The sequence below is a fragment of the Nonomuraea bangladeshensis genome (assembly GCF_039529455.1).
Taxonomy (GTDB): domain Bacteria; phylum Actinomycetota; class Actinomycetes; order Streptosporangiales; family Streptosporangiaceae; genus Nonomuraea; species Nonomuraea bangladeshensis.
In genome coordinates, this window is sequence record NZ_BAAAMV010000004.1 from 279,607 (window position 1) to 392,815 (window position 113,209).

Below are 113,209 nucleotides of genomic sequence, written 5' to 3' on the forward strand. Positions count from 1 at the left end.
GCCCACGCAGCCCAGCGGGTGCCACAGCTGGTTGCCGGACAGGTGCGGTGCGATCCGCTCGCCCAGGGCTCGCAGGCGGCGGTACTCCGCGTAGTCGCTATAGCGGATTCCGTCCAGGCAATGGGTCATGTTCATCCCGACGAACGAGGGCGGCTTCAGGCTGCCCAGCGTTCCCGCCTTGACGTAGTCGGAGAATCCGGTGGCGTCCCCCTTCTCCGCCCGCCTGATCGCCTGGGCGAGTTCCTTCCACCGGGCGTTGTCCGTGCCGGGCGTGACGAGGTCGGGCATGGCGGCCACGGTGATGTCGAAGCCGCTGTAGGCGGCTTCCTTCTCGGCCGGTACGGGGGAGCGGTCGGCCGCGGAGCGGAGTTCGTTCCACACCGTGCCGACGTCGCGTCCGTGCAGGGCGCAGGCGGAGTCGTGCGCGCACCACTGGCTGAAGCGGGTGAACTGCGCTTCCATGAGGGCGTATCGCGCTCGGTCCTGCTCGCTCTTGTCGCGGAGCGTGTTGAAGGTCCCGTCCAGGTACATCGCCCGTACCCGGCTCGGGAAGAGCCTGGCGTAGGCGAGTCCGGGAACGCCGCCGTACGAGGTCGCCATGAAGGTGAACTGCCGCTCGCCCATCGCCGAACGGATCGCCTCGATGTCGCGCGCGAAGGAGACGGAGTCGAGATGACCGAACAGCTCGGGGTCGGCGGCGCGACAGCGCTCGGCGGCGGCCCGGTTCGAGCGGGCCAGCGCGGCCCACTCGCGCTCGTCGCCCGGCGGGGTGATCCACGGGCCGGTGGTGAGGCAGTCCTGGTCGAGGACGCCCAGCTCGATGCCGTTGCGCGGCAGGAGGCTGACGACGTCGAACCGGTCCCGGATCTGGGCGAAACTGCCCGCGTGCCGCTCCAGGTCCTCCACTCCGGACCCGCCCGGCCCGCCGGGGATGGAGAACAGCACGCCGATGCGGTGGCGCCGGCCGGTGTGGGGCAGCATCGCGAGGGGGAGCGTGATCGTACGGCCCCGGGGTTCGGCCCAGTCGACGGGGACGCGGATCTCGCCGCAGAGCAGCTTGTCGCAGGGCTTCCACGTCAAGGTTGACTCGGGAGCGGCGGCGGCGGCCACGGGCGCGGCGCCCACCAGCAGGATCGTGGCGACCGAACCGGCGAGCAGCGGCCGGAGCCGGTGCCCGCGCAGCGCGATGGCGACCGCCGCGGCGGCCAAGGCGGCCACGGTGTACGCGGCCAGCAACGCGCCCGCGGCGAGCGGGGTGAGCAGGCCGTCGGCCGCGATCTGGCCGGGCAGCGCCCCGACGAGGTGCGCCCCGATCTGGTCGCCGAGCGGATGCGGCAGGGTCTGCGCGGCGACCGGCAGGATCAGCAGCAGGACCATCAGCGTGACCAGCGTGCCGGCCGTGGAACGGATGGCCGTGCCGAGTCCCAGCCCCATGAGGGCGACGAGCGGCATCGAGGCGCCGTTGATCAGCAGCCCGGCCAGGACGCCCGGCTCGGACAGGGAGGCGCCGAGCGTCTCCCCGTCGAGCAGCACGGTGCCGGCTCTGGCGCCGAGGACCGCCATGGTGGCGGCGTACATGCCGAAGACCAGCACCTGCCCCGCGACCAGGCTCACGGCCACCAGGACCGCGATCTTCGCGAGGAGGAAGGTACGGCGGGCCGGGACGGCGGTCAGGCTCGTGCTGATGTGGCCCGTGCCGTACTCGGTGGTGATGGAGAGCGCGCCGAGCGCGCCCATCACGAGGTGGGCGAAGGGCAGGCCGGTGCCGAGCCCGTCGCCCAGGCTGCCGAAGCGGCGCTGCTCCGCGCCCTGCTGGGCGTCGAAACCGCGCGTGACCAGGAAGGCCACGCCGGCGCTGAGGCCCACCGCGATCAGCGCGGACAGCAGCAGGCAGAGGTTGGAGCGGAGGGTTCTGAACTTCAGCCACTCCGCCGCGATCGCGTCCTTCATCGCGCCACGTACTCCCTGCTGTCGCCGGTCAGCTCCATGAACGCCTCCTCCAGGGACGCCTCGCGCGGCGTGAGCTCGTACAGCGCGATGCCGTGGGCGAAGGCCAGCTCGCCGATGCGCCTGGCGTCGAGCCCGGTCACCGCCAGCCCGTCCTCCGCCCGGACGACGCCCCCGTTCGCCCGCAGCACCGTCGCCAGCGCCGCCGGGTCGGCGGCGCGGACGAGCACGTCGCGCCGGTGCCGCTCGGTGAGGGCCGCCATGGCCGTGTCGGCGATCAGGCGGCCGCGCCCCACCACCACGACGTGGTCGGCGGTCACGGCCATCTCGGCCATCAGATGGCTGGAGACGAGCACCGCCCGGCCCTCCGCGGCCAGCGCGCGCATCAGCTCGCGGATCCACCGCACGCCCTCCGGGTCCAGCCCGTTGACCGGCTCGTCGAACATCAGCGCCTCCGGATCGCCCAGCAGCGCCACCGCGATCCCGAGCCGCTGCTTCATGCCCAGGGAGAACCGCGCGATCCGCCGGTCCGCCGCGGCCGTCAGCCCCACCCGGTCGATCACCTCGTCCACCCGGGCCGGGCCGATGCCGTTGCTGCGCGCCACGCACGCCACGTGCGCCCGCGCGGTGCGGCCGCCGTGGACGGCTCCGGCGTCCAGCAGCGCCCCGAGCGTCAGCAGCGGGCGTGCGAGCGAGGCGTAGGGCCGCCCGGCGACCAGGGCGGTGCCGGACTGCGGGGCTTCCAGGCCGAGGACGGCCCGCATCGTGGTGGACTTCCCGGCGCCGTTGGGTCCGAGGAAACCGGTCACCTGGCCCGGTTCGGCGGCGAAGGTGAGCGCGTCCACCGCGGTGGCGTCGCCGTACTTGACGGTGAGGTCGTTGACTTCGATCACGGGCTCCAGCCTCGCCGCGCGTGCACGCGCCCTCCATCCGCCTGCGCCCAGCACGGGAGGTGGGATTTTTCCGCCCCCGGAGGTAGGGCTGGACCTACCGTGGGACCGGTGATCGGCGGGCAGACTGGCGGGGTGAGCAGAGTCAGGAGGGGGTTGATCGCGGCGGCCGGGGTGCCGCTGAACGCGATCACGGGTGTGGCCGTGGTCCTCGCCTGGGTGCCGGCCGTCCGCACGGCCCTCGTCTCGCTGGAGCGGGCGTGGGCGGGAGCGGCGCTGGGCCGGGCCGTTCCGGCGCGTGAGCCCGGCGGCCTGCGCGTACTGGCCTGGCTGGCGGTCAACGCCGTCGTGGGACCGGCGCTCCTGACGGCGGTGGCCGCCATGCTGAACACCGTGGGCGTCATCTCCTCCCTGAACCCGGCCGTCAACGGCCCGAGCGTGACCTTCACGCTCAGCCTGGCGCTGCTCACCCTCCCGGCGCTCGCGGTGGTCGTCGCCGCGCTCCTGGGACTGGCCGAGGCCCGGCTCGCCGAGCTGCTCCTCGGCGGTGGCGGCTCGCTGGCCCAGCGGGTACGCGAGCTGACCGCCTCCAGGGCCGCCGCCGTGGACGCGCGGGCGGCCGAACTGCGCCGGATCGAGCGCGACCTGCACGACGGCGCCCAGGCCAGGCTCATCGCCGTACGGATGAGCCTCGGCCTGGCCAGGAGCGCCGGCGACCCGGCGCAGGCCCGCGAGCTGATCGAGGAGGCCTGGGAGTCGGCCGGGCAGGCCCTCACCGACCTGCGCGACCTGGTGCGCGGCATCCATCCGCCCGTGCTCGCCGACCGCGGCCTGACGGGCGCGATCGAGGCGGCCGCCCTCCTCTGCCCCGTCCCGGTGGCCACGGACCTCGTCCTGACCGGCCGCCCCGAGCCGCCGGTCGAGTCCGCGCTCTACTTCGCCGCGGCCGAGGCCATGTCCAACGTCACCAAGCACAGCCGGGCCACCCGCGCATGGGTACGCCTGCGCCGCACCGGCGACGGCCTCCGCCTGGTCGTCGGCGACGACGGGCACGGCGGCGCGGATCCGGCAGCGGGCACCGGCCTGCGCGGGATCGCGGAGCGCCTGTCCGCCTTCGACGGGACGCTGACCGTGCAGAGCCCGCCGGGCGGGCCGACCGTCCTCACGATGGAGCTGCCGTGCGCGTGGTGATCGCCGAGGATCTCGCCCTGCTTCGCGACGGACTGATCCGGCTGCTGTCGGCGCACGGCTTCGAGGTCGTCGAGGCGGTGGACAACGGCCCGATGCTCCTGACGGCTCTCGTGGAGCGGACCCCCGACGTGGCCGTCATCGACGTACGGCTCCCGCCCACCTTCACCGACGAGGGCCTGCGCACCGCCCTGGAGGCCCGCCGCCGCCGGCCGGGGCTTCCGGTGCTGATCCTGTCGCAGTACGTCGAGCAGCTCTACGCCCGCGAGCTCCTCTCGGACCGGTCGGGCGGCGTCGGGTACCTCTTGAAGGACCGCATCGGCGACGTGGCGGAGTTCGTCGAGTCGGTACGCAGGGTCGCCGGCGGCGGCACCGCCATGGACGCGGAGGTGATCTCCCAGCTCCTGACCCGCCGGTCGAGGGACGAGCCCCTGGCCGGGCTGACCGTCAGGGAGCGCGAGGTCCTCGCCCTGATGGCGGAGGGCCTGTCCAACCTGGCGATAGCGGCCCGCTTCGGGGTCACGGACAAGGCGATCGGCAAGCACACCAACAACATCTTCACCAAGCTCGGCCTCCCGCCCTCCGACGACCACAACCGCCGCGTCATGGCCGTCCTCGCCTACCTCCAGGCGGGCCCCGTCTCGGGGGTCGATCAGCGGGCGACGTAGCCGCCGTCCACGGGCAGGGCGACGCCGATCACGAAGCCGGCTCCCGGGCTGCACAGCCACAGGACGGCCTGCGCGACCTCCTCGGCGGTGCCGAGCCGGTTGACGGGCTGGTTCGCCTCGGCCTCGGCGAGGTCGAGCTCACCCTTGGCGATCATGTCGCTGACCATCGGGGTGTCGATGGTGCCGGGGCAGACGGCGTTGATGCGGATGCCGCGCGGCGCGTATTCAAGGGCGGCGCTCGTGGTGAGACCGATGACGCCGTGCTTGCTCGCGTGGTACGAGGCCCGCCCGGGAAGGCCGACGAGCCCGCCGAGCGAGGAGCAGTTGACGATGGCGCCACTGCCCTGGGCGCGCATGTGCCGCAGCTCGTGCTTCATGCTCGCCCAGACGCCGCGCAGGTTGACGGCGTTGACCCGGTCGAAGGCCTCGACGGGCTCGTCGGCCGCGTCACAGGGCGGGATCTGGATGCCGGCGTTGTTGTAGGCCATGTCGAGACGGCCGAACGTCTCGGCCGTCTGGTCCACGGCGGCGGCGACCTGGTCCTCGTCGGCGACGTCGCAGGTGAGGGCCAGGACCCGGTGACCGGCGTCGGTGAGGTCCTTCGCCGCAGCGTCGAGGGCCCGCGTGTCGACGTCGGTGAGGGCGACGGCGGCCCCGGACTCGGCGAAGGCGCGGGCGGTGGCCAGCCCCATCCCGGAGGCGGCTCCGGTGACGAGGGCGACCTGCCCGGTGAAGTCGTAGACGGGATTCATGCGGTGGTTTCTCCTCGGCGGGCGGTTCAGGGGCGGAGCAGGGTCTTGACGGCGCGGCGCTCGTCCATGGCCCGGTAGCCCTCGGCCGCCTGCTCCAGCGGCAACGTCAGGTCGAAGACCTTGCCTGGGTCGATGGCGCCGTCGAAGATCAGCTCGATCAGGTGGGGCAGGTACTCGCGTACCGGGGCGGGACCGCCGTGCAGGTGCACCAGGGACATGAACAGCTCGTCGCCCGGCAGCGCGACGTCGTGGGAGACGCCGACGAAGCCGACGTGGCCGCCGGGGCGGGTGGAGCGGATGGCCTGGAGCATCGACTCCTGGGTGCCGACCGCCTCGATGACGCTGTGCGCGCCCAGCCCGTTCGTCAGCTCCTTGATCTTCTCCACGCCCGCGTCGCCGCGTTCGGTGACGATGTCGGTGGCGCCGAAGGAGCGGGCCAGCTCCTGCCGCGCGGCGTGGCGGCTCATCGCGATGACGCGTTCAGCGCCGAGTTGCCTGGCCGCCAGCACGCCGCACAGGCCGACGGCGCCGTCACCGACGACGGCGACGGTCCTGCCGGGCCCGGCCTCGGCGGCGACGGCCGCGAACCAGCCGGTGCCGAGCACGTCGGAGGCGGCCAGCAGGCTGGGCACCAGGCCGGCGTCCGGCATGCCGGGCGTCGCGACCAGCGTGCCGTCGGCCAGCGGGATCCGCGCCAGCTCTGACTGGGTGCCGATGGTGCCCATCAGGACCCGCTGGACGCACGCGCACTGGTAGCCGGATCGGCAGATCTCGCACGTGTTGTCGGAGGCCCAGAACGAGCCGACCACGAACTGGCCGGGCTTCAGCGTCCGGACCTCGCCGCCGACCTCCTCCACGACGCCGACGTACTCGTGGCCCATCGGCGTCGGCCCGTCGATCTTCTCCACGCCGCGGTAGGGCCACAGGTCCGAGCCGCAGACGCAGGTCGCGCTCAGGCGGATGATCGCGTCGGTCGGTTCGATGATCCGCGGGTCCGGGCGGTCCTCGACGCGGACGTCGCCCGGTGCGTACAGAACTGCTCCACGCATGGGTGGTGTCTCCTTCGCTATCGGTCTCAGCGGCGGGTGCTGAAGCGCGCGGCTCCGTACTCGGCGTCGCTGACGTGTTCGAGCCAGCTGGTCTCGTCGCCGCGGTGGCTCACGGCCCCATGGCCGTCTTCAGGTGGAAGGGCAGCTCGTTGCCCCGGTACAGGGCGACCAGCGCCGCCACCGTGACCAGGCTCCGATCCCGCCGCGACAGCCCCTCGTCCGGCCACACCTGCCCGAACAGCACGTCGTCGGTCAGGTGCACCAGCTGCGGCGCGAAGCCGCCGAACATGGCCTGGGCTCCGGTCGGTTCATGGGTCGGCATCCGTGTCTCCCTCCTCGAATCACCCTCGGCTTCCCGGGAGCGGCCCGGCCGGTCCCCGCATCAGCGGAGAATGGCCGCCGCCCGGGCATTGCTTTGCCCGCGATGGCGCGGTCCGTCACGCCGTGGGACAAGGCCCAGGAAACCGGCTCCATCTCGCGCCCGGGAGGTCGGGTCTATCGGGGGGACACCTCGTCCAGTTGCAGGGCGCGGGCCAGGGCGTCGAGCACGCCGTCGGAGGCGCCGGACAGGTTCCCGCGCTCCATCCGGACGTAGTAGTCGATGGAGACACCGGCGAGCATCGCGACCTCTTCACGCCGCAGGCCCTTCACGCGGCGGTTACCGCCGTAGGAGGGCAGCCCTGCCCGCTCCGGGGTGATGCGGGCCCGGCGCGAGCTGAGGAACTCGCGGACCTCGGCACGATGGTCGATCTGGCTCATGACCCCAGGGTAGGCAGTGTGGGCGGAAAGGGGTTGAGCTACGAACGCGACCACCTGTTCGCTCTTGCCAGGACGGCCGGGTCGGGCCGGCGCCGCCGTGCGACGCCGACCAAGGTGCGGCCGGTGATCCAGCAGGTGCTGGACGCCATCACCGAGGCCCCGGCCTGGGTACGCAACGGCCGCCACGACATCGTCGCGATGAACCGGCTGGCCCGCGCCCTGTACGTGCCCGTCCTGGCCGACCCGCGCCGCCCGGCGAACACCACCCGGTTCGTCTACCTCGACGAAGCCGCGCGCGAGTTCTTCGTCGACTGGGACCGGATCGCCAACGACGCCGCCGCCATGCTCCGCCTGGAGGCCGGCCGCAACCCGCATGACCGGGCGCTGATCGAGCTGGTCGGCGAGCTGTCAACGCGCAGCGAGCTGTTCCGGCGGCGCTGGGCCTCCCACGACGTGCAGTACCACCGCAGCGGCATGAAGCGGCTGCGCCACCCGGTGGTCGGCCGGCTCGATCTGGACTTCGAGTCGATGGAGCTGCCGTCCGAGCCCGGCCTGACCCTCAACATCTACACCGCAGCCCCCGGCACCCACACGGCCGACGGCCTGAAGCTGCTCGCCAGCTGGGCGGCCACCCAGGACCTCGCCGAGGTCCAGCCGGCGGCTCCGGACCAGAGCTGACCCACGCCCGGCGGCACGAGCCCGCCGGCCGCACGACGGGCCTGTGCACCTCGTTGGGAGGCCCTGTCATTACCTGTAACAGCAGACCCTGCCGCATGCCGGAACGAGCCGGTTGAATGGTGCTCGACCAGCCGGTTCGAATCCTGGCGACCGCGGAGGCACCGCTCACCGGCTGCCCGCCGGTTTGCCGACAACGGACCTCGCCCCGGCATGCCGCTCACCGGGCCTCGACCCGCCAGGGGTAGGTCCCACGACGACCACCGGCGATGGAGAACCTCATGCGAGCGACGGAAAGGTCATCATGAAGCACATCACGCTCGGCAATCTGGACGTCTCCCGCATCGGGCTGGGCTGCATGGGCATGTCCCACGGTTACACCGGCGCCGGCAGCGACGACGCCGAGTCCATCCGCACGGTCCACCGCGCCCTCGACCTGGGCGTCACGTTCCTGGACACCGCCGAGATCTACGGCCCGTACGTCAACGAGGAGCTCCTCGGCAAGGCGCTCAAGGGCCGGCGCGACCAGGCGGTGATCGCCACCAAGTTCGGCCTGGTCTCCCACGCGGGCGCCGGGCCCTGGAACCTCGACAGCAGCCCGGCCAACATCCGTACCGCCGTCGAGGGCTCGCTGCGCCGCCTGGGCACCGACCACATCGACCTGTACTACCAGCACCGGGTCGACCCGAAGGTGGCGATCGAGGACACCATCGGCGCGGTGGCCGAGCTGATTGCGGAGGGCAAGGTCCGCCACATCGGCCTGTCCGAGGCGTGGCTGGACACCATCCGCCGCGCCCACGCCGTGCACCCGATCACCGCGCTGCAGTCGGAGTACTCGCTGTGGACCCGCGACCAGGAGCAGGTGCTGCCGCTGCTGCGTGAGCTGGGCATCGGCCTGGTCGCCTACTCGCCGCTCGGCCACGGCTTCCTGACCGGGAAGATCCGCAGCGAGAGCGACTTCGGCCCCGACGACTTCCGCTCCACCAACCCGCGCTTCACCGGCGAGAACTTCCAGCGCAACCTCGCCCTCGCCGACGCGGTGCAGGCCGTCGCCGCCGAGGCCGGCGCCACGCCCGCGCAGGTCGCGATCGCCTGGCTGCTCAGCAAGGGCGACGACATCGCCCCCATCCCGGGCACCAAGCGGGTCTCGCGCCTGGAGGAGAACGCCGCCGCCGACGACCTCGTCCTGACAACCGGGCAGCTGGCGAAGCTCGATGCCCTGCCCCCGGCCGCCGGCGGCCATCACAACGAGGCGCAGATGCAGATGATCGAACGATGAAAGGCGGGCTACCGGCTGCTCGACACCGCCGCCGTCTACCGCAACGAGGAGGCCGTCGGCCGCGCGATCAACAGCAGCGGCATCCCGCGCGAGGAGCTGTTCGTCACCACCAAGCTGTGGATCTCCGACGCGGGCGAGGACGCCGCCCGGCGGGCCTTCGACACCTCGTGGCCGAGAACTTCGACGTCTTCGACTTCGAGCTCTCCGACGACCAGATGGGCCGCATCGCCGGTCTGGACACCGGGGCCTCGCTGTTCTTCGACCACCGCGACCCGGCCGTGGCCGCGCAGCTCGGCAACCTCCGCCTCACCGACTGAGAGGTGAATATGCACACCAGGACACTCGGACAGGACCTGCAGGTGTCGGCCGTCGGGCTGGGCTGCATGGGCATGTCGCAGAGCTACGGCCCCAACCCGGGCACCCGCGACGACATGATCGGCGTGATCCGCTCCGCCCTGGACGCCGGGGTGACCTTCCTCGACACCGCGGAGGTCTACGGCCCGTACCACAACGAGGAACTCGTGGGCGAGGCCGTCGCCCCGATCCGGGACCAGGTGCAGATCGCCACGAAGTTCGGCTGGGACATCCGCGACGGCAGATCCGTCGGCCTGAACTCCCGGCCCGAGCAGATCCGCAAGGTCGCCGACGCCTCGCTGCGGCGCCTCGGGACCGACCGCATCGACCTGTTCTACCAGCACCGCGTGGACCCGGCCGTGCCGATCGAGGACGTCGCCGGCACGGTGGGCGAGCTGGTGCGGGCAGGCAAGGTCCGGCATTTCGGCCTGTCCGAGGCCTCGGCCGCCACCGTCCGCAGGGCCCACGCCGTGCACCCGGTCACCGCGGTGCAGTCGGAGTACTCGCTGTGGACCCGCGACCCCGAGCCCGAGGTGCTGCCCGCCTGCGCGGAGCTGGGGATCGGCTTCGTGCCGTTCAGCCCGCTCGGCAAGGGTTTCCTGACCGGCACGATCGATGCGAACGCCTCCTTCACCGAGGGGGACGTCCGGGCGACGATCCCGCGTTTCGACGCCGAGCACCTGCCCGCCAACCAGGCCCTGGTGGATCACGTGCGCGCGCTGGCCGAGGCCAAGGGCGTCACGCCGGGGCAGCTCGCGCTGGCCTGGCTGCTGGCCCAGCGCCCCTGGATCGTGCCCATCCCCGGCACCCGCCGCCTGTCCCGCCTGCGGGAGAACGCGGACGCGACCGCGGTGGCGCTGTCCGCCGACGAGCGGGCCGACCTGGACGTTCTGGCCGCCCGCGTCGGCGTTTCGGGGAACCGGTACGGCGAGGCGCACATGAAGCTGGTCGGCCGCTGAAGCCCTCGCCCAGGAGCGGTCCCAGTCGCGCTCACCGTTGTCCACCGCGCGCCGGCTTGCCACAGCCGGCTTGCCACAATGGCGATGGCCCGCGGGGAGGCAGCCTGGGCGGTGTCGCCTCACATCGCGCCGACCTCGCCGCCGGCCTCGACTGGTCCCGGCGAGCCATCGCCTGTTCGCGCCATCGCCTGGCGGGCTGCGCTGCTGCCAGGATTTCCCGCCCCTCTGGACCGTTCGGAGCCTGAGCTCCCGAAATGCCCCCGATGGCAGTGCTCTGCCGTGGCCGCTTACAGGACGGTCAGGTGGCCGTACCTGGACAGGGCGGCGGCCAGGTCGCCGGGTTCGCTGCGGAGTGCGGCGTCGAGGAAGGCGACGGTGGCCGCCGCGGTGATGCGTGGCCCGGCGGTCCGGCCGAGGGAGCCGACGAGCGTGGGCAGCGGCGGCAGGAAGAGCGGGGCGTCGGTGAAGGTGAGGTGTGCCGAACCGGGGACGGTGAGCCGGTAGCTCGTCGCCGTGCTGAGCTGGAGCACCCGCGTGAGGCGCGAAAGGTAGTCCGGCTCCTCGCCCGGCTTCACGTCGTGGGTGAGCGCGAGCACGGGCTGGCCGAACGGTCGCGGCGCGGGGTCTCGCGGGAAGCCGTCGATGTCGATGACGGCCGCGAACCGGGGGTCCTGGCGGGCGGCCTGCAGGGCGGCGGCGCCCCCGAGGGAGTGGCCGGTCGCCGCGGCCCGGCGGATGTCGAGCCGCCCGGTCAGCAGGCCCGGGATCTCGCCGCGGTCCAGGCGGCCGAGCTGGGTGAGGACGAAGCTGAGGTCGGCGGCCCTGACCGCGGTCCACCCGGCCGCGCGCCTGTCGTCCTCCGCCTGGTCGCCGGTGGAGGCGACCCGGGTGCGGATCGTCCGGCCGTCGGTGAGGGTGACGACGGCCGAGTCGTACGGGTGGTCGAGGGCCGCCACGACGTAGCCGCGCCCGGCCAGTTCCTGCGCCCAGGCGGTGCTCTGGGTGCGCACGCCGCCGAGCCCGGGCGAGAACAGCACCACGGGGAAGCGGCCGCCTCCGGCGGCCACGGGGGCATCAGGCACGGAGCGCGTGTGGGCGCGTGCCGCCTCGTCGAGAACGAAGCGCGGAAGGCCGAGGTAGTCGGCCTCGCCGTGGGCGACGAGCCGCGCCTCCTCCGCCGTACGGCCCAGGTACCACGCCGGCCGGGCGGCAGGATCGCGCCGCGCGGGATACCAGAGCTGGACGACGACCGTCCGCCTGTCATCGGTCCGCGACGTGGCGGTCTCCGCTCGATCGGGGTCGGTCCACTGCGCGACGGTGGTGCCGACGGCGTAGGCGCCCGACGGCTCGGGGAACACGGGCCGGGGCAGCGCCCACGCCGCCGCGGCGCCCGCCAGAACCAGCGCCAGGCATGCCGCCGACCCCGGCAGGGCCAGCCACAACCGGGCGCGCCGTCTCCGCAGGGAGAGGGCGCCGGACGTCAGTGCGATGGCCCCGCCCGCGAGGACGGGTATGAGCTGCCAGCGGATCCCGAGCACGGCCAGCACGATCGCCGACACCGCGAGGGCCGCCGCGCCGGCCCACGTCGAGGGCCGGCGCGCGCCGGGCGGCAGCCAGCGGGCCAGCACCAGCACGACGGCGGCCGCCAAGGCCACGAGCTCTACCGGGGACAGGCCGAACAACACGGTCACAGTCATGGTGATCACGGTGGCGGAGCGGCCTCGGCCGGACATCGGCCCCGATGGGGAAAGTCGTGCGCGACCTCGGTATGACCCCGCACGACCGGTCTGCGACCGGGGTCGCAGGGCCCGCCGATCAGCGCGGCTCCCACCATGTCAGGTTGGCTTCCGCCTGGGACGCCGGCTCGATGATCTCCCATGCCTCGGCGATCAGACCGTCGTCCAGCCGCCAGACGTCGACGACCGTGATCTCCGGCCCGGCATCGGGCAGTCGGCGCCGCGAGTGCATCACGACGTGATCGCCGTCGGCCAGCACGTGCTCGATCTCGACCTGCATGCCGGCCAGCGGGACGAGCGCGGCGCTCACGGCGGCCAGCCATTCCGGCTTCGTCCTGGCGGTCGCGTCGGGACGGTGGTGCAGGAAGTCGTCGCTCAGCAGGGGCGCGAGCGCGCCGACGTCGCCGGTCGCGACCAGCGCGGTCAGCGCCTGCTGGACGATGCTCTTGTTGTCGTGGGTCATGTTCTGTGTGGTCACGGGCGGCAATGTTTCCGGCGTCCGTGATGCTTGTCGATGAAATCGCATTTCATGGCGTTCCGTAGGTAGGTGAGTAGCATCGGGGCCCATGCACACGGTGGGGGAGTTGCTGCGGGAGTGGCGGCATCGACGGCGGCTCAGCCAGCTCGATCTCGCGATCGCCGCCGACGTGTCGGCCCGTCACGTCAGCCTGGTGGAGACCGGCAAGTCCCGCCCGAGCGCCGAGATGATCGTGCGCTTGGCCGGGCAGCTCGACGTGCCGTTGCGGGAGCGCAACCGGCTGCTGCTGGCCGCCGGGTTCGCGCCCCGCTACGCCGAGCGGCCTCTCGACCGTGAGGCGCTGGCGGCGGCCTGGGACGCGATCGAACGGGTGCTGCGCGCGCACGAGCCGTACCCGGCGTTGGCCATCGATCGCCGGTGGAACATCGTGATGAGCAATCGCGCCCTCGGCCCGTTCCTCGCCGGCGTCGCCCCCGACCTGCTGGTCCCGCCGGTCAACATGGTGCGGATCGGGCTGGACCCGCGCGGGCTCGCCCCGCACATCGTCAACCTGGCTCAGGTGCGCGCGCTGCTGCGTACCCGGATCGCGCGGCAGCTCGCCACGGCTCCTGACCCCGAGCTCACCGCGCTCTACGAGGAACTCCTGGCCCCTCATGCGGGGGACCCGGGTCAACCGGCCGGCTCCGAGATCGCCATCCCGATGATCTTCCGCTTCGGCGGGCGGGAGCTGCGGCTGTTCTCGACGACGACCACGTTCGGCACGCCGATGGACATCACCCTGGACGAGGTCTCGATCGAGTCGTACTACCCGACGGACGCCGACAGCGCCGCCTACTTCACCGCCGCACCCGCCTAGCGGTGACCTCCGCGCCGCCCTACTATGCAACTGAACAGTTTGCTATGCACGTGGATAGGAGCGCGGGGCAGTGACGACATCAGGACCCGACACCGAGGACCTGACCGCTCGCGCGCGGATCAGAGACGCGGCCCTGCGGCATTTCGGGGAGCACGGCTTCGACAGGGCGACGACCCGGGCGATCGCCGAGACTGCCGGCGTCTCCCCGGGGCTGCTGCGCCATCACTTCGGCTCCAAGCAGGCGCTGCGCGAGGCGTGCGACGCCCACCTGGTCAAGCTGATCAGCAGGATCAACGAGCAGGCCGCCGCCGACATGGCCGCGGGCGGCGTGAACGGCGTGAACCACGTCGCGGCCTCCATGGCGGCCCTCGGGCCCTACCAGCGCTACCTGGCGCGCGCCCTGACCGAGGGGCGGGCCGAGCCGGTCTTCGACGCGATGGTCCGGATGAGCGAGCAGTGGCTCGCGGGGCTCGACGAGCGCCGCTCCGACGTCCCTTTTGCCGGCCGCAAGGCCAGGGCGACGGTGGGCACGGCGATGGCCCTGGCCGTCGGGATCCTCCACGAGCACGTGTCCCGAGGGCTGGGCGCCGACGTGTCCGGCGAGGAGGGCGCCCACCTGCTCGCCCTGACCCTGCTCGACCTCTACTCCCACCCCTGGCTCAGCCCGGACGAGGCCGCCGCCTACCGCGACGCCCTGGACAGGACCCGGACGGACGCCGGAACCGCACTCCCGACCGAGGAGGGCCCGCGATGAGTGACGCGTTATCCGTCACAGGCTTGGTCAAGACGTTCGGTTCCACCCGCGCGCTGGACGGCCTCGATCTCGTCGTGGACGCCGGCGAGGTGCACGGCTTCCTGGGGCCGAACGGCGCGGGCAAGAGCACCACGATCCGGATCCTGCTCGGCCTGCTGCGCGCCGACGCGGGCACCGCCCGGCTGCTCGGCGGCGATCCGTGGGCCGCCGCGACGGAGCTGCACCGCAGGCTGGCGTACGTACCCGGGGATGTCGTGCTGTGGCCGCAGTTGTCCGGCGGCGAGGTGATCGATCTGCTCGGGCGGCTGCGCGGCGGGCTCGACGAGCGGCGCCGCGCCGCGCTGCTGGAGCGCTTCGACCTGGACCCCCGCAAGAAGTGCCGCGCCTACTCCAAGGGGAACCGGCAGAAGGTCGCCCTGATCGCCGCGCTGGCCTCCGACGCCGAGCTGCTCGTCCTCGACGAGCCCACCTCGGGCCTGGACCCCCTGATGGAGGAGGTCTTCCGCGAGACCGTCCGGGAGGAGCGGCGCCGCGGTGACCGTACCGTGCTGCTGTCCAGCCACATCCTGGCCGAGGTCGAAGCGCTGTGCGACCGGGTGACCATCGTCAAGGACGGCCGCACGGTCGAAAGCGGGTCCCTGGACGGTCTGCGCCATCTCACCCGCACCTCCATCCAGGCCGACCTGGCGGCGCCGGCGGGGGAGCTGGCCGGCCTGCCCGGGGTGCACGGCCTGCGCACCGAGGGCGGCCGGGTGTGGTTCGACGTGGACACGGCCGGCCTGGACGTCGTGCTGCGGCGCCTCACCGACCTCGGCGTACGCGCCCTCGTCAGCCGGCCTCCCACCCTGGAGGAGCTGTTCCTCCGGCACTACGACCGCACCGGCAGGAGCGCATGAGTCCCTTCGCCGGCACCGGCCACCTGGTCCGCCTGGCGCTGCGCCGCGAACGGGCCGTCGCCCCCTGGTGGATCCTGCTGATCGTGAGCATGAGCCTGGTGATGGTGGCCTACGTCAACCGCTACATGGCCACCCAGGAGCTGAAGCTCACCTACCTCGGCATCATCACCAGGACGCCCTTCCTCCACGCGATCGGCGGCGGCCGGGTGGAGCCCCGGCTGGAGGTGCTGGCCACCTGGCGCAGCGGCGGCTTCCTGTACGTGGCCGGCGCGTTCGCCGCCGTGATGTCGGTCGTCCGGCACACCCGCGGGGAGGAGGACGCGGGCAGGACCGAGCTGGTCCGCGCCGCCGTCGTGAGCCGTCGTGCCCCGCTGGCCGCCGCCGTGCTGGTGGCGGCGGGCATCAGCCTGGCCGCCGGGGCGCTGACCGCGGCCGCGCTGATCACGGTCGGGCTCCCGCCGATCGGATCGATCGCGTACGGAGCCGCCATCGCGCTCGCGGGCTGGCTGTTCGGCGGCATCGCCGCGGTCGCCGCCCAGCTCGCCGCCGGCGCCCGCTCGGCCACCACGATCGCCCTGTCCGTGCTCGGCCTCGCCTACGTGATGCGCTTCTCCGGGGACGCCATGGGACAACCCTGGCTGAAGTACCTGTCGCCCATCGGCTGGAGTCACCTGGTGCAGCCGTACCAGGGCGAGCGGTGGTGGCCGGCCGGTGTCATGTTCGTGGTCGGCGCCGCGCTGCACGCGCTCGCGTTCGGGCTGCTCGACCGCCGCGACCTCGGCGCCGGCGTGCTGGCCGAGCGGCCGGGCCCGGCCACGGCCCCGGAGCTGCGCGGCCCGGTCAGCCTGGCCTGGCGGCTGCACCGCGGCCTGCTGTTGAAGTGGGCGGTGGGGGTCGGGGTCTTCGCGGGGGCGGCGGGCGCGCTGTCCCCGTTGACGAACGATCTGCTCACGCGGCCGAGCGTCATGCTGGACACCATCACCGCCATGATCGGCATGCGCTCGCCGTCGCTCGCCGCGTACGTCTGGTACCTGATCATGATCATCGCGTACGCCGTCGCGCTCTACCCGGTGCTCATGGTCATCAGGCTCCGTGCGGAGGAGGTCTCGGGCCGCGGTGAGGCGGTGCTGGCCACCCCGCTGACCCGGCTGCGCTGGGCGGGCGGGCACCTGCTCGTGACCGGGCTCGGCACGGCCGCGCTGATGGCCGTCGCCGGTCTGGTCTTCGGCACGGTGTTCTCGCTGCTCGTCGGCGACCTCGCCACCGACCTGCCCCGCTTCGTCGCGGGGGCGCTGACCACCGTGCCCGCGGCGTGGAGCGTGGGGGCGGTGTGCCTGCTCGCGTACGGGCTCACGCCGCGGGCCGGCGTGGCGGTCTCCTGGCTGGCCTGGATCCTGACCTGCGCACTGGGGCAGATCATCTCCCCCTTCTACGGCTTCTTCGGCGGTTTCCCGGTGGAACCGTTCCACTACGTCGCGAACGCGATGACCGGGGCGCCGTACGACGCCCGCCCGGCCCTCGCGCTCACCGCGGTCACCGCCCTCCTCCTCGCCGGCGGCCTGCTGGCCCTGCGCCGCCGCGACTTCGGCTGAGCCCGGCGTCAGCGGTCGGGCAGGATGCGCATCGAGCGCAGCGGCGAGGCGAGCGCGATGCCGGTGCCCGCCAGCATCAGGCAGGACGTGACGACCAGGGTCGCCCGCAGGCCGAGCGCCTCACCGGCCACGCCGCCGAGCACCGCGCCGAGCGACTGGCCTCCGTAGGCCAGGAACCGCCAGATGGCGTTGGCGCGGGAGAGCAGCTCCGGAGGGATCAGGGCCTGGCGGAAGGTCTGCTGGTTGACGCCGTACAGGGAGGGGCCGCTGCCCCGCAGGACCTGCGAGAGGACCAGGACCGTCAGCGTCACGGCGAAGGGCCCGGCCGCGGCGGCCAGCACCAGGCCCGCGACCGAGACCAGGAGCATGCCCAGGATGAACGTCGGACCGGGGCCCATGCGGTGGGTGACGCGGGTGGCCACCAGGGCGCCCGCGACGCCGGCCGCGCCGGTGAGCGCGACGAGGACGCCGATCAGGCCGGCCGGCAGGCCGAGGTCGCGTACGAGGTAGAGCACGAGCACGACGGCCTGGGCCTGACCGGCGAACGCGCCGACGGTGGCGGCCAGGATGACCGTGCGCATGACGGGGTGGGCGAAGACCGCGCGCAGGCCCTCGGCCAGGTCGGCGCGCAGCCGCACGGGACCGCGTCCGCCGCTGACGCGCGGCCGGCCGGCTGCCCGGATGCGGGTCTTGACCAGGGCGGAGATCAGGAACGAGGCCGCGTCGACGGCGATGGCGATCGGCGCGGTGAGCGCCGACACCAGCAGGCCGCCCACGGCCGAGCCGGTGGTGTTCACGGTGGCGTTGCTCAGCATGAGCGTGCTGTTGGCGGCGAGCAGCCGCTCGCGCGGGACCAGGTGCGGGGTGAACGACTGGGCCGCGACCGACTCGAAGAGCGCGGCGATCCCGGCCAGCGTCACCACCGCGTACAGGTGCCAGATCCGCAACTGCCCCAGGACGGCCAGGACGGGCAGCGCGCCGAGCAGCAGCGCCCGGACCGCGTCGGCGATGACGATCGTGCGGCGGTAGGGGACGCGGTCCACCCACACGCCGGCCGGCAGGCCCAGCACCAGGTGCGGTAACAGGCCGAGCGCGCCGAGCAGCCCCATCTCGGTGGCCGAGGCGCCCAGGTCGAGCACCGCGGTCAGGGGCAGCGCCACGGTGGTGACGCTCGACCCGAGCAGCGAGACGGAGTTGCCGGTGAACAGCCTGCGGAAGTCAGGGTGGTGAGCCAGCACCGCCCAGAAGGGTTCCGGCGGCGGCTCTTCGGCGTCGCGTGCCTCGTCCTTGCCACGGATCACGGGGCACGCTAACCCGGACCGGCGACCCGGGCAAGGCATACCGGTCGGAACTCTTCTCCTGGTACGTACCGGGCCCATTCCGTGGGTGTGAAGGACCGGCCCGCGAGGTCGCACAGGGCAGCGGCCAGGTTCGGGGGAACGGCCACGTTCCACAGGCGCACGGTGTGATCCAGGCCCGCGGTGGCCAGCGTGGTCCCGTCCGGGCTGAACGCCACGGCGGCCGTGACCTCTTGGTGGGCGGTGAGCGAGGCGCCGATGGGATGGCCGGTGGCGACGTCCCACAGGCGTACGGTGTGGTCCTCACCCGCGGTGGCGAGCCTGGCGCCGTCCGGGCTGAACGCCACCGAATAGACCGAGCCCTCGTGGCCGGTGAGCGGGTCGCCGAGCTGCCGGCGGCCGGCGACGTCCCACAGGCGCACCGTGTGGTCCTCACCTCCGGTGGCCAGCCTGGTCCCGTCCGGGCTGAACGCCACCGAATAGACGATCTGTTCGGGGCCGGTGAGCGGGTCGCCGACCTGCCGGCGACCGGCGACGTCCCACAGCCGCACTCTTCCGTCCTTGCAGCCCACGGCCAGGCTGCGCCCGTCCGGACTGAACGCCACCGAACAGACATCCTGACCGGTGAGCGGGTCGCCGATCTGCCGGCGGCCGGCGACGTCCCACAGCCGTACGGTGGTGTCGAACGAGCTTGTGGCCAGCATGGTCCCGTCCGGGCTCAGGGACATCGCCAGGATGGATTCGGCGTGGCCGTGGAGGGGCTTGCCGATGGGATGTCGGGTGGCCGCGTTCCACAGCCGTACGGTGTGGTCGTTGCCGGCACTGGCGAGAGTCCGTCCGTCTGGGCTGAACGCCACCTCGACCACCTCGTCCTCGTGGCCGGTGAGCGGGTCGCCGATCTGCCGGCGGCCGGCGACGTCCCACAGGCGCACCGTGTGGTCCTCACCTCCGGTGGCCAGCCTGGTCCCGTCCGGGCTGAAGGCCACCGAGCGCACGGATTTGTCGTAGCCGGTGAGGGGCTTGCCGACGGGATGCCGGGTGGTCACGTCCCAGACCCGTACCGTGTGGTCGCCGGTGCCGCTGCTCCACAATGTCGTCCCGTCGGGAGAGAAGGCCAGGGACAGCACGCTGCGCCCGATGAGGGGAGCGCCGATCTGGCGGTGGGTGGTCATGTCCCACAGCTTGATCTTCCCGGCGGAGGCGGTGGCGAGGACGCTTCCGTCCGCGGTGATCGCCGCGGCACCACCCCACACGTCGTCCGCCTCCAGGGGAGGGCCGACCTGACGGCCCGTCCTCACGTCCCACGCCCGCCCCGTCGTGCCCTCCGAGGTGATCAGGGTACGGCCGTCCGGGCTGAAGGCCAGTGCGGACAATCCCTGCGCCTCGGGCGAGTCCTCGACGGAGACGGGGTCGATCTCGCGCAGGGAGAGGGTGTCCCACAGGCGCACCGTCCTGTTGCCGTGATGGGTACGGGCCATAATCCGCCCGTCAGGGCTGAAGATCGCCGAGATGGAGCCGGCGTAGTCGGGGGTGTGCTCGGCGGCGATCGGCGTACGACGGTTCAGGTCCCACACCCGCAACGTCCCGCCGGTGTCCATGCCGGCCAGGGTGTGCCCGTCCGGGCGGAACGCCACCGCCAGAACGGGGTCGGCCACGGTGAGCGGGGCGCCGAGCTGGCGGCGGGCGGCCACGTCCCACAGCCGGATGGTGCCGTCCGACGAGCCGGTGGCGAGCGTACGCCCGTCGCGGCTGAACGCCACCGACGACACCGGTTCCTCGTGGCCGGTGAGCGGGGCGCCCAGCGGGCGGCGGGTGACCGTGTCCCACAGCCGTACGGTGGCGTCGCTGTTGTGCGCGCCGGCCATGATCCGCCCGTCGGGGCCGGCCGCCAGCGCGTTCATGAGTCCGGGCAGAACGGCTCGTTCGGGCCGGCTGAGCACGTTGACCATGGCGAGGCGCGCTTCGGGGGTCGGGGCGAGCGCCCAGGCGGTGGTGGCCAGCCGGGCGGCCGTGGCGGGGTCGCCGGTCAGCAATTCACTCTGCACGGCGAGCTGCCGGGAGAGGGCCTGGGCGCGCTGGTACAGAGCCAGATCGCGTTGGCGGACGGCGTATCCTCCGGCTGCCACGACCACGATCAGCAGCGTGGTGAGCAGGGCGATGAGTTGACGCCTGCGGCGGATCCGGCGGGCGGCCAGGCGGTGCTCGGCGGCCTCGGCCGCCAGGCAGGCGTCCAGGAAGTCCCGTTCGAGGGTGGTCAGGGCGGCCGGCTGGGAGCCGGCCCATTCCCGGGCGGCGCTCAGCCGGGTGCCGCGATACAGCAGCGAGGTGTCGCGGTGCTCGCGTTCCCATGCCTCGGCGGCTTCGGCGAGGCGGCGGTGGGTGCGCAGCCCGGCACGGTCGGCCACGATCCACTCGCGCAGCCGGGGCCAGGCCCGCAGCAGCGCCTCGTGGGCGAGCTGGGCGGATCCGGCGTCCAGGGTGAGCAGGCGGGCGGTGGCGAAGGCGTCGATCACCTCCGAGGTGGGCTCCGGCGGGAAGTGCGCGGGTGGCAGCCGGCGGATGTCGACGGGACGGCGCGTCTCGGGGCCGGACTCCTCGACGCACACCATGTGCAGCAGCAGGCGGCGGGCGATGTCCTGGCCGGTGGGGTCGAGAGCGGTGTAGACGTTCTCGGCGGTGGCGGCGACCGCGCCCGCGATCCCGCCGGTCAGCCGGTAGCCCGCCACGGTCAGCGTGTCGCCGGCGCGGTGCTGCCAGGTCGCCAGCAGCGCGTGGGACAGCAGGGGCAGCGCGCCCGGCTCGTGCGCCGGCCCGCTTTCCCGCCCGTCCGCTCCGGGCGGCACGCCCAGGTCCCGCAGCAGCAGCTCCACCAGCGCCGGCTCCACGCCGAGGCCCGCCTCGCGGGCGGGGCCGGTGATGACCTCGCGCAGCTCGGCGACGCTCATCGGGCCGAGCGGCAGCTGTCCCTCGCGCAGGGCCTCCAGCAGGACGGGGTGGTTGAGGCAGTGGCCGTAGAAGTCGGCGCGCACGCCGAGCACCACGGGTTGACCGGCGACGGCCAGCGCGTCCACGGCCGCGAGGAAGGTACGGCGTTCGGCGTCCTCGTCGCAGAGTGTGAAGATCTCCTCAAGCTGGTCGACCACCAGCACCAGGCGGCGCCGGGGACCGCCGTCGGGTGTCCCGCCGTTCACCGCCTGCGCGACCTGTCCGGCGAAGGCGGCGGGATCGTCCGCGAGGACGCCGGCCAGAGGGACGGGGTCGAGCCCGGTGGCCGTGCTGATCCTGGCCGGCAGCTCGGCGACCGGATGCGCGCCGGGGGTGAACACGACGGCCGGCCACGAGCGGGATCCGGGCGCCGGCAGCACCCCTCGGCGCAGGGCGGGCAGCAGCCCCGCCCGCAGCAGGGACGTCTTGCCCGCCCCCGAGGGGGCCACCACGATCAGCGGCCCGCGCCCCGGCATGCGCTCGGCCAACCGCCCCACCAGCACGCCCACCGTACGGTCCCGGCCGAAGAACCAGCGGGAATCCTCGGGCCCGTAGGGCTGAAGCCCCCGATAGGGGCAGCCCCCGCGCGCCTGTGTGATCGACTCGGCCAGCTCGGTCAGCTCGCCGCCGGTCTCCAGAACCGCGTCGCACCGGCGCGCCACCCCCACCGACAGCGCCTTCTCGCCGGTCTCGACCTTGCTCAGGTAGCCCTTGCTGTAGTGGGTCAGCCGGGACAGCTCCTTCAGCGACAGCCCGCGTGCCGCCCGCAGCCGCCGCAGCGCGGCGCCGGGGGTTGTCTCCGGACCGCCCTCGCCCTCGTGCACCCCCGAGACCCTACAAGCCGTGAGGGGCTGGTCGCAGTACGTGGTGCGGCTTGTGGTGGTACCTCCGGGTTTCCCTGGCCACCAGGTCGGGAGGGCGACGGGAAACCCCTACTGCGCCTGCCACGGGCGGCAACACGATCGGTGCACCGGTTCATCCGGACCGGAAGCCATCCAGAGGAAGGAAGCAACATGCGTGCTCACATCCGTCTCACCCTCGGTCTCGCTCTCGGCCTCGCCGCCCTCGCCGCGCCGGCCACGCCGGCGGTCACGGCGTCGGCGACCCAGGCGGCGCAGGCCCAGTCCGCGAGGTCCGGCGTCGACTTCCGCGTGCCCGGGGTCCGGATCTTCTCCCGGCCGGACGGGGGAGCGACCCGGGTCGGCCTCGGCTATCCGGGCCAGGGCTGGGACATCCAGGGCACCGGGTACGGCACGGCGTACACCTGCGACAACGGCGTGACCACCACCAGCTGGGAGCACGGCCGCAACATCCGCACCGGCGTGGTCGGCTGGGTCCCGAGCTGCAACACGGTGATCGTCTAGCGTCCGCCCCTGGAGGCCCTCGGGGACGCGCCGCGGCGCGCTCCGGGGGCCTTCCCGGTTCCTGTCCCGGGCCTCCGCTGTCACCAGGGGAGGGGGCCTTCGGCGTCGAAGTAGCCTCCGGTGGGGCCGTCGGGGCCGACCTGGGCCATCCGGACGATGATCTCGGCGCCCTCCTCGACGGTCTGGATGCCGGTGTGGCCGTTCAGGTCGGTCGCGGTGTAGCCGGGCTCGACCGCGTTGATCCGCATGTCCGGAAACGCCTTGGCGTACTGCACGGTGATCATGTTGACCGCGGCCTTTGACGCCGGGTAGGCGACGCCGGGGTAGGCGTGAGCGGGTGTGCCCGGGGCGGTCATGCGGGTCAGCGAGGCCAGTCCGCTGCTGACATTGACCACGACCGGGGCCGCGGAGCGCCGCAGCAGCGGCAGGAACGCGTGCGTGACGCGCACCAGGCCGAAGACGTTGGTCTCGAACAGCTGCCGCATCAGGTCGGCGGTCGTCTCCGCGGCGCCCGCGACCAGGTTTCCTTCGCGGCGGCCTTCGATGCCGGCGTTGTTGACCAGCACGTCCAGGCCGCCGTCGGCCTCGATGGTCTTCGCCGCGGCCGCGACGGAGGCGTCATCGGTGACGTCGAGAACAACCATCCGCGCGCCCAGCCTCGCGGCGGCCCGGCGCCCGCGCTCGGCGTCCCGGCTGCCGACGTAGACGGTGTGGCCTGCTGCGACGAGCCTGCGAGCGGTCTCGAAGCCCAGCCCCTTGTTCGCCCCGGTGATCAGTGTTGTCGTCATGTCCCCAGGGTCCGGCCGGATGGGTCGGGCAGCCAGCCGTCTCGTCTTCCTGGGACTGGCGGTACCAGGAAGACCCGCCGGCCGGCGGTGCACAATGGTGGGCATGGCGGAGTTCGGGCGGGCGGTGCGGCGCTGGCGCGATCGCGTCTCGCCCGAGGTCGTCGGGCTGCCGGTCGGTGGGCACCGGCGCGCGGCCGGACTGCGCCGTGAGGAGCTGGCCCTGCTGGCCGGGATCTCCGTCGACTACCTCACCCGGCTGGAACAGGGCCGCGCCGCCAACCCGTCCGCGCAGGTCGTCGATGCCCTGGCCAGGGCGTTGCGGCTGTCGCCTGCCGAACGCGCCCACCTGTTCGGCCTGGCCGGGCTGGCGCCGCCCGGCCCGCGGACGGTCCCGGCGTACATCACGCCGAGCGTTCAGCGGCTGCTGGACCGGATGAGCGGGACACCCGTCGCCGTCTACGACGCGTCCTGGACCTTGCTGATGGCGAACCCCCCGTACGCGGCGTTGATGGGCGACCCGTCCGGATGGCGCGGCGACCAGCGCAACGCCGTGTGGCGGCACTTTCTCGGCCCGTCCACCCGGGTCCGGCACACGCCGGAGTCCCGGCGCGCCCTGGAGAGCGCCCTGGTCGCCGACCTGCGCGCGGCCGCCGCCCGCTACCCGGCCGACCAGCGGCTCCGGCACCTGGTCGCGGAGCTGCGGGCAGGCAGCGACCGGTTCGCCGAACTGTGGGATTCCGGCGCCGTCGGCCACCACGAGGCCGCGCGCAAGACCATCGATCACCCGCACGCAGGGGCCCTGACGCTGGACTGCGACGTGCTCACCGTGTCCGGCAGCGACCTGCGCATCATGATCTACACGGCGGAGCCCGGCACCGTGGACGCCGAACGCCTCGCCCTGCTCACCGTGCTCGGCACCCAGACGCTCACCGGGTAGCCGGGCCGGGCCGCCGCCGGCACGTCATCCCTCAGACGCTCTCGGCGCGGAGGGCGTCGATCAGGGCGTCGACGGCGGCGAGCGCGGCAGAGGTGTCGAGCCCGGCGCGGGCGACCAGGGAAAGGCCCTGGACGGTGAACAGCAGGAGCTGCGCCTGGGCCTCGGGGGTGGCGGCCCGGGTGACCTCGCCGTCGGCCTGCGCGCGCCGCAGGGCGTCGGCGACGATCGTGGTGAAGCGGGCGTGCGAGCGGGCCACGATCTCGCGGGCCTCGGCGTCGTGCGGGACCAGTTCGGCGGTGGTGTTGCCGATCATGCAGCCTTGCGGAACGCCGGCGTCGGAGGCGTACTCCCGCGCCCGGGCCGGGTTGGCGAGCACCTCGCGCAGCGCCGGCAGCACCGGCCCGTCCTCCAGCGCCGCGACCAACTGACGCTCGTAGGTGTCCCAGTACAGCCGGACCGCCGCCAGGTAGAACTGCCGCTTGTCGCCGAAGGCTCCGTACAGGCTGCCCCGCTCCAGCTCCAGCGCGTCGACCAGGTCCTGGACGGAGGTCTCTCCGTAGCCCCGGGACCAGAACAGCAGGAGCGCGCGCTCCAGGGCCTGGTCCTTGTCGAACGCGCGGGGTCGTCCTGTCCGTGCCATGTCCCCAGGGTACGGCTTTTTGACCGCTCGCACGAAATGCCCTACGGTGACGTCGAGCGACTTTTTGAACGCTTGCATGAAAGTCGGCGTACGAGAGGCAGGACCACATGGACTTCACCGGAAAGACGGCACTGATCACCGGGTCGGGCGCCATCGGCGGGCTCGGGCACGCGACCGCGAGGATCCTCGCCGCCGCCGGAGCCGACGTGATCATCACCGGCACGGACCCGGAGCGCGCCGCCCTGGTCGTGGACGACGTGCGGGGGAGCGCGGGCGGCTCCGTGCGCTTCGTTCCCGCCGACCTGGCCGACCCGCAGGCCGTGCGGAGACTGGCCGAGGACGCCGGGGCGGTGGACGTGCTCGTCAACAACGCGGGCGTCGTCCCGTTCAGCGCGACCCCCGAGCAGGACCTGGCCGCCTACGACGCCGCCTTCGCGGTCAACGTGCGCGCGCCGTTCATCCTGGTCGCCGAGCTCGCACCGAAGATGGCCGCCGGCGGGGGCGGCAGCATCGTGAACGTCAGCTCCACGGCGGCCGGCCTGGGCATGCCGCTGATGGCGGTCTACGGCGCCACCAAGGCGGCGCTCGAGTCCCTGACCCGCACCTGGGCGGCCGAGTTCGCCGCCTCGAACGTACGCGTCAACGCCGTGTCGCCCGGCCCGATGACCACCTCCAAGGTGGTGGCGGCCATGGGACCGGATCTCGGCGGCATGGGACTGACCACCGCGCTGAAGCGCACCGCCGACCCGGCCGAGGTCGCCCGCGTCATCGCCTTCGTCGCCAGTGACCAGGCCAGCTACGTCACCGGCGCCGTCGTGGCCGCCGACGGCGGCCGTACCGCCATCTGAGCCCGGACGCGCCGGCCGCCGGCACGACGCCGTCGGCCGGAGCCCCGTCCGTTGGAACCACGCGCCTCGGCGCGAGTGAGGAGAACAAGGTCAATGGGTCGTCTTGCGGGAAAGCACGCACTGATCACCGGCGGGACCAGCGGCATCGGCTTTGAGACCGCCCGCCAGTTCCTCGCCGAGGGAGCGGCCGTCGCGATCACCGGCCGCTCGCGGGAGCGGCTGGCTGAGGCCGCCCGGCAGTTGGGCGGCCCGGTGCTGACCGTCCTCAGCGACGCCGGCGACGTGCCCGGCCAGGCGGCGCTGGCGGCGCAGCTGCGGGAGGAGTGGCCGCAGGTCGACATCGTGATGAGCAACGCCGCCGACGTCACCCACCTCCCGATCGAGGAATGGACCGAGGAGGCGTTCGACAGGCTCGTCGCCACCGACCTCAAGGGGCCGTTCTTCCTGATCAAGGCGTTGCTGCCGCTCCTGTCCCGGCGGGCCTCGGTCATTCTCGTCGGCTCGGTCTCGGCCTTCGTCGGGCACGAGAACGCGGCGGTCTACGGTGCCGCCAAGGCGGGCCTGCTGTCCTTGTCCCGCGGGCTGACCTATGAGCTGAAGGACCGGGGCATCCGGGTCAACGGGCTGAGCCCGGGGCCGACCGTCACGGACACCTTCAAGTCGCTCGGCCCCGAGCGGCAGGCCGCCGTCTACGACGAACTCCGGCGGACCGTGCCCCTCCATCGCCTGGGAACCGCCACCGAACTGGCGAAGGCGGCCGTCTACCTCGCCTCGGACGAGTCCGCCTACACCGCGGGGACCGTGCTACGCGTCGATGGCGGGATCGGGGAGCTCGCGTACTGAACGCCCCGCGCTACTCCCCGGCCGGGAGGGCCGCCCGCGGTGGCTCCGTGAGCAGTGCGGCCGCCCAGAGGAACACCTTGGGATCGCCGAGGCCCGAGTCGGTGAGCCATTGAGCGGCCCTGCGAGCGTCCTGCTCGTCCTGGATCAGCCCATCGGGGCCCGGCCGGACGCCGGTGGCCTGGTGGACCTCGGTGACGAGGCCCCCGATGCAGATCCAGGTGTGCCAGTTCGCGACGTCGAAACCGACCAGTTCGAAACCCAGCCGCCGCTCGCCGGCCCCGGGGAACTCCTCACGCCGGACCAGCCGGTCCGGGAGACTGCCGTCCCAGCCGTCGCGGGCCATGTCGTCCTGCAACCCCGGAACGTCATCCGCGGCGAACCCGACCCCGAGCACGTGCAACTCCGGGTCGCCGGCCTGGCTACGGGCGATCTCGGCCTCCTGGGAGCTGGCGAACCAGTGGTCCCAGCCGGCGGGATCCACTGGCACGAGGTCCACCATGCAGTCGCTCAGCGACAGCAACTGCGGGCCGGTCAGTCCGGCCTCCTGCCAATCTGGCATATAGCCGCGGGTGGCGACCCGATAGCCGGCGAGAACGTAAGGCAGTTCCATGGCACTACTGTTCCGTATCCCGTCGATCTCACCGGTTGTAGAGCCTGCGCGCCCACAGATATCCGCCCAGCGCGATGGCCGCGCTCCACAGTGCCGCCGCCGCGAAGCTGGATCCCGCGGGCTGCCCGGCCAGGAGCGCGCGCAGGGCTTCGATGACCGGTGTGAACGGCTGGTGTTCGGCGAACCAGCGCAGCGGGCCCGGCATCGACTCCGGCGGGACCACGCCGCTGCCCAGGAACGGCAGCAGCATCAGCGGCATCGGCAGGTTGCTGGCCGTGGCCACGTTCTTGGTGACCATGCCCAGCGCGGCTGACAGCCAGGTGATGGCGAAGGTGAACATCGCCAGCAAGGCGATGACCCCGAGCCAGTCCAGCGTGGAGGCGGCGGGGCGGAAGCCGATCAGCAGGGCCGCCAGCGTCACCGCCGTGATCGCGATGAAGTTCTGGACCAGCGCGCCGAGCACGTGCCCGGTGAGGACGGAGACGCGGGCGATGGCCATGGTCTTGAACCTGGCGACGATGCCCTCGGTCATGTCCAGGGCCACCGAGATCGCCGTCCCCTGCGCGGCGCTCGCGATCGTCATGATCATGATGCCGGGGGTGATGTACGCGGCGTAGGCGGCGCGGTCGCCGCCGATCCCGGCGCCCATGATGCCGCCGAGGACGTAGACGAACAGCAGCAGGAGCACGACCGGGACCCCCGCGTAGGTGAGGATCAGCGTGGGGTAACGCCACATGTGCCTGATCTGACGGCGCAGCATCGTGGCCGAGTCGGTGACCGCTCTCATCGGGAGGACTCCTCGGTCAGGGCGAGGAAGACGTCGTCCAGGTCGGGCGTGTGCACCGACAACTCGGCGACGTCGATGGCCTGCGCGTCCAGCCACTCCAGGAGTTTCCGCAGCGCCCGGACGCCGGTGTCCGGGATCTGCACCGTGAGGGTCTCGTCGTCGCGCGAGGTGGCTCCCACGTGGGAGGCCGCCCTGAGGTAACCGTCGGCATCGGCGCAGCGCACGACCAGATGCCCTCCGGGGACCAGCCGCTTGAGCTCGCCCGGCGTGCCCTCGGCCACCAGGCGGCCCTGGCTGAGCAGCGCGACGCGGTCGGCGAGTTCGTCGGCCTCCTCCAGGTATTGGGTGGTCAGGAAGATGGTCACGCCGTCCTGCTGGACGAGCTCCCTGACGATCTGCCACATGGTGCGGCGGCTGCGCGGGTCCAGGCCCGTGGTCGGTTCGTCGAGGAAGATGAGTCTGGGCCGGCCGACCATGGTCATGGCGAGGTCGAGGCGGCGGCGCATGCCGCCCGAGTAGGCGGCCGCGGGCCTGCGCGCGGCGCCGGTGAGGTCGAAGCGCTCCAGCAGGTCGCCGACGCGCCTGCGGCCCTCGGCGCGGCCGAGGTGGAGCAGGTCGGCCATGAGCCGCAGGTTCTCCTCGCCGGTGAGGAAGCCGTCGACCGCGGAGAACTGGCCGGTGACGCCGATCGCGGCGCGCACCTTGTCGGGTTCCTCGGCCAGGTCGTGCCCGGCCACCCGGATCTCGCCCGCGTCGGCCTTGATGAGGGTGGACAGGATCTGCACGGTGGTGGTCTTGCCCGCGCCGTTGGGGCCGAGCAGCGAGAAGACGGTGCCCTGGGGGATGGTGAGGTCGATGCCGTCCAGGACGCGGTGGTCGCCGTAGGACTTACGCAGCCCCGTCACCGAGACGCCGGGGGACGGAGGGACCGGCTGGTCGCGACAGTACATGTTCGTCACAAATTGAAAGCTACGTTGCTTTCAGAAATTCCGTCAATCCATCACTCCACATAAACGCAGGTCAGACAGGGGAAAATGCTGCGTTGACGCTGGAGCTGAATGCAATGAAACATTGCATTGTGTGGCGCCGAACGCAATAGTGACGTCATGCCAGAAGGAAGGTTGACCCTGCAGGACCGCCGACGGATCGCGGCCGGTCTCGCCGACGGCCGCTCCTACGCCGAGATCGCCAGGCGACTGGACCGGCCGACCTCGACGATCAGCCGGGAGATCGGCCGCAACGGCGGCCCCGCCGGCTACCGCCCCGAGCGGGCGCACCAGGCGGCGGCGCGGCGGGCGCGGCGCGCCGCCCCCGCACGTTCGCCCGAGGCCGGACCCCGGGACCGCAAGGTCGTCGAGGTGGAAGAGGGAGCCGTCGAGCTGGCGGTCGGGATGGGCCTGCCGAAGATGGTGGCGCGCGTGCTCATCGGCCTGTGGCTGAGCGAGGACGGCAGGCTCACCGCGGCCGAGCTGTCACGCGGGCTGAAGGTCAGTCCCGCCTCGATCTCCATGGCGGTGGGCTACCTGACCCAGCAGGGGCTGATCAGGCGCGAACGTGATCCGCAGCGGCGCCGCGACGTCTACGTGGTCGACAACGACGCCTGGTACCACTCGACGGTGATCGGCGCGCGGCAGACGCTCGCGGCGGCGGAGCTCACGAAGGCGGCGGGGCAGACGCTCGGGCTCGACACCCCCGTGGGACGCCGCCTGGCCAGGGGCGGTGCGTTCCTGGAGCGGATCAGCCTGGACGCTCTGGCATCGGCCGAACGCTGGCGCGACCTCTTGCCGTGATGTCCCCGGCCGGCGCCGTCGGTTCTCGCGGTCAGGACAGCGAGGCGGGCAGGGCGAAGGACGGGAAGTGGTCGCGACCGAGGAACGAGACGATGCGGCAGATGCGCGCGTCGCGGAACGCGAGCACGGTGATCGACCAGGCGGCGTGCGGTCCGGCGACGTCGTCGCCGCCGATGTAGAACGCCACGGCGGGCTGGCCGTTGGCGCTGGTCGGGAGGGTACGCCAGCCCGGGCAGCCGGCCATGGGGACCCGCATGGCGAAGTCGGTGACGGCCGCCAGCCCCTCGTACCAGGTCGGCAGAGGCGGCATGGACCAGGTGACGTCCTCGGTCAGCAGGGGGACGAGGGCGTCGATGTCGCCGCGTTCCAGCGCCGCCGCGAACGCGGCCACGAGGGTCCGGACCTTGGCGTCGCCGATCTTCCGCAGTGCCTGCTGCTGGCTCGGGGAGGGGATCTTCTCCGCCACGAGCCTGCGGGCTCGCGCCAGGGCCGAGTTCACCGATGTGGTCGAGGTGTCCATCATGGTGGCGATCTCGGCGGCGGAGAACCCGAGAACCTCGAACAGCAGCAGCGCTGCCCGCTGGTTGCCCGGCAGGTGCTGCAGAGCGGCGACGAAGGCGAGTTCGACGGACTCCCGCTGCTCGTACCGCGCCTCAGGGACGGCCCGGCCGTCGACGAGTCCCTGGTCGGGGTAGGGGCCCAGCCAGGCGACGTCGGTCAGCGGGGCGGCGTCCGGCACGGCTCGTTCGCTGGAGGAGCCGAGGTCGGCGGGCAGCGCCCGCCTGGCGCGGCCGTCAGCCAGGTCCAGGCAGGTGCGGGTGGCCACGGTGTAGAGCCACGAACGCAACGAGCTGCGGCCCTCGAACCGCGCGAGCCCGCGCCACGCACGCAGCAGGGCGTCCTGCAGGGCGTCGTCGGCGTCGTGACTTGAGCCCAGCATGCGGTAGCAGTGGGCGTGCAACTCCTGGCGCAGCGGTCCCACGAGCCGGGCGAAGGCGGCGTCGTCCCCCGCGCGAGCCCGGTCCAGGTCAGCCTGGAGCCCAGAAGAAATTTCCCCCATGAACGACGATTGTGCCCTAAAGCAGCAGTCCTACCAGGTGATGGGCCACACGGGCCCTCGTTGAGGAGGACTGCCATGACGTCGATCGGATGGTTCGACATCTCCACCCCTGACGCTCCGCGAGCGCGGCGTTTCTACCGGGAGCTGTTCGGCTGGACGGTGAACGCCATCGACGAGACCTACGCGCTCGTCGGCGGTGACGGCGACCGCCCGGCGGGCGGCATCGGCCAGGCCGGGCCGGGCAGCCCGTACACCGGGGTCGTGGTCTACTTCGCGGTCGACGACGTCGAGGCCGCGCTGGAGCGTGCGGAGAGCCTCGGCGGCAGCCGCGTCATGGAACCGGCGCCGACGCCCATGGGGCGGATCGCGGTGTTCGCCGACCCCGACGGCAACCGGGTCGGTCTGGTGAGCCACTGATCATTTCGGCCGGGGCCACGCCAATGGGCCCCGGCCCCCTTGCACAATGGTCAAGAATCCTTGACCATTGTCCGCGTGCCTACCGATGATCTCCCCGAGACGTTTCACGTCACCACCGACGAGCAGCTGCGCGCCGTCTCCAACCTCACGCGCCACCGGATCATGGCCATGCTCCGCTTCGAACCGGCGACGATCACGCAGATCGCCCAGCGGATGGGCCTGGCGAAGGGGAGTTCGAGCTATCACGTACGGCTGCTCGAACGGGCCGGCCTGGTGAAGGTGGTGCGGACCCGGAAGGTGAGAGGCGTCACCGAGCGGTACTACGCGATGGCCGCGCGCTCGATCGAGCTGCCGGATCCGGGGCCGGGGCAGCCGGACGTGCTGCTGCGGAACGCGGTGGCGGACCTCGAGGCGTCGCCGGCGGACGGCGAGCGGCACGTGAAGATGACCCATCTGCGACTCACCGAGGAGCAGTTCGCGGAGCTGGGGGCGCGCCTGGAGGCGCTGGCGGACGAGTACCGGACGCTGTCCGATCCGTCGCTTCCGGACGTGTCGCTGGTCTTCGCGCTGTTCCGGCCGGCCTCGCGCCGGCAGGCCGGGGAGGACGCCGAATGACGACGAAGCTGCCGACCGGCTTCGGGCGGCTGTGGACCGCGCAGACGGTGTCCTCGCTCGGTGACGGCGTGACGCATGCCGCGCTGCCGCTGCTGGCGGTGACGCTGACCCGGGATCCGATGGCGCTGGCCGTCGTCACGGCCGCGGGGACGCTGCCCTGGCTGCTGTTCGGAGTGCTCGGCGGTGCGCTGGTGGACCGCTGGGACCGCCGCCGCACGATGTGGGTCACGGACGCCGCGCGTGCGGTGCTGCTCGCCGTGCCCGCCGCGGCGGCGGCCCTCGACGTGCTGAGCATCCCGCTGCTGGCGGCCTCCGCGTTCCTGCTGGCCCTTGGCGGGCTGTTCTTCGACACGGCCGCCACGGCGTACCTGCCGGATCTGCTCCGCCGCGACCCCGCGCTCCTGCAGCGCGCCAACGCCCGCCTGCGCGGCGCCCAGACCGCGGCGTCCGGCTTCGCCGGGCCGCCCGCGGGCAGCGCGCTGCTCGCGCTCGGACGTTCGGTGCCGCTGCTCGCCGACGCGGTGTCGTTCGCGCTGTCCGCGCTGCTCGTCCGGTCGCTGCCCGCCGTGCCGCGCCCGGCCGCGGGCGCCCGCGACTCGCTGCTGCGGCAGGCGCGGGCCGGAGCCGCCTACGTCTTCAAGGACCGGCTGCTGCTCGGGCTCGCGCTCCGCCCGGCGGTCGGGAACGTCGCCTTCCTCGCCGTGGAGACCATCCTGGCCCTGTTCGCGCACGAACGTCTCGGCGTCGGCGCCCTCGGCTTCGGTCTGCTCCTCACCGCCGAGGCCGCCGGGGGCCTGCTCGGCGCGGGCATCGCCGCCTTCCTCGGCCGGCGTCTCGGCACCGGCACCGCGCTGACCTGCACCGCCACGATCGAGGGCCTCGGCGGCTGGCTGGCCACCACCTACGACCTGCGCACCCCGCTCTACGCCGCCGCCGGCCTCCTGCTGGCCATGACCGCCGTCACCGCGACCATGACCAGCAACGGCCGCGTCGAGGCCGCCCTGCGCGCCGCGCGCCCGCCGGCCGGTCAGGACCCCGCCGGAGAGCTCGCTGTGCAGACCGCGTCCGGGTGACGGTCATCGGTCGCCTGCTCCCGGGTCCACGCCTGGTCGGCCCAGGCCGGGTCGAGCGGAGTGGAGGCGATGTGGTTGGTGTAGTTGGACAGGGTCTTCATGCCCACCCCGAGCACGATGTCCAGCACGTGGCGGCGCGTGTGCCCCGCGGCCAGGAACGCCTCGATCTCGGCCTCGGCCACCCATCCGCGCTGCGTCACCACCGCCTGGGTGAGGCGGCGTACCGCCTCCAGCGCCTCGTCGGCCAGCGGCCGGCCGGCGCGCAGGGGCTCGACCACCTCGGCCGGCACCCGGGCGCGCAGCGCGAGCGTGGAGTGCGCGGCCACGCAGTACTCGCAGCCGTTGGCCACGCTGGCCGTGATGAGCACCACCTGCTTGGCCGCCGCCGGCAGCGACGACCTGCCGAACTGCTCGGCCAGCGCGTTGTAGCCGGCCAGCAGCTCCGGCGACTCCGCCATCACCCCGTTCAGCGTGGTCACGAAGCCCATCCGCTTCTTGGCCGCCGCCAGCACGGGGCGCGCCGCCTCGGGGGCGTCGCTCTCGTCGTACGTACGGAACTCGCTCATCGCTTCTCCTCGGGAGTGGTGAAACCATCGAGTACGGCGCGCACGCCCGCCAGCAGCACGGCCGCTTCGGCGCCGGCCCGTGAGCGCAGGTTGACCGCGTAGGCCTGCAGGGTGAGCGCTTCGGCGGCCCCCTCCAGGTCCAGGCCGGGCCGGAGCTGGCCGGCGGCGCGGGCCGCCTCCAGCGCGGCGCGCATCGCCGCCCGCAGCGTGTCGTGGTGGCGGTCCAGGATGTTCCGGATCTCCGGCAGGCCGCCGCTCGCCGTCGCGTGCGTGTTGGTGACCAGGCAGCCCCAGCGGGCGTGCTCGCCCGAACAGCGCGCCGCCACCAGCCGCTCGAAGAACGCGGCGATGGCCGGAACGCCGCGCTCGTCGGCGGCCAGGGCGTCGAACACCGGCCGCGACTGCCGCTCCAGGTAGCGGCCCAGCGCGGCGGCCTGCAGCTGTGCTTTGCCGCCGAAGGTCGCGTACAGGCTGGAGCGGCTGAGCCCCGTCGCCTGGACGATGTCGGCGATGCCGGTGGTGTCGGCCCCGCGCTGCCAGAACAGGGCTACCACCTGGTCCAATGTCAGCTCGGGATCGAAGTGTTTGACGTCGGGCATCCGCCGCCTCCTATCTTGGAATAGCCGTTCCAAGATAGGAGGTGAGGGCGCTCCTGCGCAACCTCGCCGATTGCGATGAAATGTCCCCCATGAACACGGAGGACAGCCCGGCGCCTCCTGGCGGCACCACCTCGCCGCGCTGCGCCAACTGCTGGACGGCTTCGCGGCGCTCGGCCGGCCGGACGACGTCGCCGCCGGACACGCCTACCTCGACCTCGTCGAACAGACCCTCGGCTGACGTCGCCCCCGCTCAACGAGGACGGAGCGACGGGATGAGCGCGGCGATGGCGTCGAGGACGCGGTCGAGTCCGTGCCGGAAGCGTTCCTCGGGGGCGAGGTGGGCGGTGCGGGAGTCGAGGACCGTTCGGTTGAACCGGGGGAAGGCGCCGGACTCGACGACCTGGCGGACGTACGGTCCCATGTAGTCCCGTTTCCAGCGCTCGGGGTCCAGGCCGGTGCGGCGGGCCTCCTCCAGCCAGCCGATCTCGCGGCGGATCGCGCTGTGGACGTAGTCGTTCAGCATGCCGACGAAACCGGTGACGTCGTCGATGTCGAGCCCGGTCCCGTCGAAGGCGCCGAGTGCGAACTCGTGCACGCGCAGCAGGTGGGGCCCCAGCGTGGGCCGGCCGGTGAGCAGCGCGATCAGCCAGGGATGGCGCAGGCCGGCGGCGCGGACCTGCCGGGCCAGCAGTGTCAGGTCGCCGCGCCAGTCACCGGACGGGCCGTCGGGGAGCTCGATCTCGCCCATCGCCAGGTCGATCATGAGGTCGAAGAGGTCGTCGCGCCGGGGAACGTAGCGGTAGAGCGACATGGCGCCGGTGCCCAGCTCGCCCGCGATCCGCCGCATGGTCGCGGCCTCGACGCCCTCGGCGTCGGCGATCCGGACGGCCGCGCGGGTGATCTGCTCGCGGCTGTAGCCGGGGCGTCGCCCCGGGCCGGAGCGCTCGCGCTCCTCCGGCTGCATCCAGATGCTGGTCGCCGCCTCGTCGGTCATGCACGTCCCTTCGCCGCTATTTGCGTACATGGTACCTGAATGGCTATGGTCCCTTTCTCGTACGAGGTACGCGAATTGGAGGCGTGATCATGACATTGACCGGTAAGACGGCGCTGGTGACCGGCGCGAGCCGGGGCATCGGCCGTGCGATCGCCGTCCGGCTGGCCCGCGAGGGCGCCCAGGTCGCGGTCCACTACGGCGGCAACCACGCCGCCGCCAAGGACACCGTCGCCGCCATCGAAGCCTCCGGCGGGCGGGCCTTCGCCGTCCAGGCCGAGCTGGGCGCGCCCGGCGACGCCGAAGCCCTGTGGGCCGCCTTCGACGCGCACGCCGACGGGCTGGACGTCCTGGTCAACAACGCGGGCGTCCTCGGCGGCCAGAGCGAGATCGACGGCGTCACCCGGGAGGGCTTCGAGCGCCTGTTCGCGGTCAACACCACCGCGCCGTTCTTCGTCACCCAGCAGGTCCTGCCACGGCTGCGCGACGGCGGGCGGATCATCACCGTGGGCACCATGCTGACCCGCGGGGCGGCCATGCCCCGCGCGATCGACTACGCCATGTCCAAGGCCGCGCTCGACGTCATGACCGTCGCCCTGGCCAAGCAGCTCGGGCCGCGCGGCATCACCGTCAACCTCGTGGCCCCCGGCGTCATCGACACCGACATGCACGAAGGACGCCTGGTCGGCGAGGCCCTGGCCTGGCTGTCGTCACAGACGCCCCTCGGCCGGCTGGGCACGCCGCAGGACGTGGCCGACGCCGTCGCCTTCCTGGCCTCCGGCGACAGCCGCTATGTCACCGGGCACCGGCTCGACGTCTCAGGCGGGACGACGATGTAGACCCACGGCCACGAGAACCTCAGCGGAGCGACGCGTCCAGCTGACGGAGCAGCTCTCCGACCCGCCCGCCGCCGGGCGGGGCGGGCGGGTAGCGCCTCAGGACGTCCACGACGACGGGACCGGCGAGGGCTCGCGCCTGCGCGAGGTGATCGGCTCCGACGGAGGGATTGTCGCCGGCGGACAGCTCGAACGCTCGCGCGGCATGGGCGGCCGGTCCGAGGATGTGCTTGACCTGGGTGGCCTTGGCCAGGGGATGCAGGTATCCCGCGCTGGCCGCGGCCAGGGCCGCCCGCGCGGCGTCGCACGCCGCGGCGAGTCCCGCGTCGCGCGCCTCCTGGGCCGCGCGCATCGCCGCCCACGCGCTGTCACGGAGCGCCTTGGTCCGCTTGGCTCCGTCCGCGAACGTCCGCGCGGCCTCGATCGCGGCCCGGGGGCGCGGATCGTCGGGGCGTTCCCGTTCGAAGATCGTCAAGGCGGGCCGCGCGCACGCCACGGCGTAGGCGGCGACCTCGCGGAGTTCGGACAGGCTGAGTTCGATCGTGGTGGAGACATCTGCCATGACGTCAACCGTAACGTTGAACCCCCGGTTGAGACTTCGGCGCGGCCTCCGTGCGATCGATGCGGCGGTGCCCTCACGTGCGGTTGCGGGAGTTCCGCGAGAGCCGGTCCGGCGCTGCTCGCGGAACTCCCGCGGAGCCCGGTGTCAGATCCGGGTCATGGTCGAGGCGTATCCGCCTCCGCCGGGGTAGACCCATGCGCCGGTGACCGTGGCGCCGTCGGCGCTGAACGTGCCCTCGTAGTACGCCGGGCTACCCTTCGCGCCGCCCCAGATGGTCAGCTTGTCGCCGGTCAGCTCGTACACGTAGTCGAGCGTGTCGCCGGCCGAGTCGTAGAAGCGCGACACCACGTCCGCGCCGACCGGCTCGCCGAACGGGCGCAGGTTGCCGATCACCTCCAGACCGGTGATCCGATGGCCGTCGTGGGTGAGCTCGACGTGCTGGAACAGGAAGAAGCCGCCGGGCATCCACTCGTAGCGCACCGTTCCCTCGGCGCCGCCGGTGACCGCCCAGGTGCCGACCAGGCGGTCCAGGGCCTTCAGCTCGGCGCTCGGCCGGCTGGTGACGGGCATCGTGTCCATCTCGTCCTCCTTGGTGAGTGCTTGCCGGTACCTCGGAGGCGAACCCCGGCCCTCGACATCGATTGAATGTGACTCAGCTCACACGAGTCACCATGTCGAAGTCCCGGTCCCGGTGACGAGGTAGCGGCAGGAACTCTCAAGGAGGACGTCATGGCCACCGCCATCCCCGCTGTCCGCATCACTCCCACCGCGTCCGGCCGTCTGCTGCTCGCCGGGGCCCTCGCCGGGCCGGCCTTCTTCGCCTCGGCCGTCGCTCAGATGCTCACCCGCGAAGGCTTCGACCTCAGCCGGCACCCGATCAGCCAGCTCGCCACCGGCGACCTCGGCTGGATCCAGATCGCCACGTTCGTGCTCGCCGGCCTCGGCGGGCTGGCGCTGGCCGCGGGCGTCAGGCGCACCCTCACCGAGGGAATCGGACGGCGGGCGCTGCCGATCCTCGTCGGGATCTTCGGCGCCGGGATGGTCTGCGCGGGGCTGTTCACCATGGATCCGGAGAACGGCTTCCCCGCCGGCACCCCCGACGGACCGGCCGCCCAGATGTCCTGGCACGGCGTGGCGCACTCGGTCGCGGCCGCCGTCTCCTTCACCGCGCTGGCCGTCGCCGCCCTCGTGCTGACCGTCCGGTACGCCCGCCGCCGCGCCGTGCTGCCTGCCGCGCTGAGCGGCGCCGCCGGGCTCGTCCTGCTGCTGCCCATGTCGCCCGATCACATGAGCATCCAGATCGCCGTCAACGGCCTGGTCGCCTTCACCTGGACGACCGTCGTCGCACTGTCCCTGCGCCGCTCCGCCTGACCCGGCATACCCTTTCCCTCAGCACTCTCCAGTAGAGGATCATCGTGAAGTACCTGTTGCTCAGCTACACCCCGGCCGCCGCCTGGGACGCCGCGACCGCCGACACCCCGTCCGAGGAGGCGCTGGCCGCGTTCGCCGCGTACCAGAAGTTCGAGCAGGAGCTGATCGCCACCGGCGAGTTCGTCGGCAGCGAGGGCCTCGGCCACCCGGTGGTCAGCACCACCGTGCGCAAGGGCCCGGACGGCGTGGTGGCGACCGACGGGCCGTTCGCCGAGCTGAAGGAGGTCCTGGCCAGCTTCGCCGTGATCGACGTGGCCAGCAGGGAACGCGCCGTCGAGATCGTCTCGCGGGTCGTCGAGGTGCTGGGCGAGCCGATCGAGATCCGCCCGATCATGGGCGGCGACTTCGCGGCATGACCGGCCGTTCCGGCGAGGTGGAGCACCTGCTGCGTACGGAGGCGCCGCAGGTGCTCGGCGCGCTCGTGCGTCGCTTCGGTCACTTCGACGTCGCCGAGGACGCGGTCCAGGAGGCGCTGCTGGCCGCGAGCCGCACCTGGGCGGCCGACGGCGTGCCGGACAACCCGCGCAGCTGGCTGATCCGGATCGGCTACCGGCGGATGGTCGATCTGCTCCGGTCCGAGCAGGCCCGGCGCCGCCGCGAGCACGAGGCCGGCGCCGCCGAGCTGGCCACGCGGGAGCCGGCCCGGCAGGCGCACCCGCCGCAGGAGACCGACGACAGCCTCGCCCTGCTGCTGCTCTGCTGCCACCCCGCGCTGAGCGCCACCTCCCAGGTGGCGCTCACGCTGCGGGCCGTCGGCGGCCTTACCACCGCCGAGATCGCGCACGCCTTCGGCACGACCGAGCCCACCATGGGCACGCGGATCAGCCGCGCCAAGCAGCAGCTGGCCCGCGCCGGTGCCCGTTTCACCCCGCCGACCGGCGCCGACCGGGACAGCCGGCTGGCCGCCGTGACGCAGGTGCTCTACCTGATCTTCAACGAGGGCTACACGGCCTCCGCCGGTGACGAGCTCGCCCGCGTCGACCTCACCCGCGAGGCGATCCGGCTGACCCGCATGCTCCGCGACTCCCTGCCGGGCGACCCCGAGGTGACCGGTCTGCTCGCGCTGATGCTGCTGACGGAGTCACGGCGCCGCGCCCGTACGGGCGGCGATGACGAGCTGGTGCCGCTGGAGGAACAGGACCGGACGCAATGGGATCCCGGCCTGATCCGGGAAGGGACCGAGCTGATCGACAGCGTCTGGAGCCGGCGCGAGGTGGGCCCGTACCAGTTGCAGGCCGCCATCGCGGCCGTGCACGCCGCGGCCCCGACGCCGGACCGGACGGACTGGCCGCAGATCGCCGCGCTGTACGTGTGGCTGGAACGGCTCACCCCGACCGCGCCGGTGCGGCTGAGCCGGGTGGTGGCGGTGGCCCAGGCGTACGGGCCGGGCCGGGGGCTGGCGCTGCTCGACGACCTCAACCGCCGCCACCGGCTGGACCAGGAACCGCTGACCCGGCAACGCGAACGCGCGGTCCGCGCCCACCTGCTCCAGCTGACCGGCGACGCGGCCGGCGCGGCGCGACTGTACCGCGAGGCGGCCGAGCTGACCGGCAACCAGGTCGAACGGCGATACCTGCTCGACCGGGCCCACCGCCTCGGCAGTCCTTAGCCGCCGAGCGCCCCGGCCGCGGCTCACCGCCACCCGGCGCGAAACCCCGACCCTGATCATCAGGTCGGGGTTCGCTAACGTCTGTTCAGCTCAAGCAGGGATTTTCGGGGCGGATTTCTGGCTCCCTTGGAGCGATCCGTCCTCGCGGCGCAGGGAAGCGGGCAGGCATGACCGGGTCATGGGGATGGGATCTGCTGATCGGGGTCGCGGGCGCGTTGCTGGTCGCCTGGGTGGCGCTGATCGGCGTGCTGGCGGTCGTGCGGCCGCGCGGCGGGTTGCTGCGGGAGGCGCTGCGGCTGTTGCCCGATGTGCTGCGGCTGGTGCGCCGGCTGGCGGCCGATCCCGAGCTGCCGCGCGGGGTGCGGGTGCGGCTCGCGTTGTTGCTGGCCTACCTGGCCTTTCCGATCGATCTGGTGCCCGACTTAATCCCGGTGCTCGGGTACGCCGACGATGCCGTCATCGTCATCGCGGTGCTGCGGTCCGTGGTGCGCCGCGCCGGGGTGCAGGCGGTGCGGCGGCACTGGCCGGGCAGCGATGACGGCTTCGCGGCCCTGGCCAGGCTGACCGGTCTCGACAAGCCCACCACCACGACCTGAGGCCCCAGGTCAGTCGAGGCCCAGCCGGCGCAGCGCCGTCGTCGCCGACTGGGTCGCGTGGCGTCGTTCCGGGCCGTGCAGCGGGCGGGGGGAGCGGTCCTCCCAGTCCGATGCGAAGCACCGCTCGGTGACCAGGTCGATCATCAGCTTGCGCTCGCCGTCGATCAGGCCGTAGCAGGAGGTGCTGCGCCTCATGGGGTGGCCGACCCAGAGGGCCAGGCGCTGCGGGCGGTCGAGGTGGAAGAGGGACTCGCCGTGGGACGGCGCGGCGGCGACGCCGGTGAGGTCGAGGATGGTCGGCAGTACGTCGAGGTGGGACGACCAGGAGATCTGCGCGGCCGGCAGGGCGGGGTGGGCGATGGCCAGGGGGACGAGGGTCTGTTCCGCGGTCACGGCGGTGGCGTGGAAGTGGTAGCCGAGCTGGCCGAAGGATTCGCCGTGGTCGGCGGTGACGACGATCAGCGGGTCGCGCAGCACGCCTCGTTCCAGCAGGGTCTCGTGCAGGCGGCGGAGGGTGTCGTCGGCCTCCTCCAGCGCGTCGAGGAACCGGTCGCGCCGGCCGTCGCCCCTGCGGCGGAAGCGGGGGTCGCGGACCCGGTAGGGGACGTGGGTGTCGGTGGTGTGCACGTGCAGGAAGAGCGGTGCCCGGCCGGCGGGCAGGTCGGCGAGGAGGGCGTCGGCGCCTGCCTCGGGGAGTTCTCTGTCGGTGATGTGGCCGCCCAGCCGGGAGCGGTCGACGAGGGTCTGGTAGCCGGCGCCGGCGAGGATGTCGCCCAGTCCGTAGTAGCTGGTGCGGGCCGAGGTGAGGTACGCGGTGCGGTAGCCGGCCGCGTTCAGCCGGTGGACCTGTGACTCCCCGTCGGCGCGGTAGCGGCCGTGGGCGAGGAGCACGTGCGCGTTCGTGGTCAGCGGCGAGGGCGCGACGTGGCGGGGCGAGACCACGGCGTGGGCGTACAGGGCGTCCAGGAAGGGGGTACGGGCGCCGTCCGGCGTGAATCGGGCCAGGTGGTCGCGGCCGACGGACTCCAGGGTGATCAGCAGCACGTCGTGGCCTCGCAGGGCTCCGGCGTACGGCGATCGGCGGGGCGGTCGTGCCTGCCAGGCGGTGACGGCAGGAGAGCGGGTGCGGGGCGGGGCGGGCCAGGGGCGCGGGAGCAGGCAGTCGCCGGCGATCGAGCCGCGTAGCAGCCCGCGCCGGCGCAGCAGGCGGCCGGCCGGCAGGAGGGCGAGCACGGTGGCCAGGTGCCACCATTGCGGCGGGGGAGTGGGGGCGGCGGGGGCGAGCGCGGCGGCCAGCGCGCAGCCGAGCCAGCAGCTCGCGCGGGTACGGGCGGGCGTCATGGCCAGCCAGGCCACCAGTACGGCCACGACGGCGATCCGGGCCGCGCCCTGCACGTGGAGCGGCAGGTACGGCACCGCGAGCCAGCCGATCGCGAGCAGCGGCAGCAGGGCGAAGCCGGGGTGGTCGCGGTAGAAGGCGATCGTCCAGTTGCGTACCCAGTCCACTTCGGCGGGCTCGCGGAAAACCCGCGACTGGGCCATGCCGTCGAAGGCGAGCCGGCCGACCTCGACGGTGAACACCCGCCAGATCGCGGCCCCGATCCATACGGTGACCACCACGGCCAGCACGAGGGCGGAGGCCACGGCGCGGCCGGCAGGGCCGCCCGCCAGCTCCGCGAGCGCCGCCCCTGCCGCCAGCGCCGCGGCCCATAACGCGTCCCCGAGTGCGGGCCGCGCCGTGGCCTGTCCGGCGAATTTCACCGCGCGTGACGCCGCGAGGATGACGAAGGCGACGGCCGCGTCGTGGACAATCGCGAGCGTGCCCATGCGCCTCCGTAAAGGGAATTGGCGTCGACGCGGATAAAGATAGTCAGGCCGGGTCGGGGGCGATGACTTCCGCGATGGTCACACCTGCGTGGCCGTCCGACCTGCTATATGGGGATATTTCGGGAATGTGGCGCGGCGAGTAGGGCGACCTGCCCGCAGGAGCACCGGGAAACTCTTGTCTCACTGGCACGACATGTTCAGCCGAGCCGGTGACCGTCATAGTGCGAGTCATGGCGGACGTCTTCGACAAATGTCGCAGCTGGGAAACCCACCGCATTTTCAAATCCGCCGGGCTCTACCCGTTCGCACCGCCTGTCGAGACGATGCTCTCACCCGGTGAGGCGCGCATTCACGGACGGCCGGTCATCATGGCGGCGTCCAACGACTACCTGGGGCTCTCCGCCGATCCACGCGTACGGGAGGCGGCCCGCAAGGCGATCGCCGAACACGGCACCTCCTGCTCGGGATCCCGCCTCGCCAACGGCACCTACGCGCTGCACCTCGAACTGGAGGAACGCCTGGCGGCCTTCCTGCACCGCGAGGCCGCAGTCGCCCTGTCCACCGGGTTCCAGACCAACCTCGCGGTGTCGGCACTCCTCGGCGAGGACGACGTCGTCCTGACCGACCAGGACAACCACGCCTCCCTGCGCGACGCCGTACGCCTGGGCGGAGCCGTCGAGCGCGTGTTCCGGCACAACGACACCAAGCATCTGGAGTGGCTCCTGGCCGACACCCCCGCCGGCAGCGGCGTGCTCATCGTCACCGAAGGGGTCTTCTCCATGGCCGGCGACATGTGCGACCTGCCCAGGATCGCCGAGCTGGCCGGGCGGCACGGCGCCCGCCTGATGCTCGACTGCGCGCACGACCTGGGCGTGCTCGGCGCGGACGGCCGCGGCGTACCCGAGCTGCTGGGGCTGGAGAGCGGCGTCGACCTGGTCATGACCACCTTCTCCAAGAGCCTGGCCTCGCTCGGCGGGGCGCTGGCCGGCGAGGCGGACGTCATCGACTACATCCGCCACTGGGCCTCCCCGGCGGTGTTCTCCGCGTCCATGACGCCGGCCTCGGTCGCGGCGGCGCTCAAAGCGCTCGAACTCGTCGAGGCCGAGCCGGAACGCCGCCGGCGCGTGATGGACAACGCGGCCCGGCTGCGCGATGGTCTCCGGCGTCTCGGCTACGAGGTCGGGTCAGCGCCCACGCCCGTGGTGCCGGTGCACGTCGGCGACTTCATGACGTGCCTGCGGCTGTGGCGGGCGCTGTTCGACGCGGGGGTCTTCACCGGCGCGGTGATCCACCCCGCAGTGCAGCACGGCCGGGAGCTGATCCGCATCAGCGCGACCGCGGCGCACACCGACGCGCAGCTCGACCGGATCATCGGGGCCTTCGCCGAGGCCGGCACGGCCGTGGGGGTCATCGGGCCGCAGGGCGCCGGACGGTGACGGCGACGGCGGTGACCGTCGAGCCGGTGAGGCGACGTTCCGACCTGACCGCCTTCATCCGGTTCCCGCACCTGATCCACCGGCCGGAGGACCCGTGGATCCCGCCTCTGGACCGGGAGCGCCGCGCGTTCCTCGATCCCCGGCGCAACCCGTTCTTCGACTACGCCGAGGCCGCGCTCTTCCTGGCCAGGCGCGGCGGGCGGGTGGCCGGCCGCATCGCGGCCGTCCGCAATCCCCGGCACAACGAGCTGCACGGCGCGGACGAGGGGTTCTTCGGCATGTTCGAGTGCGTGGACGACCCCGGGGTCGCGCACGCGCTGTTCGAGGCCGCGGCCGGCTGGCTGGCCGAGCGCGGCCTGCGCACCATGCTCGGCCCGGTGAGCCTGTCGACGAACCACGAGTGCGGCCTGCTCGTGGACTCCTTCGACCGGGCTCCGGCGGTGCTCATGCCGTACAACCCCGCCTATTACCCCCGGCTTCTTGAGGCGTGCGGCTGCGTCAAGGCCAAGGACCTGTGGGCGTGGGAGCTCACCTGGGACCAGGTGCCCGACGAGTTCCTGCCCCTGGCCGACGCCCTGGCCGAAGGCTCCCCGTACACGGTCCGGCCGCTCCGGCTGGCCGACCTCGACAGCGCGGCCTCGCAGATCTGGGCGGTCTTCAACCAGGTGTGGGCGGGCAACTGGGGCTTCGTGCCCGCCACGGAGAAGGAGTTCCGTCACCTGGTCCGTACGTTGAAGCCGATCCTGCGGCCCGAGCTGACGCTCATCGCGGAGCGCGACGGCGAGACGGTGGGCGCGCTGATCGGCGTCCCCGACGCCGGCCCGGCGTTCAGGGCCGCGCGAGGCCGGCTCACGCCCCTCGGCCTGCTGCGCTTCGCGCGCGCCCTGCGCCACCTGGACGCGGCCAGGCTGGTCCTGCTCGGCGTACGGGCGGAGAACCGGGACGACCGGGTGGTGCTCGAACTCGGGGCGCGCGCCATGCGGGCCGCCCGCGAGCTCGGCATCCGCCGCGTCGAGTTCTCCTGGATCCTGGAGGACAACGACGCCGCCAACGGCGTGGCCCGCTACATCGGCGCCCGCCGCTCCAAGACCTACCGGATCTACCGGCGTGGCTGCGAGCCGCCACGGTGAGACGTTTCCTGGTCACGGGGGCGACCGGCTTCATCGGCAGGAGTCTGGTGCGGCGGCTGCGGGCCGACGGTCACGCGGTCACGGCCCTCGTACGCGTCTCGTCCGCGCCACGGTGGCGGCACGAGCTCGACCGGCTGGGCGCCGACTGCGTCGAGGGCGACCTGGAGACCGGTGCGGGGCTGCCCGAGGCGGTCGCCGCCGCCGACCGGGTGATCCATCTGGCCGCCCTGGTCAAGGCGCGCGCCCCGGCGGACTACTTCCGCGTCAACGCGGAGGGGACCGGGCGGCTGCTGTCGGCGCTGACCGCGCGCCCGGACCCGCCCCGCCTGGTGCTGTGCTCCTCACTGGCCGTGAGCCCGCCTGTCTCGTACTACGGCTTGAGCAAGCTGGCGGCCGAGACGGCCGCCCGTCGCGTGGCCGGGCGGCTGCCGGTGGTGATCGTCCGTCCGCCCGTCGTGTACGGGCCCGGCGACACCGAGTTCCTGCCGTCGCTGCTGCCCATGGCGCGGCGCGGGGTGATGCTCAAGGGCGGCCTCGGGCCGAAGCGGTTCTGCCTCATCCACGTCGGCGACCTGTGCACGGCACTGCTGGCCGCGGCCGAACGGGGCGGGACCGTACGGCAGGACGATCCCACGGCCGGCGTCTACACCGTGTGCGACGGCGTCGAGCACAGCGCCGAGGACATCTGCCTGGCGCTCGCCCGGGCGCTGGGCCGCCGCCCGCCGCTCGTCATCCCGGTGCCCGGCCCGCTGGTCGACCTGGCGGCGGCCGGCGCGGAGGTCGTCGGCAGGGTCCGCGGGACCGTACCGATACTCAACAGGGACAAGGCCCGGGAGCTGCGCTGCCCCTCCTGGACGTGCACCACCGGCCGGGCCGCGGCCGAGCTCGGCTTCCGGGCCCGGATCACCCTTCAGCACGGACTCGCGGCACTCGTGCGCGACGAGATCGGAGGCTCTCCATGACCCCTGTCGCCATCGTCGGGATCGGCTGCCGGCTGCCCGGCGGCATCAGCGACCTCGACGGCCTGTGGGCGGCGCTCTCGGCGGGCCGGGACCTGGTCACGCAGGTGCCGCCGGACCGTTTCGAGCCCGGGCGGTTCGTCGCCGCCGACCCGGCCAGCCCCGGCAAGACCTACACGGTCGCGGGCGGGTTCCTGGACGACGTCGCGGGTTTCGACACCGGCTATTTCGGGATCTCGCCTCGCGAGGCCGCCGCCATGGACCCGCAGCAGCGGCTGATGCTGGAGCTGGCCGTGGAGGCGTTCGACGACGCCGGGCTGGACCCGGCCGTCCTGGCCGGCTCCGCCACCGGCGTGTACGTGGGAGCCTCCACCCACGACTACGAGATCATGCAGGTGAGCGACCCCGCCGGCATCAACGCCTACACCAACGCCGGCACCTCGGCGGGCAACATCGCCAACCGCGTCTCGCACGCCCTGGACCTGCACGGCCCGAGCATGACCGTCGACACCGCCTGCTCCTCCGCGCTCATGGCCCTCCACCAGGCCGTCCAGTACGTCGCCGGCGGAGGGCGGCGGATCGCGCTCGCCGGCGGCGTCAACATCCTCATCAGCCCCTACCCCTTCGTCGGTTTCGCCAAGGCGTCGATGCTGTCGCCCCGGGGCCGCTGCCACGCCTTCTCGGCGGAGGCCGACGGCTACGTCCGCTCCGAGGGCGGCGGCTTCCTGGTGCTGAAGTCCCTGGCCGACGCCCAGGCCGACGGCGACCGGGTGCACGCGGTGGTGCTGGGCACCGGCGCCAACGCCGACGGCCGCACTCCGGGTCTGAGCCTGCCCAGCCCGTACGCCCAGGAGCGGCTGCTGCGCGAGGTCTACCGTGAGGCCGGGGTCGCGGCCGACGAGCTGGTCTACTTCGAGGCGCACGGCACCGGCACCCCGGCGGGCGACCCCGTCGAGTGCGAGGCGATCGGCAGGGCCTTGGGACGCCGTCGCAGCCGGGCGCTGCCGATCGGCTCGATCAAGACCAACGTCGGCCATCTGGAGGCGGCCGCGGGCGTCGCCGGCCTCCTGAAGGCCGTGCTCGTGCTCCGCCACGGGCGGATCCCGGCCTCGCTGCACGGCGACCCGCCCAACCCGCGCATCGACTTCGCCGGGTTACGGCTGCTTCCCGTCACCGAGCCGCGGCCTGTTGAGCAGCCGGGCGGGCGCAGGGTCGCCGGGGTGAACTCCTTCGGCTTCGGCGGCGCCAACGCGCACGCCGTGCTCGCCGCCCCGCCCGCCGTCCCGCCGGGGCCCGCCGCGCGGCCGCGCCGCCGGCTGCCCGTGATGGTGTCGGCGCGGAACGAGGCCGCGCTGGCCGAGTCGGCGCGCCGGCTCGCGGCCCGGCTGTCGACGGCCTCCGGCGAGGAGTTCTACGACCTCAGCTACACCTCGTGCCGGCGGCGCGGCCGTCGGGAGCTCAGGGCGGCGGTCGTCGCGGGCTCGGCCGCCGAGGCCGCCGACCGGCTCACGCGGCTCGCCGCGGGCGATGCCGCCGGTGGCGCGATCGGCGGGGCCTCGGGACGGGTGGCGTTCGTCTTCTCCGGCAACGGCTCGCAGTGGACCGGCATGGGCGCCGACCTGCTGCGGAGCGAGCCCGTCTTCCGGGCCGCGGTGCACGCCGCCGACGCCGCCCTTGCGCCGTGGCTCGGCTGGTCGGTGGCCGAGGAGCTGGCCGCGCCCGCGCGGCGGTCGCGGCTCGCGCTCACCGAGGTGGCCCAGCCGGCGTTGTTCGCCGTCCAGGTCGGCCTGCTGGAGCTGCTGCGGGACTGGGGCGTGCGCCCGCACGCGGTGGCCGGGCACAGTGTCGGGGAGATCGCGGCGGCGTACGCGGCCGGGATCCTGGATCTGGGGCAGGCCGCGCGCGTGGTCGCCGTACGCAGCCGCGCCCAGGCCCCCACCGCCGGCCTCGGCCGGATGGCGGCGGCGGGCCTCGCCCCGGACGAGGCCGCGGACGTGCTGGCCCGCTACGCGGGGCGTCTTGAGCTGGCCGCGGTCAACAGCGGCCGTGACGTGACCGTCGCCGGGGATCCCGAGGCGCTGGCCGCCCTGGGCGACGAGCTCGCCTCCCGCGGCGTGTTCTTCCGGCCGCTGGACCTCGACCACGCCTTCCACAGCGCGGCCATGGACGGGGCCGAGAAGGCCGTCCGCGTGGGGCTCGACGGGCTGCGCGCCGGGGCCGCCGGCGTGCCGTTCGTGTCCACGGTGACGGGGCGGGAGCCGCGGGAAGGGCTCGACGCCGATTACTGGTGGCACAACGTACGCCGTCCCGTGCTGTTCGCCCAGGCGGTCGAGCGGCTGAAGGAGCGTGGTTGTGAGCTGTTCGTCGAGATCGGGCCGCATCCGGTCCTGGCCACGTACCTGACCAGGATGGGCGTCACGGCGGTGGCCACCCTGCGGCGGGACGGCGACGGGGCTGCCCTGGTGGAGGGCGCGGTGGCCGCGCTGGCCGCCGGTGACGCGCTGGACTGGGCGCGGATCTTCCCCTGCCCTGGCCGCGTCGCCGAGTTGCCCGCCTACCCCTGGCAACGTGAGCGCCAGTGGCACGGCGGCCCGCAGGTGTGGGCGCGCCCCCTGGACCATCCGCTGCTAGGCGAGCGGGCGCCGCTCATGGAACCGGCCTGGCAGGGGCGGCTCGAACCCGAACGCCTCCCGTGGCTGCCCGACCACGAGATCGACGGCACAGTGATCATGCCGGGGGCGGCGTACATCGAGATGGCCCTGGCGGCCGGTCGCCGGGCGCTGGGCGGCCCCGTCGAGGTGCTGGCCCTGCGGTTCCCCTCCGCGATGACCCTGTCGGCCGCCGACCCCGTCAGGCAGACGCAGGTCACGCTGTCCGACGAGGACGGCCTGTTCCGGATCGCGAGCCGGTCCGGGCAGGAGGGCGAGTGGCGGATGCACGCGCGCGGCAGGGTGCGGCGGCTGCACGGCGAGGCCCCCGGGCGGGTGGACGTCAAAGGCGCGAGGGCCAGGGCCACGCGGCATCGCGACCACGACACCTGCTACGCCGAGCTGACCGGCGTGGGCTTCACGTACGGTCCGAGCTTCAAGGTGCTGCGCGAGCTGTGGACGAGTGCGCGAGAGGCGCTCGCATCCTACGTGCTCAACGTGTCGCAGAGCGGCTACGAGGCCCATCCCACGCTGCTCGACGGGGCGTTGCACACGGTGATTCCGCTGCTCATCGGCAGTGGTCACGGATATCTGCCGGTGTCGGTGCGTGCGGTGCGGTGCTGGCGCAATCCGCCGCCGTGGGGGTTCGCCCACACCGAGCTCACGTACGTGTCCGAGCACGAGGCCGAGTTCGACGTCAGGATCTGCGACGACACCGGTGAGGTGGCCGTGCTCATCGAGGGCTGCCGGGTGCGGCGGCTGCCCACGACGGCCAGGACGCCGGTGGTCGAGCACCTGACGGAGCTGCGGCCGGCGTCCCGCTCCGGCGCGGGGCCCGTCGCGTGGCCCGCGTCCTGCCGGCCGGACGGCGGCGACACCGCCCGCGCCGGCGACGGCGACACCCTCCGCGCCGGCGACGGCGACGACGCCGGGACGCAGTTCGCCGACCTCACCGCGCACTTCGTCGCGCGGGCCTTCGCCCGCCTGCTGCCCGGCGCCGCCGTCTTCGACGTGCCCGCGCTGCTCGGCGCGGGGGTGCTGCCGCGGCACGCGCGGCTCGTGGCGGCGCTCGCCTCGATCGCCGAAGCGCGCGGCCTGCTCATCCGCGATCACGAGCCGGCGCCCGAGGCGCTGTTCCAGAAGCTCCTGCGCGCCCGCCCCGGCCACTCGGCGGAGCTGATCCTGCGCGGGCGCTGCGGCCACCACCTCGACCAGGTGCTGACCGGCCGGCTCGACCCGGAGGAGCTGATCTTCCCGGAGGGCGGCGGGCACACCGTGGAGCATCTGCTCGACGCGTCGCCGGGCCGGCGCTGCGACTCGCGGCTCGCCCGGGCCGCGCTGGAGGAGATCGTGCGCACCTGGCCCGAGGACCGTCCGCTGCGCGTTCTGGAGCTCGGCGGCGGCACGGCGGGGATGACGGCCGCGCTCCTGCCCGTCCTGCCCCGCCGGCTGACCGAGTACGTGTTCACCGACCCCTCCGAGGCGTTCCTCCGGCGGGCCGCGGCACGTCTCGCGCCGTACGACTTCGTTCAGTACCGCCTGCTCGACCTGGCGCGAGAGCCCGCCGAGCAGGGGTTCGGCGGCGAGTTCTACGACGTGGTGGTGGCGGACGGCGCCCTGCACGCGGCGCCGGACGTGCGCGCCGCCGTCCGCAGGGCCCGCGACCTGCTGGTGCCCGGCGGCCGGCTTCTCGTGGTGGAGCAGCATGACAGCGACCGGCTGGTCGCCGTGTTCGGGCTGCTCGAACGCTGGTGGTCCTTCACCGACGTCGACCTCAGAGCGGCGAGCCCGCTGCTCCCGGCCGCGCGGTGGGCGGCGGTGCTGGGGGAGTGCGGTTTCGGCGACGTGGCCCGGCTCGGCTCCGGGGCCGAGGCGTCCGTCCTGCTCGGCCGCGCCGAGGCGCCGGCCCTGCCCGAGCCGAAAACGGAGCCGGTCCCGGCCACCGGCACCGCGTGGATCGTGGTGCCCGAGCGGGGCGCCGACGACGGGCTCGCCCGCGAGATCGCGTCGGCGCTGCGCGCCACCGTGCTGGACGCGACCGTGCCCGGGGTATCCGGCTGGCCGGCGGCCGTCGGCGACGGCGCCGACGCCGCCGACCTCGTGCTGCTGCTGGACGACGAACCCGCAGGCGAGCCGGGGGCGGTCGCCGGGCTCACCGGGCGGCGCGCGCAGGTCCTGCGGGCCCTGACCGCCGCTCGCGACCGCCTGCCGGCGAAGCTCACCGTCCGCCTCTGGGTCGTCACGCCACCGACCGGCCTGCACCCCGCTCCGGAAAAGCCCTGTACGCCACCCGCCGCCGCCGTGTGGGGCCTGACGCGCTCGCTCGCCAACGAACGACCGGACCTGGAGATCAGACGCATCTCCCTGGAACGGGGCGCATCACCCCGTACGGACGCGCACCGCCTGATCCTCGAACTGCTCGAACCGTCCGCCGAGGACGAGATCGTGCTGACCGGAGGCGGCCGGTTCGTGCCGCGGGTCCGTACGGCCCGGCCCGTCACCCGTCCCCATGACGTCGCCGCAGACGAGCCGTTCCGGCTGCGGCTGGACGACCAGGGGCCCGGCTACCGGCTCGCCTGGGAGCAGACCGGCCCGCCGCCCGAGCCGGGCCCCCACGAGATCGTCGTGGCGGTGCGCGCCGCGGCCCTGAACTACCGCGACGTGCTCTGGGCCCGCGGGCTGCTGCCGGAGGAGGCGGTGCAGGACACCTACCTGGGCCCGCATCTCGGCATCGAGTGCGCCGGGGTGGTGACCGCGACGGGCCCTGGCGTCACGAAGTTCGGGATCGGCGACGGCGTGTTCGTCGCCACCGGCGGGTCGCTCGCCTCGCACGTCGTGGCCCGCGAAGGGCTGGCCGGGCTCATGCCGGCCGGCATGAGCTTCACCGACGCGGCCACCCTGTCCATCGCCTGCCTGAGCGTGCACTACGCGCTCGACCATCTGGCCCGCCTGCGGCCGGGGGAGACGCTGCTGGTCCACGGCGCGGCCGGCGGGGTGGGGCTGGCCGCCCTCCAGCACGCCGCCCACGTCGGGGCGCGGGCCGTCGCCACGGCGGGCAGCCCCGAGAAACGCGACCTGCTGCGCCTGCTCGGCGTCACGCACGTGGTGGACTCGCGCGACCCCGGGTTCGCCGACCACGTCCGTGCCCTGACCGGGGGCGGCGTGGACGTCGTGCTCAACTCGCTGGCCGGTGAGGCCATCCCGCGCGGGCTGGAGCTGCTGCGCAGGGGCGGGCGTTTCGTCGAGCTGGGCAAGCTCGACCTGTACGGCGACCGGTCGGTGTCGCTGCACCCGTTCCGCGACAGTCTGAGCCTGTACGCGCTCAACCTGGACCTCGGCCCCCTCCTCGAACCGGAGCTGTGGGCCGACCAGGTGACCAGGGTGACCCGTCTCGTGCACCGGGGCGATTACCGCCCCATCGCCAACCGGGTCTACCCGGCCGCGCGGGTGAGCGAGGCGTTCCGGCTCCTGCAGCACTCCCGCCACATCGGCAAGGTGGTGATCTCCTTCGACCAGCCGTTCGCCGTCGAACAGCGGCAGGGTTCCATGACGCTCGACCCCGAGGGGACCTACCTCGTCACCGGGGGGCTCGGCGGGCTCGGCGCGGCCGCCGCCGTACGCCTGGCCGAGCGCGGCGCGCGTCACCTCGCCCTGGTCAGCCGCGCCGGCCCGGACGCGCCGGAAGCGGCGGCGACCGTGCGCGCCGTGCAGGACAAGGGCGCGACCGCCACCCCGTACGCCGCGGACGTGACCGATCCGGCCGCGCTGCGCGCCGTGCTCGACAGCATCGATCGCACCGACCGCCCGCTGCGCGGCGTCATCCACGCGGCGATGGTCCTGGACGACGCCCCGCTCAGCGAGCTGACCGCCGAACGCTTCCACACCGCGCTGAACGCCAAGATGACCGGCGCGTACGTGCTCGACCAGCTCACCCGCGACCGCGAGCTGGGCTTCTTCGTCCTGCTGTCCTCACTCGCCACCGTCATCGGCAACGCCGCGCAGAGCAACTACGTGGCCGCCAACGCCTGCCTGGAGGCCCTGGCCCGGTCCCGCCGCCGGGACGGGCTCCCGGCGCTCGCCCTGGGGCTGGGCGCCGTCGGCGGGACCGGCTACCTGGCACGGCACCCGGAGCTGATGGGCTTCCTGTCGCGGCTGCTGCCGCCGCTCACCCCGGACGAGGCGCTCGACGCCCTCGAAGCCGCGCTGGCGCGGGGCGCGGAGGTGACCACGGCCGCCCGCGTGACGCCGGAGGCGATCGCCGACCGCCTGCCGGCCGTGCGCGTGCCGCGACTGGCCGAGGTGCTGCCCGCGCTCGCCCGCGACCAGGACGGGCCGAACGCCCCCCTCCACGACCTCAGCGCCGTGGAGAGCCCGCAGGAGAGGCGGGGGCTCGTGTCGGCGGCCATCGCCGAACTGGTCGCCGGCATCCTGCACACCACGCCGGACCGGCTCCAGCTCGACCGCCCGCTGGCCCAGCTCGGCCTCGACTCCCTGATGGCCACGGAGGTGGCGGCCACGATCCGGCGCCGGTTCGGCTGCGCCATCCCCGCCCTGGAGGTCATCGGCGCCCAGGGCATCGACCATCTGGCGCAGCTCGTACACGCCCAGCTCGTTCAGCGGCCGGCTCCGGCGGGCGGCTAGCCGGGAGGGTCAGGTCGCCGCCGATCGGGGTGTTCCTGCCCGGCGGCGGCGTGGGCGGCGGCGAGGCGGTCGAACGGGCCCGGGCCGTCGTGCGGTTTCGGCGGGGCGTCGAGGTGGCGGACGCGGAGCTCGTCCATCAGCTCCTCGATGAAGGCCGGGCCCTCCTCGCGCATGAGCCGCTGCCGGCTGCGGAGCTCCTCGCTGCCCGGACGCCAGTCGAGGCCCCAGTTGCCGAGGGCGTGGATGATCGGGAGGGTCTGGATGCCGGCCTCGGTGAGGCTGTAGCGGGCGCGCTGCCCGCGCGCGGCGGTGCCGCGGGTGAGGAGTCCCGCCTCGACGAGCCGTACGAGCCGGTCGGCCAGGATGTTCGAGGCGATGCCCTCGGCCGACCCGGTGAGCAGCGCCCGGAAGTGGCGGCGGTCGCCGAAGATGACGTCGCGCAGCACGAGCATCGACCAGCGATCACCCAGCACCTCGACGGCGGCGTTGATCGGACACCCGGACCGTGGTTCCACGATTCCCTCCTTGACAGCTATTTCACTCCACCTATAGTACTTGCAAAGTGCAATCACTTGGGAAGAGGAGATGATGGGCCGCTTCGTCTATTCGATGAACGTGTCCCTCGACCTGCGGATCGAGCAGGTGCCCGGGGACAACGGCGCGGGCGAGTGGCTGCGCCTCGGCGAGGAGATGCACCGCGAGGCCAACGCGCGGACGCGGGAGCTCGCCCTCATGGTCCACGGCCGGGTCTACTACGAGGCGATGGAGGAATACTGGCCGCGGGCGCCCGAGGACGCGTCGCTGCCGGACTACATGCGTGAGTACGGCGAGCTCTGGACCGCCAAGCCCAAGATCCTCGTCTCCCGCACCCGCCGCAGCGCCGCCCACGGCACCCGGATCATCGGCGGCGACGACGCGATCGACCAGTTGGCCGCCCTGCGGGCCGGCACCGACGGCACCATCAGCGTCGGCGGCGCGACGCTCGCCACCCAGCTGCTCCGGGCGGGGCTCCTCGACGAGCTGCTGCTCTGGACCCACCCGTCGATCCTCGGCTTCGGCAGGCCGCTGTTCGACGACTACGACATCCCGATCGAGCTCGACCTCATCGAGCACCGATCGTTCGAGCGCGGCGTCACGATGCGTCGTTACGCCGTCCAGGACACGAAGGAGGCAGGCACGTGCTGAAGCAGGTCGCGGAGGGTGTGCTGGTCCACCAGAGCCCGTTGCTCCAGAACAACGCCGTCGTCGTGCAGGGCCCGGCCGGCGTGCTGCTCATCGACCCCGGGATCACCGGCGACGAGATGGCCGCCCTCGCGGACGAGCTTCGCCGGCGGGGCCTGCCCGTCGTGGCGGGCTTCGCGACGCACCCCGACTGGGATCACGCGCTCTGGCACGCCGAGCTCGGCGACGCGCCCCGTTACGGCACCGCCCGCTGCGCGGCCGAGCTGCGCGAGCTGCGGGCGGACGCGGACTGGCGGGCCCGCCTCGCCGAGGCGCTACCGCCGGAGATCGCCGGGGAGACACCGCTGGAGCTGTTCGGCCTCCTCACCGCTCTGCCCGCCGGAGCCACGCGGGTTCCCTGGGACGGCCCCGAGGTCCGGATCATCGAGCACCAGGCGCACGCCAAGGGGCACGCGGCGCTGCTCGTCGAGGAACGCGGGGTTCTCGTCGCCGGCGACATGCTCTCCGACGTCCTGGTCCCGATGCTCGACCTGGACGCCGCCGACCCGATCGGGGACTACCTCGACGCGCTGCGGCTGTTCGACGGGGTGGCGGGCGACGTCGAGGTCTTCGTCCCGGGTCACGGCTCCGCCGGCGACGCCGGACGGCTGCGCGCGCAGATCGACCTGGATCGGGCGTACGTGGAGGCCCTGCGCGACGACAAGCCCGTGAGTGACCCGCGGATCGGCCCGTCGGCCAGGCCCGGCTGGGAGTGGGTGAGCGACGTGCACGACGGGCAGGTTCAGGGCCTCGCCCGCCGCTCGTGAGCGGCGGCCAGGTGGAGGTAGGCGGCCGCCGTCCAGGTGTAGGCGCGGTCGCGCAGGCCCTGGCCGGTGCGGGCGTCGAAGTTCTCGGCGAACCCCGACCGCTCGCACAGCGCGCGGAAGCGGGCGCTGATCTCGTCGGCCAGGTCCGGGTAGCCGGCGCGGCGCAGCCCGTCCTCGATCAGCACGGTCGAGGGCGCCCAGATGGGGCCGCGCCAGTAGCCGTCGTCCAGGTAGTGCGGTGAGTCCGGCAGCTCGGTCGCGAGCCCGTACGCGGTCAGGTGCCGCTCGATCGCGGCGGCCAGCGCCGCGCGGACGGGACGCGGCAGCTCCTCTCCCAGCACGATCGGCATGAGGTCGAGCAGGCTGGAGCTGGACCAGGTACGTCCCGACGGCACGCCACGGGCGACGAACCGTTCGCCGTCCCACAGCTCGGCGAGCAGCGCCTCGCGCATCCGGTCGGCCTGCGCGCTCCACCGGGCGGCTGCGTCGGGGCCGGGGGCCAGGCGGGCCAGCTCGCGCAGCTGGAGGATGAGGAAGGCGGCCAGGTCGGCGCTCTGCACGACGCGTTCGGGGTCGAAGGTGGTGGCGTTGTCCCAGCCGCTGTCGTTGCCGTGCTGGTAGTGCGGCAGCTCGTGACCGGGGACGCGGCGGGCGGTGAGCCAGAAGGTGGTCCAGCGTTCCAGCAGCGGGTAGACGTCGGGCGCCGCATCGGGGAGGTGCCGCAGGGCCCAGCCGTGGATGGGCGGTTTGACGAAGTTGTAGAGGATCTCGGAGTGGGTGACGGAGTCGGGGAGCGCGCCGGAGGCGTCCTGGTGGTCGAAGGGGAGGCGGTACTGGTCCCAGGCCAGGCCGGGCAGACCCCCGGCGACGGCGATGGCGTTGAAGCAGTGGTCCCAGCTCCACACCTTGTCCATCCAGTGCTTGGACATCAGCACCGCCGGGCGGGTGACGAACCCGGCCGGGCGCACGGTGGCCGACCACAGCACGTAGGCGGCCAGTTCGGCGGCGGGCGTCCGCTCGCCGCGCCACGGCGCGACCGCCTGCGCGAACGCCTCGAACTCCGCCCGTGCCGCCTTGACCACCTGGTCGAAGGGGTCCTTGGCGGTGTAGGGGGCGCGGGCGGTCTCGTACTCCTCGATGGCGATCTCCCACTCGCCGCTCAGGCGGATCCCCCGCTCGGCGGCGCCGAGCGCCTGCGCGCCCAGGGGCTCGGCCCGCCCGCCGAGCAGGGTGATCCGGTAGCGGCGGCCGGTCTGGTAGAGGGTGAAGACGTACGAGCCGTCCACGGGGTCCTGGTAGAAGTACGGGCCGCTGAACGGCGTCAGGACCGGGTCCGCGGCCAGCACGCGCAGCCCGGCGCCGCGGCCGCGCACCCGCACCGTGTCCACGCTCTCGTAGGCGAGGTCGATCAGGCCGTCGTGCCAGGTGAGCCGGTGGGGGGTGGCCGTGATCGTGGCGGCGGTCTCGGGGACCAGCTTCATGACCGCGTGCATGCCGGTCTGGTGCGAGACCAGATGCACCTCCTCCGCGTAGGTCCCTTCCGCCACCACGGGCGAGAAGCCGAACCACGATCCGTGGTAGCTGAACGGGATCTCCCACAGGGAGAACTCCGGGCCTGAGGCGGTCATGAAGCCGGGGTCCCTTCGAATCAGGTGAGGTGGATGTAGTCCAGTTCGGCGTAGCCGGTGCCGCCCGCGAAGTGCGGCGACCCCTTGGCCAGCCGGATCACGTTGTAGCCCGCCCGCAGGTTCACCGTGGTGCTGACCGTGGCGCCGAACTGGCCCCACGCGGCGGTCGGCGGGTAGCTGACGGTGGTCCAGGCGCCGCCGTTGTAGGCCAGGCCCTGGGTGGCGGTGGCGCCGGTGGCGTTGGCGTAGCCGATGGTCATCGTGTACGCGCGGGCGGCCGGCACGTTGACGACGAAGTCGACGTAGCTGTCGGTGCGCGGGGTGCCGGAGTTGTCGATGCGGCCGACGTAGCCGCCGCCCGACGCACTGGAGGAGGTCAGCCGCTGGGCGCGGAAGACCGAGGCGTTCTCGGCCTCGTAGCGCTGCTGGTAGGCCGGCACGCCGGTGGCCGGCTCGACGACGAGCTGGTAGGCGCTGGTGGCGACCATGTTCGGCACCGAGACGCTGAGCTGGCCGTTGCTGACCGTACGGGTGGTGGTGGAGACGGTGGTGGGGGCGGTCACGGCGGTGAAGCGCCCGCTGGACGGGGTGGACAGGAGCGTGACGCGGACGCTGGAGCCGAGCGCGCCGAGGCCGGTCAGGTTGACCGTGTTGGTGCCCGCCTCGTCGCCGAACACCACGTTGACGATCTTGCGGGTGGGGTCGTAGGCGGCGAAGCCGTCCAGGGAGGTCGAGCTGGTGGTCGTGGTGACCATGTTGCCGGCCATGTCGCCGTACCATTTGTAGAGCCACCACGTGCCGGTCGGCTGGTTGTTGTTGACGACCAGGCCGTTCATGGTGCCGTACTCGTACCAGAAGGCGCGGTGCGCGGACTCGACGCCGCCGCGTTCGAGTTTGGCCACGTAGCTGGCGATCCGGCCGGGGACGTCCACCTCGGCGGGGGCGGCGTACTCGTTGATGGAGATGCGGCGCGGGCTGATGCCGAGCGAGGCTTCCAGGTTGCGGTAGTCGGCGAGGTCGGCGGCGATCCTGCCGGGGTTGCTCAGCTCGTGCCAGCAGATGATGTCGGGCAGCGTGCCGGTGTCGCGGGCGCGGGTCAGGAACGCCTGCATCCACGACCGGCTGTACGTCGCCGTGCTGGGGCCGACGATCGGCGTGAGCGGGTCGAGCGCGCGGACCGCCCGGTGCGTACGGACCCAGCCGTCGTTGAAGTTGCCGGCGGCGGCGGTGTTCCAGGTGTAGTCGGGCTCGTTCCAGAGCTCCCAGGCCAGGACGTTCGTGACGGTGGTGGCCGCGAGCCTGGCCCTGACCATGGTGTCGACCTTGGCCAGCCAGTCGTTCCAGCTCACCCACTGGTAGGGGAAGTTCGGGTAGATGTCGGGCATGCGGATGTACTGGCCGGCGCCGACGCGGTCGGCCTGCGGGGCGATCAGCAGCGAGTCGCCGCCCGGCGGCTGGCCGTTGGGCCGCTGGCCGACGCCGGGGGCGGGCTGGGTGAGCGAGTTGACCTTGATCGGCAGCAGGGTGGAGTCGGCGGGGCGGGAGTTCTCCGCCAGGCCGTAGAGACCGCCGGAGGCGGCGTGGGTGACCGGGCGGAAGGGCTGGGCGACGTTGACGGTCAGCGTCGCCCCGGCCGCCGCGGCGGGGGGTGCTCCGGCCACCACGGTGGCGGCCGTGGTGACCAGGGCTAAGGCGAGCACTCGGATGCGGGACATGTCACTCTCCTTGTGTCGGGGGCTGAGCAGAGGAGACGGGCAGGAAGAGGCGCATGCTCGACGTGCCGCGCCGCGCCCACCCGTGGTAGGGCGCGAGCCGCACGTCGAACCACTCGCCGGGGGCGGCCCCGGCCGGATCCGGGGGATAGGGCCAGGCCCCGCCGGCGAGGCCGAGCACCCGGCCACGGACCACCGCGCCACCGGGAACGGCCCGGGGGACGGCGCGGGGATCGACGACCAGGGAGTCGAGCCCGCCGGGATCGGGCAGGTCGCGGGACTCCAGGCACAGCACCTCGGGCCCGCGTTCGACCGCCACGCACCCCCGTACGGCGTCGATGCGCGGGTCGGGCCAGCTGAAGCGGGGCTCCATGGGCAGGTCGAGGACGATCTCGTCGCCGGCGCGGAAGGCCCGCCGCACGCTCACCAGGCCGGGCTCGGCAGGGCGGGTCCGGCCGCCCTCGGTCAGCGTGGCCCCCGCGGCCCAGGCGGGGACGCGCAGGGTGAGCGTCCAGGGCGCGCCGGCGTCGGCAGCGATCCTGACGCGGACGGTCCCGCTGTCGGGGTAGGCGGTCTCGACGTCCACGGACACCGGCCGCCCGTCCGGCAGCTCGGCGCGGATCCGGCAGGGCGCGTACTGGTGGATCCGCAGGCCGTCGTCGTCGCTGGTGGCCAGGTAGGCGTGCAGGCTGGCCAGGGTGCGGGCGACGTTCGTCGGGCAGCAGGAGACGTCGAACCAGGCGGCCCGCGCACCACCCTCGGCGCGCGGGCTCACCTCGTCGGGATCGGCCGGCCTGCCGGGGACCCGCTGGTGGAGGGGGTTGGCGTAGAAGAAGGCCCGGCCGTCGGCGCTCGGCGAGGCCGCGATGACGTTGTAGAGCGTGCGCTCGATGAGGTCGGTGTAGCGCACGTCGCCGGTGGCGAGGTGCAGCCGCCAGGAGACCATGACGGAGGCGACTCCGGCGCAGGTCTCGCAGTAGGCCCGGTCGGGAGGCAGCTCCCAGTCCTCGCCGAAGCCCTCGTCCTGGTGGCGCGAGCCCATGCCGCCGGTGATGTAGGTGCGGCGGGCGACCGAGCGTTCCCACTGGCGTTCCACGGCGCGCAGCAGCTCGTCGTCGCCGCGCTCGACCGCGACGTCGACCGCCGCGGCGGCGAGGTAGAGCGCGCGGACGGCGTGGCCGCGCCACACGTCGGCCTGCCTGATCGGGACGTCGTCCTGGAAGTACGCCCGCCCCAGCGGGATGTCCCTCAGCCTGCCGTGACCGCGCCGGTCGAGGAACAGGCGGGCCTGCTCGACGTAGCGCTCCTCTCCCAGGGCGCGGCCGAACTCGGCCAGGCCGACCTCGATCTCCGGATGGCCGCAGATCCCGTCGATCCCGCCGGGGCCGAAGGCGCGGCACACGTGGTCGGCGGCCCGCCGCGCGACCCGTACCAGGTCGTCCTCGCCGTGGGTGCGCAGCCGGGCGACGGCGGCCTGGAGCAGGTGCCCGGTGTTGTACAGCTCGTGGCCCATCTCCAGGTCGCTGTAGCGCGGCGGCTGGTCGCCGTGGCCGAAGCAGGTGTTGAGGTACCCGTCCGGGTCCTGGGCGCGGGCGACGCGGGCGGTGAGCCGCTTGATCGCCGCCTCCGCCCCCGGGTCGCCGGTCCTCGCGCTCTCCCAGGCCAGGGCCTCCAGCAGCTTGTAGACCTCGGAGTCGGAGAACGACCAGCCGGGACGGTCGGGGCCGGTGGTCCCGTCGGCGACCCGGTCGAAGTTGGCCAGCCAGCCGAGGCGCTCCATCCACGCTTCGCAGTGGGCGAGCGTCGCCGTGGCGTTCACGGCCTGCCGGTCGCCCCAGAACCCGCCGGTGAGCGTGACCTGCGCGAGCCCGAGGGGGCGTGCCCGGCCGTGTGACGGCAGCACGGGGCTGGTCATATGGTGAGAACCCTTTCTTTCAGTCCTTCACGGCGCCCGCGGTGACCCCGGCGGCGATGTAGCGCTGCGCGAGGACGAGCAGGAACGCCGCGGGAAGCGACGCGATCACGGCGGTCGCCATGATCGAGTTCCATTGCGTGGTGTTGTTGCCGATGTAGCGGAAGATGCCGAGCGTGATCGGGATGACGTCGCTGTTGCGGTTGAGCGTCGAGGCGAAGATGAAGTCCGACCACGCCCACAGGAAGGCGAACAGCGACACGGTGATCACGGAGTTGCGGCTGAGCGGCAGCACGATCGACACGAACGTGCGCCAGGTGCTCGCCCCGTCGATCTGCGCCGCCGCCATGACCTCGGCGGGGATGCCCGCCATGAACGCCCTGAACAGCAGCACCGCGAACGGCACGGCCAGCGTCGAGTCGGCCACGATCAGGCCGGGAACGGTGTTGAGCAGCCCCAGCCTGATGTAGATCGCGTAGAAGCCCATGGCCATGACGACGCCGGGGATCATCTGCGCGACCAGCAGCAGGAAGTCGATCGTCCGCCCGCCGCGCGGGCGCAGCTTGGCCAGGGCGAACCCGGCGGGCAGGGACACCGCGAGCGTGAGCGCGACCGTGCCGAGGCCGATGAAGAGGCTGGTGGCCAGGGCGGGCAGCTGCTGGGAGAACGCGGCGGCGTACCCCTCGAACGTGGGGTCCCACGGGAACCAGTGGGGCGGGTCGGCCCGCATGTCGCTGGTCTTGGTGAGCGAGACGTTGAACATCCAGTAGACGGGAAAGAGCATCACGCCCACCAGGACGACGCCCGCGACGGTTCTCCACGCTCTCATGCCGTCTCCTTCTGCAGGCGCACGTGGGCGAGCCCGGCGGCGAAGGCGATGAGGATGAGCAGGTTGCCGACAGCCGCCGCCGGGGAGAAGTCGGGCTGGCCGGTGCCGAACGCCTCGCGGTAGGACCAGATGGCCAGCGTCGTGGAGGCGTCCGCGGGGCCGCCCCTCGTCATGATCCAGATGATGTCCACGACCTTGAGCGTGTAGATCAGCCCGAGCAGCAGCGTGATCATCGACACCGGCCGCAGCAGCGGGAACGTGATGCGGCGGAACCGCTGCCACGCCCCGGCCCCGTCCAGGCCGGCCGCCTCGTACAGGTCGGCGGGGATGTTCTGCAGCCCGGCGTACAGGATCACCAGGTTGAACGGGACGCCGAGCCAGATGTTGGCGATGGTCACCGCCAGCAGCGAGGTGTCCGGGGAGGTCAGCCAGTTGATCTGCCCGATGCCGAAGGCCCGCAGCGCCGCGTTGACGATGCCGTTCTCGCTGTTGAGCATCCACGACCAGGTGGACGCCGACACGATCAGCGGCAGCAGCCACGGCACGAGGAACATCGCGCGCAGCGCCGCCGAGAGGCGGAAGTTGCGGTGGAAGAAGACCGCGAGCGCCAGCCCGATGGCGTACTGGACGGCGATGGAGCCCAGCGTGAACAGCGCCGTGTTGCCGAGCGCGCTCAGGAACGCGTCGTCGGAGAGGATCCGGAGATAGTTCTCCAGGCCGGTGAACTCCGGGTTCCCCTGGATGAAGGCGCGCGGCGTGTAGTCGTGCACGCTCAGCTCGATGTTGCGGTAGAGCGGATAGGCGTAGAACAGGAGCAGGTAGACGACGAGCGGGGCGAGGAAGGCGGCGGCCGTCCACCGCCGCGCCCGCCCGCGCGAGGGGGCTGCCCGCACGGCTCCCCCCGCCGCGACCGTCCCGGTGCGAAGTGACGTCATGGGATCAGTTGCCGGTGGCCTGCTTCGCCTGGGCCTGCGCCTCCTTGAGCGCGTCGGCGGGGCTCGCCGAGCCGCTCAGCGCCTTCTGCACGCCGGTCCACAGCGCCTCGGAGATCTTCGGGTAGTCGGTGCCGAGGTTGTCACTCGTCCGGCCCTTGGCGCTGCGCACGGCCTCCACCCACGGCTTGAGCGAGGCCTCCTTGGCGAGGATGGCCTCCTGGCCGGCGGCCGTCGAGGGGATGTAGTACGCGAACGTGGTCCCGGTCTCCACCAGGCCCTCGGGCGTCGTCATGCATTCGAGGATCTTCTTGGTGACGGCGTACCTGGCGGTGTCCTTCTGCACGGGGACGGTGATGAACTCGCCGCCCGTGGGCGTGGGGGCGGCGCCGCCGTCCTTGCCGGGGATCTGCACGACGCCGGTCGGGAAGTCCGCCTTCGCGGCGCTGTTGATCTGCCAGGTGCCGTTCTCGGCGAAGGCGAACTCGCCGGTCAGGAACTCCTCCCAGGTGGTGTTCTGCGAGTTGCTGATGACCGAGTTGGGGGCGATGCCGTCCTTGACCCACGAGGTCCACAACGTCAGCGCCTCGACGGCCTGGGGCGAGTCGAGCTGGGTGAGCTGCGCGCCCGCGCCCCAGAACCACGGCAGGAACTGGAAGGAGCCCTCCTCCGTGCCGATGCCCGCGAAGGTGATCGGCTTCTTGCCCGCCGCCTTGACCTTCTTCAGCGCTTCGCCGAACGAGGCCCAGTCCTTGATCGAGGCCGGGTCGACGCCCGCCTCGTCCAGGATCTTCTTGTTGTAGTAGAGGGCGAGGGTGTTCGCGCCGATGGGGATGCCGTACGTCTTGCCGTCCAGCTCGCCGGCGGCGATGAGGTTCTTGTCGAACCTGGAGGTGTCGAGGCCGAAGTCGGCCATCGCGGTGAGCATCCCGGCGTCGGCCAGCGTCGAGACGGCCGGGTTGTCCAGGAGGATGACGTCGGGCGCGTTGCCTTCCTGACCGGCCAGGAGCGCCTGGTTGGTGAGGGCGGTCGTGTCGTAGGCGGTGCGCTGGATGGTGACGCCCGCCTGCCCGGCGCAGGTGTCGACCCGCTTGGCCCAGGCGGAGTTCGCGTCGTGCTGCGGGTACGGGTCCCACCAGGTGTACGCGCCGCTCGTGGCGCCGGCGCCGGCGGAGGAGGAGGCGCCGCTCTGCGGCGGCGTGGAGGCGCAGGCGGCCAGGGCCAGGACGGCGGTTCCGAAGACCGCCGCCCTCGTGGACATCGACGGACGGTTCATCGATTCCTCCAATGTTAACGCTCCCATTGCGAGCGTGCTGTACGTGTGGGGGGTAGGGGGCCGGTGCTAGCGGGAGTGCGGCCTCGGGGGAGCGGTGCTGCCCCGATCGGCCAGTTCGGGCGAGATGAAGCGCACCACGAACGGCTCTTTCCTGGCCGCCGTGGACTCCACGCGGCGCACGAGCTGCCGCACGGCCATGGAGCCGAGGCGGTCGGGCGCGCTCTCGATGAACGAATAGGGCAGGGAGAAGGTCGCGGCGAAGTCGGCGGAGTAACGGCCGATGACCGACAGGTCCTCGGGCACCCGCTGCCCCCGCTGGTAGGTGACCGACGGCAGCGCCGCCGCGGCCGCCTCGTTGTTGATCAGCAGGCCGGTCGCCGCCGGGTAGGCGTCGAGCAGGCCGTTGAGCAGGCGTCCCACGGCGGGTTGCCGGGACTCGCCGTACACGGCGTGCAGGGTGACGCCGAGCTGACGGGCGCGGTCGAGCGCGGCGTCGCGCAGGCGCCACACGTACGCGCCGCCGCGCTCGACCACGTGCTCTGGATGGGAGATCAGGATGAGCTCGCGGTGGCCGAGCCGGTGGAGGTGGTCCACCATCACCCGCCCGGCCTCCTCGAAGTCCAGGTCGAACACGTCGAGCCCCGAGCAGTCGCCGGGCAGCCCGACCAGCGCGCCCGGCTGCGGCGCGGCGCGCAGGATGGGCAGCCTGGCGTCGTCCTGGGCGATGTTCATGAGCACGACGCCGTCGACCATCCGGGAGTCGGTGATGCGCCGCAGCGCCCGCACCCCGTCGGCCTCGGTGACCAGCAGCGTGTCGTAGCCCAGGTCGCGGGCGGTGTTCGTGACGCCCAGGATGTACTGCAACATCGCGGGCGCGAACTCGTCTTCGTGGAACTGGGCGAGCAGACCGAGGACCTTGGTCTGGGCGGTGGCGAGCGCGCGGGCGCCGGCGTTCGGCGTGTACGCGAGCGCCTCGGCGGCGGCCAGCACGCGCCGGCGCACCTCCTCCGAGATGGGCCGCTTGCCCGACAGCGCGTACGACGCCGTGCTGCGGCTCACCCCGGCCTCCCGGGCCACGTCTCCGATCGTCGCCACTCTCACCTCCTGCTGTTGAACCGGTTCGACGATTGCGTTGCACTGCTCCCATGCATCATCGTCCCGAAGTCGCCTTCTTCCTGGAGATGGGCAGGCTCACGTCACACCGACGCCATCCTGCGATCACCGGAGCGAGCGAACCGGTTCAACGATGTGGCTCGACTGTCGCTCCCGTGCGGGCGGGCCGTCAAGACCGCCCACAACCGGCGATACCGAATCGTGACATGTCGGAAACGCCAGAGGATCACCCCATTGACGGGCGCGACGGAGCTACGTAACCTACGCGAAACCCTCGGTTGCGTCGCGCTCTGCTCCCACCGCCTTGTTAGCGCTCACATCTCAGGGACATCGCAATGGCATTCCCGAGCATCACCAGGGCCTTGTGCGCAGGACTCCTCCCGGCGGCACTCACCCTCTCGCTGACCACGGGGATCGCGGGCGCCGCCGCCGCTCCGGCCCCCGTGCTCGTCTACGAGTTCGACACCGACGACGTCACCACCGCCTCCATCACCGACTCCTCCGGCAACGGCCTGCACGGCGAGCTGGTCAACGCGGCCACCGCGACGCTCGTGGACGGCGCGGCGGGCGGGCACGCGCTGAGCCTGCCCGGCGGCGCCCCGACCTCCGGCGGCGCCTACGTCAAGCTGCCGCTGGCCGCGATCAAGGACAGGACCGACCTGACCGTCTCCGCGCGGGTCAAGTGGGACGGCACCACGTCCCCCTGGCAGTGGATCTACGCGCTGGGCAAGGACAACACCCGCTACCTGTTCAGCACCCCGTACAACGGCGACGGGAAGCTGCGCACGGCGCTCACCACGTCGGGCGGCGGCGCGGAGGCGCAGGTCACCGGCTACGCCCCGCTTCCCGCGAACGCCTGGAAGACGCTCACCGTCACCCTCGACACGGCCGCCGGGCGGATCACGACCTACCTCGACGGGGCCGCCGTCGCCTCCGCCCCCACGACCATCACCGCCAAGCAGCTGATCGACGCCTCGACCACGTCCGCCGGGTTCATCGGGCGCTCGTTCTACGCCGACCCGCTGTTCGACGGCGCGATCGACGACTTCCGCGTCTACGGCGCGGCGCTCACGGCCGAGCAGGTGGCCGAGGTGGCGGGCGGCACCCCGCCCACGCCCACCGGCCTCAGCCAGAACGCCTTCGACGTGCGGACCTCCATCGGCGCCGCGCCCGCCCTGCCGCCCGCCGTCCGCGCCACCTTCTCCGACGGCTACGACCGCGACCTGCCCATCACCTGGCCGGCCGTCGACCCGGCCAAGTACGCCACCGCCGGGACGTTCACCGTCACGGGCACGGCCGGCGGCCGGCCCGTCACCGCCCAGGTCACGGTGATCCGCGAAGGCCAGCTCGTCATCGACCTGGCCAAGGACACCGGCGCCTTCCACGGCGGCGCGTCCGGCACGCTCTACGGCCTGTACGGGCCCGGCGTGCCGACGAACAACCTCATCGAGGGCATGAAGCTGCGCACGGTCTCGACCAAGGCCCAGGACGGCCCGCAGCATCCGGGCGCGGACGCCCTGGAGGTGGTCAAGCCGCTGGCCGACAGCACCGACGGCGACGTGTACATCTACATGACCGACATCCACCGCGGCTTCCCGTACCAGTGGCCGGGCAGCACGCCGGAGGAGAAGCTCGACCTGTTCAAGCAGAAGATCGCCAAGCAGGTGGACCAGGTCCTGCAGCTCGACCCGAAATATCGCGACAACATCGTGTTCGTCCCGTTCAACGAGCCCGAAGGCAACATGTTCGGCACGGGGGAGTGGAGCTACAACCGGGTGAGCTGGCTCACCGACCCCCGGCACTACTTCAAGGCATGGGACGAGGTCCACGCGCTCATCAAGGGCAAGATGCCCGACGCCCGCATCGCCGGACCCAACACCAGCGTGCTGTACTCCCAGGTCAAGGGCTACCTCCAGCACACCGTCGAGGCCGGCACGGTTCCCGAGGTGATGACCTGGCACGAGCTCAGCCACCCCGAGCAGGTGCGCACCAGCGTCAAGCGCTACCGCGAGATGGAGGCCGAGGTCTTCGCCGGCACCCCCTACGCCGGCAAGAAACTCCCCATCAACATCAACGAGTACGCCTTCAACTACCACACCTCCGTGCCCGGCCAGATGATCCAGTGGGTGTCGGCCATCGAGGAGTCCAAGGTGGACGCCGACATCGCCTACTGGAACATCGACGGCAACCTGTCCGACTCCGCCGTCCAGGCCAACCGGGGCAACGGCCAATGGTGGCTGCTGCACGCCTACGGCCAGATGAGCGGCCACACCGTCCAGGTCACGCCGCCCTACCCCGGCAGGAACTACAGCCTCCAGGGCCTCGCCACGCTCGACCCCGCCAAGAAGCAGGCCCGCACCATCTTCGGCGGCGCGAGCGGCCCCGGCCACATCCGCTTCGAGAACGTCCCCGCGAACGTCCTCGGCCGCAAGGTCCACGCCTGGATCAGGGAGATCCCGTGGACCGGGCAGATCGGCGACTCCCCGCAGCCCGAGATCGTCGCCGAACGTGACATCACCGTCGAGAACGGAGCCGTCGTCCTCGACCTGCCCGCGCTGGAGGAGTCGTCGGCGTACGAGATCGTCCTGACCCCCGCCGGGACCGGCACCGAGACGGCCTCGGCGCCGCACCTGTGGGAGCGGTCGTACGAGGCCGAGGACGCCAAGTACACCGGCGGCGGCTACACCCGCAACGGACCCGAAGGCTCACCGTCGGACGTGTCGAAGTTCTACACCTCCGGCCGCTACGACGTCGGCGGCCTGCGCACCGGCTCCGACGGCGTCCTCGACTTCACCGTCGAAGTGCCGCAGACCGGCCGCTACGACCTGAGCGTCTTCGCCAACTCCCTCAACACCTACGACCTGGTACGCGAACAGGGACCCACCAACGTCTTCGTCCGCGTGGACGGGGGAGCGGAGCAGGAGCTCCACCTGCCCCTCGGCTACAAGTGGGTCGTGTGGGACCACGCCGACACCACCGTGCAGCTCACGGCGGGCACCCACGTCATCTCCCTGGCCGCGCGCAGCCTCGACGGCTCCAAGACCACCAAGGGCGACGCCATCGTCGACCGCATCCACCTCTCACTGCCGAACCCGGCCGCGGCCACCTCACGCTACGAGGCCGAACTGGCCGAACTCCGCGGAGCACGAGCGGCCTACGACGTCAAGGGCACCGGAATCTCCGGCTCCGGCGCCGCGACGGCCGCCAAAGGCCAGTCGGTGACCTTCTGGATCTACTCCGCCCAGGACACCGCGGCCGTCCTCGACCTCAAGCTGTTCGGATCCGGCAAGGCGAAGATGGCCGTCAACGGCCTGGAGGTGCTGGACGACGCCCGGCGCGGCGACTCCACCGCGACCGTGTCACTGTCAGGCGGCGTCAACAAGGTCACCGTCACCGGCCGCTCGGCCACCACGATCATCGACCGCCTCGACGTCCGCCCCGCCCCCGACGCGCTCCCGGCCACCGTCTACGAGGCGGAATCGGCCCAGCTCGCCGGCACCGCCACCGCCAAGCCGCTCACCCTCGCCAGCGGCAAGTCCGCCGTCACCGGAATCGGCGGCACCCCGGGCAACGCCAACACCCTGACCTTCACCGTCCGGGCCGACACCCCCGGCACGTACGCCATGCGCGTGCGCTACTCCAACCCCGAGCAGTCACCCGCCACCCACTACAACCCCGACCCGCTCGCCCGGCACGCCGACATCACCGTGAACGGCGCCGCCCCGCAGCGCGTCCTGTTCCCCCACACCTTCCACGAGAACAACTTCTGGGAGCTCACCGTGCCGGTGACCCTGAAGAAGGGAGACAACACGGTCCGGTTCTCCAGCCAGGAGCTGCCGAACTTCGACGGCACGACGTACGCGTCGCAGACGTTCCCCGGAGTGCTCCTGCGCTCCCAGTACGCACCGGTGATCGACAGGATCACGGTGGCGCGCTACAACCGCTGACCCACGAATTCGCCGCCCGTGCCTGCGACCAGGCACGGGCGGCGACCCGCTCCTGCGGTCAGCTCCAGACGACGCCGTCGAGAAAGGACTCAACGGCCGTCGTCACCAGACCGAGCACCTCCGCGGATCTACGCAACGGCCCCGGCACCTTCATGCCATGATCGGCGCCGTCGACCTCCAGGACGTGCGGCGTCAGCTCCCGCGCCAGCCCGCCATCCCAGAACTCGTCCGCGGTGCCGCCGACGAGCAGGAACGGCTGGGCGGCCCGACGCAACGGCCCCACACATGCGGGCATCGTGAGCAACGGCGTCAGCCAGACGCCCGGCAAGCCGCGATCGGCGGCCACGGCGGCGGCGTACGAGCCGAGCGACTTGCCGATCAACAGCGGCGCTGCCAGCTTCTCCAGCACCGGCGTCACCTGCTCGCAGACCCAGGAATGCCGCTCCACCAGGGGCCGGCCCTCCGGCGGTGTCCACGAGATCAGTTCCAGACGGGCGCCACGGCGGGCGGCTGCCTCGCTGACGTAGGCGAGCAGTCCCGCCTGCGGTCCGTACATACCGCCCGGAATGACGACGGCACTCCGGTTCGATTCCCCTTCGCCCATCGCTGCACGGTACCGCCGGACTCGGAGCCGTCAGGGGATCGGGGTGGCGCCGGCCCGCGCGACGGCCTCGGCGTGATCGGCGGGCAGAAGGTGGCCGGCGGCGAGGGCCCGGTCGGCGGCCCGGGTGAAGGCGGTGACGTAGTCCTGCCGCGTGGGATAGAGCTGGAGCAACCGGGCACCGCTCAACGGGGTGGTGGAGCCGAGCAGCAGGCACGCGCCCGTGATCTCGCCGCCGCTGTTGGTCGGGCCGTAGACGGCCAGCGGCGCGTCCAGGTCGGGCAGCCGCACGCCGCCCAGCGCGTTGCCGTCACCGTCGCGCCGGATGGTGCCCAGCAGCAGGCTGATCTGCGGCCCCGCGGGCGGCGCGCCCAGCCCGCGCACCCACCGGTCGAGGTGGTGGTAGGCGGCGTTGGACGCGTACCGCCAGGTCATGGCGTTGACCGGCCGGTCACAGGAGATGGGACGCCCGTCGTTGATGGCGCGGTCGCGCGCGTTCTGGGCGTTGTACTGGGTCAGCCCGTACGCGTCGGCGTGCGCGGTCCCGGCGACCTCCCACGTCCGGATCCGGGCGCCGTCAGGCTGGCGGGCGTCGGCGAACGTCCTGACGTCGGTCTCGGACTCGACCTGGAAGACGGGGACGGCGGTGTCGGCGCGGATCCGGGCGGTGAGGGGCAGGGCGACGACCCCGTCCCCGATGGGCGCGGCGCCGGCGCCCCGTCCATGGACGAGGAACCCCTCATAGGCGGGGATGATCGGCTGGATCGCGTTGGCGAAGGTGGCCAGGCGTCCGGCGGACTGCGAGTGGCCCGCGGCCAGGACCTTCACCGGCGCGCCCGTCCCCAGCAGCGCCTGCCCGTGCGTCCGCACCGCCTCGGCTGCCTGCGCGAAGATCGAGTACGACAACGCGTCCGAGGCCAGCGAGACCTGCCCGTAGCGGACGGGGTCGAGACTCCTGAGCTTGTCGGCGCCGACCTTCTGCGCGGTGACGCCGACGTAGGCGTACCCGGCGCGGGTGAACAGCTCGTGCGACTGCGACCACTCCACGCCGATGTCCACCCCGAAGCTGACGTTCAGCCACTCCACGACCACGGTGCCGTTGAACCTGGCCGGGTCGGCCGGCCGCTCGACCAGCAGCCGGGTGGTGTACGCCTGGACGACGCCGCTGCGGCGGGCACCCCACTGGCCGTTGGTGTACCAGGTGCCGGTCTTCTGGAAGATGTCGGCGCTGCCGCTCATCAGGAACTCGCGCTCCTCGTACCCGCGGGCGGCGAGGTCGGCCACGGTGGCCCCGACGATCCTGCCCTGGCCCGCGCCGGCCGGGATCTCGGCGACGCCGGCCGCCGCCGCGTCCGCTCGCGCCGGGGCGGCGGGCAGCAGGACGACCACCGCCCCCAAGATGGCCACGGCCCGCGAGAGGCCGTGACGAAATCGCTCGAACATGCTGGATCTCCTCCTTGGAGGGCGGCGACGGGAAACAGACGCCAGTTTCCACTGGAGGCCGCCCCCGGGCATCGGGGAAATCACCAGTCACAGCGGGGTGCCGAAGCGTTGCTTGTGGCCTGCCGCCTCGAACTGGAGGAGCAGACCCGGCCGTCGATTGCGCCCGTGTGCGGCTCGCGTGCCCAGGTCACGAGGCGCAGCTGGCCGGCGCGCCGGGCATTTGTAGGTATGACGAAATTGATCTTACACCAGACAGAATTCGCCTTCTGTCCGATATGAATAGCTTTGCACTTTCCCTTGCGAGAGTGCTCAGGCGATTCGTGATCTTGATGCTACTGGAGACGTCGACAATAGAGTCGGCGGGTTTCCTGCGAGCCTCCCTTCTTGTCCAGACAGGCTTTTACTGGGCGGGCTGTAGCCAGACGGTGGACTGATACTCCTGGACGCCGTGAAGTTGTCCCTCCGACGCCTCTTTGACACGGTTGCAGCTTCAATCGGCGTGCTTGATAACGGCTCTTATGTCAAGTAGTGAGACTCCCCTGCGCCGCCCCCAGCAGACGCCGCCCCCAGCAGACGCGGCTGCCACTGGAGCGCCCGTCTCCGCCCGGTCAAAGCGCCCGGGCATTGGGGAACATGGCGCACCCGGGGTTCCCCGAGCTGCATGGCGTGCTTTCGGCGGAGGCGACCGCCGAAGATCATCCCGCGCATGCATGTCGAGCGGCGGCGGGTGGCGAGATCCGGTCCGCTCCCCCGCCCAGGCACCTGGCTCCGGCCGGATCCTGCTACGGCGTCGCGTCCGGCCGCTCCCGTCGCGGAGCCACCAGGAACTTCGGGCCTGGCCCCACGCGGTCCGGGAGGTGTCCGCTCAGCACGGCGGCCACCTCCTCCAGGGCGATCGTCGCTGCGACCAGCGGGCGCGGATCGACCGAGCCGTCCGCGTACGCGGCGATGGCGCCCGGCAGGCCCGCGGACGCGCCGAGGATGCCGACCGTGGTGACGTCTTTCAGGACGATGTCGCGGGTGTCGACCGTGCTGGGCGTTCCGGCCAGGCCGATGTAGACGACACGTCCGGCCGGTTCGACCAGGTCCAGGGCGAGGGCGGGGAGTGCCGGGGAGTTGGAGGCGTCGATGACCGCGTCCCACGGCAGGGCCGGCAGCGTGTCACGGGTCCAGACTCCGTCGAAGCCGAAGGAGGCGGCCAGGTGCAATTGTGCGGGGTCGTGGCCCATGAGGTGCACCCGGGTTCCGGCGGCGCGGGCGAAGAGGGCGGCCAGCATCCCGATGGCGCCGGTGCCGAGGATCAGCAGCCGCTCGCCGGGGGCCGGCGCGGCGGCGTTGACGCTGCGCAGCGCGTTCCCGCCGGGTTCGACGAGGGCGCCGAGGGTGGCGTCCATCGTGTCCGGCAGGGCGTGCAGGGACGTGACCGGGACGGCGAGCTGTTCGGCCAGCGCTCCGGGCAGCCCGTCGCGGATGCCGAGCTCGTGCCGGTCGGGGCACACGTGATGCCGGCCGCTCAGGCAGCGGCGGCACCGGCCGCAGCCGATCATCGTGTCGCCGGTCACCCGCCGCCCGATCCAGGCCGCGTCCACGCCCTCGCCGGTGGAGGAGACGACGCCGGCCCACTCGTGACCTGGCCGGAGCGGGTAGGAGGAGGCGCCTGTGTGCAGGTAGCTCATTTCCCCGGTGAACAGTTCGACGTCCGTGCCGCACACGCCGACCCGTTCCACGTCCACGATGACCTGTCCGGCGGCGGCGACCGGCGCGGGAACGTCCTGGACCTCGGCCTTGCCGGGGCCGGTCAGCACGAGGGCGCGCATCTACCGGGCTCCGGCGAGGTGCTGACGCTGCGTGCGCTCGCCGAGGTCGGGGGTGAGGTCGGGGACGTCGATGGAGGGGGTGTCGTCCACGCGGACGACCGGCTTCTCGGCGCCGGGCGCGCCAATGGGCATCATGTGCAAGGGGGGTTCTCCGTAGATCAGTGAGAATTCGCGGTGGACTGGCGACCGTCGAGAGGGCTTGGCCGGGCCAGATTCTGGGTGGGTGGAAGGGGCGGTGACGAGGACCTCCTGGCGTGACGGTCGTCCGTGGTGCCCTTCACGAGGGGTCCTCTCCGTTGACGATCGCGCGGATGCCGGGCAGGTCGTCGATGAGTGTCCGCAGCGGGGTCCGGTAGGCCAGGCCGGTGACGCTGACGGCGCCGCTCGGCACGCTGGGAGAGGTGAGGAACGCCGCGACCGCGACGCAGTGGACCCCCGGCTCGTTCTCCTGATCGTCGACGGCGTAGCCCTGCTCGCGCACGCGTACCAGCTCGGCGTGCAGTTCCTCCGCCGTGGCGATGGAGCGTTCCGTCGGGCGTTCCAGCTCACGATCGCCCACCCAGGCGCGGACGGCGTCCGCGTCGGGCAGGGCATGTGCCAGCAGCACCTTGCCCACCCCGGTGCAGTGCGCCGGATTGCGGCCTCCGACCACGGAGGTCAGCCGGATGGCTCCGGACGGCGGGTCGAGCTTGGAGCGGTAGACGACCGAGGGGCCGTCCAGCACCGCGTAGTGCACCGTTTCGCCGTGGCGCTCGCAGAGCGCTCGCAGGATCGGGGTGACCCGGACGTGATCGGGCCGTGCCTCGTGGTGGGCGAAGGCCACCCGCAGGAACTCGTCTCCCAGCAGGTAGCGGCCGTGGCCGTGCTGGGTGGCGAAACCGGCGCGGCGAAGCGCCGCCAGCGCTCGATGCACGGTCGCTTTGGGGCTTGCCACGGAGCGCGCCATCTCCTCCAGCCCGATCCCGTCGGGGTGCCGGGCCAGTTCGGCCAGCACCGCGAGGACGCGGTCGGAGCCCACGAGTTTGTGCTCGTCTTCCGTGTCGCTCATTTTCCGGATAGTAGACCATCATTCCGAAGAGTTGAAGTTTCTCCTAGGATGGACTTCCCGCCGTTGCGGAGTTCCACTAGCCTCACGAACGGCTGCCCGACTTATACGTATGTGCAGCGCGACTACCCTCCCCGCCCTCGTCACCGGAAAGCGTGGTTGTCTTCATGGCCTGGAGCCGCAGCGGTCAGTAGTACGCAGGCAGCGACCGCAACGCCTACATCCATCGGGCGTGGATGCGGCGCGGGCTGCCGTCCGGCGCGTTCGACGGCCGGCCGCACATCGCGATCGCCAACACCGCCTCCGACCTCACCCCCTGCAACATGCACCTGAACGAGGTCGCCGAGCACGTCAAGCACGGCGTGTGGGAGGCGGGCGGCGTGCCGCTGAACCTGCCGGTGGTGTCGCTCGGCGAGACGAACGTCCGGCCCACCGCGATGCTCTGGCGCAACATGGCGGCGATGGCGATCGAGGAGATGCTGCGCGCCAACCCGATCGACGGCGTGGTGCTGCTCGGCGGCTGCGGCAAGACGATTCCCGCGCTGCTCATGGCCGCTTCTTCGGTGGATCTGCCCGCCGTGGTGGTGCCCGGCGGGCCGATGCTCACCGGCACCTTCCGGGGCGTCCCGCTCGGGTGCGGCACCGACGTGTGGCGGCTCAGCGAGGAGGTACGCGCCGGGACGCTGTCGGAGGCCGACTTCCTCCGCTCGGAGTCGTCGATGATCCGCAGCAAGGGTCACTGCAACACGATGGGCACCGCCTCCACCATGGGCCTGCTGGCCGAGGTGCTCGGCATGACGCTGCCCGGCCTGGCGGGGACTCCCGCCCCCGACAGCCGCCTGCTCGAAGGCGCCCACGAGACCGGCCGCCTCGTCGTCGAGATGATCGCCGATGTGCGCCGCCCCTCGCACGTCATGACGCGCGGCTCGTTCCTCAACGCCATCGTCGCACTGGCCGCCCTCGGCGGCTCCACCAACGCCGTCGTCCACCTGCTCGCCATCGCCGGACGGCTCGGCGTCGACCTGACCCAGGACGACTTCGACCGCACCGGCTCCGGCGTCCCCCTCCTCGCCGACCTGCAGCCCGCCGGCCGGCACCTCATGGACGACCTCTACCGGGCCGGCGGCCTGCACGCGGTCCTGAACGAGGTGCGTGACCTGCTCGACCCGGCCGCGATCACCGTCACCGGCCGCCCCCTGGTCGAGGCGCTGGGCGACGCGAAGGTGCACGACCGCGAGGTGATCCGCTCCCGGCGGCAGCCGCTGCAACAGGATGCCGGAATCGCCGTCCTGTACGGCAACCTCGCCCCTGACGGCGCGGTCATCAAGCCCGCCGCCGCCTCACCTCACCTGCTCCAGCACCGCGGCCCGGCCGTCGTGTTCGACTCCGTCGAGGATCTGCACGCCCGCATCGACGACCTCGACGTCACGCCCGACGCGGTGCTCGTCCTGCGCGGCTGCGGCCCCAAGGGCTATCCCGGCATGCCCGAGGTGTCCAACCTGCCGCTGCCGCCCAAGCTGCTCGCCCAGGGCGTACGCGACATGGTCCGCATCTGCGACGGCCGCATGAGCGGCACCGCCTACGGCACCGTCATCCTGCACGTCGCCCCCGAAGCCGCCGCCGGCGGGCCGCTCGGCCTCGTCCGCACCGGTGACATGATCATCCTCGACGTCGAGAACCGGCGCCTCGACATCGACCTCCCGGCCGGCGAACTCGCCGCCCGGCACCCTTCCCCGGAGATGACCCGGGCGTTCGCCCGGCCGGAGCGGGGCTGGCAGCGCCTCTACGTCGAGACCGTCCAGCAGGCCAACACCGGCGCGGACCTCGACTTCCTCATCGGCTCCAGCGGCGACGCCGTACCCCGCGAATCCCACTGAAAGGACCCCCATGTCCCGCACCGCCCTCATCACCGGCGGCGTCAGCGGCCTGGGCAAGGCCGCCGCCATCCGCCTCGAAGCCGACGGTGTCGACGTCATCACCCTCGACGTCGCCGACGGCGCCGACCTCGTCGTGGACGTCGCCGACCCGGCAGCCGTCCAGGCCGCCGCCGACGAGATCGGCCCCGTCGACATCCTCGTCAACTCCGCCGGCGTCGTCGGCCCCAACGCGCCCCTGTGGGAGATCCCCCTCGACGGCTGGCAGCGCACCTTCGGTGTCAACGTCAACGGCACCTTCCACACCTGCCGCGCCTTCGTCCCCGGCATGCGCGAGCGTGGCTGGGGCCGCATCGTCAACCTCGCCAGCATGGCGGGCAAGGACGGCAACCCCAACATGGCCCCCTACTCCGCCAGCAAGGCCGCCGTCATCGCCCTGACGAAGTCGCTCGGCAAGGAGCTGGCCACCAGCGGCGTGCTGGTCAACGCCATCGCCCCCGCCGTGATCGAGACCCCGATGAACGCCGACACCGCCCCCGAGGCTCTGGCCCATATCACCAGCCTCATTCCCATGCGCCGCGTCGGCAGGCCCGAAGAGGTCGCCGAGCTCATCGCCTGGCTGGCTTCCGACAAGGTCAGTTTCTCCACCGGCGCCGTCTACGACATCAGCGGCGGCCGGGCCACCTACTGACGGGCGGCGGAGCCCGGGACCCCGCCACGCGTCGATGCCGGATCAGCCAGTGGCCGAGTTGAGCGCGGCCAGGTAGCCGCGCAGAACGCGCCCCCAAAACTGGAAGGAGTGGCCGCCACCGACGGAGCCTGCCTGGACACCGATGAAGGGTTCCGAGGCCGCTGATACGATTAAGTCCCGCGCAGGCGGGACGAGGGAGGCTCGGTTGGCCAGAGCACGGCGGGTCACGTCGGTCGACGTGGCCAGGGAGGCCGGAGTCTCGCAGGCCACGGTCAGTTACGTGCTCAACAACGTGCCGCATCAGAAGATCGCCGAGGAGACCCGGCAACGGATCCACGCGGCCGTCGAGAAGCTCGGCTACACCCCCTCGGCCGCGGCCAGGACCCTGCGGCTGGGCCGCAGCGACATCGTGCTGCTGCTCGTCGCGAACATCCCGCTGGGCTCCACGGCCGTCGAGCTGATCGAGCACCTCACCGCCGACCTGGAACGGCACGGCCTCAGCGTCATCACCCGCATCGAGAGCGGACGGACCGTCGCCTCGCTGTGGAAGGACCTGGCGCCGGCCGCCGTGGTCACCTTCGCCCCCGTGACCAAGGAGAACCGCGCGGACATGCGCGCCGCGGGCACCTACGTGGTCAACGTCTGGGGCGACAGCGAGGGCCAGCCGAACGTGATGACCCGAGGGCAGACCCGCATCGGGCGGATGCAGGCCGATCATCTGATCTCGCGGGGACACGTCCGAGTGGGGTACGCCGCTCCGGCCGATCCCCGCGTGCGCGCCTTCTACGATCCGCGGCTGGCGGGCGTCCGGCAGGGCTGCGCCGATCACGGCCTGCCGCCGCCGTCGGTGCGGGAGGTCCCGCTGGACGCGGAAGCCGCGAGTACGGCGGCACGGGCCTGGCGGGCGGAAGGCGTCACCGCCGTGTGCGCCTTCAACGACGAGGTCGCCGTCGCCCTGCTGGCGGGCGTGCGGGCCGCCGGCCTGTCGGCCCCCGCGGACCTGGCCGTCATCGGGGTGGACGACATCCCCATGGCCCGCTTCGCCGAGCCGCCCTTGACCACCATCGACCAGCACATGGAAGCCGTCGCCGCCGAGCTCGCCGACGCCGTGCTCAAGGGCCTGGAACGACCGGACGCCCGCCGCTCCGCGCCGCCGGACAACGCGACCTTGGTGATCCGCCGGTCAGCCTGAACGAGCTGAACCGCATCGGGCGCCGCAAGCCCTTCGTGATCGCGCCTCGGCGCTGTTCGCCGTCTCCATGCTGGTGCCGCTGCTGTGGCCGCAGGCTGCTACCTGGCCGTGGACCGGGCCCTGCTGATCGACGTGCTGCCCGACAAGCAGGCCGCCGGCCGCGACCTGGGGCTGGGCAGTATGAGCTTCAGCTTCGGCCAGGCCATCGGCCCCGTCGTCGCCGGCCAGCTCGTCGCCCTGACCGGCGGCTACGGCGTGGTCCGGGTGCTCTCCCTGCTGACCGCGGTCGCGGCCGCCGCGGCCGTCATGCCCGTCAAGAAGGTCAGGTGAACGACGGCCTGCTCAGCCGTGCCTGGCCCCTGAGTTCTCAGCAGGAGCGCCAGGGCCCAGGGGGCCGGCGAGGTTGGCCGCGAAGACGGCGTCCGCGGTCCGCTGGTTCTCCTCGGATGTTCAGTTGTGCGGGGAGTTGACGGAGGGCCACCGCGGTCAGGACGCTCCGGCAGTGCGGGAAGGAGGGCGTCGGGGTCCGCGGCGGTGGTCCCCCAATTAGGCGGACGGCGGAGGCGGAGGGTGTGCGTGCTGGGCTGACGTCGAACAGGTAGGGAGTTGTGGCCATCAGCAGGGCCCATACGGTGCCGGTCCCCGGTGAGGATTGTGCTGAGCGCGCTCGGGCTCAACCAGCTGCTACCGGCCGGCTCAGTCAGTCGCCGAGGGGCGGGACCACGCATACCGGAGCGAAACTCCCGCGCAGGTGAGGCCGATCAGGAACGGATGGACGGCGCCGCGTTCGATGAGGCCGACGAGGACGTTGACCCCGGAGATGACGTCGGCGAAGTACGCCACCATCGAGACCATGCCGATCACGCCGACCGTGACCAGCGTTCGCCCGAGTTTCGGGGAAAGTCCGATGCGCCGGTGCATGCTCCCGAGCACGATGGCCAGGACGTTGCCGCCGATGAACCCTGCCAGGGCGCCCAGGGAGTGGAAGTCACCGGTGCCGTCGTTCATCGCCTCGCCGGATCCGGGGAACAAGCCCAGCAGGACGCCGCCGGCGGCCAGCAGCGTCGCGGGCGCGAGCGCCGCCCAGCGGTGCCGGCCGCGCAGTCCGCGCAGCGCGGCCACACCGGCCAGGATGGTGAGCCCGAACAGGAAGAAGCCGGTGTTCATCACCCATGCCAGCGGTGAGTACATGTACTGCCCGAACAGCGTCGAGGGCCCGTGGACTCCGAGATTGCTGATGAAGTGGTACGTGTAGCTGTAGGGCGGATCCGTCCAGGCCGCCGCGGCGATGAACTCGGCGAGCAGGAAGATCATCGGCCCGGCGAGGAGTAATGCTCCCGCGGTGCGGCGCTGCGCAGGCCGGCACGCGTTGACGTCGCTGGTCATGGTCATGGTCATGGTCCTTCCTGGTGTCGGCGCTGGGTGCGTCAGCCGCCGATATGACTTCACTCACTCACTTACTACACCGAGACTACTTTTATCGTCAATGTAGTTGGAGTCCGGAACTAGTAGGATCTGGCCATGGTTGACGGAACGGCCGTGGGACGGCGTGAACGCAAGAAGGCGGCGACACGGGCGGCGATCCTGGACGCGGCGACAGCGCTCTTCCTCGAACGCGGCTTCGACGGGGTCAGCGTCCGCGAGATCGCCGACAAGGCGGACGTCTCCCCCAAGACGGTCTTCACGCACTTCCCGCAGAAGGAGGCCCTGGTCTTCAGCGACGAGGACGAACGGCACGAGCGCCTGGTGGCCGCGGTGAGCGGCCGCGCGCCGGGAACCACGATCTCCGACGCGCTGAAGGCGCACTACCTCTCCGAGATCGCCGCGATGAGGTCCGGCCCCCAACGCCAGATCCTCACCCTCATGGAGGAGACACCGGCCCTCCTCGACTACGCGGAGAAGATGTGGTTCCGCCACGAGGGCACCCTGGTCGCCGCGATCACCGAGGAGTTCGGACTCACGGAGCCGAACGACGAGATCCGCTTCTACGTCCGTTTCGCCCTGCAGATCCAGCTCAGCGCCACCCACGAGGCAGATCCGGAATCCACCATCGACGCGGGGTTCCGCCTCCTCGACGAAGGCTGGGCACGCTACCAGGAGGCCCGGAACTGGAGCGCGTCCGGGTGAAAGGCTCGCGATCGGCAGCCTCGCCGAGGCGGACCAAGGCCCCAGTCGCAGTGGCCACTTGTCCGGCAGTGGCACTGTTCCCGAGCGCCGCTACATACTCAGAATGAAAAGGGCTCACAGCAGCGAAATTTCGATGAATGGTTGCACGAGCCCGAGAATTTGGTCACGGGCGCGGATTGTCTGAGGCCGGCTCCATGGCAAGCTATTTCGACGAGGATAACTCGCCATCATGGTTGTCGCCGCAGCACGTGAAGACGGCTGACGGTTCAAGAGAGGAGCAGGGTGAGTTTCGACTTGGCCTTCTGGCGGCAGGATTCGCCGCCTGACCAGCAGGAAGCGGCCCAGGTCTACGACAAACTGGCCGACGGGCTCGAGGGCGTCGTTGAGGAGAGTCCCGCGATCGAAGCCTTCTATCAGGCCGTGATCTCCACGTTCCCGGATTTGGCCGAGGACAATATGCACGAGTCTCCATGGTCCTCCCCCATGTACGTGACCCAAGAGTGTGTTGTCGTCGCCATCTCCTGGTCTCACGCGGCTGAAGTTTCGCCCATCTTGCTCGACCTTGCTGCCGAGCACGGGCTGACCGCGTATGACCCACAAGATCAGGTGGTTCACGGGGCCAGGTGAGAGGGAGCGCGCGCTTTTGTCAGGACGCGCCCTCCTGTGTGCAGCTGTGCGCGACCGAGACGACGTACAGGATGCGGTCGTGGGCGTCCTCGTCGGGCGGGTTGCGCAGTGAGGTGCCCACCAGTCCGTGTGCGGCCAGCACGCGCAGCCCCGCTGCCTCCGCCGTCCGGCGGAGCGTGCGGTCGGAGTGGTGGTGCTGTACGTGTCGCATCGACAGCCGGTTCCAGGTCGTGCCGTCGCGTTCGAAGAGGTCGAACTGGGTGACCACCGCCGCGTCCGGCTCGATCGGTGCGGAGAGCGCGAACCAGGTGACGTACCGGTCCCCGCGGTCGGCCACCATCGGGGCGGCGAAAGTGCGCCGGTAGTAACCGATGGTGTTGAGGTCGAACAGGAGCAGTCCGCCGTCGGCGAGCTGGCCGCGCGCGGCAGCCAGTGCCCGGTGCAGGTCGTCAGTGCTGGTCAGGTACGTCATCGGGACGTCCACGCAGGCCACGACGTCGAAGCCGGTGAGGCCGGGCGGGGGTTGCTGCAGGCTGCCGACCAGGAACCGTGTCCCGTTCGCGCCGGGCCGGTGCCGCGCCTGCTCCACCATGGCCGGGGACAGGTCGTAGCCGGTCACGTCGAAGCCGCGCTCGCGGAAGGCGAGGCTGCTGCGGCCGGTGCCGCAGCCGGCGTCCAGGAGGCGGCGCCCGCCGGAGCCGTAGCGCTCCGCGGCCTCCACGAAGCGGTCCACCAGGGCCGCGGTGTCCATGCGGGCGTTGAGCTCGTCGTACCGGTGGGCGACGCCCTCGTACGCCGCCAGCGTCTCGTCCACGAGCGCCTCCCCACGGTCGCGTCGGAGGCCGCGCCGGGCGGGCGAGCGCCCGGCGCGGCCGGCGAACAGGACTTACCAGATGAACCACGCCTGCCGGTTGATCCGGCGGCCGGTGACGCGACGCAGCAGCTTCTTCACAGAGTTCACCTCCTTCCGACGAGCGTGCGCTGGTGGTCAGATTCGGTACGGGGTCCGTCGCAGCTCGAAGCCGGGAGGGGTGATGATGCCGGCGACGTGGGGACGGCCCAGGCCGCCACGTACCTGGAGCCGGGCGCCGGCGGTGAGGGCGGCGAGCAGGCCGGCGGCCAGCGAGTGGGCCACGGCGGCTCCGGCGCAGGTGAACGCGCCGCCGCCGAAGGGCAGGTACGGGCCCCGGGGTTCGTGGCCGTCCCAGCGGCCGGGCCGGTAGCGGGCCGCGTCCGGCCAGTGCCGTTCGTCCCGGTGCAGCAGGTACGGGCAGACGGACACGCTCTCCCCCGGCTCCAGCGGCACGCCGCCGATCTCGTGGGCGCGCAGCACGGGACGGCCCAGCAGCCACGCCACCGGCCACAGCCGCAGCGACTCCCGTACGGCCGACTCCGGCGACACGGCCGCCAGGTCGACGCCGTGGGCGGCGGACTCCAGCAGCGCCCAGGCGACCACGTGCGCCACGGGCGCGACCGAGGTCCGGAACAGCAGCAGGTACACCTGGGCGATCTGGCCGGGCGGCGTGCCGGGCGGCGCGGCCCCCAGTACGGCGTCCAGCAGATCACCCGGCGGGCCAGGGGTGGCGCGGCGGGCGGTGGCCTCGGCGGCCAGGGCTCGCACGACGCGCGTCCATAACGCCGCCCGCTGGAGCCGGGACAGTCGCCCGGCCGGGCGGATCAGCACGTCGCGGCGTACCACCAGCGCCATGAGGCGACGCAGGTCGGGCGGGCTGTCCGGGCGCAGCAGCGCCTCGGACAGGACGCGGCGCACGGCGGCGTGGCCGGCGGCGGGCCAGACGCTGGTCTCACCCAGCTCGGCCACCACGGCGGTCAGCCGCTCGGGGTGTGCGGCGAGGTGGGCGCGGAGGGTGGCGCGGGCGGCTCGGCCGATCGCGACCTGCGCGGCGCGCGGTTCCAGCCGTCCGCCGCGTACGTGGAAGAAGTCGGATATCTCGTCGTAGTTGCCGTCCTGGTCGTGGAGGACCCGCAGGGCCTCCGCCGGGTCGGCCACGCACAGCGACCCGTCGTCAGGCAGCCGGAACACCGGCCCGTGGGCGGCGAAGGCGTGCTCGACGTACCCCAGAGGGTCGCGGCGGTACCAGCCCGCCGGTGGACGCCCGTTTCCGGGCGCGGACCGGCCTTGCGTGTTCCCGATCGCCGTCATTCGACCTGCCCTGTGCCATCCGTGCCCACCATGAGCAGAGCTGCGTCGGCCTGTCACGTACGTACGTGGATCAGTGGATCAGTGGATCAGTGGCGAGGACGACGTCTAACCAGGAGTGGCCGCAGCTTATAGCGGCGGCCCGGTTCTCCTGGTCAGCGAGGTGCGGACGGGACGGGTGGGGCGAATTTTCACATGATTGTTTACAGGTTGTCAGAACAGCGCCGATCAGTTCCTGCGCAGTGTCTGGGACATCCACCGGCCGGGGTGGTGCGGGTCCTCCGCCCGCACCAGCAGGCTGTCGCCGTCCTCGCTGAGCGTGAAGGTGGCCGCGCCCCACTCGAACGCGCAATCCTGCCCGCCCGAGCCGTAGATCCAGCGGATCTCGCCCTCGTAGACCGGCGGCCGCCCGGACAGGTGCACCTCCGGGCCGCCGGCGGGGTAGGTGCAGCCGCTGTTCGGCTCCACCCAGTCGGGCCCGGACCGGGTGCCCTCCCAGGTGCCACCGCCCACGTCACGGAAGTTCAGGTATCCGCCCCAGCCGCCGGACAGGTCGGGGGGCGGCTTCGGCGTGACGGTCAGCTCCCTCGTCGCGAAGCGGTCGGCGGCGCGGCCCGTGACGGTCAGGCGGTACACGCCCGTGTCGGCGGGCGCCGTGCCGCGCAGCGTCACCGTGCCGCTGCCGCCGGCGGCGGCCGTGGCGACGGTGGTGTCGCCGAGCGTGAGCCGTACGGTCTCGCCCGCGTCGAAGCCGGCCGCGACCACCTCCAGCGCCGTCCCGGCCACCACGGACGACGGCGCGCGGTCGAACCGGATCCGGGGCGCGGGCCGCTCGCGCACGGTGAGCGTGGCGGTGCCGCGCCTGCCGGGGTCCCTCCCCTGGGCCGTGAGCGTGTACCGCCCGGCCGCGAGGTCGCCGTGGACGGCGTCGGGCAGCGTCGCGCGGCCTCTGGCGTCGGCGGTCCGGGCGCCGAGGTCGCCGCCGCCACCCGGTCCGGTCCACGAGAACGTGATCCGTTCGCCGGGCTCGAAGCCGCTCGCGCGCGCGTCGGCCGAGCCGCCGCTGACGATGTCGTCGTCCGAGAGGGTCAGCCCGGGAGTCCCCGCCGGCGGGGTGGCGGGGTCGCGGCGCTGGTCCCGCGTGGTGTCCTGCCCGGAGTCCTCGTGGGCGGGGTCGCGGTCCTGGCCGGGCGGGTCGCTGCGGACCGCGCGGATCGGCGGGTCGCCGGCGACCTGGGGTTGCGGCTCGGCCGAGACGGCCGTGGCCGGCGTGTCGGCGACGCTGGGGTTGGCGAGGCGGAGGCCGACGAAGGCGGCCGCCGTCACCGCCACGGCGGTGGCGGCCGCGATGACCGCCGTCTGGGCGCTGAGCAGGGACCCGCCCTTGCCCAGGAACGCGAACAGGCCCGTGGCGCCGAGCCCGCCCAGGTGGAGCCCCAGGAGCATGCCGAGGGCGCGCTTGCGTGCCTTGTCCGCGTCCTCGAAGTAGGCCACGTCCTCGGCCGCGCCGGCGTTCGTCGCGGCCGTCAGCCCGAGGGAGATGACGTGGCCCCATGCGCCCCAGCGCAGGCAGCGGCCGAGCAGGGGAGCCGCGGCCCGCGCCAGGGCGCGCGCCGGGTCGTGCGCCTCCTCGCGCACCGCCGCCCGCAGCACGGCGACGATGACGGCGGCGCTCGCCGCCACTTCGGCGCGGGGGGCCGTCCTGACCCAGGCGGCGAGCCGGGTGGCGTAGCCGGCGGCGTCGTGGCGGGCGTGCGGCGCGGGCGCGCCGTCCGGCAGGCGGTGGCCGGGCCCCGCGGGTTCGGCCAGCCGCAGCCGCCGCAACTCGGCGAGCGCCGCCTCCGCCTCGTCCGGGGAGGGCAGGGCGGCCAGCGCGGCCAGCGCCGGCGTGGCGACCGGCACCCCGGGCAGCGCGGCCAGCGCGCGAAGCGCCGCCGACGCGTCGCCGTCCAGGGACGCGACCAGGGCGCGGGCGGCGGTGTCCGGATCGGCCGCCACGGACAGCACCCCGGAGGCCCGCATCAGGGCGGCCGCCTGCAGGAGCGTGCGCGGATGGCCGTTCGCCGCCCGGCACAGCTCGCGTACGGCGTCGGCCTCCTCCCCCGTCATGGCGCCGTCCGGGCCGGCCGCCTCCTCCGTGACCAGGGCGACCGCGTCGGCCTCTGCCAGGCCGCCGAGCGGCAGGACGTACCCCTCCGCGCCCAGGAGCCGCCGGGTCGAGGCGAGGAGCAGGCCGACGCCGGGGGTGGCGTCGAGCAGCCGCTCCAGCGACTCGGCCGAGCCCTCGTAGTCGTCGATCACGACGAGCGCCCGTACCCTGCCCATGAGCCGGCGCAGCCGTTCGGGCGGCGGCAGGTAGCCGGGGCTGTCGTAGCAGGCCTCGAACAGCTCCTGGACGATGTCCTCGGTCTCCAGCCCGGCGGCCGACAGGCAGACGACGTCCTCGCCGGCGTCGGCCGCGTCGCGCGCGACACGGCTCAGCACCGCCGTCTTGCCGATGCCCGGCGGCCCGTGGACCAGCACGGGCGCGCCGCGCTCGGCGAGCAGGTCGCGGATGCGGGTCAGCTCGCGGTCGCGGCCGACGAGGTCCGCGGCCCCTCGCGGCAGCCAGCGCGGGTCGGGGTGCTCCCGCCGGCGCACCGGCACCGGGCCGCCCTCGCGCGCGGCGATGATCGTACGTTCCTCGGTGTAGTGGACGGTGTTGTGGTCACCGATGAACACGGCTCCGTTGTTGTCGCCGCCGAAGCTCACGTGACCGGTGTCGCGCGCTGCCACTTCTCCTCGCCTTCCACCGGCACGTCAGGGGCGGACGTTGCCGGTGTTGTGGTCACCGATCATCACGTTGCCGTTGTTGTGGCCGCCGAAGCGCACCTGCGCCGCCCCCGTGGCGCCGCCCTGGAGCTCGCGGAGCAGGGCCGCGATCTCGCCCGCGTGTTCCGGCCGGCTCGTCAGCAGCTCGACGATGCGTCCCTGCCAGTGGCCCGCCAGGACGGACGCGGGGATCGTGTCGCCGCGCAGCGCCTGGCTGGAGCGTTCCAGCGCCGCCTCCTCGGCGGGCACCCGCTGCGGATCGCCGCCGCCCAGGACGCGGGCGATCCTGGTGCGCGCGGCCGTCCAGCCGTCGGCGACCATCGCCTGTACGACAGCCTCGGCCACGACCCCGGCGAGGGTCAGCACCTCGATGTCCATGGTTACCCGCTTTCTCCGCGATTTCGTTAATGGCATTTGTCTGCTTTAGGCGACATTTCCGGAAATGGCCCTCGAAAGGCTCGCGACCTCGCCGGAAACCGCGTACGCCACCCTCGCCCATATCTCCTCATGCCAGAATTCAATAACGCCTCCGGCGACGGATGGAGCGGCCGCCAATTACCCGTACAACTCCGTACACCGCCCCCCGCGGAGACCTTGAGGAGACGCTCGATGCAGCAGCATCCGCCGCCCGGCGATCCCCCCGCTCCCGCCCTCATCACCACCCGCGAGGAGTTCGCCGCGGCGCTCAGCCGGCTCCGCGAGCGCGCCGGCATCTCCGTACGCGCACTCGCCGCCGCGACCGGCGGGCAGAGCGGCACCATCGGCGACTGGTTCGCCGGGCGCGGGCTGCCCGCCACCTCCTCGCGCGAGCTGCTGGTCAAGGTGCTGCGCGGGTGCGCGGTCACCGACGAGGCCGCCCTGGAGCAGTGGCTGGCGGCCTGGCTGCGGGTACGCCGCCGGCCCGGCCCCCGTCCCGCCGGCCCGGAGCCTTACCGAGGGCTGGCCGGCTTCGCGCGCGAGCACGCCGACTGGTTCTTCGGCCGCGAAGAGGTCACCGCGCGACTGGTCGCCGAGCTGACCCGGACACCGGCGCCCGCCCGGCCCCTGGTCGTGGTCGGCGCCTCCGGATCGGGCAAGTCCTCGCTCCTGCGGGCGGGCGTGGCGGCCGCGCTGACCGCCGCCGGCCGGCGGGTCGAGACGTTCACCCCCGGCCCCCGCCCGCTCGACGCCCTCGCCGCCCGCGACCCCCGTGCCGACGTGCTGATCGTGGACCAGTTCGAGGAGGTCTTCACCCTCTGCGAGGACGCCGGGGAGCAGCGCCGGTTCATCGACGCGGTGTGCGCGGCCGGAGCGGCGGGCCCGGTGGTGCTCGGCCTGCGCGCCGACTTCTACGCCCACGCGATGCGCCACCCCGCGCTGCTGGCCGCCCTCCAGGACGGGCAGGTCACCCTCGGCCCGATGAACGAGCGCGAGTTACGCGACGCCATCGAGAAACCGGCGCTCAAGGCCGGCGTCGACCTGGAGAAGGGCCTGGTCGAGCTGGTGCTGCGCGAGGTCGCGCCGACCGGGCGCGGCGACGGCGAGGCCCACGAGGCCGGCGCGCTCCCGCTGGTGTCCCACGCCCTGTGGTCCGCCTGGCGCAAGAGCCAGGGACGCATCCTGAGCATCGCCGCCTACCGCGAGGCCGGCGGCATCGACGGCGCCGTCGCGGAGACCGCCGACCAGGTCTACCGGTCGCTGACCGGGACGCAGCAGGCGCTGGCGCGGCGGCTGTTCCTCACGCTGGCCCACATCGCGCCCGACACCGCGACCACCCGCCGCCGCCTGCGACTTCCCGAACTGCTCGCCGAGCTGCACTCCGGCCCCGGCTCCGCCGACGTCGAGGACGTGCTCGGCCGGTTCGTCACCGAACGCCTGATCACGGTAGACGCCGACGGCGTGCGCGTCAGCCACGAGGCGCTGCTGTCGGCCTGGCCCGAGCTGAGCTCCTGGCTGGAGGAGGACCGCGCCGGGCTGCCCGTCGGCCGCGACCTCGCCGCCGCCGCCTCCGCCTGGGACAAGGCCGGCCGTACGCAGGACGTCCTCTACCGGGGGACCCGCCTGGCCGTCGCCGCGGCCTGGGCCGACCGGGTGGGCGGCCACAGCGCGCCCGGCCGCCTGGCCCGCGAGTTCCTGGACGCCTCCCTCGCGCTCCAGCGCGCGCAGGCGGACGCCGAACGCCGCGCCGGCCGCCGCCTGCGCGGGCTGGCCGCCGTCCTGGCCGTGCTGCTAGTGCTGAGCGGCACCGCCGTGGTGGTCGCGGTACGCCAGCAACTGCTGGCGGGCCGGCAGCGCGACACGGCCCTGTCGGGCAAGGCCGCCGACGACGCGATCGCCCTGCGGGCCGGCAACCCGGCGCTGGCCGCGCAGCTCGCCCTCGCCGCCCACCGGGTCACGCCGACGGCGGACTCGCGCGGCGCCCTGCTCAGCGCGCTCGCCAATCCGTACGCGACCGTGGCCGGCGGGCACACCGACGCCGTGTACGCCGCGGAGTTCAGCCCCGACGGGCGCCGCCTGGCCAGCGTGAGCCTCGACGGGACCCTGCGCTCCTGGGACGTGGCCGACCGGCTCCGCCCGGCCGCGCTGTCCACGGTGACCGGCGATCCCTCCGGCATCGCCGCGGCGGCGTACAGCCCGGACGGCCGCACCCTCGTCACCGGCGGCAACGACACGACGGCGCGGCTGTGGGACATGACCGCGCCCGGCGGCCCGGCCCAGGTCGCGACGCTGGCCGGGCACACGAAGGGCATCATCGGCGTGGCCTTCACCCCCGACGGCGGGACCGTGGCGACGGCCGGCTACGACCGTACGGCCCGGCTGTGGGACGTCACGGACCCGCGCCGCCCCAGCCCCCTGGCCACGGTGGACGCCGGCCCCGCGCCCCTGTCGTCGGTGACCGTCAGCCCGGACGGCCGGACCATGGTCGTCACCGCCTCCGCCGAACAGGTGTCCCTGTGGGACATCACCGACCCGCGCCGGCCGCGGCGGCTGCCGAGCCTGACCGGGCACACCCGCGACGTGCTGGCCGCCGCGATCAGCCGCGACGGCCGGCTGCTGGCGACGGGCGGCTTCGACGACACCGTACGCCTGTGGGACCTCGGCGATCCCCGGCACGTACGCCACCTGGCCACGCTGACCGGGCACGAGAACGGCGTCGTCGCCGTCGCGTTCTCCCCCGACGGGCGCACGCTGGCCACCGGCGGCTACGACCGCACCGTACGGCTGTGGGACGTGTCGGACCCGCAGGACGCCGGCGACCGCGACCCCGCCGTGCTGGCCGGGCACTCCGGCACCGTCTACACCGTGGCCTTCCACCCCGACGGGGCATCCCTCGTCAGCGGCGGCGGGGACGACGCCCTCCGCGTGTGGGACCTGCGCCGGCCGATCCTGGCCGGCCAGAACGGCGACGTGACGGCGCTCGCCTACCGGCCCGACGGCCGCGTCCTCGCCACCGGCAGCTACCGCAGGACCAGGCTGTGGGCGGTGTCCGGCGCCGGGCCCGCCCGTCCGCTCGCCGTCCTGGACGCCCAGCCGGACGTCGTCATGGCCATCGCCTTCTCCCCCGACGGCCGGCTCATGGCCACCGCGAGCCTCGACTTCACCGCGGCCCTGTGGGACGTACGCGATCCCGCCCGTCCGCGCCTGCTCAAGCGGTGGGACGCCGGCACCGGCAACGTGTTCGCCCTGGCGCTCGCCCCCGACGGCCGCACCCTGGCCCTCGCGGGCGAGAAGTTCGACGTCGGCCTGTGGGACGTGGCCGACCCGGGCCGTCCCCGCCTGCTCGCCCGCGCCGCCGGGCACCGCGACGCCGTCAACGCCCTCGCCTTCGCCCCGGACGGGCGGATGCTCGCCTCCGGCGGCGGGGACCGCATGGTGCGGCTGTGGGACGTGACCGACCCGGCCCGCCCGCGCGCCCTCGCCGCCGTGCGGGCGCACGACAAGGGCGTGCTCGCGCTCGCCTTCCGCGGCGACGGGCGCGTCCTCGCCACCGGCGGCGCCGACCGCGCCGCCCGGCTGTGGCGGATGGACGACCCCTCGCACCCGGCCCCCGTGGCGGCCCTCGGCACGCACACCGGCAACGTGACCGGGGTGGCGTTCCAGGCCGGCGGGCGGGTGCTCGCGACCGCGAGCGACGACGGCACCGCCAGGTTGTGGGACGTGGCCGACCCGGCCCGGCCGGTCGCCTCGGCCGCGCTCACCGGCCACGCGGACAGCGTGAACGCGGTGGCCTTCGCGCCCGGCGGAACCGTCCTGGCCACCGGCGGCGCGGACTCGACCGTACGCCTGTGGGGCACCGACGCGGACCGGGCCGCCCGGGACGTCTGCGCGCTGGCGTTCCCCGCGATCACGCCGGCCGAATGGCGGCACTACCTGCCGGGCCCGGCCTACCGGCCGCCTTGCTGACGTGAACCTGGCGGCCGGGTTTCCCGACTGTACCGGTGAACGACAGGAGGACGGGATGACCGACGAGCTGTTGATCGTGCGTTGCCAGCTCGGCGAGCACGACGCGCTCACCGAGCTGGTGCGCTCCTGGCACGAGCCGGTGCGGACGTACGTGCGCGGGATGCTGGGCGCGGAACGCGCCGACGACGTGACCCAGGAGGTCTGGCTGGCGGTGATCCGCGGGCTGCCGCGGCTGAGGGAGCCGGGGCGGTTCGCGCCCTGGTTGTTCACGATCGCCAGGCGGGCCGTGACCGACCGGCTGCGCCAGGAGTACAGCGTGGCCGAGGCCGGCGCGCAGCAGGAGCCGGTCACCGAGGACGCCGCCGGCGTCGTGGTGGAGCGCGCCGCGCTGATCGCCGCCCTGTCCCGCCTGCCCGTACGGGAGCGGGAGGTCCTGGTGCTGTTCTACCTGGAGGACCTGTCGCTGGAGGACTGCGCCGAGATCTGCGCCGTGCCGGTCGGCACGGTCAAGTCACGGCTCAACCGCGCCCGCCGCCTGCTGCGCGACCACCTGACGGAGAAGGGATCGAAGCGATGAACGACGAGCCGAACCTGTCCGCCGACGAGATGATCGGCCGGCTGTCGCCGGTGCTGTCGCCGTGGCGGCGGCTGCGCGGTGTCGTGGCCCTGGTGAGCGGGCTGGCCGGAGCCGTATGCGCGGGGTCGTTGTGGGCGACCGAGCCGGCCGCGCTGCCGGGCCGTACCCGTCTGGCCTTCGCCGTGTTCACCCTGGTGTGCCTGGCCTGGGCCGGGTACGGCGGCTGGCTGGTCACCCGGCGCACGCCGCTGCTGGCGCTGGACCGGGTGGTCGCGGGGTGGTTCGCCCTGGCCGCGTCGGTCGCCACCACCGTGATCATCGTGGTGGCGGCCGTGCAGCGGGGCGCGGGCCTCGCTCCCGCCCTGGCGACCGGCGCGGTCGTCACCGCCGTGTCCGCCGTCCTCGTCGTACGGGCTCACGTCCGGCGGGCCGCGCTGCTGCGCCGCAAGCGGGAGCTGTCCGGACGGGACGCGCCGTGAGGCCCTCGCGGTTCGCCGGCATGCACTCAGGGGAGTACTCACCTCACTTGACGTGATGATCCCGGAGGCACGATGCGCCCGACCCGACCCGACCTCCCCCTGCTGGCCGTCGCCGTGGGGCTGCTGGTGGCGGTGATGCTGTGGGGCGCGATCTTCACCGAGTCGCTGGCCACGACCGGCAGCGCCGCGCTCGGGTGGGTGCTGGGCAACCTCGGCTGGCTGTTCGTCGTGGCCGCCGACTTCTTCCTGGTGCTGGCCGTCGTGCTCGCGCTCAGCCGGTACGGCAGGATCCGGCTCGGCGCGGACGACGACGTACCGGAGTTCACCAATCTCTCCTGGACCGCGATGATGTTCAGCTCCGGGATGGGCATCGGGCTGATGTTCTACGGCGTCGCCGAACCGCTGACCCACCTGCTCAGCCCGCCGCCCGACCTGGGTCTCGTGGGGGGCTCGCCCCAGGCCGCGCGCACCGCGATGGAGTACTCCCTGTTCCACTGGACCCTGCACCCCTGGGCGATCTACGCGATCACCGGCATGGCCCTGGCCTACTCCACCTTCCGCAAGGGGCGGGGCAACCGGTTCAGCGAGGCGTTCACCCCGCTGTTCGGGGGCCGGCCCAGGCCGGTGGTGGGGCGCATGCTGGATCTGCTGGCCGTCCTGGCCACGGTCTTCGGCACCGCGACCAGCCTGGGGCTGGGGACGCTCCAGGTGAGGTACGGCGTCAACGAGCTGTTCGGGCTCGGCGGGCGGCGGCTGGAGGTGATCGTCATCGTCGTCCTGACGGCCGGGTTCGTCGTCTCGGCGGCCAGCGGGGTGCATCGCGGCGTGCGCGTCCTCAGCACGCTCAACGTCTATCTGGCCGCCCTGCTGGCCCTGTTCATCTTCGTCTTCGGCCCGACCGTGGCGGTGCTCGACCTGATCCCCGCCTCGCTCGGCGGCTACCTGAACGACCTGCTCGCGATGGCGTCGCGGACGGGGGCGTTCGTCGACAAGAACTGGCTCGGCACGTGGACGATCTTCTACTGGGCGTGGTGGATGTCCTGGGCGCCGTTCGTGGGCGCCTTCATCGCCCGGGTCTCCCGGGGCCGGACGATCCGCGAGTTCGTCGTCGGCGTGCTGCTCATCCCCTCCGGCGCCAGCGTGCTCTGGTTCTCGATCAGCGGCGGGAGCGCCGTACGGATGCAGCTGTCGGGCGCGGCCGACTTCACCGGCAAGATCGCGGAAGGGGCGGAGGCGGCGATGTTCGCGCTCCTCGGCCAGCTGCCGCTCGCCACGCTCGCCACCGCTATCACCGCGCTCCTGATCGCGCTCTACTTCGTCACCAGCGCGGACTCGGCCTCCCTGGTGCTCGGCTCGCTCTCCAGCCGGGGCTCGCTCCACCCGCCCCGGCCCCTGGTGGTGATGTGGGGGGTGCTGGTCGGGGCGATCGCGCTGGTGCTGCTGCTGGCAGGCGGGCTGGAGGCGTTGCAGCAGGCCACGATCCTGGTCGCGCTGCCGTTCGTGCTCGTCATGCTCCTGCTCTGCGCGGCGCTGGTGAAGGAGCTGCGTGAGGATCCGGGCGCGGGGCCGCTGCGCCACCCGCACCCGCGCGGGTTGCCGGACGCCCTCCGCCGGGTCAGCGGCGAGGACGACGGGAAGTGAGGCGGCGGCGGGCCGCCGTCACTTCCCGGCCTTGCCGCTGATGGACTCCTGGTAGATGTCCGCGTAGGTGCGCGAGTCCTTGATCAGGTCGTCGGCGAAGGCGGCGACGTCGTCGCCGATGAGCTCCAGGACTCCCTTGCCGTCCGCGACGCCCTCCTCGAAGAAGTCGACGATCCCCGAGAGCAGGGACCCGCCGACCAGATCGACCGGTCCGACCTTGAAGTAGTACCTCTGCATCTCCTTGTAGACGACCTGGTAGTCCGGCGGGAGCGCCTTGACGCGCGCCACGTGCGCCCGCCACTGTTTCTTGCCCTCGATGATGTCCCGGATGCTCACGTCAGCCTCCCAGCCGGCCCAGTTTCCTCGCCACGTTCCTGTTCAACTGCTCGCGCCACCGGTCGCGATAGTTCCGGGCCCCTCTTCCGCCGGCCAGCGCCGCGCAGAAGCCCGCGATGTCGTCACCCAGCACCTCGTGAATGCTCTGCCCGTCGGCCGCCGTCTCTTCGAGCAGCGCCAGAGCACCGTCGAGAATCGGCATCAGGTTGCGGCCGGTGAAGTCCGAGTAGAGGGAGACATGTCCCTTGATCTCTTCCCACGCCGCCCGGTGGTCGGCCGGCAACGCCGCGGCCCGGACTTCGAGCGCCTTCCAGTCCCTGGTGATGTCGTTGCCGGTGATGGTGTCCCAGAAGTTCATCTCCCGCCCTCCTTGAGCTTGTCGAGCCGTGATGTGATGTACTCCCATTTCGCCCAGAAGGTCGCGAGCTCCGCGCGTCCCGCGTCGTTGAGCGCGTAGAACTTGCGCGGCGGGCCCACCCCGGACGGTCGTTTCGTCACCTGGACGAGCCCGTTCTTCTCCAGCCGCAGCAGGATGGTGTAGACGGTCCCTTCGACGACGTCGGCGAAGCCGAGTTCGTTCAGCCGGCGCGTGATGGCGTAGCCGTAGGTCTCCTCGCTGCCGATGATCTCGAGCACGCAGCCTTCGAGCGTGCCTTTCAGCATCTCCGTCAGGCCGTCCATCGCACACCCTCTTCGATCTCCAGGTACTCAGTAGCACCGAGTACCACTATACAGTGCCACAGAGTAGTGTGCCAGCGGCTCGCTAGCTTCGGGAGACGAACTGCGCCGCCGACGGCGCACGCTCGGGATCGGTGATCCACTGCGCGGCGAGCCCCACCAGCAGGGCATAGTAGTGCGACCCGACCGCCTGGACCCGCGCCGGATCGCTCTCCGGCCCGAGCCCCGCGAACGCCCGCGCCAGCGACGCCCGGGCCAGCTCCTGGCCGCCGGCGATCATGGCGCGGATCTCCTCGTCCTGCCGCGCCGACGCGACGGACTCGAAGTTCACGAACCAGAGCGACCGGTTGGCCTGGATCGACTCGATGATCCGGCCCCACAGGGCCTCCTCGCCCCCGGGCTCCGCGAGCACCGCGAACAGCAGCTCGCCCCACTCCGCGTTGAGATCGCGCAGGGCCCGGGTGAGCAACTGCTCCTTGGACCCGAAGTGGTAGTTGATCGACGCCTGGTTCGCCCCCGACGCCGCGACCAGGTCGCGCACGGTCGTGTGCGCGTACCCCTTCGTCAGCAGACAGTCGCGGGCCGCCGTCAGCAGCTTGTCCTTCGCACTCACATCCCCTACCGTATCAAATAAACGTTCGTTTGAAACATTCATTTAAGCTGATCGTTCACATCCTCGGGAGAGAACCGCATGACCCCGTACTCCACCCCGGCCACCCTCGCCCCGCCCGTGCTCCGCATCCGCGCCCTGCGCTGCGAATATCCGGGCGAGGCCGGGCCCGTGCACGCGCTGCGCGGCATCGACCTCGACGTCCCCAGGTCGTCCTTCATCGCGATCATGGGGCCCTCGGGCTCCGGCAAGACCACCCTCCTGCACTGCGCCGCCGGGCTGCAGCGGCCGACCTCGGGCGCCGTCGAGCTCGACGGGCAGGACCTGAGCGGGCTCGACCAGACCCAGCTCGCCCGGCTGCGCCGGCGCCGCGTCGGGTTCGTCTTCCAGTCGTTCAACCTGCTGCCCGCGCTGTCGGCCGTCGACAACGTCGAGCTCCCGCTGCGCCTCGACGCCCGCAGGACCGATCCGGCCCGCACGAACGGGCTGCTCACCCGCGTCGGGCTCGGCAACCGGGGCGGTCACCGTCCCCACCAGCTCTCCGGCGGCCAGAAGCAGCGCGTCGCGGTCGCCCGGGCGCTGATCAGCGAGCCGGACATCGTCTTCGCCGACGAGCCGACCGGCGCCCTCGACATCCGCAGCGCCAGGGAGGTGCTCCGCCTCATGCGCGAGCTGGCGGACCACGGCCAGACGATCATCATGGTCACGCACGACCCGGTCGCCGCCTCCTACTCCGACGTCGTCCTCTTCCTCGCCGACGGGCGGATCGTGGACCACCTCCCGCGTCCGAGCGCCCAGCAGGTCGCCGGTCGGATGGCCGTCCTGGTCGAGTCGGCGGAGCAGGCCGCGAACGAGGCGGCGGTGAACTGATGCTCAAGCTCGCCATCCGCTCCTTCGCGCATCACCGCGCCGGCGCGGTCGCCACCGGTCTCGTGGCGCTCGTCGGCATGATCCTGGTCACGGCCATGACGAGCCTGCTGGGCACGGGGCTGGCCGCCGGCACGGCCGCCGCCGACCGTGCCTTCCTGGTGCAGTTCCCGCTCATCATGGGGGGCTGGGTCATCGCGATCGTCCTGTTCGCGATGGTCTCGACGATCAGCGTGGCGCTCGGCGGGCGGGCCGGGGAGATCGCCGGCCTCCGTCTCATCGGCGCGAGCCCGCACCAGGTCCAGCGCCTGCTCGTCATCGAGACGGCGGCCGTCTCGGCCGTCGCGGCCCTGCCCGGCCTGGCCGGCGGCCACCTCGTCGGCTGGGCCGTCATGCGCGGCATCCGCTCGGCCGGGCTCACCGACCCGGCCTCGGTCTACGCGCCCGGGGTGCTCCTGCCCGTACTCGGCGTGCTCGTCGTGCTGGCCGCGAGCGTGCTCGCCGCCTGGATCGGCAGCCGCGCCCTCGCCCGCCGCAGCCCCGTCGCCGACGCGGCCCCGCCCCCGCGCCGCCGTACGGGACGGCGCCCAGGTGGCCGCCGCCGCCTCGCCGCCGTCAGCACGATCGTCGCCGGTCTCGGCTCCTCGGCCGCGGTGCTCGGCATGGACCCGGCCGACGTCCGTACGACGGCGATGACCGGGCCTGGCTGCGTGCTCGTCGCCGTCGGCCTGTGCGTCCTCGCGCCCGAGCTGGTCGCCGCGGCGAACGCCACGCTCAGAGCCTTCCGCGGGGCGGACGGCGCCGCCTCCTCCCATCTGGCCGCGATCAACCTCTCCGCCGCCCCCGACCGGGTACGCCCGGCCGTCACCTTCCTCACCCTCTTCGTCGGCGTCGCCGCGGGCACGCTCAGCATGCAGGGCATCGAGAATTCGGCCGGCACGACGGACGGCACGGGCCAGGTCCTCGCCTCGATCAACTACTTCGTCGTCGCCCTGATCGCGGCGTTCATGGGCATCGCCCTCACCAACAACCTCGTCGCGTCCATCACCCGGCGGCGTGCCGAGTTCGCGGTCATGTCCCTCATCGGCTCGACCCGCGCCCAGACCCACCGCATGCTGGTCGGGGAGATGGCCGCGGCCACCGCCGTCAGCGTCGCCGCCGGCAGCGGGGGCGCCTTTCTCAGCGTCCTCCCCTTCGCCCTCGTCAAGACGGGCAACCCGCTGGCGGCGGCCGCGCCCCTCCCGTACGCGCTCACGATCCTGATCGGGACGGGCGTCACCCTCGGCGTCTCGTCCCTCGTCGGGAGCCGCGTCATCCGTACGGCGTCACCCTGAAACGCCCGGCAGATGTCCTCCCCGCGCCCTGGGCCGGGACCCGCGGCCGCTGAAGGATGAAGCGCGTCAGCCCTGGAGAAGGACGCGAAGGAGACGCGATGCGAAGGTTCGCACAGATGCTGGCCGCGGCGGCGGGCGGCGCGATGGTCCTCGCCGGACTCGCCGCCCCCGCGCACGCCGAAGTCTGGAACTGCTTCAGCTCGGTGAACACGACGACGAACGTGGCGGGGGCGTTCTGCGCGAGCGGCTTCGGCAGCTACCGGGTGGCCGCTACGTGCAACTCGGCGCACTACCCCTACACGAGGACGGTGGTCGGCCCCTGGGTCACCAAGGCCTCCGGCCAGTCGGGACCTGCCTCCACGGTCTCCGGCGACTCCCAGGGCTGTCACGTCGTCAAGGCCTGGACGCAGTTCCCGTAGGCCGGGCGCGGGGTTCCGGCGGGTGACCGGAACCCCGTCGCCGGGCGGGCGGCGTCGCTCAGCGGGAGAAGACCGCGCTGTGCAGGTCCACCGGGTTGGCGGCGTCGCCGGTGGTCACGCCGTACACGGCGGTGAAGCCGTCGCCGGTCGAGACCAGGCCCGTGTAGTCGCCGAGCAGGCGTCCCACGCTGGTCAGCGGGACCTTGCGCGCGTCGAACGGGCCCTCGAGGTGCTGCTCACGCCACGAGCCGCCCCGCGTGCAGTTGCTCGCGCAGGTCACGGCCCACACGTCGGTGGGCAGGCCGGCGTCGGGCGTGTTGTTGCGGAAGTCGTAGTACGTGACCGCCACGGTGCCCGTCCTGGACACGGCCACAGCCGGTACGGCGGCCGAACCCGTGGGCGTCCTGTCCACCCGCACCGGGCTGGACCACGTCTGCCCGCCGTCCGCCGATCGCGCGTAGGCCACGTGGAAGGTGCCGTCGGCGGCCTGGCTCGGCCAGACGAGGTGGACCGTCCGGGTACCCGGCTGGGCGGCCAGCAGCGGCAGGGCCGCGTTACGGATGGGATCGCCCGAGTTGTCCGGGTCGGGGATGCGGGGGCCGACCGCCATCGGGGCCGGGACGTTCAGGGTCGGCGCCGACCAGGTCCGGCCCCCGTCGGTGGAGCGGATGACCTGGGTGAAGCCCTCGTCGGTGGTCTCGTGGTGCATGCCGATCAGCAGCGTGCCGTCCGGGAGCGCGACCAGCTGGGTGCCGATGACGCCGCTGTTGGCCGGCACGTCGAACACCTTGCTCGTGGTCCACGTACGCCCGTCGTCGGTCGACTTGGCCAGGTAGACCGGCTGGACCCAGTTCGGCGCCGTGTCGGTCGACTGGTCGTCGATGCGGTCCCACACCGCGTACACGACGCCGGGCCGGTAGGGGTCGGCGGTCACTGACGGGCGGTCGTTGAAGAAGCGCACGTTGTCGTCGCGCTGCAGCGTGACCGGCGCGCCCCAGGTGCGGCCGCCGTCGGCGGACCGGGACACCAGGATGGCCGTCACGTCGCCGGCGCGTGACATCGACAACGACGCGGCGATCGCCGCGCCGGACGGGGTGACCGTGACCCAGTGGTCCGTCGTGACGTCGTAGTCGCCGCCGTTGGCGGGCGTGCCGCCGTTGCAGCGGGAGAAGGCGGGCAGGTTCGTGGAGGTCTTCCAGGTCAGGCCGCGGTCCTCCGACACCGCGGCGAGCGCGCCGTTGCTGCCGTAGCGGTTCCAGCGGTCCTGCTGGAACACCGTGACCAGGCGCTGCGGTCGCTTCGGGTCCACCGCGAGCGACGGCAGGACCTCGGTGTTCGGGTTGAGGACGTAGCCGTCGGCCGGGGGCCCGCCGCAGTCGGCGGGCAGCGGGCTGACGCCGGAAACCGGCCGCACGACGGCCGCCTGGCTGCTCGCGTCATCGGCGGCGGCGGGCTGCGCGATGACGGTGGTGAGGAGGACGGCCGTTGCGGTCAACCATGCCTTGGGGCGTCGGATCACGTGCTTGTTCCTCGATTTCGTCGGCGGTCGTGGGAAATGCCGCAGAGGACATTACAACGACAAGATCACCTATGTCTGGACATTGACCTTAAAGGCCTGGCGAAGCCCTGTGACCTGCGCGTTCCGGCCGTTGCGCCATCGACAACGTTCTCAACTAGTGAGCCCGGAGCGTGGTCAGGCCATGCGTATCCGTGACCGTGCCGTTCTTGCGCAGCGTCACTCCCCCGGCTCGATCGCTCCAGTCGCTGAGACGAGCGGCACCCGTCCGGCTTCGTCGGCGGTGGGAGGATGAGGTGCATGTATGTCCGTGAAGCCGGAAACGCACACGCTCCTCCCCTCCTGCTGCTGCACGGTGGCGGCGTCGCGGGATGGATGTGGCGTCCGGCGCTGGAACGGCTCGGAACGAAAGCCCGCGTGATCATCCCCGATCTCCCCGGCCACGGCAGCAGCGCGGCGGAGCCGTATCGATCACACGAGGTGACCGTCCAAGCCCTGGCGAGGGTCCTGGAGGAACGCGCGCCGCACGGCGCGACGGTCGCCGGGTTCTCGTTGGGCGCGCAGCTCACGATCCTCCTCGCCGCAACCCGGCCCGATCTCGTCACCAGCGCCGTCGTCGTGAGCGCGCAGGCGCGGCCTCTCCGGTTCCCGCAGGCGACCCTCGGGCTCCTCGCCGCGACCGCACCGCTCGCACGACAGCGGTGGTTCGCGAAGCTCCAGGCGAAGCAGCTGTTCATCCCGGACGAGCTCCTGGCCGACTACGTCCGCGACAGCGCTCGTACAAGCCGTGAGACTCTTCTCGCGGGCGTCGGCGAGAACATCCGCTTCACCCTCCCCGCCGGCTGGGCCGACTTCAAGAACCCGGCACTGGTGATGGTGGGCGAGCGTGAGCGGAAGCTGATGCACACCTCCGCACGCACCATCCACCACTCCCTCCCGGGCAGCGAGATGATCTCCGTACCGCGATGCGGCCACGGCATACCCCTGCAGCGCCCGGACCTGTTCGCCCAGCTCCTGGCCGACAGAATGTGAACACCTTGGAGGAGGCCGAAGGTGGACGGCCCGCAGCTCGCCTCCCGACTGGAGCGGGCTGCACGGGATTCCGCCACTTCTCCTGTCACCGCTCACCGAGGTCGAGTGGGATTGATGTTCGGCGTCCTGAGTGCCACCAAGCCCGCTGAGCCTTCGATGACGTGAACGGCGAAACCAGGCCCTCCCTCTCGTCTCCGCCGATCCGGCGTCTGTTGACGGAGAGGTGTACCGATCGGTACGGTGCTCGTACCGATCGGTACGCAGCGAAGGAGTGGCCGGGATGGGCCTGACACCGGCGGGGGAACGCGTCTGGGACGCCGCCCGCGAGATCTTCTACCAGGAGGGCGTCCGCAGCACCGGCGTCGCGGAGATCGCCGAGCGGTCAGGGGTGGGCAAGCCGAGCATCTACCGGGCCTTCGGGTCGAAGGACGAGCTGGCGGTGGCGTACCTGCGGGAACGGGGCATCTCGCCGCGCGAGGTCATCGAGGCGGTCCGCGCGGCCTGCCCCGACGACCCGCGCGCGCAACTGCGCCGCGTGGTCGCGGGGATCGCCGAGGCCATCACGGCGCCCGGACATCGCGGGTGCCCGCTGGCGAACGTCGTCGTGGAGTTCCCCGACCGGACGCATCCGGTGCGCGTGGCGGCCCAGGAACAGAAGCACCACTACCTCGAACTCTTCACCGAGCTCGTCGAGCCGCTGCCGGTGACCGATCCCGGGCAGGTCGCCTACCTCATCCAGATGCTGGTCGACGGCGCCCACATCACCAGCCAGATCTTCGACCCCGACCGCTCGGCCACCGGCCTGGTGACCGCCGTCGACAGGCTGCTCGACTCGTTCCTGTCGCACTGACCAGAAGGAGAGCGATGTCCACCGATGTTCTGCTGCCCGAATACGCCGAACGGCTGATCCGGGACCGGCGCTCGGTCCGCGCGTTCCGCCCCGACCCCGTGCCCGACGACGTGCTGCGCGCCGTGTTCTCGCTGGCCGGCGCGGCACCGTCCAACACCAACACCCAGCCGTGGAGCATCGAGGTCGTGAGCGGCGCCGCCCGCGACGCGCTCAGCGAGGCGCTGCTGGCGGCCCACGCCCGCGGCGCGCTGTCCACCGACTTCCCCTACAGCGCCGACCTCTACACCGGCGTCCACGCGGACCGGCGCCGCGCCTTCGGCGCGACGATGTACAGCGCTCTCGGCATCGCACGCGACGACCACGCGGCCCGTGACGCCTACCAGACCGACAGCCTCCGCTTCTACGGCGCTCCGCACGTCGCCCTGCTCTTCCTGCCGTCGAACGCCGAGGCCCGGATGGCGGCCGACCTGGGCATGTACGGCCAGACCCTGCTGCTCGCCCTCGCGGCCTACGGCATCGCGAGCTGCCCCCAGGGACTGCTCAGCTTCTACGCCGACACCGTGCGCGATCACCTCGGGGTGCGTGACCGCAAGCTGCTCTTCGGCGTCTCCTTCGGCTATCAGAACCCCGACGCGCCGGGCAGCGCCGTACTGACCGGCCGCGCCGCCCTCGAAGAGACCACCCGCTTCCACCAGTGAGCGGGTCCTAGAGCCGGGTCGTACAGCGGACGCACTTGGCAGGCGGCACCGGTCGTACGTCACTCCAGCCCGCCTTCCTGACGAGCTCGGCCCTCCAGGCGACGCCGCCGGGAGTCAGCCATTGTCTGCCGAGCAACTGGCCGGTCCTGCGGTCGATCACGATCTGCCCCTCCTTGGATTGGAGGGCAAGCCCGTCGAGCCCGAACGTTCCGGGAACGGCGTCCACGACCTTGATGCCTGGCGCGTTCGCCAGGAGAAGGTAGGCGGCAGCCCTGGTGCCGGGCGTCGCCGGAGAGCTGATGAGCCGCGCGGCGGCCCCCTGGAGCCATGGCTCGCGCCCGGCTTCGGTCACCCGGGGGTTGTAGCTTTCCAGCAGCCGCGCCCTGAGCGCCGCCGGCTCCTTGGGGAGGTTCCGTAGTTCCTTCAGTGGGGGCTTCAGCCCATCGGCGAGCTCCAGTCCCACGTCCAGGTCCTTGGAGGAGTACGCGGGCATGTTCTTGTCGCACCCCCGCGCCGGGCACAGCTTGGGGGAGCCGTCCTGCCGCCACGTTTTCAGGCCCTCGGCCGTGTACGGCTTCGACGAGATCGGCTCGTGCCAGCCGTAGACCTCGCGGTCGGGACCGAAGGCGAGGACCTCCCTGGCCCGTTCCTCGACCTCGTAGCCGTCGCCGTTCTTCGTCCGCTGGACCTGCTCGGTGTCTCGCCGCCAGTAGCGGCCCTTCGCCTCCGGCGTCGCCGCCAGCTCGGCGGCCGCGGCTTGCAGTTTCTGCATGGGCGTGACGGCGGCCGGCTCCGCCGCAGGTCGGGGTACGAGGACCACCACCGCGCCGACCACGAGCGCGACGGCCGCCGCGACGAGCGCCGTCCCCGTCCACGACCTCCTGCCCGCCCGTACAGGGGGTGTCGTTGGACCTGCGAACACCCGCTCCCGCGCCGCCGCCAACTGGTCGGCCGACGAGGGCGGCAGATCGGGCATCACCGAGTCGATGATCTGGAACTCGTTCATCCCAACACCTCATGCAGCTTGGTCCTGGCCCTGTTCAACCGGGACGCGACCGTCCCCGGGGCGATCCTGAGCGCCGCCGCCACCTCGTCGTAGCTCAGCCCGCCGTACGCGATGAGGAGCACCACGTCGCGCTCCCCCTTGGACAGCCGCGCCAGCGCCCCGGCCAGACGGCCGACCGTCACGCTCGCGCTGAGCCTGTCCACGATCCGCTGGTCGTGTCCTTCGTCGTCAGGTGGCGGCCCCGTCCTGGCCATGGCACGGTATCTCCGCACCTCGGCGCGCCGGTGGCGGCCGATGAGGTTGGTCGCGATGCCGTACAGCCACGGCCTGATGCCGCCCACGGCCGGGTCGAAGCGTTCACGTTGTCTGAAGGCGACGAGGAACGTCTCCGCGGCGAGATCCTCGGCCACCTCGGGGCCGGACCTCCGCCCGATGTAGCGCCGGATCTCCTCGTAATGGGCTTCGAAGACGGCCTCGAAGATGTCGGGAGCAGTGATCACACCCATGATTGCCCGCAGGCGTGCGGTTCTTCCGAGGAATTTTGAGTAGTTGTCGCAGAGGCCGGCGTCCGGGCACCGATGGTACGTGATCAGATCGGCAAGGTCCGCGACGTACGCGCGGGAGCAGGCCAGATCGGGCTGGGCCCGGCCTGCGTTCTTCGCCGGGAGGTCGACCGTGGCCTCTGCGGTGAGCGGGTGGTCCGGGGAGACCACGGCGAGCCGGCCACGGTCCTGGAGCGGGCGACCGCGACTCCCAGCATTGCGGAGCGAGTGCTCTATAATGACGAAGCCGTGGGACGCCCGCCGTCCCTCGTCTCACTCCGCGAGGACCGGTCATGAGCCCCGATGACGCCCGATCCGCACTCCACGACATCCGCCGGCTGCAGGGCGCGATCGTCGACGGCCATCTCCGCCACAGCTTCACCCCTCGTCACCTTCTCCCCGGGATGGCGGCGGTCCTCCTGCTGTTCACGTCGTTCGATCTTCAGGGCGGCTGGGGCATCGCCGCCCGTACGGCCGCGTGCGTCGTGTTCGCGGTGACGCCGGCCCTCGTGGTCACGCCGCCCGTCCAGCGGGACGTCACCCGCGCCGACCTCGTGCTCGCCCTGAGCTGGGTGGCGGGGGTCCTCGGGGGCTTCGTCGCCTTCCGGGTCATCACCGTGGCGCTCGGCCTGCCGTTCCCCGCCACCGTCGCCGCCCTGGCGACCATCGTCGCCGGCCTCGCGGCCTACCCCGCGATCCGCCGGGCCCGCCGGCGGCGCTGTCACCGGGAGCTGCGGGCGCGGCCGGCGAACGCGTTCTTCGACGAGATCCTGCACGCCCCGGCCCGGCTGCCGATCCTGGCGTCGCTGACGGCCGCCACCGGCGTGGAGGCCGGCTTCCTGCGGGACCTGGTGGGCGTCGACGACGCGGGGCTGCGGCGGGAGCTCTCCTTCCTGGTCCAGGCCGGGTACGTCCGCGTGCACGAGCGTCAAGGGCTGCACCACAGCCATACCTACGTCCAGCTGACGCCATGGGGGCGGCACAGCTTCGCCTGCCACGTGGCCGCTCTGGAGGACCTCGTCACCGTCGCCGAGCCCGACGGCGGGTCGCGTCAGGGACCGCCCGCGCCATCGAAGGCCGCGCCGGCCGCGTGAGCCTGGGCGAGCTCGTCCTGTTCGCTCCTCCAGCCGGCCGCCTCGCGCAGGCGCTCGAACTCCTGACGCAGCGTGGTCGCCGAGGTGGTGCGCGCGTCGGTGCTGATGGTGACCTTCAGGCCCTGGTCCATGAGCCGGGCGGCGGGGTGCTCCGCCCAGGTGGCGACCGCGCCCGTCTGGACGTTGCTGGTCGGGCACATCTCCAGGGCGATGCCGTCGCGGCGGAGCCGTTCGAGCAGCGCCTGGTCGTCCGGGGACCGGACGCCGTGGCCGATCCTGCGGGCGCCGAGCACGTCGATCGCCTCCCACACGCTGCCGGGGCCGGCCGCCTCGCCCGCGTGGACGGTGACCGGAAGCCCGGCCTGGTGGGCGAGGTCGAAGGCGGGGCGGTGCGCCGCCGCGCCGTACAGGCGCTCGTCGCCGGCGAGGTCGAGCCCGGCCACCTCGTCACGGTGCCGCAACGCCGTCTCGGCGACGGCGAGGCTCTCCTCGGGCGTCTGGTGCCGCAGGCAGCACAGCAGCAGCCCGGTACGGACGCCCGTGGCTTGCCGTCCGGCCGCCAGCCCTGCCGCGACCGCCTGGACGGCCTCGTCCCGGCTCATGTCGCGGCGGGTGTGCAACTGCGGGGCGAAACGGACCTCGCCGTAGACGACGCCGTCGGCGTGCCAGTCCTCGACCAGTTCCCTGGCCGCGCGGTGCAGCGCGTCGGGGGTCTGCAGCACCTGGAGCGGCAGGTCGATGTAGGGCAGGTAGCGGGTCAGGCTGCCGCAGTCGGCGGGGGCGGTGACCAGGCGTTCGACGGGGCCGTCAAGGGGTACCCCCTGGTCGCGGGCCAGGTCGGCGACCGTGCCCGGCCGTACTGACCCGTCGAGGTGGCAGTGCAGTTCGTAGCGTGCGGGGCTCATCGGCGGCCCTCCTGGTGGGTCGGGGCAAGGGTGTGGAACAGCAGGTGCTTGAAGCCGGCTTCGTCGACGCGGCGTACGAGCGTCACGTTGGGCGCGGGGGCGGTGCGGCGGCGGTCGATGATCAGCTGGCCGCGCGTCTCGTCGCCGAGCGCGATGTCGGCGTACACCTGCTCCTGCTCCACGATCAGGTCGGGCCGCAGGGCCACCGCCATGGCGACGGGGTCGGGCAGGTCGTAGCCGGGCAGGCCGGTGACGTCGCGGGCCCATGCGGCGACGGTCCGGTTGACCTGGTGGGCGAAGGTCGCCGCGGGGGTGCCGAGCCGTCGCAGGTGCTGCTGGTCCTCCGGGGTCATGACCGCGTCGGTACGTGACACGTCCCAGCCGATCCAGGTCACCCTGTCCGGCGTGGCCGCCTGCAGCACCACCCGCGCGGCCTCCGGATCGGCCCAGACGTTGTACTCGGCGGTGGCGGAGATGTTGCCGCGCATGTCGGCGGCTCCGGCCATGCAGTACACGTGGCGGTAGCGGGTGAACAGGTCGCGGTCGCGCAGTAGCGCCGCGGCGACGTTGGTGAGCGGGCCCAGGGTGACCAGGGTGAGCTCGCCGGGGTGCCGGAGCGGGCAGGACAGCAGGACGTCGACCGCGTGCCCCGCCTCGGGCGCCCGGGACGGCTCGGGCAGGCCGAGATCGCCCATCCCGTCCTGTCCGTGCACCTGCTGGGCGGAGGAGTACGGGCGGGTCATCGGGCGTTCGCAGCCGGGATGGACGGGAATGTCGGGGCGCCCGGCCACCTCCAGCGAGATGAGCGCGTTGCGGGTGCCCACCTCGACGGGGACGTTGCCCGCGACCGTGGTCACGGCGCGCAGGTCGCCCAGCTCGCCGGCGGCCAGCAACAGGGCCACGGCGTCGTCGGAGGCGGTGTCGGTGTCGACGACCAGGGGAAGAGCCGGCACGAATCAACCTCATCTAATCGTTTAGAATACTGTGCAGGGCCCTATCTAAGCGATTAGATGCGAGAATGTAAACCGCTATGGCACCACGCGCAGACAAGCCGACGATCACCATGGCCGACGTGGCCCGCAGGGCGGGCACCTCGACCGCGGTGGTGAGCTACGTGATGAACGACGGCCCGCGAGCCGTCGCCGCCGCGACGCGCGAGCGCGTCCTGGCCGCGGCGGCCGAGCTCGGCTACCGCCCCAACCGCATCGCCAGGGCGCTGCGCTCCCGTACGACCGGGGTGGTCGGCCTGATCCTGGCCGACTCGCCCAACCCCTACTTCGGCGACCTCGCCCGGCACGTCGAACGGGCGCTGGACGAGCGCGACCGGCTCGTGCTGATCGGCAACGCCGGCTACTCCGCCGAGCGCCAGCGGCGGCTCGTGGACCGGTTCCTGGCCGCCCAGGCCGACGCGCTCGTGATCGTCTCCGCCGACGGCGGCGAGGACGTCACCCCCCAGGCCGAGGCGGCGGGCGTCCCCATCGTGTACGTGCACCACGGCCCGGACGGCGGCCGCGCTCCCCTGGTGGAGGCCGACAACCGGCACGCGGCGCAGGAAGCGGTCACGCACCTGCGCGGGCACGGCCACGCACGCGTCGCCTTCCTGTCCGGCCCGCACGACGGGGGCCCCGTCGGCCGGCGCCGGGCCGCGTGGCAGGCCCTCGCCGGCGACGATCCCGACGCCCTGCTCCTGCGCTGCGCCTACACCCGCGCCGACGCCGACGCGCTGATCCGCCGCCTCGTCGCCGACGACGCGGTGCCGCGGGCGCTGGTCACCGCCACCGACGAGCAGGCCATCGGCATCCTGTCCGGGGCCTGGGCCTGCGGGCTCGCCGTTCCGGACGAGCTCGCCCTCATCAGCCTCGACGGCACCCCGGAAAGCGCCCACACGGCCCCGGCGCTGACGGTCACCCGGCAGCCGCTGCGCGCGATGGCCGAGCACGCCGTCGAGCTCGTGTTCGACCCCGCCTTCCAGGCGCCCGCCGCGCACGCCCCGCTCGTGGTCAGACGCAGCTGCGGCTGCTGAGATCCGCTTGCCGGCGGTCCGGCCGCAACACGCCCTGCCCCCTGATCAGGACGGCTCCCGCCAGCGTCAACCCGGCGGCCATCAGCACGAGCACGATGCCGAAGCTCTCCGGCTGCACGGGCGCGCTGCGCAGGGCCAGGTGGAAGCCCCAGTGCACGCCGGCCGCCATCCACAGCCCGCCGCCGCGCACCCGCGCCGCCCCGGCCGCGAAGCCGAGCGACGTGGCCATGAGCGCGTAGAGCAGCTTGTCCCCGACGGTGCTCCCCGAGCCGTTGGAGACGAGGTGCAGGGAACCGAACGCGACCGAGGTGATGATCAGGATCGCCCGTGGCGACGACCGCGGCGACAGGCTGTCGAAGACGTGACCGCGCCACAGCAGCTCCTCCGGGAACGCCTGCCCGAGCAGGAGCACGACGGCGGCGAGCGGCAGCGCCGTCAGCAGGAGTGAGGCGTCCATCGGCATCCAGGTCCCGGCGCCCACGACCACGGCCGTCGCGAAAGCGGCGAGCACCGGCAGCGCGCCCGCGGCCACGCCGATCAGGATGTGCCACGGTTTCCGCCAGCCCAGCGCCGGCCACGGCCGCCGGTACACGAACCGCCGCACCGCCCACACCAGAGCCAGCGCGGCGAGCGTGACACCGAGCGCGCCGAGGGGCTGCAGCAGCGGGTCCGTACGGTCCAGGAACAGCGACGGCAGAGTGGAGCCGATGGTCACCTGGGCGAACATGAGGACCACGGCGAGCAGGACGGTCCAGAGAGTCTTCATGCGAGGAACGCTAGGCAGGCACGGACGTGTGGCACATCGAGCCTGAGATAGAACCCGCCATGACCATCGTCATGGTGCCTTCCGATGGATCACACGGACCCGCCGCGACCGTAGGTTGGTCGTATGGCGTGGTTACGCGATCCCGACAGGCCGGCGCTCCTGAGCGTGGTGTTCTGGCTGGTGCTCGGCGCCACGGTCGTGATCAACCTGATGCTGCCCGCCGCCGTACGGGACCGGGTCCTGTTCCTGGCCGACGTCGTGCTGTTGTGCGGGCTGTGGGTGGTCATGCCGTGGCGGCCGGGACGCGGGCGTGTCCTGGCGGCCCCCGCCTTCCTGGCGGGCACTCTGGCGCTGGGGCTGGTCGGCTCCGCCGGCACCCACGCGCCCCTGGTGCTCATGGGCGTGGCCAACCTCGCCCTGGTGTACGGCATGCGGATCGCCACCGTCATCCTCGCCGCCCTGGCCGCCATCATGGTCGTCATTCCCCCCGTGCTCTACGGCAGGACGCTCGTGCAGACGCTGGCCGACCTGGCGGTGGTCGCGCTGCTCGGGGCCTTCGCCATGGGCATGGCGTCGGCGGTGCTGCGGGCCAGGCGGCTCGCCGAGCGCGTACGGGAGCTGACCGTCGCCGAGGAGCGCGCCAGGATCGCGGCGGAGATGCACGACTCGATCGGCCACCACCTGACCGTGATCAAACTGGGCTTGGTGAACGCCGAACGGTTCCGCGAACGCCGGCCCGAGGCGGCCTGGGAGGAGGTGCGCCAGGCCAAGGACCTCACCCAGGAGGCGCTGACCGACGCCCGCCGCTGGGTGCGGGCGCTGCGCCCGCTGGCGCTCGACGGCGAGCTGGGCAGCGCCGCGCTCCAGCGCCTGGCCGACTCCTTCTCCGGGACGGGCGTCACGGTGACCTTCGCGGTGGAGGGGACGGAACGCCCGCTGGACCCCGACACCGAGCTGGTGCTCTACCGGGTGCTGCAGGAAGGGCTCACCAACGCCGTACGGCACGCGGAGGCTCGGTCCGTACGCGGCACGCTGACGTTCGAGAAGAGGAGGATCGTGCTCGCGATCACCGACGACGGCAAGGGCGCGGGCCAGGGCCACGGGTTCGGCCTGAGCTCGCTGAGCGACCGGGTCAGGGCGCTCGGGGGCAGCCTCACCAGCGGCAACCGTACCGTGGGCTTCGAGCTGCGCGCGGAGCTGCCGTCGTGAGGGCGGTCCGGGTGCTGCTGGTGGACGACCAGGAACTGATGCGGCAGGGGCTGCGCAAACTGCTGGAGATCGAGGACGGCATCGAGATCGTCGGCGAGGCGGCCGACGGGCTGGCCGCCCTGGAGGCGATCGGCGAGACCCGCCCCGACGTGGCGCTCGTGGACGCCCGGATGCCGCGCATGGACGGCGTGGAGCTGATCGGCCGGTTGGCCGCCGAGCACCCGCACGTGGCGGCGATCGTGCTCAGCACCTTCGACGAGGACCACTACATCTTCGGGGCGCTGCGCGCCGGCGCCGTCGGCTACCTGCTCAAGGACTCCTCACCCGAGGACCTGGTCGCCGCCATCGTACGCGCCGGCCGCGGCGAGACCGTGCTGAGCAGCCCGATCGCCGCCCGGCTTGTCGCCGACCTGCGCAGGACACCGGCGCACGGCGCGTTCCCCGGCGAGGAACTGCTGTCGGCCAGGGAGCTCGACGTGGCGCGGATGGTGGCCGCCGGGGCCGCCAACAGGGAGATCGCCGCCCGCCTGCACATCACGGAGGGCACGGTGAAGAACCACGTGTCGAGCGTGCTGCGCAAACTGGGACTGCGTGACCGCACCCAGCTCGCTCTGCGGCTGACCGGGCGCCGGCCCTGACCTCGCCGAGCGATCCCGCGAGAGGGCTGAGCCGGCCGAAGGGACGCACCCGGGCGCCGGTCCAGGCCCGTCCGCACCTGTTCTGCCGGGAAGCGACACAGCTGCGATGGGCACGATTGACATCAGCTCGAATAGTCCAGTGCAACGTCTGTTATGCGAATCCACTGCACTCGTTGATCGTCCTCCAGACCTCGGATATCTTTCGGTGCGGCTGTGATGACGAATCCACTGATGAGAGGATTGACTGAGCTGTCTCGAAGCTCTTGTAGATTGAATCCGAAGGCCGCGAGTGCATCAGCGTCATCTTCGCTGAGCGAATTGGTCCATTGCTGAAACTGCTGAGTACGCAGGTCTTCTGCGGGACCACAATGAAAGCCCATCGCGTCGCAGGTACCGCCGTGCCACGTGATTGGCTTCGCGCGGTCGTTCGGGCGCGCGAGCATCACTGCACCGATTCTGCTGTCCCAGATGCCCCAGGCGTGGGCGACGTTCTCCTCAGGCTGGGGAGCTCGCAACTTCACAACCGCGGTCACAGCGAAAGGCTCTTCCGTTATTGCGAGCAATTTCCGTGCATAATCAGACGTACTGGAGGTTGCATCTGGAGTGTCGTCGCTGACGGCTTCTATTGCCATGCCGGTGGTCGTTGCCTCCAAAGAAGGCACCTCTATCTTCATGTCCGAGTACAGCTCCATCCTGACCGAGAATCTATGCCACTGATGGTTCAGGGTTCTGAGATAGGACGAGCGCGCACTGACAGGGATGGTGACCGTGCCGCCTCTGGGATGAATCTCAAGGTCCCCGTCTTTTATACCGAAGTAATCGACCGTATAGCCTGGGTTGACCAGGTTGAATGCGTTGACCAGCACTAGTCGCGCGCGTCTTGCGTCGACGTACTCGGACCATGGCCCTACAAGCTGAAAGATGCCGATGCCGCCCACGACAGCAAACAGGAGAGCGACCAGGCCGATGATCGACCTGAACTTCAAGCTGTCCAGCATGACAATCCTGCCCTTTGCGTGCGTGATTCAGACCGGCCACGGGTTGGGCGCCCCGGAAACCGGAGCGCCCAACCCTCATATACCTGCTAGTTCAGACCTCCGATGATAGTCGGATCTGAGACGCTACAGCCGGCGTGCCGGAGCGCGGCATGCAAGCCGGTGTTCCGCCGTTCGGCCGCGCAGCGATAGGCATGCTCGGCGACTACCAGGTATTTCGCGCTCTTGACGGCGAAGTCAACCTTCAGCCGCCCGACCATCCTGTGGGTGAAACGATCGATACTGCAGGAATTTAGGTAACGCGCCGTACAGCGAATCCAGATGGCAGAATCATTGGCCTTGTCGGCAACGAAGCTGGGCTGGGTTTCCGCCCAATTGTTCTCCGCCCGGTCAATGCACGTTTCCCCTTGAGTCTGGCCATAGTTAAGCCCTACATCGGCGGCTGCCTCGCCGGCACCGATGGTGAGTCCCGCACCTATCTCCGTCGTCTCGAGGTTGTGCTCGTAGCAGGCCCCTGCCCGCATCTCCATTGCCTTGGTCTTCTTGTCGTCGATCTCGTAAGCCTTCTTCAAAGCCTTGAGAAGGTTCGTGGTGAACGTGTTCTTCGAACTCCATTCCTTGGAGTTTCCCGGATAAATGTAGAGCCAGTTCTCGAAACGCTGGGCAGACCAGGATTTGAACGGATTTTCTGCGTCGTCCCAAGCCTTCCAGGTGGATACCACGGACGACTGCATGAACCAGTTCTTGCGTCCGAGGCTCTGGATTATCTCGCAGTAGGTCTGCCGAGTGTTGTTCGTGCAGCGTTTGTTTGACTTTCCGGCCGAAGGAAGAGGAAGTGGCGTGGCTCCGCCGCCGACCGCTTCTTCTGAAACTCCACATACACGCTGCTCAGAACCATCGGGGCCAATGAGCCCTGCACAGGGGTCGAGGCTGTCCGTCGGATCTAAGTATGCTGGAAGAGGGACCTGGATTTCGGTCATGTCTCCGCAATGGTCGAAGACGAAGATAGAGATGGTGGAATCGGCTGGAGTCACCGTTCCAAATGCGCCCATGACGGATTTGCTGGCTCTGGCTCCGTCCGAGGTGGTGACCGTCCACTCCCGCTTCACGACACTCAGGACACGGACAGTTCCATTGGCGCCAGCCTGGACAACAGGGTTGACCAGAGCGACAGTCGAATTACTCCGTGGCTCACCGTCCCGCTGCGTTGCTTCGCGTTCCTCGACGAGCGCGGTGTTGAGCAGGGACAGTTTTGCTGTGTTCGGAGCGCTAGGCGTCACACCTGACGCCTCCCATATCGTGTCGGCCCGGCCCTCCAGTACAGCGTCCTGCGCCTGGTAGTAGGCCTTGACACGACTGATGTACTCCTGAGCCCCAGACTCTTCGACAGCAGCCCTGGTCGCCGACTGCGCTCCATCCCGGAACGGGATGCACGAATTAGCCGCGTTCTGTGCCGGAGGCGGTGGCACGGCCTTCGGAGTGACCGTTGTCGCCTCCCAGTCGCTCTGCCCAAATGCGGTCTTGGCCCGTACTCTCACTGTGTGGGCTTCGCCGTTTGTCAGCCCACTGATGGCCACGTACGGGTCCGGGACCTCTAGCGTCTTCAACACGGTGCCAGTGCTGTCGGTCACCTCGACGTCGTAGCCGTCGAGCATCGCCATGCTTCCATTGTCCAGGGGCAAGCCCCAACTGGCGGTTGCACTGGCATCGCCTGCTTGCGCCACGAGGTTGAGCACATTGCTCGGCGGCCTCGCAGGCACATAGGTGAGCGCAAGTGACGGCTGTTCACCCACCCCCGCCTCGCCGAATATTGTGACCGTCTCCTTGTTGGAGGTGAGCAGCAGCCACCGGAAAGCGTCGTCGGCTATGTCGGCCTTAGCATCCCCGATTGGCAAGGAGAAATTGCCGCTGCTGTCCGCATCGGCCGACAGATCCGACCCTTTGCTCTCTCCGGTGACTGGATTCCTCAAAGGCGTCGCTGTGATGACGGTGTCCGTCGGGCAGACGGCTCCCCCGCAGGTGGCCGAGCCAAGCCTGAGGATGCCTTCGGAGATCGCTGCCCCATCCGGCAGTTCGTCGAGATTAAACCCGATTGCCGCCGCAGTTTTGTCGATCCCGGTGCCGCCAATCCGCATCGAAGTAGCGTCGGCCACAGGGCACGATGCCCCGTCACAGGCGGTCGGGTCAGTCTTTGCGGCCTTGATAACGAAACTGTCCTTCCCCAAGGTCACCCGCCGGACATCCTCCACTGGATCGGGTGGAGGCGTGCCGGGGACGGTGAAGGACACCGGGGCGGTCTTCGAGGTGCAGATTTCGTCTGTCGCCGTTGCGCCGCTCGCGCAGGCCGTCATCTGCCACTTGTACGTGCCGCCCGGCCGGACGGTGTCGGCAGGGATCTGGAAGGAGGCCCGCTCTCCGCCCCTGACCGTACGCGTACCGAGCGGCACAGCACCCACCGGGACGTCGTTGCCGTCGTACAGGTAGTACTTGGTCGTGAGGGATCCGCCGGACGGGCGGTTCACCATTCCGGACAGGATCGGCCGCATGGGATCGGCCGTGCCCGTCTCGGTGTCCGTCGGGAGCAGCGGCGCGTCCGTCGAGATCCGGTAGTACGGGCTCTCGTTGCAGGTGGGCGGGTTGACGCCGGTCAGGCAGGCCCTGATGGAGATCCTGAAGTAGTCGACGTTGCCCACGTCGTACGTCAGCGAGGCCGCCTGCCCCGAAGGAAGGCCGGCGTTGGTCGGCGGGGTGAGGGACGTCATCCACTTCACCTCGGTCTCGTTAAGGGCCCGGTCATAGACGCGAACCTCGTCGTAGGAGACCTTGCGGGTGGACATGACGACGCCGGCCCGGAGTCCGAGGTTCAGGTTGAAGCTCCCCGTGGCCTTCCACGGCGTGGCCGTGTGGTCGCTCTCGCCGGCCAGTGCCCCGTTCACGTACAGCCGCAGCTTCTTCGCCGCGCTGTCGTAAGCCCCGACCAGGTGGGTCCAGACCCCGGCCTGGGCCGCCGACGTCGACACGATCCGGCTGGCGGCGCTGCCGTCGGTGTCGGCATGGTACGCCTCCAAGGTCCACTTGCGGGCCGCGCTGTCGTAGCCCACGATCATGGCGCTGTTGCGGGTGCCGTCCTGGCTGAGCAGGTCGGCCGAGTTGGCGAGGCTGTCCAGCCGCACCCAGCCGGCCACGGAGTAGCTCTTGCCCGTGTCGACGGCCGGCCTCTGCGTGGACCCGAAGGCGAGCTTGCCGCCCGTGGGGGTCAGCAACAGCCCCTTGCCCTGCTTGCCGTCGATCTCGGAATCGGTGCCGAGCGGGAAGACGAGAGGGTTGTCCTTGCCGCTGGAGTCGGTTCCGTAGGTGAACTCGTTGAAGCTCCATTGGCCGGTGGCCCCGCCGCCGGTGGTCCACGTGGGCAGCGGCGCGGTGGAGTCGATCACGGAGGCGTAGTAGTCGATGTTCCTACCGTCCACCGAGGCGGACTTGTAGCCGATCTTGACCGACTTCGTCCGGACGATGGCGTGGTCCCCGTCGAGTGAATCGACCGACTCGGCGGTCACCGTGGGGATCTCCGGGGGCAGGAAGTAGTTCACGATCAGCTTGGGCGGGTTCGCCCCCGTGCCGGTCATCTCCGCGGAGTGGAACTCGGCCCAGTACGAGTCCCAGCTGTTGACCAGGCTCTCGGTGGTGCCGCGCAGCTCGATGCCGCTGTTGGGCGCACCGCCGGCCCAGCGCTTGACCCAGTTGGTGACCGGCCAGCTCATCGTCTGCGTCGTGGTGGACGCGCACACCGAGCTCGTCAGTTCGATGGTGTTGGCCGGCTTGTTCGGCCACTGCATGCGGCCGGGGGTCCAGGAGTCCTGCAGGTAGCCGGCGTAGATGACGCCCTTGCCTGAACCCTCGCCACGCTGGTGACAGGCCAGGTGGTTCGACTTGAACAGCTGGAGGGACGCCGAGTGCACGGGCTTGTTCGTGAAGGAGCTGACGTCGAACCTGAGATAGGACCGGCTGTAGTCGAAGCCGTCAGCCGTGCCGCAGGACGCGCGCTGACCGCCGACTTTCAACGTCGTCGAGCCCGGCTTGTCCCACGCGCCGGCGCACAGGGAGCTGAGCACGGTGTCGGTGGTCACCGTGATTGTCGAGGTGGGGTCCACCACGACGGGGAACGTGGTC

At 72.2% G+C, this 113,209-nt stretch carries 100 protein-coding genes and 3 pseudogenes (2 of these 103 running past the window's edge); 51 read left to right on the forward strand and 52 right to left on the reverse strand.

What is annotated here, in order from left to right:
- Positions 1–1,950: the 5' portion of an alpha/beta fold hydrolase gene (locus ABD292_RS13140; protein ID WP_344207433.1), read on the reverse strand. Its footprint begins 261 nt before the window's first position; 1,950 of the gene's 2,211 nt are visible here — the first part of the coding sequence; its start codon is at positions 1,948–1,950; the stop codon falls past the left edge of the window.
- On the reverse strand, positions 1,947–2,840 hold the full coding sequence (locus tag ABD292_RS13145) for an ABC transporter ATP-binding protein (RefSeq protein ID WP_344207434.1): 894 nt from the start codon (positions 2,838–2,840) through the stop codon (positions 1,947–1,949). Before ABD292_RS13145 ends, ABD292_RS13140 begins: the two co-directional genes overlap by 4 nt.
- A 132-nt stretch (positions 2,841–2,972) precedes the next feature.
- On the opposite strand from ABD292_RS13145, the gene ABD292_RS13150 reads away from it, so the two are divergent.
- Positions 2,973–4,028 carry a sensor histidine kinase gene (locus ABD292_RS13150; protein ID WP_344207435.1) on the forward strand — a complete coding sequence of 352 codons (1,056 nt, stop codon included), beginning with the start codon at positions 2,973–2,975 and terminating at the stop codon, positions 4,026–4,028.
- Positions 4,016–4,693, forward strand: coding sequence for a response regulator transcription factor (locus ABD292_RS13155; protein ID WP_344207436.1), 678 nt, complete (start codon positions 4,016–4,018; stop codon positions 4,691–4,693). The genes ABD292_RS13150 and ABD292_RS13155 overlap by 13 nt, the downstream gene beginning before the upstream one ends.
- Here the strand turns inward: ABD292_RS13155 and ABD292_RS13160 are convergent.
- The 4 genes and pseudogenes from ABD292_RS13160 to ABD292_RS13175 form a co-directional block, all read right to left on the reverse strand.
- Positions 4,678–5,445 carry an SDR family NAD(P)-dependent oxidoreductase gene (locus ABD292_RS13160; RefSeq protein WP_344207437.1) on the reverse strand — a complete coding sequence of 256 codons (768 nt, stop codon included), beginning with the start codon at positions 5,443–5,445 and terminating at the stop codon, positions 4,678–4,680. The genes ABD292_RS13155 and ABD292_RS13160 overlap by 16 nt on opposite strands.
- Positions 5,446–5,471: 26 nt before the next feature.
- Entirely contained in the window at positions 5,472–6,494 is a 1,023-nt protein-coding gene (locus ABD292_RS13165) for a zinc-dependent alcohol dehydrogenase family protein (RefSeq protein WP_344207438.1), read from the reverse strand.
- Between the two features lie 109 nt (positions 6,495–6,603).
- Positions 6,604–6,816: a carboxymuconolactone decarboxylase family protein gene (locus ABD292_RS13170; RefSeq protein ID WP_344207439.1), complete on the reverse strand. Its 213-nt coding sequence runs from the start codon at positions 6,814–6,816 to the stop codon at positions 6,604–6,606.
- Positions 6,817–7,004: 188 nt separating this feature from the next.
- Positions 7,005–7,244: pseudogene (locus ABD292_RS13175) on the reverse strand (helix-turn-helix domain-containing protein); the annotation flags it as partial.
- Between the two features lie 42 nt (positions 7,245–7,286).
- Here ABD292_RS13175 and ABD292_RS13180 point away from each other — a divergent pair.
- The 5 genes and pseudogenes from ABD292_RS13180 to ABD292_RS13200 all read left to right on the forward strand — a co-directional run bounded on the left by ABD292_RS13180 (position 7,287) and on the right by ABD292_RS13200 (position 10,520).
- On the forward strand, positions 7,287–7,931 hold the full coding sequence (locus tag ABD292_RS13180) for an MmyB family transcriptional regulator (protein ID WP_344207440.1): 645 nt from the start codon (positions 7,287–7,289) through the stop codon (positions 7,929–7,931).
- Positions 7,932–8,232: 301 nt separating this feature from the next.
- Positions 8,233–9,207 carry an aldo/keto reductase gene (locus tag ABD292_RS13185; RefSeq protein ID WP_344207441.1) on the forward strand — a complete coding sequence of 325 codons (975 nt, stop codon included), beginning with the start codon at positions 8,233–8,235 and terminating at the stop codon, positions 9,205–9,207.
- A gap of 15 nt (positions 9,208–9,222) precedes the next feature.
- Positions 9,223–9,333, forward strand: a pseudogene (locus ABD292_RS13190) (aldo/keto reductase); the annotation flags it as partial.
- A gap of 41 nt (positions 9,334–9,374) precedes the next feature.
- Complete coding sequence (locus ABD292_RS13195; protein WP_344207442.1) at positions 9,375–9,524, forward strand: hypothetical protein; 150 nt, start codon at positions 9,375–9,377, stop codon at positions 9,522–9,524.
- A gap of 9 nt (positions 9,525–9,533) precedes the next feature.
- Positions 9,534–10,520, forward strand: a complete 987-nt coding sequence (locus tag ABD292_RS13200; protein ID WP_344207443.1) for an aldo/keto reductase — start codon at positions 9,534–9,536, stop codon at positions 10,518–10,520.
- 287 nt (positions 10,521–10,807) lie between these two features.
- Here the strand turns inward: ABD292_RS13200 and ABD292_RS13205 are convergent, their stop codons facing one another.
- Together ABD292_RS13205 and ABD292_RS13210 are read right to left on the reverse strand one after the other, a co-directional pair.
- The gene (locus ABD292_RS13205; RefSeq protein ID WP_344207444.1) at positions 10,808–12,217 is read right to left on the reverse strand and encodes an alpha/beta hydrolase family protein; all 1,410 of its coding nucleotides are present in this window, start codon (positions 12,215–12,217) and stop codon (positions 10,808–10,810) included.
- A gap of 118 nt (positions 12,218–12,335) precedes the next feature.
- Positions 12,336–12,734 (reverse strand): nuclear transport factor 2 family protein, encoded by a 399-nt coding sequence (locus tag ABD292_RS13210; RefSeq protein WP_344207445.1) that lies wholly within the window; start codon positions 12,732–12,734, stop codon positions 12,336–12,338.
- A gap of 88 nt (positions 12,735–12,822) precedes the next feature.
- Between ABD292_RS13210 and ABD292_RS13215 the strand changes: the two genes are divergently transcribed.
- From ABD292_RS13215 to ABD292_RS13230, 4 genes are all read left to right on the forward strand, one after another.
- Entirely contained in the window at positions 12,823–13,590 is a 768-nt protein-coding gene (locus ABD292_RS13215) for a helix-turn-helix domain-containing protein (RefSeq protein WP_344207446.1), read from the forward strand.
- A 70-nt stretch (positions 13,591–13,660) separates the two neighbouring features.
- Positions 13,661–14,344, forward strand: a complete 684-nt coding sequence (locus tag ABD292_RS13220; protein ID WP_344207447.1) for a TetR/AcrR family transcriptional regulator — start codon at positions 13,661–13,663, stop codon at positions 14,342–14,344.
- Positions 14,341–15,240 carry an ABC transporter ATP-binding protein gene (locus ABD292_RS13225; protein ID WP_344207448.1) on the forward strand — a complete coding sequence of 300 codons (900 nt, stop codon included), beginning with the start codon at positions 14,341–14,343 and terminating at the stop codon, positions 15,238–15,240. Before ABD292_RS13220 ends, ABD292_RS13225 begins: the two co-directional genes overlap by 4 nt.
- Positions 15,237–16,832, forward strand: a complete 1,596-nt coding sequence (locus ABD292_RS13230) for an ABC transporter permease (RefSeq protein ID WP_344207449.1) — start codon at positions 15,237–15,239, stop codon at positions 16,830–16,832. The genes ABD292_RS13225 and ABD292_RS13230 overlap by 4 nt, the downstream gene beginning before the upstream one ends.
- A gap of 8 nt (positions 16,833–16,840) precedes the next feature.
- Here ABD292_RS13230 and ABD292_RS13235 read toward each other — a convergent pair whose 3' ends face one another.
- Positions 16,841–18,133 carry an MFS transporter gene (locus tag ABD292_RS13235; RefSeq protein ID WP_344207450.1) on the reverse strand — a complete coding sequence of 431 codons (1,293 nt, stop codon included), beginning with the start codon at positions 18,131–18,133 and terminating at the stop codon, positions 16,841–16,843.
- An 8-nt stretch (positions 18,134–18,141) separates the two neighbouring features.
- On the reverse strand, positions 18,142–21,939 hold the full coding sequence (locus ABD292_RS13240) for an nSTAND1 domain-containing NTPase (RefSeq protein WP_344207451.1): 3,798 nt from the start codon (positions 21,937–21,939) through the stop codon (positions 18,142–18,144).
- Between the two features lie 189 nt (positions 21,940–22,128).
- On the opposite strand from ABD292_RS13240, the gene ABD292_RS13245 reads away from it, so the two are divergent.
- Positions 22,129–22,479 carry a hypothetical protein gene (locus tag ABD292_RS13245; RefSeq protein WP_344207452.1) on the forward strand — a complete coding sequence of 117 codons (351 nt, stop codon included), beginning with the start codon at positions 22,129–22,131 and terminating at the stop codon, positions 22,477–22,479.
- An 80-nt stretch (positions 22,480–22,559) separates the two neighbouring features.
- Here the strand turns inward: ABD292_RS13245 and ABD292_RS13250 are convergent, their stop codons facing one another.
- Positions 22,560–23,267, reverse strand: a complete 708-nt coding sequence (locus tag ABD292_RS13250) for an SDR family NAD(P)-dependent oxidoreductase (protein WP_344207453.1) — start codon at positions 23,265–23,267, stop codon at positions 22,560–22,562.
- 103 nt (positions 23,268–23,370) lie between these two features.
- Between ABD292_RS13250 and ABD292_RS13255 the strand changes: the two genes are divergently transcribed.
- Positions 23,371–24,204, forward strand: coding sequence for a helix-turn-helix transcriptional regulator (locus ABD292_RS13255; RefSeq protein ID WP_344207454.1), 834 nt, complete (start codon positions 23,371–23,373; stop codon positions 24,202–24,204).
- A gap of 31 nt (positions 24,205–24,235) precedes the next feature.
- Here the strand turns inward: ABD292_RS13255 and ABD292_RS13260 are convergent, their stop codons facing one another.
- Positions 24,236–24,844: a TetR/AcrR family transcriptional regulator gene (locus tag ABD292_RS13260; protein ID WP_344207455.1), complete on the reverse strand. Its 609-nt coding sequence runs from the start codon at positions 24,842–24,844 to the stop codon at positions 24,236–24,238.
- Positions 24,845–24,951: 107 nt separating this feature from the next.
- Here ABD292_RS13260 and ABD292_RS13265 point away from each other — a divergent pair, with 107 nt between their 5' ends.
- Both ABD292_RS13265 and ABD292_RS13270 read left to right on the forward strand, forming a co-directional pair.
- Positions 24,952–25,692, forward strand: a complete 741-nt coding sequence (locus ABD292_RS13265) for an SDR family NAD(P)-dependent oxidoreductase (protein ID WP_344207456.1) — start codon at positions 24,952–24,954, stop codon at positions 25,690–25,692.
- 93 nt (positions 25,693–25,785) lie between these two features.
- Positions 25,786–26,535, forward strand: a complete 750-nt coding sequence (locus tag ABD292_RS13270; protein ID WP_344207457.1) for an SDR family oxidoreductase — start codon at positions 25,786–25,788, stop codon at positions 26,533–26,535.
- A gap of 10 nt (positions 26,536–26,545) precedes the next feature.
- On the opposite strand, the gene ABD292_RS13275 is transcribed toward ABD292_RS13270, so the two are convergent.
- The 3 genes from ABD292_RS13275 to ABD292_RS13285 are packed head-to-tail and all read right to left on the reverse strand — an operon-like array spanning position 26,546 to position 28,882.
- Complete coding sequence (locus ABD292_RS13275) at positions 26,546–27,145, reverse strand: hypothetical protein (protein WP_344207458.1); 600 nt, start codon at positions 27,143–27,145, stop codon at positions 26,546–26,548.
- A gap of 28 nt (positions 27,146–27,173) precedes the next feature.
- Entirely contained in the window at positions 27,174–27,932 is a 759-nt protein-coding gene (locus ABD292_RS13280) for an ABC transporter permease (protein ID WP_344207459.1), read from the reverse strand.
- Positions 27,929–28,882 carry an ATP-binding cassette domain-containing protein gene (locus ABD292_RS13285; RefSeq protein WP_344207945.1) on the reverse strand — a complete coding sequence of 318 codons (954 nt, stop codon included), beginning with the start codon at positions 28,880–28,882 and terminating at the stop codon, positions 27,929–27,931. Before ABD292_RS13285 ends, ABD292_RS13280 begins: the two co-directional genes overlap by 4 nt.
- Before the next feature lie 171 nt (positions 28,883–29,053).
- Here ABD292_RS13285 and ABD292_RS13290 point away from each other — a divergent pair, with 171 nt between their 5' ends.
- Complete coding sequence (locus ABD292_RS13290) at positions 29,054–29,722, forward strand: helix-turn-helix domain-containing protein (RefSeq protein ID WP_344207460.1); 669 nt, start codon at positions 29,054–29,056, stop codon at positions 29,720–29,722.
- A 31-nt stretch (positions 29,723–29,753) separates the two neighbouring features.
- Here the strand turns inward: ABD292_RS13290 and ABD292_RS13295 are convergent, their stop codons facing one another.
- Positions 29,754–30,782, reverse strand: a complete 1,029-nt coding sequence (locus ABD292_RS13295) for a sigma-70 family RNA polymerase sigma factor (protein WP_344207461.1) — start codon at positions 30,780–30,782, stop codon at positions 29,754–29,756.
- A 75-nt stretch (positions 30,783–30,857) separates the two neighbouring features.
- Here ABD292_RS13295 and ABD292_RS13300 point away from each other — a divergent pair, with 75 nt between their 5' ends.
- From ABD292_RS13300 to ABD292_RS13310, 3 genes are all read left to right on the forward strand, one after another.
- Positions 30,858–31,199, forward strand: coding sequence for a VOC family protein (locus ABD292_RS13300; protein WP_344207462.1), 342 nt, complete (start codon positions 30,858–30,860; stop codon positions 31,197–31,199).
- Positions 31,200–31,274: 75 nt separating this feature from the next.
- Entirely contained in the window at positions 31,275–31,814 is a 540-nt protein-coding gene (locus ABD292_RS13305; protein WP_344207463.1) for an ArsR/SmtB family transcription factor, read from the forward strand.
- Positions 31,811–32,887: an MFS transporter gene (locus ABD292_RS13310; RefSeq protein ID WP_344207464.1), complete on the forward strand. Its 1,077-nt coding sequence runs from the start codon at positions 31,811–31,813 to the stop codon at positions 32,885–32,887. Before ABD292_RS13305 ends, ABD292_RS13310 begins: the two co-directional genes overlap by 4 nt.
- Here ABD292_RS13310 and ABD292_RS13315 read toward each other — a convergent pair.
- From ABD292_RS13315 to ABD292_RS13325, 3 genes are all read right to left on the reverse strand, one after another.
- A complete protein-coding gene (locus ABD292_RS13315) occupies positions 32,842–33,453 on the reverse strand; it encodes a carboxymuconolactone decarboxylase family protein (RefSeq protein ID WP_344207465.1) in 612 nt (203 codons plus the stop codon). The genes ABD292_RS13310 and ABD292_RS13315 overlap by 46 nt on opposite strands.
- Entirely contained in the window at positions 33,450–34,052 is a 603-nt protein-coding gene (locus ABD292_RS13320) for a TetR/AcrR family transcriptional regulator (protein ID WP_344207466.1), read from the reverse strand. Before ABD292_RS13320 ends, ABD292_RS13315 begins: the two co-directional genes overlap by 4 nt.
- Before the next feature lie 250 nt (positions 34,053–34,302).
- A complete protein-coding gene (locus ABD292_RS13325) occupies positions 34,303–35,046 on the reverse strand; it encodes a TetR/AcrR family transcriptional regulator (RefSeq protein WP_344207467.1) in 744 nt (247 codons plus the stop codon).
- Between the two features lie 89 nt (positions 35,047–35,135).
- Between ABD292_RS13325 and ABD292_RS13330 the strand changes: the two genes are divergently transcribed.
- On the forward strand, positions 35,136–35,882 hold the full coding sequence (locus ABD292_RS13330) for an SDR family oxidoreductase (protein ID WP_344207468.1): 747 nt from the start codon (positions 35,136–35,138) through the stop codon (positions 35,880–35,882).
- Between the two features lie 19 nt (positions 35,883–35,901).
- On the opposite strand, the gene ABD292_RS13335 is transcribed toward ABD292_RS13330, so the two are convergent.
- Together ABD292_RS13335 and ABD292_RS13340 are read right to left on the reverse strand one after the other, a co-directional pair.
- Positions 35,902–36,441: a putative immunity protein gene (locus ABD292_RS13335; protein ID WP_344207469.1), complete on the reverse strand. Its 540-nt coding sequence runs from the start codon at positions 36,439–36,441 to the stop codon at positions 35,902–35,904.
- A gap of 144 nt (positions 36,442–36,585) precedes the next feature.
- Complete coding sequence (locus tag ABD292_RS13340; RefSeq protein WP_344207470.1) at positions 36,586–37,020, reverse strand: hypothetical protein; 435 nt, start codon at positions 37,018–37,020, stop codon at positions 36,586–36,588.
- A 150-nt stretch (positions 37,021–37,170) separates the two neighbouring features.
- Here ABD292_RS13340 and ABD292_RS13345 point away from each other — a divergent pair, with 150 nt between their 5' ends.
- The 4 genes from ABD292_RS13345 (at position 37,171) to ABD292_RS13360 (ending at position 40,077) form a co-directional block, all read left to right on the forward strand.
- On the forward strand, positions 37,171–37,812 hold the full coding sequence (locus tag ABD292_RS13345) for a DUF998 domain-containing protein (protein ID WP_344207471.1): 642 nt from the start codon (positions 37,171–37,173) through the stop codon (positions 37,810–37,812).
- Between the two features lie 44 nt (positions 37,813–37,856).
- Complete coding sequence (locus ABD292_RS13350; RefSeq protein WP_091091692.1) at positions 37,857–38,228, forward strand: YciI family protein; 372 nt, start codon at positions 37,857–37,859, stop codon at positions 38,226–38,228.
- Positions 38,225–39,481: an RNA polymerase sigma factor gene (locus tag ABD292_RS13355; protein ID WP_344207472.1), complete on the forward strand. Its 1,257-nt coding sequence runs from the start codon at positions 38,225–38,227 to the stop codon at positions 39,479–39,481. The genes ABD292_RS13350 and ABD292_RS13355 overlap by 4 nt, the downstream gene beginning before the upstream one ends.
- Before the next feature lie 167 nt (positions 39,482–39,648).
- Positions 39,649–40,077 (forward strand): YkvA family protein, encoded by a 429-nt coding sequence (locus tag ABD292_RS13360; RefSeq protein ID WP_344207473.1) that lies wholly within the window; start codon positions 39,649–39,651, stop codon positions 40,075–40,077.
- A 9-nt stretch (positions 40,078–40,086) separates the two neighbouring features.
- On the opposite strand, the gene ABD292_RS13365 is transcribed toward ABD292_RS13360, so the two are convergent.
- Positions 40,087–41,904, reverse strand: a complete 1,818-nt coding sequence (locus ABD292_RS13365; protein WP_344207474.1) for a sulfatase-like hydrolase/transferase — start codon at positions 41,902–41,904, stop codon at positions 40,087–40,089.
- Positions 41,905–42,134: 230 nt separating this feature from the next.
- Here ABD292_RS13365 and ABD292_RS13370 point away from each other — a divergent pair, with 230 nt between their 5' ends.
- Genes ABD292_RS13370 through ABD292_RS13385 form a run of 4 tightly spaced genes read left to right on the forward strand, consistent with a single transcriptional unit; the run spans position 42,135 to position 52,718 of the window.
- Positions 42,135–43,340, forward strand: a complete 1,206-nt coding sequence (locus tag ABD292_RS13370; RefSeq protein WP_344207476.1) for an aminotransferase class I/II-fold pyridoxal phosphate-dependent enzyme — start codon at positions 42,135–42,137, stop codon at positions 43,338–43,340.
- A 26-nt stretch (positions 43,341–43,366) separates the two neighbouring features.
- Positions 43,367–44,470 carry a GNAT family N-acetyltransferase gene (locus tag ABD292_RS13375; RefSeq protein ID WP_344207477.1) on the forward strand — a complete coding sequence of 368 codons (1,104 nt, stop codon included), beginning with the start codon at positions 43,367–43,369 and terminating at the stop codon, positions 44,468–44,470.
- Complete coding sequence (locus tag ABD292_RS13380; protein ID WP_344207478.1) at positions 44,467–45,432, forward strand: NAD-dependent epimerase/dehydratase family protein; 966 nt, start codon at positions 44,467–44,469, stop codon at positions 45,430–45,432. The genes ABD292_RS13375 and ABD292_RS13380 overlap by 4 nt, the downstream gene beginning before the upstream one ends.
- Complete coding sequence (locus tag ABD292_RS13385) at positions 45,429–52,718, forward strand: SDR family NAD(P)-dependent oxidoreductase (protein ID WP_344207479.1); 7,290 nt, start codon at positions 45,429–45,431, stop codon at positions 52,716–52,718. The genes ABD292_RS13380 and ABD292_RS13385 overlap by 4 nt, the downstream gene beginning before the upstream one ends.
- Here the strand turns inward: ABD292_RS13385 and ABD292_RS13390 are convergent.
- The gene (locus ABD292_RS13390; RefSeq protein ID WP_344207480.1) at positions 52,715–53,233 is read right to left on the reverse strand and encodes a winged helix-turn-helix transcriptional regulator; all 519 of its coding nucleotides are present in this window, start codon (positions 53,231–53,233) and stop codon (positions 52,715–52,717) included. The two genes, ABD292_RS13385 and ABD292_RS13390, sit on opposite strands and share 4 nt — an antisense overlap.
- 70 nt (positions 53,234–53,303) lie before the next feature.
- Between ABD292_RS13390 and ABD292_RS13395 the strand changes: the two genes are divergently transcribed.
- Positions 53,304–53,903 (forward strand): dihydrofolate reductase family protein, encoded by a 600-nt coding sequence (locus ABD292_RS13395; RefSeq protein WP_344207481.1) that lies wholly within the window; start codon positions 53,304–53,306, stop codon positions 53,901–53,903.
- Positions 53,897–54,706 (forward strand): MBL fold metallo-hydrolase, encoded by an 810-nt coding sequence (locus tag ABD292_RS13400; RefSeq protein ID WP_344207482.1) that lies wholly within the window; start codon positions 53,897–53,899, stop codon positions 54,704–54,706. The genes ABD292_RS13395 and ABD292_RS13400 overlap by 7 nt, the downstream gene beginning before the upstream one ends.
- Here ABD292_RS13400 and ABD292_RS13405 read toward each other — a convergent pair.
- The 7 genes from ABD292_RS13405 to ABD292_RS13435 form a co-directional block, all read right to left on the reverse strand.
- Positions 54,682–56,334, reverse strand: a complete 1,653-nt coding sequence (locus ABD292_RS13405) for an amylo-alpha-1,6-glucosidase (RefSeq protein WP_344207483.1) — start codon at positions 56,332–56,334, stop codon at positions 54,682–54,684. The genes ABD292_RS13400 and ABD292_RS13405 overlap by 25 nt on opposite strands.
- 20 nt (positions 56,335–56,354) lie before the next feature.
- The gene (locus ABD292_RS13410) at positions 56,355–58,049 is read right to left on the reverse strand and encodes a CBM35 domain-containing protein (protein WP_344207485.1); all 1,695 of its coding nucleotides are present in this window, start codon (positions 58,047–58,049) and stop codon (positions 56,355–56,357) included.
- Between the two features lies 1 nt (position 58,050).
- The gene (locus ABD292_RS13415) at positions 58,051–59,961 is read right to left on the reverse strand and encodes a glycoside hydrolase family 127 protein (RefSeq protein ID WP_344207486.1); all 1,911 of its coding nucleotides are present in this window, start codon (positions 59,959–59,961) and stop codon (positions 58,051–58,053) included.
- A gap of 19 nt (positions 59,962–59,980) precedes the next feature.
- Positions 59,981–60,787, reverse strand: a complete 807-nt coding sequence (locus ABD292_RS13420) for a carbohydrate ABC transporter permease (RefSeq protein WP_344207487.1) — start codon at positions 60,785–60,787, stop codon at positions 59,981–59,983.
- The gene (locus ABD292_RS13425) at positions 60,784–61,722 is read right to left on the reverse strand and encodes a carbohydrate ABC transporter permease (protein WP_344207488.1); all 939 of its coding nucleotides are present in this window, start codon (positions 61,720–61,722) and stop codon (positions 60,784–60,786) included. Before ABD292_RS13425 ends, ABD292_RS13420 begins: the two co-directional genes overlap by 4 nt.
- Before the next feature lie 4 nt (positions 61,723–61,726).
- Complete coding sequence (locus tag ABD292_RS13430; protein ID WP_344207489.1) at positions 61,727–62,995, reverse strand: sugar ABC transporter substrate-binding protein; 1,269 nt, start codon at positions 62,993–62,995, stop codon at positions 61,727–61,729.
- A gap of 66 nt (positions 62,996–63,061) precedes the next feature.
- Positions 63,062–64,090, reverse strand: a complete 1,029-nt coding sequence (locus ABD292_RS13435) for a LacI family DNA-binding transcriptional regulator (protein WP_344207490.1) — start codon at positions 64,088–64,090, stop codon at positions 63,062–63,064.
- A 353-nt stretch (positions 64,091–64,443) separates the two neighbouring features.
- Here ABD292_RS13435 and ABD292_RS13440 point away from each other — a divergent pair, with 353 nt between their 5' ends.
- A complete protein-coding gene (locus ABD292_RS13440; RefSeq protein WP_344207491.1) occupies positions 64,444–68,055 on the forward strand; it encodes a LamG-like jellyroll fold domain-containing protein in 3,612 nt (1,203 codons plus the stop codon).
- A 58-nt stretch (positions 68,056–68,113) separates the two neighbouring features.
- On the opposite strand, the gene ABD292_RS13445 is transcribed toward ABD292_RS13440, so the two are convergent.
- From ABD292_RS13445 to ABD292_RS13465, 5 genes are all read right to left on the reverse strand, one after another.
- Complete coding sequence (locus ABD292_RS13445; protein ID WP_344207492.1) at positions 68,114–68,659, reverse strand: hypothetical protein; 546 nt, start codon at positions 68,657–68,659, stop codon at positions 68,114–68,116.
- A 30-nt stretch (positions 68,660–68,689) separates the two neighbouring features.
- On the reverse strand, positions 68,690–70,099 hold the full coding sequence (locus tag ABD292_RS13450; RefSeq protein WP_344207493.1) for an alpha/beta hydrolase domain-containing protein: 1,410 nt from the start codon (positions 70,097–70,099) through the stop codon (positions 68,690–68,692).
- Positions 70,100–70,881: 782 nt separating this feature from the next.
- Entirely contained in the window at positions 70,882–71,916 is a 1,035-nt protein-coding gene (locus tag ABD292_RS13455) for a zinc-dependent alcohol dehydrogenase (RefSeq protein WP_344207494.1), read from the reverse strand.
- Entirely contained in the window at positions 71,917–72,051 is a 135-nt protein-coding gene (locus tag ABD292_RS13460; RefSeq protein WP_344207495.1) for a hypothetical protein, read from the reverse strand. It lies immediately after the preceding gene.
- Positions 72,052–72,193: 142 nt separating this feature from the next.
- On the reverse strand, positions 72,194–72,964 hold the full coding sequence (locus ABD292_RS13465) for an IclR family transcriptional regulator (RefSeq protein WP_344207496.1): 771 nt from the start codon (positions 72,962–72,964) through the stop codon (positions 72,194–72,196).
- 203 nt (positions 72,965–73,167) lie between these two features.
- Between ABD292_RS13465 and ABD292_RS13470 the strand changes: the two are divergent.
- From ABD292_RS13470 to ABD292_RS13485, 4 genes and pseudogenes are all read left to right on the forward strand, one after another.
- A pseudogene (locus tag ABD292_RS13470) lies at positions 73,168–74,838 on the forward strand (dihydroxy-acid dehydratase); the annotation flags it as partial.
- A gap of 10 nt (positions 74,839–74,848) precedes the next feature.
- A complete protein-coding gene (locus ABD292_RS13475) occupies positions 74,849–75,526 on the forward strand; it encodes an SDR family NAD(P)-dependent oxidoreductase (protein ID WP_344207497.1) in 678 nt (225 codons plus the stop codon).
- A 205-nt stretch (positions 75,527–75,731) separates the two neighbouring features.
- Positions 75,732–76,718: a LacI family DNA-binding transcriptional regulator gene (locus tag ABD292_RS13480; protein WP_344207498.1), complete on the forward strand. Its 987-nt coding sequence runs from the start codon at positions 75,732–75,734 to the stop codon at positions 76,716–76,718.
- Between the two features lie 84 nt (positions 76,719–76,802).
- Positions 76,803–77,048 (forward strand): hypothetical protein, encoded by a 246-nt coding sequence (locus tag ABD292_RS13485; RefSeq protein ID WP_344207499.1) that lies wholly within the window; start codon positions 76,803–76,805, stop codon positions 77,046–77,048.
- 366 nt (positions 77,049–77,414) lie between these two features.
- On the opposite strand, the gene ABD292_RS13490 is transcribed toward ABD292_RS13485, so the two are convergent.
- Positions 77,415–78,116: a DUF998 domain-containing protein gene (locus ABD292_RS13490; protein ID WP_344207500.1), complete on the reverse strand. Its 702-nt coding sequence runs from the start codon at positions 78,114–78,116 to the stop codon at positions 77,415–77,417.
- Positions 78,117–78,239: 123 nt separating this feature from the next.
- On the opposite strand from ABD292_RS13490, the gene ABD292_RS13495 reads away from it, so the two are divergent.
- Both ABD292_RS13495 and ABD292_RS13500 read left to right on the forward strand, forming a co-directional pair.
- Complete coding sequence (locus ABD292_RS13495) at positions 78,240–78,845, forward strand: TetR/AcrR family transcriptional regulator (RefSeq protein WP_344207501.1); 606 nt, start codon at positions 78,240–78,242, stop codon at positions 78,843–78,845.
- A 282-nt stretch (positions 78,846–79,127) separates the two neighbouring features.
- A complete protein-coding gene (locus ABD292_RS13500) occupies positions 79,128–79,472 on the forward strand; it encodes a hypothetical protein (RefSeq protein WP_344207502.1) in 345 nt (114 codons plus the stop codon).
- 19 nt (positions 79,473–79,491) lie between these two features.
- On the opposite strand, the gene ABD292_RS13505 is transcribed toward ABD292_RS13500, so the two are convergent.
- From ABD292_RS13505 to ABD292_RS13520, 4 genes are all read right to left on the reverse strand, one after another.
- On the reverse strand, positions 79,492–80,286 hold the full coding sequence (locus ABD292_RS13505; protein ID WP_344207503.1) for a class I SAM-dependent methyltransferase: 795 nt from the start codon (positions 80,284–80,286) through the stop codon (positions 79,492–79,494).
- A gap of 174 nt (positions 80,287–80,460) precedes the next feature.
- Positions 80,461–81,636, reverse strand: a complete 1,176-nt coding sequence (locus ABD292_RS13510; RefSeq protein WP_344207504.1) for a cytochrome P450 — start codon at positions 81,634–81,636, stop codon at positions 80,461–80,463.
- Positions 81,637–81,861: 225 nt separating this feature from the next.
- Positions 81,862–84,408: an AAA family ATPase gene (locus ABD292_RS13515; protein WP_344207505.1), complete on the reverse strand. Its 2,547-nt coding sequence runs from the start codon at positions 84,406–84,408 to the stop codon at positions 81,862–81,864.
- Positions 84,409–84,432: 24 nt separating this feature from the next.
- Entirely contained in the window at positions 84,433–84,822 is a 390-nt protein-coding gene (locus tag ABD292_RS13520) for a hypothetical protein (protein WP_344207506.1), read from the reverse strand.
- Positions 84,823–85,053: 231 nt separating this feature from the next.
- Between ABD292_RS13520 and ABD292_RS13525 the strand changes: the two genes are divergently transcribed.
- The 4 genes from ABD292_RS13525 to ABD292_RS13540 all read left to right on the forward strand — a co-directional run bounded on the left by ABD292_RS13525 (position 85,054) and on the right by ABD292_RS13540 (position 91,524).
- Positions 85,054–88,827 (forward strand): nSTAND1 domain-containing NTPase, encoded by a 3,774-nt coding sequence (locus ABD292_RS13525; protein WP_344207507.1) that lies wholly within the window; start codon positions 85,054–85,056, stop codon positions 88,825–88,827.
- 55 nt (positions 88,828–88,882) lie between these two features.
- Complete coding sequence (locus ABD292_RS13530; RefSeq protein ID WP_344207508.1) at positions 88,883–89,404, forward strand: RNA polymerase sigma factor; 522 nt, start codon at positions 88,883–88,885, stop codon at positions 89,402–89,404.
- Positions 89,401–89,883, forward strand: coding sequence for a hypothetical protein (locus tag ABD292_RS13535; protein ID WP_344207509.1), 483 nt, complete (start codon positions 89,401–89,403; stop codon positions 89,881–89,883). Before ABD292_RS13530 ends, ABD292_RS13535 begins: the two co-directional genes overlap by 4 nt.
- Before the next feature lie 72 nt (positions 89,884–89,955).
- Positions 89,956–91,524 carry a BCCT family transporter gene (locus ABD292_RS13540; protein ID WP_344207510.1) on the forward strand — a complete coding sequence of 523 codons (1,569 nt, stop codon included), beginning with the start codon at positions 89,956–89,958 and terminating at the stop codon, positions 91,522–91,524.
- A gap of 18 nt (positions 91,525–91,542) precedes the next feature.
- On the opposite strand, the gene ABD292_RS13545 is transcribed toward ABD292_RS13540, so the two are convergent.
- The 4 genes from ABD292_RS13545 to ABD292_RS13560 all read right to left on the reverse strand — a co-directional run bounded on the left by ABD292_RS13545 (position 91,543) and on the right by ABD292_RS13560 (position 93,151).
- The gene (locus tag ABD292_RS13545) at positions 91,543–91,860 is read right to left on the reverse strand and encodes a DUF1048 domain-containing protein (RefSeq protein WP_344207511.1); all 318 of its coding nucleotides are present in this window, start codon (positions 91,858–91,860) and stop codon (positions 91,543–91,545) included.
- A gap of 1 nt (position 91,861) precedes the next feature.
- Positions 91,862–92,218 (reverse strand): DUF1048 domain-containing protein, encoded by a 357-nt coding sequence (locus ABD292_RS13550; RefSeq protein WP_344207512.1) that lies wholly within the window; start codon positions 92,216–92,218, stop codon positions 91,862–91,864.
- Complete coding sequence (locus ABD292_RS13555) at positions 92,215–92,541, reverse strand: PadR family transcriptional regulator (RefSeq protein WP_329593557.1); 327 nt, start codon at positions 92,539–92,541, stop codon at positions 92,215–92,217. The genes ABD292_RS13550 and ABD292_RS13555 overlap by 4 nt, the downstream gene beginning before the upstream one ends.
- An 82-nt stretch (positions 92,542–92,623) precedes the next feature.
- On the reverse strand, positions 92,624–93,151 hold the full coding sequence (locus tag ABD292_RS13560) for a TetR/AcrR family transcriptional regulator (protein WP_344207513.1): 528 nt from the start codon (positions 93,149–93,151) through the stop codon (positions 92,624–92,626).
- Between the two features lie 78 nt (positions 93,152–93,229).
- On the opposite strand from ABD292_RS13560, the gene ABD292_RS13565 reads away from it, so the two are divergent.
- The 3 genes from ABD292_RS13565 (at position 93,230) to ABD292_RS13575 (ending at position 95,768) form a co-directional block, all read left to right on the forward strand.
- Positions 93,230–94,018, forward strand: a complete 789-nt coding sequence (locus tag ABD292_RS13565; protein WP_344207514.1) for an ABC transporter ATP-binding protein — start codon at positions 93,230–93,232, stop codon at positions 94,016–94,018.
- Entirely contained in the window at positions 94,018–95,349 is a 1,332-nt protein-coding gene (locus ABD292_RS13570; protein ID WP_344207515.1) for an FtsX-like permease family protein, read from the forward strand. The genes ABD292_RS13565 and ABD292_RS13570 overlap by 1 nt, the downstream gene beginning before the upstream one ends.
- A 98-nt stretch (positions 95,350–95,447) precedes the next feature.
- Complete coding sequence (locus tag ABD292_RS13575; RefSeq protein WP_344207516.1) at positions 95,448–95,768, forward strand: hypothetical protein; 321 nt, start codon at positions 95,448–95,450, stop codon at positions 95,766–95,768.
- Positions 95,769–95,826: 58 nt separating this feature from the next.
- Here the strand turns inward: ABD292_RS13575 and ABD292_RS13580 are convergent, their stop codons facing one another.
- Positions 95,827–97,287, reverse strand: coding sequence for a sialidase family protein (locus ABD292_RS13580; RefSeq protein ID WP_344207517.1), 1,461 nt, complete (start codon positions 97,285–97,287; stop codon positions 95,827–95,829).
- 297 nt (positions 97,288–97,584) lie between these two features.
- Between ABD292_RS13580 and ABD292_RS13585 the strand changes: the two genes are divergently transcribed.
- From ABD292_RS13585 to ABD292_RS13595, 3 genes are all read left to right on the forward strand, one after another.
- Entirely contained in the window at positions 97,585–98,316 is a 732-nt protein-coding gene (locus ABD292_RS13585; protein WP_344207518.1) for an alpha/beta fold hydrolase, read from the forward strand.
- A gap of 280 nt (positions 98,317–98,596) precedes the next feature.
- A complete protein-coding gene (locus ABD292_RS13590; protein WP_344207519.1) occupies positions 98,597–99,166 on the forward strand; it encodes a TetR/AcrR family transcriptional regulator in 570 nt (189 codons plus the stop codon).
- Between the two features lie 14 nt (positions 99,167–99,180).
- Positions 99,181–99,864 (forward strand): nitroreductase, encoded by a 684-nt coding sequence (locus tag ABD292_RS13595; RefSeq protein WP_344207520.1) that lies wholly within the window; start codon positions 99,181–99,183, stop codon positions 99,862–99,864.
- Positions 99,865–99,871: 7 nt separating this feature from the next.
- Here ABD292_RS13595 and ABD292_RS13600 read toward each other — a convergent pair whose 3' ends face one another.
- Positions 99,872–100,870 (reverse strand): hypothetical protein, encoded by a 999-nt coding sequence (locus ABD292_RS13600; protein WP_344207521.1) that lies wholly within the window; start codon positions 100,868–100,870, stop codon positions 99,872–99,874.
- Entirely contained in the window at positions 100,867–101,370 is a 504-nt protein-coding gene (locus ABD292_RS13605; protein ID WP_344207522.1) for an RNA polymerase sigma factor, read from the reverse strand. The genes ABD292_RS13600 and ABD292_RS13605 overlap by 4 nt, the downstream gene beginning before the upstream one ends.
- Positions 101,371–101,705: 335 nt before the next feature.
- On the opposite strand from ABD292_RS13605, the gene ABD292_RS13610 reads away from it, so the two are divergent.
- Entirely contained in the window at positions 101,706–102,506 is an 801-nt protein-coding gene (locus tag ABD292_RS13610) for a transcriptional regulator (RefSeq protein WP_344207523.1), read from the forward strand.
- Here the strand turns inward: ABD292_RS13610 and add are convergent.
- Entirely contained in the window at positions 102,464–103,411 is a 948-nt protein-coding gene (add, locus tag ABD292_RS13615) for an adenosine deaminase (protein WP_344207524.1), read from the reverse strand. The genes ABD292_RS13610 and add overlap by 43 nt on opposite strands.
- Positions 103,408–104,364, reverse strand: a complete 957-nt coding sequence (locus ABD292_RS13620; RefSeq protein WP_344207525.1) for a nucleoside hydrolase — start codon at positions 104,362–104,364, stop codon at positions 103,408–103,410. Before ABD292_RS13620 ends, add begins: the two co-directional genes overlap by 4 nt.
- 77 nt (positions 104,365–104,441) lie before the next feature.
- Between ABD292_RS13620 and ABD292_RS13625 the strand changes: the two genes are divergently transcribed.
- A complete protein-coding gene (locus tag ABD292_RS13625) occupies positions 104,442–105,434 on the forward strand; it encodes a LacI family DNA-binding transcriptional regulator (RefSeq protein WP_344207526.1) in 993 nt (330 codons plus the stop codon).
- Here ABD292_RS13625 and ABD292_RS13630 read toward each other — a convergent pair.
- Positions 105,412–106,200 carry a CPBP family intramembrane glutamic endopeptidase gene (locus ABD292_RS13630; protein WP_344207527.1) on the reverse strand — a complete coding sequence of 263 codons (789 nt, stop codon included), beginning with the start codon at positions 106,198–106,200 and terminating at the stop codon, positions 105,412–105,414. The genes ABD292_RS13625 and ABD292_RS13630 overlap by 23 nt on opposite strands.
- Before the next feature lie 123 nt (positions 106,201–106,323).
- On the opposite strand from ABD292_RS13630, the gene ABD292_RS13635 reads away from it, so the two are divergent.
- Entirely contained in the window at positions 106,324–107,409 is a 1,086-nt protein-coding gene (locus ABD292_RS13635; protein ID WP_344207528.1) for a sensor histidine kinase, read from the forward strand.
- The gene (locus ABD292_RS13640) at positions 107,406–108,047 is read left to right on the forward strand and encodes a response regulator (protein WP_344207529.1); all 642 of its coding nucleotides are present in this window, start codon (positions 107,406–107,408) and stop codon (positions 108,045–108,047) included. The genes ABD292_RS13635 and ABD292_RS13640 overlap by 4 nt, the downstream gene beginning before the upstream one ends.
- 122 nt (positions 108,048–108,169) lie before the next feature.
- Here the strand turns inward: ABD292_RS13640 and ABD292_RS13645 are convergent, their stop codons facing one another.
- Together ABD292_RS13645 and ABD292_RS13650 are read right to left on the reverse strand one after the other, a co-directional pair.
- On the reverse strand, positions 108,170–109,045 hold the full coding sequence (locus ABD292_RS13645) for a hypothetical protein (protein ID WP_344207530.1): 876 nt from the start codon (positions 109,043–109,045) through the stop codon (positions 108,170–108,172).
- A gap of 86 nt (positions 109,046–109,131) precedes the next feature.
- A protein-coding gene (locus ABD292_RS13650; RefSeq protein ID WP_344207531.1) for a LamG-like jellyroll fold domain-containing protein crosses the window boundary here: on the reverse strand, positions 109,132–113,209 show its 3' portion. 803 nt of this gene lie beyond the right edge of the window; only the last 4,078 of its 4,881 coding nucleotides appear in the window; its start codon lies beyond the right edge, outside the window — the gene reads right to left on this strand; the stop codon is at positions 109,132–109,134.

Coding starts and splice junctions, on each gene's coding strand:
- ABD292_RS13160 (WP_344207437.1), bottom strand. CDS start 5,445: ATGAATCCCGTCTACGACTTCACCGGGCAGGTCGCCCTCGTCACCGGA.
- ABD292_RS13165 (WP_344207438.1), bottom strand. CDS start 6,494: ATGCGTGGAGCAGTTCTGTACGCACCGGGCGACGTCCGCGTCGAGGAC.
- ABD292_RS13170 (WP_344207439.1), bottom strand. CDS start 6,816: ATGCCGACCCATGAACCGACCGGAGCCCAGGCCATGTTCGGCGGCTTC.
- ABD292_RS13185 (WP_344207441.1), top strand. CDS start 8,233: ATGAAGCACATCACGCTCGGCAATCTGGACGTCTCCCGCATCGGGCTG.
- ABD292_RS13200 (WP_344207443.1), top strand. CDS start 9,534: ATGCACACCAGGACACTCGGACAGGACCTGCAGGTGTCGGCCGTCGGG.
- ABD292_RS13205 (WP_344207444.1), bottom strand. CDS start 12,217: ATGACTGTGACCGTGTTGTTCGGCCTGTCCCCGGTAGAGCTCGTGGCC.
- ABD292_RS13215 (WP_344207446.1), top strand. CDS start 12,823: ATGCACACGGTGGGGGAGTTGCTGCGGGAGTGGCGGCATCGACGGCGG.
- ABD292_RS13225 (WP_344207448.1), top strand. CDS start 14,341: ATGAGTGACGCGTTATCCGTCACAGGCTTGGTCAAGACGTTCGGTTCC.
- ABD292_RS13230 (WP_344207449.1), top strand. CDS start 15,237: ATGAGTCCCTTCGCCGGCACCGGCCACCTGGTCCGCCTGGCGCTGCGC.
- ABD292_RS13245 (WP_344207452.1), top strand. CDS start 22,129: ATGCGTGCTCACATCCGTCTCACCCTCGGTCTCGCTCTCGGCCTCGCC.
- ABD292_RS13250 (WP_344207453.1), bottom strand. CDS start 23,267: ATGACGACAACACTGATCACCGGGGCGAACAAGGGGCTGGGCTTCGAG.
- ABD292_RS13255 (WP_344207454.1), top strand. CDS start 23,371: ATGGCGGAGTTCGGGCGGGCGGTGCGGCGCTGGCGCGATCGCGTCTCG.
- ABD292_RS13260 (WP_344207455.1), bottom strand. CDS start 24,844: ATGGCACGGACAGGACGACCCCGCGCGTTCGACAAGGACCAGGCCCTG.
- ABD292_RS13265 (WP_344207456.1), top strand. CDS start 24,952: ATGGACTTCACCGGAAAGACGGCACTGATCACCGGGTCGGGCGCCATC.
- ABD292_RS13270 (WP_344207457.1), top strand. CDS start 25,786: ATGGGTCGTCTTGCGGGAAAGCACGCACTGATCACCGGCGGGACCAGC.
- ABD292_RS13275 (WP_344207458.1), bottom strand. CDS start 27,145: ATGGAACTGCCTTACGTTCTCGCCGGCTATCGGGTCGCCACCCGCGGC.
- ABD292_RS13280 (WP_344207459.1), bottom strand. CDS start 27,932: ATGAGAGCGGTCACCGACTCGGCCACGATGCTGCGCCGTCAGATCAGG.
- ABD292_RS13285 (WP_344207945.1), bottom strand. CDS start 28,882: ATGTACTGTCGCGACCAGCCGGTCCCTCCGTCCCCCGGCGTCTCGGTG.
- ABD292_RS13295 (WP_344207461.1), bottom strand. CDS start 30,782: ATGGGGGAAATTTCTTCTGGGCTCCAGGCTGACCTGGACCGGGCTCGC.
- ABD292_RS13300 (WP_344207462.1), top strand. CDS start 30,858: ATGACGTCGATCGGATGGTTCGACATCTCCACCCCTGACGCTCCGCGA.
- ABD292_RS13310 (WP_344207464.1), top strand. CDS start 31,811: ATGACGACGAAGCTGCCGACCGGCTTCGGGCGGCTGTGGACCGCGCAG.
- ABD292_RS13315 (WP_344207465.1), bottom strand. CDS start 33,453: ATGAGCGAGTTCCGTACGTACGACGAGAGCGACGCCCCCGAGGCGGCG.
- ABD292_RS13320 (WP_344207466.1), bottom strand. CDS start 34,052: ATGCCCGACGTCAAACACTTCGATCCCGAGCTGACATTGGACCAGGTG.
- ABD292_RS13325 (WP_344207467.1), bottom strand. CDS start 35,046: ATGACCGACGAGGCGGCGACCAGCATCTGGATGCAGCCGGAGGAGCGC.
- ABD292_RS13330 (WP_344207468.1), top strand. CDS start 35,136: ATGACATTGACCGGTAAGACGGCGCTGGTGACCGGCGCGAGCCGGGGC.
- ABD292_RS13335 (WP_344207469.1), bottom strand. CDS start 36,441: ATGGCAGATGTCTCCACCACGATCGAACTCAGCCTGTCCGAACTCCGC.
- ABD292_RS13340 (WP_344207470.1), bottom strand. CDS start 37,020: ATGGACACGATGCCCGTCACCAGCCGGCCGAGCGCCGAGCTGAAGGCC.
- ABD292_RS13345 (WP_344207471.1), top strand. CDS start 37,171: ATGGCCACCGCCATCCCCGCTGTCCGCATCACTCCCACCGCGTCCGGC.
- ABD292_RS13355 (WP_344207472.1), top strand. CDS start 38,225: ATGACCGGCCGTTCCGGCGAGGTGGAGCACCTGCTGCGTACGGAGGCG.
- ABD292_RS13360 (WP_344207473.1), top strand. CDS start 39,649: ATGACCGGGTCATGGGGATGGGATCTGCTGATCGGGGTCGCGGGCGCG.
- ABD292_RS13365 (WP_344207474.1), bottom strand. CDS start 41,904: ATGGGCACGCTCGCGATTGTCCACGACGCGGCCGTCGCCTTCGTCATC.
- ABD292_RS13370 (WP_344207476.1), top strand. CDS start 42,135: ATGGCGGACGTCTTCGACAAATGTCGCAGCTGGGAAACCCACCGCATT.
- ABD292_RS13385 (WP_344207479.1), top strand. CDS start 45,429: ATGACCCCTGTCGCCATCGTCGGGATCGGCTGCCGGCTGCCCGGCGGC.
- ABD292_RS13395 (WP_344207481.1), top strand. CDS start 53,304: ATGATGGGCCGCTTCGTCTATTCGATGAACGTGTCCCTCGACCTGCGG.
- ABD292_RS13405 (WP_344207483.1), bottom strand. CDS start 56,334: ATGACCGCCTCAGGCCCGGAGTTCTCCCTGTGGGAGATCCCGTTCAGC.
- ABD292_RS13410 (WP_344207485.1), bottom strand. CDS start 58,049: ATGTCCCGCATCCGAGTGCTCGCCTTAGCCCTGGTCACCACGGCCGCC.
- ABD292_RS13415 (WP_344207486.1), bottom strand. CDS start 59,961: ATGACCAGCCCCGTGCTGCCGTCACACGGCCGGGCACGCCCCCTCGGG.
- ABD292_RS13420 (WP_344207487.1), bottom strand. CDS start 60,787: ATGAGAGCGTGGAGAACCGTCGCGGGCGTCGTCCTGGTGGGCGTGATG.
- ABD292_RS13425 (WP_344207488.1), bottom strand. CDS start 61,722: ATGACGTCACTTCGCACCGGGACGGTCGCGGCGGGGGGAGCCGTGCGG.
- ABD292_RS13430 (WP_344207489.1), bottom strand. CDS start 62,995: ATGAACCGTCCGTCGATGTCCACGAGGGCGGCGGTCTTCGGAACCGCC.
- ABD292_RS13440 (WP_344207491.1), top strand. CDS start 64,444: ATGGCATTCCCGAGCATCACCAGGGCCTTGTGCGCAGGACTCCTCCCG.
- ABD292_RS13445 (WP_344207492.1), bottom strand. CDS start 68,659: ATGGGCGAAGGGGAATCGAACCGGAGTGCCGTCGTCATTCCGGGCGGT.
- ABD292_RS13450 (WP_344207493.1), bottom strand. CDS start 70,099: ATGTTCGAGCGATTTCGTCACGGCCTCTCGCGGGCCGTGGCCATCTTG.
- ABD292_RS13455 (WP_344207494.1), bottom strand. CDS start 71,916: ATGCGCGCCCTCGTGCTGACCGGCCCCGGCAAGGCCGAGGTCCAGGAC.
- ABD292_RS13460 (WP_344207495.1), bottom strand. CDS start 72,051: ATGATGCCCATTGGCGCGCCCGGCGCCGAGAAGCCGGTCGTCCGCGTG.
- ABD292_RS13465 (WP_344207496.1), bottom strand. CDS start 72,964: ATGAGCGACACGGAAGACGAGCACAAACTCGTGGGCTCCGACCGCGTC.
- ABD292_RS13475 (WP_344207497.1), top strand. CDS start 74,849: ATGTCCCGCACCGCCCTCATCACCGGCGGCGTCAGCGGCCTGGGCAAG.
- ABD292_RS13490 (WP_344207500.1), bottom strand. CDS start 78,116: ATGACCATGACCATGACCAGCGACGTCAACGCGTGCCGGCCTGCGCAG.
- ABD292_RS13495 (WP_344207501.1), top strand. CDS start 78,240: ATGGTTGACGGAACGGCCGTGGGACGGCGTGAACGCAAGAAGGCGGCG.
- ABD292_RS13510 (WP_344207504.1), bottom strand. CDS start 81,636: ATGACGGCGATCGGGAACACGCAAGGCCGGTCCGCGCCCGGAAACGGG.
- ABD292_RS13520 (WP_344207506.1), bottom strand. CDS start 84,822: ATGGACATCGAGGTGCTGACCCTCGCCGGGGTCGTGGCCGAGGCTGTC.
- ABD292_RS13525 (WP_344207507.1), top strand. CDS start 85,054: ATGCAGCAGCATCCGCCGCCCGGCGATCCCCCCGCTCCCGCCCTCATC.
- ABD292_RS13530 (WP_344207508.1), top strand. CDS start 88,883: ATGACCGACGAGCTGTTGATCGTGCGTTGCCAGCTCGGCGAGCACGAC.
- ABD292_RS13535 (WP_344207509.1), top strand. CDS start 89,401: ATGAACGACGAGCCGAACCTGTCCGCCGACGAGATGATCGGCCGGCTG.
- ABD292_RS13540 (WP_344207510.1), top strand. CDS start 89,956: ATGCGCCCGACCCGACCCGACCTCCCCCTGCTGGCCGTCGCCGTGGGG.
- ABD292_RS13550 (WP_344207512.1), bottom strand. CDS start 92,218: ATGAACTTCTGGGACACCATCACCGGCAACGACATCACCAGGGACTGG.
- ABD292_RS13555 (WP_329593557.1), bottom strand. CDS start 92,541: ATGGACGGCCTGACGGAGATGCTGAAAGGCACGCTCGAAGGCTGCGTG.
- ABD292_RS13565 (WP_344207514.1), top strand. CDS start 93,230: ATGACCCCGTACTCCACCCCGGCCACCCTCGCCCCGCCCGTGCTCCGC.
- ABD292_RS13570 (WP_344207515.1), top strand. CDS start 94,018: ATGCTCAAGCTCGCCATCCGCTCCTTCGCGCATCACCGCGCCGGCGCG.
- ABD292_RS13575 (WP_344207516.1), top strand. CDS start 95,448: ATGCGAAGGTTCGCACAGATGCTGGCCGCGGCGGCGGGCGGCGCGATG.
- ABD292_RS13585 (WP_344207518.1), top strand. CDS start 97,585: ATGTATGTCCGTGAAGCCGGAAACGCACACGCTCCTCCCCTCCTGCTG.
- ABD292_RS13590 (WP_344207519.1), top strand. CDS start 98,597: ATGGGCCTGACACCGGCGGGGGAACGCGTCTGGGACGCCGCCCGCGAG.
- ABD292_RS13595 (WP_344207520.1), top strand. CDS start 99,181: ATGTCCACCGATGTTCTGCTGCCCGAATACGCCGAACGGCTGATCCGG.
- ABD292_RS13600 (WP_344207521.1), bottom strand. CDS start 100,870: ATGAACGAGTTCCAGATCATCGACTCGGTGATGCCCGATCTGCCGCCC.
- ABD292_RS13610 (WP_344207523.1), top strand. CDS start 101,706: ATGAGCCCCGATGACGCCCGATCCGCACTCCACGACATCCGCCGGCTG.
- add (WP_344207524.1), bottom strand. CDS start 103,411: ATGAGCCCCGCACGCTACGAACTGCACTGCCACCTCGACGGGTCAGTA.
- ABD292_RS13625 (WP_344207526.1), top strand. CDS start 104,442: ATGGCACCACGCGCAGACAAGCCGACGATCACCATGGCCGACGTGGCC.
- ABD292_RS13630 (WP_344207527.1), bottom strand. CDS start 106,200: ATGAAGACTCTCTGGACCGTCCTGCTCGCCGTGGTCCTCATGTTCGCC.
- ABD292_RS13635 (WP_344207528.1), top strand. CDS start 106,324: ATGGCGTGGTTACGCGATCCCGACAGGCCGGCGCTCCTGAGCGTGGTG.
- ABD292_RS13645 (WP_344207530.1), bottom strand. CDS start 109,045: ATGCTGGACAGCTTGAAGTTCAGGTCGATCATCGGCCTGGTCGCTCTC.